Source organism: Citrobacter sp. wls714 (assembly GCF_005281025.1).
Taxonomy (GTDB): domain Bacteria; phylum Pseudomonadota; class Gammaproteobacteria; order Enterobacterales; family Enterobacteriaceae; genus Citrobacter; species Citrobacter werkmanii.
Genome location: NZ_SZWZ01000029.1, coordinates 1 through 115,343 on the forward strand (window position 1 = coordinate 1; position 115,343 = coordinate 115,343).

At 51.7% G+C, this 115,343-nt stretch carries 97 protein-coding genes, 1 tRNA gene and 2 pseudogenes (1 of these 100 running past the window's edge); 47 read left to right on the top strand and 53 right to left on the bottom strand.

Annotated elements, in window-relative coordinates:
- A pseudogene (gene deoD, locus FDX11_RS25390) lies at window positions 1–138 on the bottom strand (purine-nucleoside phosphorylase); the annotation flags it as partial.
- A gap of 271 nt (window positions 139–409) precedes the next feature.
- Here deoD and FDX11_RS05790 point away from each other — a divergent pair.
- Genes FDX11_RS05790 through FDX11_RS05800 form a run of 3 tightly spaced genes read left to right on the top strand, consistent with a single transcriptional unit; the run spans window position 410 to window position 3,136 of the window.
- Entirely contained in the window at window positions 410–772 is a 363-nt protein-coding gene (locus tag FDX11_RS05790) for a GtrA family protein (RefSeq protein ID WP_042314145.1), read from the top strand.
- Window positions 769–1,692, top strand: a complete 924-nt coding sequence (locus FDX11_RS05795) for a glycosyltransferase family 2 protein (protein ID WP_042314147.1) — start codon at window positions 769–771, stop codon at window positions 1,690–1,692. The genes FDX11_RS05790 and FDX11_RS05795 overlap by 4 nt, the downstream gene beginning before the upstream one ends.
- 1 nt (window position 1,693) lies before the next feature.
- Window positions 1,694–3,136: a glucosyltransferase domain-containing protein gene (locus tag FDX11_RS05800; RefSeq protein ID WP_137397620.1), complete on the top strand. Its 1,443-nt coding sequence runs from the start codon at window positions 1,694–1,696 to the stop codon at window positions 3,134–3,136.
- Window positions 3,137–3,382: 246 nt separating this feature from the next.
- Here the strand turns inward: FDX11_RS05800 and FDX11_RS05805 are convergent.
- The 3 genes from FDX11_RS05805 to FDX11_RS25240 all read right to left on the bottom strand — a co-directional run bounded on the left by FDX11_RS05805 (window position 3,383) and on the right by FDX11_RS25240 (window position 5,481).
- A tRNA-Ser gene (locus tag FDX11_RS05805) sits at window positions 3,383–3,470 on the bottom strand.
- A 142-nt stretch (window positions 3,471–3,612) separates the two neighbouring features.
- Window positions 3,613–5,241, bottom strand: a complete 1,629-nt coding sequence (locus FDX11_RS05810; RefSeq protein WP_137397621.1) for an ABC transporter substrate-binding protein — start codon at window positions 5,239–5,241, stop codon at window positions 3,613–3,615.
- Between the two features lie 45 nt (window positions 5,242–5,286).
- A complete protein-coding gene (locus FDX11_RS25240; RefSeq protein WP_042314153.1) occupies window positions 5,287–5,481 on the bottom strand; it encodes a hypothetical protein in 195 nt (64 codons plus the stop codon).
- Window positions 5,482–5,510: 29 nt separating this feature from the next.
- On the opposite strand from FDX11_RS25240, the gene yccA reads away from it, so the two are divergent.
- On the top strand, window positions 5,511–6,170 hold the full coding sequence (yccA, locus tag FDX11_RS05820; protein ID WP_003035917.1) for an FtsH protease modulator YccA: 660 nt from the start codon (window positions 5,511–5,513) through the stop codon (window positions 6,168–6,170).
- 56 nt (window positions 6,171–6,226) lie between these two features.
- On the opposite strand, the gene FDX11_RS05825 is transcribed toward yccA, so the two are convergent.
- Together FDX11_RS05825 and FDX11_RS05830 are read right to left on the bottom strand one after the other, a co-directional pair.
- Window positions 6,227–6,703 carry a hypothetical protein gene (locus tag FDX11_RS05825; RefSeq protein WP_042314156.1) on the bottom strand — a complete coding sequence of 159 codons (477 nt, stop codon included), beginning with the start codon at window positions 6,701–6,703 and terminating at the stop codon, window positions 6,227–6,229.
- Window positions 6,700–7,455 carry a winged helix-turn-helix domain-containing protein gene (locus FDX11_RS05830; RefSeq protein WP_042314157.1) on the bottom strand — a complete coding sequence of 252 codons (756 nt, stop codon included), beginning with the start codon at window positions 7,453–7,455 and terminating at the stop codon, window positions 6,700–6,702. The genes FDX11_RS05825 and FDX11_RS05830 overlap by 4 nt, the downstream gene beginning before the upstream one ends.
- A gap of 308 nt (window positions 7,456–7,763) precedes the next feature.
- Between FDX11_RS05830 and FDX11_RS05835 the strand changes: the two genes are divergently transcribed.
- The 6 genes from FDX11_RS05835 (at window position 7,764) to tusE (ending at window position 13,997) form a co-directional block, all read left to right on the top strand.
- Window positions 7,764–8,507 (top strand): hypothetical protein, encoded by a 744-nt coding sequence (locus tag FDX11_RS05835; RefSeq protein WP_061381838.1) that lies wholly within the window; start codon window positions 7,764–7,766, stop codon window positions 8,505–8,507.
- Window positions 8,508–8,580: 73 nt separating this feature from the next.
- A complete protein-coding gene (locus FDX11_RS05840; RefSeq protein WP_042314159.1) occupies window positions 8,581–9,087 on the top strand; it encodes a CS1 type fimbrial major subunit in 507 nt (168 codons plus the stop codon).
- Window positions 9,088–9,159: 72 nt separating this feature from the next.
- Window positions 9,160–11,877: a TcfC E-set like domain-containing protein gene (locus tag FDX11_RS05845; RefSeq protein WP_137397622.1), complete on the top strand. Its 2,718-nt coding sequence runs from the start codon at window positions 9,160–9,162 to the stop codon at window positions 11,875–11,877.
- Between the two features lies 1 nt (window position 11,878).
- Window positions 11,879–13,036, top strand: coding sequence for a CfaE/CblD family pilus tip adhesin (locus tag FDX11_RS05850; protein WP_061381840.1), 1,158 nt, complete (start codon window positions 11,879–11,881; stop codon window positions 13,034–13,036).
- Between the two features lie 10 nt (window positions 13,037–13,046).
- Window positions 13,047–13,598 (top strand): LuxR C-terminal-related transcriptional regulator, encoded by a 552-nt coding sequence (locus FDX11_RS05855; protein ID WP_061381841.1) that lies wholly within the window; start codon window positions 13,047–13,049, stop codon window positions 13,596–13,598.
- A gap of 69 nt (window positions 13,599–13,667) precedes the next feature.
- Window positions 13,668–13,997 carry a sulfurtransferase TusE gene (gene tusE / locus FDX11_RS05860; protein WP_042314164.1) on the top strand — a complete coding sequence of 110 codons (330 nt, stop codon included), beginning with the start codon at window positions 13,668–13,670 and terminating at the stop codon, window positions 13,995–13,997.
- On the opposite strand, the gene yccX is transcribed toward tusE, so the two are convergent.
- Genes yccX through FDX11_RS05875 form a run of 3 tightly spaced genes read right to left on the bottom strand, consistent with a single transcriptional unit; the run spans window position 13,994 to window position 15,674 of the window.
- Window positions 13,994–14,275 carry an acylphosphatase gene (gene yccX / locus FDX11_RS05865; RefSeq protein WP_042314167.1) on the bottom strand — a complete coding sequence of 94 codons (282 nt, stop codon included), beginning with the start codon at window positions 14,273–14,275 and terminating at the stop codon, window positions 13,994–13,996. The genes tusE and yccX overlap by 4 nt on opposite strands.
- Before the next feature lie 45 nt (window positions 14,276–14,320).
- Window positions 14,321–15,109 carry an AraC family transcriptional regulator gene (locus tag FDX11_RS05870; protein WP_137397623.1) on the bottom strand — a complete coding sequence of 263 codons (789 nt, stop codon included), beginning with the start codon at window positions 15,107–15,109 and terminating at the stop codon, window positions 14,321–14,323.
- 13 nt (window positions 15,110–15,122) lie between these two features.
- On the bottom strand, window positions 15,123–15,674 hold the full coding sequence (locus tag FDX11_RS05875; protein ID WP_137397624.1) for a YbhB/YbcL family Raf kinase inhibitor-like protein: 552 nt from the start codon (window positions 15,672–15,674) through the stop codon (window positions 15,123–15,125).
- A gap of 214 nt (window positions 15,675–15,888) precedes the next feature.
- Here FDX11_RS05875 and rlmI point away from each other — a divergent pair, with 214 nt between their 5' ends.
- Window positions 15,889–17,100, top strand: coding sequence for a 23S rRNA (cytosine(1962)-C(5))-methyltransferase RlmI (rlmI, locus tag FDX11_RS05880; RefSeq protein ID WP_042314173.1), 1,212 nt, complete (start codon window positions 15,889–15,891; stop codon window positions 17,098–17,100).
- Between the two features lie 57 nt (window positions 17,101–17,157).
- Window positions 17,158–17,475 carry a heat shock protein HspQ gene (hspQ, locus tag FDX11_RS05885; protein WP_038639447.1) on the top strand — a complete coding sequence of 106 codons (318 nt, stop codon included), beginning with the start codon at window positions 17,158–17,160 and terminating at the stop codon, window positions 17,473–17,475.
- A gap of 104 nt (window positions 17,476–17,579) precedes the next feature.
- Here hspQ and FDX11_RS05890 read toward each other — a convergent pair whose 3' ends face one another.
- Window positions 17,580–17,993: a CoA-binding protein gene (locus FDX11_RS05890; protein ID WP_006685217.1), complete on the bottom strand. Its 414-nt coding sequence runs from the start codon at window positions 17,991–17,993 to the stop codon at window positions 17,580–17,582.
- Window positions 17,994–18,165: 172 nt separating this feature from the next.
- Here FDX11_RS05890 and FDX11_RS05895 point away from each other — a divergent pair, with 172 nt between their 5' ends.
- Complete coding sequence (locus tag FDX11_RS05895) at window positions 18,166–18,828, top strand: DUF2057 family protein (protein ID WP_042314175.1); 663 nt, start codon at window positions 18,166–18,168, stop codon at window positions 18,826–18,828.
- 93 nt (window positions 18,829–18,921) lie between these two features.
- Window positions 18,922–19,380, top strand: a complete 459-nt coding sequence (gene mgsA / locus FDX11_RS05900; RefSeq protein WP_016152487.1) for a methylglyoxal synthase — start codon at window positions 18,922–18,924, stop codon at window positions 19,378–19,380.
- 32 nt (window positions 19,381–19,412) lie between these two features.
- Here the strand turns inward: mgsA and helD are convergent, their stop codons facing one another.
- Entirely contained in the window at window positions 19,413–21,467 is a 2,055-nt protein-coding gene (helD, locus tag FDX11_RS05905) for a DNA helicase IV (protein WP_137397625.1), read from the bottom strand.
- A 125-nt stretch (window positions 21,468–21,592) separates the two neighbouring features.
- Here helD and FDX11_RS05910 point away from each other — a divergent pair, with 125 nt between their 5' ends.
- Window positions 21,593–22,039: a YccF domain-containing protein gene (locus tag FDX11_RS05910; RefSeq protein ID WP_038639436.1), complete on the top strand. Its 447-nt coding sequence runs from the start codon at window positions 21,593–21,595 to the stop codon at window positions 22,037–22,039.
- An 18-nt stretch (window positions 22,040–22,057) separates the two neighbouring features.
- Complete coding sequence (yccS, locus tag FDX11_RS05915; protein ID WP_042314206.1) at window positions 22,058–24,220, top strand: YccS family putative transporter; 2,163 nt, start codon at window positions 22,058–22,060, stop codon at window positions 24,218–24,220.
- Here the strand turns inward: yccS and FDX11_RS05920 are convergent.
- Window positions 24,189–24,803, bottom strand: a complete 615-nt coding sequence (locus FDX11_RS05920; RefSeq protein ID WP_079224781.1) for a TfoX/Sxy family DNA transformation protein — start codon at window positions 24,801–24,803, stop codon at window positions 24,189–24,191. The two genes, yccS and FDX11_RS05920, sit on opposite strands and share 32 nt — an antisense overlap.
- 216 nt (window positions 24,804–25,019) lie before the next feature.
- On the opposite strand from FDX11_RS05920, the gene sulA reads away from it, so the two are divergent.
- The gene (gene sulA / locus FDX11_RS05925) at window positions 25,020–25,529 is read left to right on the top strand and encodes an SOS-induced cell division inhibitor SulA (RefSeq protein WP_042314183.1); all 510 of its coding nucleotides are present in this window, start codon (window positions 25,020–25,022) and stop codon (window positions 25,527–25,529) included.
- Window positions 25,530–25,886: 357 nt separating this feature from the next.
- Window positions 25,887–26,945 (top strand): porin OmpA, encoded by a 1,059-nt coding sequence (gene ompA, locus FDX11_RS05930; RefSeq protein WP_042314186.1) that lies wholly within the window; start codon window positions 25,887–25,889, stop codon window positions 26,943–26,945.
- A 97-nt stretch (window positions 26,946–27,042) separates the two neighbouring features.
- Here the strand turns inward: ompA and matP are convergent, their stop codons facing one another.
- The gene (matP, locus tag FDX11_RS05935) at window positions 27,043–27,495 is read right to left on the bottom strand and encodes a macrodomain Ter protein MatP (protein ID WP_042314187.1); all 453 of its coding nucleotides are present in this window, start codon (window positions 27,493–27,495) and stop codon (window positions 27,043–27,045) included.
- 185 nt (window positions 27,496–27,680) lie between these two features.
- Here matP and FDX11_RS05940 point away from each other — a divergent pair, with 185 nt between their 5' ends.
- Window positions 27,681–29,441, top strand: coding sequence for a Lon protease family protein (locus tag FDX11_RS05940; RefSeq protein WP_137397626.1), 1,761 nt, complete (start codon window positions 27,681–27,683; stop codon window positions 29,439–29,441).
- A gap of 68 nt (window positions 29,442–29,509) precedes the next feature.
- Entirely contained in the window at window positions 29,510–30,028 is a 519-nt protein-coding gene (gene fabA, locus FDX11_RS05945; RefSeq protein WP_003035875.1) for a bifunctional 3-hydroxydecanoyl-ACP dehydratase/trans-2-decenoyl-ACP isomerase, read from the top strand.
- Between the two features lie 114 nt (window positions 30,029–30,142).
- Here the strand turns inward: fabA and rmf are convergent, their stop codons facing one another.
- The 6 genes from rmf to rlmKL form a co-directional block, all read right to left on the bottom strand.
- The gene (gene rmf / locus FDX11_RS05950; RefSeq protein ID WP_003035871.1) at window positions 30,143–30,310 is read right to left on the bottom strand and encodes a ribosome modulation factor; all 168 of its coding nucleotides are present in this window, start codon (window positions 30,308–30,310) and stop codon (window positions 30,143–30,145) included.
- 246 nt (window positions 30,311–30,556) lie between these two features.
- Entirely contained in the window at window positions 30,557–31,120 is a 564-nt protein-coding gene (gene pqiC / locus FDX11_RS05955; RefSeq protein WP_114682366.1) for a membrane integrity-associated transporter subunit PqiC, read from the bottom strand.
- Window positions 31,117–32,757, bottom strand: coding sequence for an intermembrane transport protein PqiB (gene pqiB / locus FDX11_RS05960; RefSeq protein WP_042314193.1), 1,641 nt, complete (start codon window positions 32,755–32,757; stop codon window positions 31,117–31,119). The genes pqiC and pqiB overlap by 4 nt, the downstream gene beginning before the upstream one ends.
- A 4-nt stretch (window positions 32,758–32,761) precedes the next feature.
- Window positions 32,762–34,015, bottom strand: a complete 1,254-nt coding sequence (pqiA, locus tag FDX11_RS05965; protein ID WP_061381846.1) for a membrane integrity-associated transporter subunit PqiA — start codon at window positions 34,013–34,015, stop codon at window positions 32,762–32,764.
- A gap of 15 nt (window positions 34,016–34,030) precedes the next feature.
- Window positions 34,031–35,938: an ABC transporter ATP-binding protein gene (locus tag FDX11_RS05970; RefSeq protein ID WP_137397627.1), complete on the bottom strand. Its 1,908-nt coding sequence runs from the start codon at window positions 35,936–35,938 to the stop codon at window positions 34,031–34,033.
- 12 nt (window positions 35,939–35,950) lie between these two features.
- Window positions 35,951–38,059 (bottom strand): bifunctional 23S rRNA (guanine(2069)-N(7))-methyltransferase RlmK/23S rRNA (guanine(2445)-N(2))-methyltransferase RlmL, encoded by a 2,109-nt coding sequence (gene rlmKL, locus FDX11_RS05975; protein WP_061381847.1) that lies wholly within the window; start codon window positions 38,057–38,059, stop codon window positions 35,951–35,953.
- Between the two features lie 98 nt (window positions 38,060–38,157).
- On the opposite strand from rlmKL, the gene FDX11_RS05980 reads away from it, so the two are divergent.
- A complete protein-coding gene (locus FDX11_RS05980) occupies window positions 38,158–39,264 on the top strand; it encodes a YcbX family protein (RefSeq protein WP_061381848.1) in 1,107 nt (368 codons plus the stop codon).
- Here FDX11_RS05980 and zapC read toward each other — a convergent pair.
- Both zapC and pyrD read right to left on the bottom strand, forming a co-directional pair.
- Window positions 39,261–39,803, bottom strand: a complete 543-nt coding sequence (zapC, locus tag FDX11_RS05985) for a cell division protein ZapC (protein WP_042314201.1) — start codon at window positions 39,801–39,803, stop codon at window positions 39,261–39,263. The two genes, FDX11_RS05980 and zapC, sit on opposite strands and share 4 nt — an antisense overlap.
- 165 nt (window positions 39,804–39,968) lie before the next feature.
- Complete coding sequence (pyrD, locus tag FDX11_RS05990) at window positions 39,969–40,979, bottom strand: quinone-dependent dihydroorotate dehydrogenase (RefSeq protein WP_137397628.1); 1,011 nt, start codon at window positions 40,977–40,979, stop codon at window positions 39,969–39,971.
- Between the two features lie 367 nt (window positions 40,980–41,346).
- Here pyrD and ssuE point away from each other — a divergent pair, with 367 nt between their 5' ends.
- Genes ssuE through ssuB form a run of 5 tightly spaced genes read left to right on the top strand, consistent with a single transcriptional unit; the run spans window position 41,347 to window position 45,598 of the window.
- The gene (gene ssuE / locus FDX11_RS05995) at window positions 41,347–41,922 is read left to right on the top strand and encodes an NADPH-dependent FMN reductase (protein WP_042309410.1); all 576 of its coding nucleotides are present in this window, start codon (window positions 41,347–41,349) and stop codon (window positions 41,920–41,922) included.
- Window positions 41,915–42,889, top strand: a complete 975-nt coding sequence (locus FDX11_RS06000) for a sulfonate ABC transporter substrate-binding protein (RefSeq protein WP_137397629.1) — start codon at window positions 41,915–41,917, stop codon at window positions 42,887–42,889. Before ssuE ends, FDX11_RS06000 begins: the two co-directional genes overlap by 8 nt.
- Window positions 42,886–44,031 (top strand): FMNH2-dependent alkanesulfonate monooxygenase, encoded by a 1,146-nt coding sequence (gene ssuD, locus FDX11_RS06005; protein ID WP_042309414.1) that lies wholly within the window; start codon window positions 42,886–42,888, stop codon window positions 44,029–44,031. Before FDX11_RS06000 ends, ssuD begins: the two co-directional genes overlap by 4 nt.
- A gap of 11 nt (window positions 44,032–44,042) precedes the next feature.
- A complete protein-coding gene (ssuC, locus tag FDX11_RS06010) occupies window positions 44,043–44,834 on the top strand; it encodes an aliphatic sulfonate ABC transporter permease SsuC (protein ID WP_137366292.1) in 792 nt (263 codons plus the stop codon).
- Window positions 44,831–45,598, top strand: a complete 768-nt coding sequence (ssuB, locus tag FDX11_RS06015) for an aliphatic sulfonates ABC transporter ATP-binding protein (RefSeq protein ID WP_042309417.1) — start codon at window positions 44,831–44,833, stop codon at window positions 45,596–45,598. Before ssuC ends, ssuB begins: the two co-directional genes overlap by 4 nt.
- 96 nt (window positions 45,599–45,694) lie before the next feature.
- On the opposite strand, the gene pepN is transcribed toward ssuB, so the two are convergent.
- Window positions 45,695–48,307 carry an aminopeptidase N gene (gene pepN / locus FDX11_RS06020; RefSeq protein ID WP_042309419.1) on the bottom strand — a complete coding sequence of 871 codons (2,613 nt, stop codon included), beginning with the start codon at window positions 48,305–48,307 and terminating at the stop codon, window positions 45,695–45,697.
- A 266-nt stretch (window positions 48,308–48,573) separates the two neighbouring features.
- On the opposite strand from pepN, the gene pncB reads away from it, so the two are divergent.
- The 4 genes from pncB to aspC all read left to right on the top strand — a co-directional run bounded on the left by pncB (window position 48,574) and on the right by aspC (window position 54,396).
- Window positions 48,574–49,776, top strand: coding sequence for a nicotinate phosphoribosyltransferase (gene pncB / locus FDX11_RS06025; RefSeq protein WP_042309421.1), 1,203 nt, complete (start codon window positions 48,574–48,576; stop codon window positions 49,774–49,776).
- 166 nt (window positions 49,777–49,942) lie between these two features.
- Window positions 49,943–51,343, top strand: a complete 1,401-nt coding sequence (gene asnS / locus FDX11_RS06030) for an asparagine--tRNA ligase (RefSeq protein ID WP_038639361.1) — start codon at window positions 49,943–49,945, stop codon at window positions 51,341–51,343.
- A gap of 605 nt (window positions 51,344–51,948) precedes the next feature.
- Window positions 51,949–53,022 carry a porin OmpF gene (gene ompF, locus FDX11_RS06035; protein ID WP_042309425.1) on the top strand — a complete coding sequence of 358 codons (1,074 nt, stop codon included), beginning with the start codon at window positions 51,949–51,951 and terminating at the stop codon, window positions 53,020–53,022.
- A gap of 183 nt (window positions 53,023–53,205) precedes the next feature.
- Window positions 53,206–54,396: an aspartate transaminase gene (gene aspC, locus FDX11_RS06040; RefSeq protein WP_042309427.1), complete on the top strand. Its 1,191-nt coding sequence runs from the start codon at window positions 53,206–53,208 to the stop codon at window positions 54,394–54,396.
- A 54-nt stretch (window positions 54,397–54,450) separates the two neighbouring features.
- On the opposite strand, the gene FDX11_RS06045 is transcribed toward aspC, so the two are convergent.
- The 7 genes from FDX11_RS06045 to cmoM form a co-directional block, all read right to left on the bottom strand.
- A complete protein-coding gene (locus tag FDX11_RS06045) occupies window positions 54,451–55,098 on the bottom strand; it encodes an MBL fold metallo-hydrolase (protein ID WP_061381856.1) in 648 nt (215 codons plus the stop codon).
- 28 nt (window positions 55,099–55,126) lie between these two features.
- Window positions 55,127–55,675, bottom strand: a complete 549-nt coding sequence (locus tag FDX11_RS06050; RefSeq protein WP_003831948.1) for a YcbK family protein — start codon at window positions 55,673–55,675, stop codon at window positions 55,127–55,129.
- 177 nt (window positions 55,676–55,852) lie between these two features.
- Entirely contained in the window at window positions 55,853–57,604 is a 1,752-nt protein-coding gene (gene ldtD, locus FDX11_RS06055; protein ID WP_137397630.1) for a L,D-transpeptidase, read from the bottom strand.
- Window positions 57,605–57,863: 259 nt separating this feature from the next.
- Window positions 57,864–62,324, bottom strand: a complete 4,461-nt coding sequence (mukB, locus tag FDX11_RS06060) for a chromosome partition protein MukB (RefSeq protein WP_061381857.1) — start codon at window positions 62,322–62,324, stop codon at window positions 57,864–57,866.
- Complete coding sequence (gene mukE, locus FDX11_RS06065) at window positions 62,324–63,028, bottom strand: chromosome partition protein MukE (RefSeq protein ID WP_137397631.1); 705 nt, start codon at window positions 63,026–63,028, stop codon at window positions 62,324–62,326. Before mukE ends, mukB begins: the two co-directional genes overlap by 1 nt.
- Window positions 63,009–64,331: a chromosome partition protein MukF gene (gene mukF / locus FDX11_RS06070; RefSeq protein WP_061381858.1), complete on the bottom strand. Its 1,323-nt coding sequence runs from the start codon at window positions 64,329–64,331 to the stop codon at window positions 63,009–63,011. Before mukF ends, mukE begins: the two co-directional genes overlap by 20 nt.
- Window positions 64,324–65,127, bottom strand: coding sequence for a tRNA uridine 5-oxyacetic acid(34) methyltransferase CmoM (cmoM, locus tag FDX11_RS06075; protein ID WP_042309438.1), 804 nt, complete (start codon window positions 65,125–65,127; stop codon window positions 64,324–64,326). Before cmoM ends, mukF begins: the two co-directional genes overlap by 8 nt.
- Before the next feature lie 135 nt (window positions 65,128–65,262).
- On the opposite strand from cmoM, the gene elyC reads away from it, so the two are divergent.
- Window positions 65,263–66,027, top strand: a complete 765-nt coding sequence (gene elyC, locus FDX11_RS06080; RefSeq protein WP_137359937.1) for an envelope biogenesis factor ElyC — start codon at window positions 65,263–65,265, stop codon at window positions 66,025–66,027.
- 58 nt (window positions 66,028–66,085) lie between these two features.
- Here the strand turns inward: elyC and FDX11_RS06085 are convergent, their stop codons facing one another.
- The 13 genes from FDX11_RS06085 to FDX11_RS06145 all read right to left on the bottom strand — a co-directional run bounded on the left by FDX11_RS06085 (window position 66,086) and on the right by FDX11_RS06145 (window position 81,057).
- Entirely contained in the window at window positions 66,086–66,979 is an 894-nt protein-coding gene (locus FDX11_RS06085; RefSeq protein ID WP_038639330.1) for a YcbJ family phosphotransferase, read from the bottom strand.
- A gap of 165 nt (window positions 66,980–67,144) precedes the next feature.
- Window positions 67,145–67,891 (bottom strand): 3-deoxy-manno-octulosonate cytidylyltransferase, encoded by a 747-nt coding sequence (gene kdsB / locus FDX11_RS06090; protein ID WP_042309444.1) that lies wholly within the window; start codon window positions 67,889–67,891, stop codon window positions 67,145–67,147.
- Window positions 67,888–68,070 (bottom strand): protein YcaR, encoded by a 183-nt coding sequence (ycaR, locus tag FDX11_RS06095; RefSeq protein ID WP_003035793.1) that lies wholly within the window; start codon window positions 68,068–68,070, stop codon window positions 67,888–67,890. Before ycaR ends, kdsB begins: the two co-directional genes overlap by 4 nt.
- Before the next feature lie 51 nt (window positions 68,071–68,121).
- Complete coding sequence (locus tag FDX11_RS06100; protein WP_137397632.1) at window positions 68,122–69,354, bottom strand: winged helix-turn-helix domain-containing protein; 1,233 nt, start codon at window positions 69,352–69,354, stop codon at window positions 68,122–68,124.
- A gap of 41 nt (window positions 69,355–69,395) precedes the next feature.
- Complete coding sequence (gene lpxK / locus FDX11_RS06105) at window positions 69,396–70,373, bottom strand: tetraacyldisaccharide 4'-kinase (protein WP_061381862.1); 978 nt, start codon at window positions 70,371–70,373, stop codon at window positions 69,396–69,398.
- A complete protein-coding gene (gene msbA / locus FDX11_RS06110; RefSeq protein WP_042309449.1) occupies window positions 70,370–72,118 on the bottom strand; it encodes a lipid A ABC transporter ATP-binding protein/permease MsbA in 1,749 nt (582 codons plus the stop codon). The genes lpxK and msbA overlap by 4 nt, the downstream gene beginning before the upstream one ends.
- A 36-nt stretch (window positions 72,119–72,154) precedes the next feature.
- The gene (locus FDX11_RS06115; protein WP_137397633.1) at window positions 72,155–74,419 is read right to left on the bottom strand and encodes a ComEC family protein; all 2,265 of its coding nucleotides are present in this window, start codon (window positions 74,417–74,419) and stop codon (window positions 72,155–72,157) included.
- A gap of 205 nt (window positions 74,420–74,624) precedes the next feature.
- The gene (ihfB, locus tag FDX11_RS06120; RefSeq protein WP_003035780.1) at window positions 74,625–74,909 is read right to left on the bottom strand and encodes an integration host factor subunit beta; all 285 of its coding nucleotides are present in this window, start codon (window positions 74,907–74,909) and stop codon (window positions 74,625–74,627) included.
- Window positions 74,910–75,068: 159 nt separating this feature from the next.
- On the bottom strand, window positions 75,069–76,742 hold the full coding sequence (rpsA, locus tag FDX11_RS06125) for a 30S ribosomal protein S1 (RefSeq protein ID WP_003035776.1): 1,674 nt from the start codon (window positions 76,740–76,742) through the stop codon (window positions 75,069–75,071).
- A 113-nt stretch (window positions 76,743–76,855) separates the two neighbouring features.
- The gene (cmk, locus tag FDX11_RS06130) at window positions 76,856–77,539 is read right to left on the bottom strand and encodes a (d)CMP kinase (RefSeq protein ID WP_032939922.1); all 684 of its coding nucleotides are present in this window, start codon (window positions 77,537–77,539) and stop codon (window positions 76,856–76,858) included.
- A 171-nt stretch (window positions 77,540–77,710) separates the two neighbouring features.
- Window positions 77,711–78,994 (bottom strand): 3-phosphoshikimate 1-carboxyvinyltransferase, encoded by a 1,284-nt coding sequence (gene aroA, locus FDX11_RS06135; protein WP_137397634.1) that lies wholly within the window; start codon window positions 78,992–78,994, stop codon window positions 77,711–77,713.
- Window positions 78,995–79,062: 68 nt separating this feature from the next.
- Window positions 79,063–80,151, bottom strand: a complete 1,089-nt coding sequence (gene serC, locus FDX11_RS06140; protein ID WP_042309454.1) for a 3-phosphoserine/phosphohydroxythreonine transaminase — start codon at window positions 80,149–80,151, stop codon at window positions 79,063–79,065.
- Between the two features lie 213 nt (window positions 80,152–80,364).
- Window positions 80,365–81,057: a DUF421 domain-containing protein gene (locus FDX11_RS06145; protein WP_042309456.1), complete on the bottom strand. Its 693-nt coding sequence runs from the start codon at window positions 81,055–81,057 to the stop codon at window positions 80,365–80,367.
- A 135-nt stretch (window positions 81,058–81,192) separates the two neighbouring features.
- Here FDX11_RS06145 and ycaO point away from each other — a divergent pair, with 135 nt between their 5' ends.
- The 5 genes from ycaO to FDX11_RS06170 all read left to right on the top strand — a co-directional run bounded on the left by ycaO (window position 81,193) and on the right by FDX11_RS06170 (window position 88,516).
- Entirely contained in the window at window positions 81,193–82,953 is a 1,761-nt protein-coding gene (gene ycaO / locus FDX11_RS06150; protein ID WP_042310147.1) for a 30S ribosomal protein S12 methylthiotransferase accessory factor YcaO, read from the top strand.
- Between the two features lie 404 nt (window positions 82,954–83,357).
- On the top strand, window positions 83,358–84,215 hold the full coding sequence (gene focA, locus FDX11_RS06155) for a formate transporter FocA (RefSeq protein WP_032939923.1): 858 nt from the start codon (window positions 83,358–83,360) through the stop codon (window positions 84,213–84,215).
- Between the two features lie 59 nt (window positions 84,216–84,274).
- Window positions 84,275–86,557 carry a formate C-acetyltransferase gene (gene pflB / locus FDX11_RS06160; protein ID WP_006685273.1) on the top strand — a complete coding sequence of 761 codons (2,283 nt, stop codon included), beginning with the start codon at window positions 84,275–84,277 and terminating at the stop codon, window positions 86,555–86,557.
- Window positions 86,558–86,742: 185 nt separating this feature from the next.
- On the top strand, window positions 86,743–87,483 hold the full coding sequence (gene pflA / locus FDX11_RS06165) for a pyruvate formate lyase 1-activating protein (protein WP_003035751.1): 741 nt from the start codon (window positions 86,743–86,745) through the stop codon (window positions 87,481–87,483).
- Between the two features lie 238 nt (window positions 87,484–87,721).
- Complete coding sequence (locus FDX11_RS06170; RefSeq protein ID WP_061381867.1) at window positions 87,722–88,516, top strand: hypothetical protein; 795 nt, start codon at window positions 87,722–87,724, stop codon at window positions 88,514–88,516.
- Between the two features lie 5 nt (window positions 88,517–88,521).
- On the opposite strand, the gene FDX11_RS06175 is transcribed toward FDX11_RS06170, so the two are convergent.
- A complete protein-coding gene (locus tag FDX11_RS06175) occupies window positions 88,522–89,370 on the bottom strand; it encodes a MurR/RpiR family transcriptional regulator (RefSeq protein ID WP_042309464.1) in 849 nt (282 codons plus the stop codon).
- 121 nt (window positions 89,371–89,491) lie between these two features.
- On the opposite strand from FDX11_RS06175, the gene FDX11_RS06180 reads away from it, so the two are divergent.
- From FDX11_RS06180 to FDX11_RS06200, 5 genes are read left to right on the top strand one after another with little or no spacing between them, the layout of a single operon-like run.
- Window positions 89,492–89,767: a PTS sugar transporter subunit IIB gene (locus FDX11_RS06180; RefSeq protein ID WP_042309466.1), complete on the top strand. Its 276-nt coding sequence runs from the start codon at window positions 89,492–89,494 to the stop codon at window positions 89,765–89,767.
- Window positions 89,768–89,784: 17 nt separating this feature from the next.
- Window positions 89,785–91,050 (top strand): PTS ascorbate transporter subunit IIC, encoded by a 1,266-nt coding sequence (locus tag FDX11_RS06185; RefSeq protein WP_042309469.1) that lies wholly within the window; start codon window positions 89,785–89,787, stop codon window positions 91,048–91,050.
- Between the two features lie 12 nt (window positions 91,051–91,062).
- Complete coding sequence (locus FDX11_RS06190) at window positions 91,063–91,863, top strand: transketolase (RefSeq protein ID WP_061381868.1); 801 nt, start codon at window positions 91,063–91,065, stop codon at window positions 91,861–91,863.
- Window positions 91,860–92,771, top strand: coding sequence for a transketolase family protein (locus FDX11_RS06195; RefSeq protein ID WP_042309472.1), 912 nt, complete (start codon window positions 91,860–91,862; stop codon window positions 92,769–92,771). Before FDX11_RS06190 ends, FDX11_RS06195 begins: the two co-directional genes overlap by 4 nt.
- Before the next feature lie 51 nt (window positions 92,772–92,822).
- The gene (locus tag FDX11_RS06200) at window positions 92,823–93,260 is read left to right on the top strand and encodes a PTS sugar transporter subunit IIA (protein WP_061381869.1); all 438 of its coding nucleotides are present in this window, start codon (window positions 92,823–92,825) and stop codon (window positions 93,258–93,260) included.
- A gap of 4 nt (window positions 93,261–93,264) precedes the next feature.
- On the opposite strand, the gene FDX11_RS06205 is transcribed toward FDX11_RS06200, so the two are convergent.
- Window positions 93,265–94,686 carry an amino acid permease gene (locus FDX11_RS06205; protein WP_137397635.1) on the bottom strand — a complete coding sequence of 474 codons (1,422 nt, stop codon included), beginning with the start codon at window positions 94,684–94,686 and terminating at the stop codon, window positions 93,265–93,267.
- A 213-nt stretch (window positions 94,687–94,899) separates the two neighbouring features.
- Window positions 94,900–96,048, bottom strand: coding sequence for an MFS transporter (locus FDX11_RS06210; RefSeq protein ID WP_042309480.1), 1,149 nt, complete (start codon window positions 96,046–96,048; stop codon window positions 94,900–94,902).
- 385 nt (window positions 96,049–96,433) lie between these two features.
- Between FDX11_RS06210 and ycaC the strand changes: the two genes are divergently transcribed.
- Entirely contained in the window at window positions 96,434–97,060 is a 627-nt protein-coding gene (ycaC, locus tag FDX11_RS06215) for an isochorismate family cysteine hydrolase YcaC (protein ID WP_137397636.1), read from the top strand.
- A gap of 111 nt (window positions 97,061–97,171) precedes the next feature.
- Here the strand turns inward: ycaC and FDX11_RS06220 are convergent, their stop codons facing one another.
- The 8 genes from FDX11_RS06220 to lrp all read right to left on the bottom strand — a co-directional run bounded on the left by FDX11_RS06220 (window position 97,172) and on the right by lrp (window position 109,346).
- Window positions 97,172–98,035 (bottom strand): dimethyl sulfoxide reductase anchor subunit family protein, encoded by an 864-nt coding sequence (locus FDX11_RS06220; protein WP_042309484.1) that lies wholly within the window; start codon window positions 98,033–98,035, stop codon window positions 97,172–97,174.
- A 1-nt stretch (window position 98,036) separates the two neighbouring features.
- The gene (locus FDX11_RS06225; RefSeq protein ID WP_137397637.1) at window positions 98,037–98,654 is read right to left on the bottom strand and encodes a DMSO/selenate family reductase complex B subunit; all 618 of its coding nucleotides are present in this window, start codon (window positions 98,652–98,654) and stop codon (window positions 98,037–98,039) included.
- 10 nt (window positions 98,655–98,664) lie between these two features.
- On the bottom strand, window positions 98,665–101,109 hold the full coding sequence (gene dmsA, locus FDX11_RS06230; protein ID WP_137397638.1) for a dimethylsulfoxide reductase subunit A: 2,445 nt from the start codon (window positions 101,107–101,109) through the stop codon (window positions 98,665–98,667).
- Window positions 101,110–101,317: 208 nt separating this feature from the next.
- On the bottom strand, window positions 101,318–102,610 hold the full coding sequence (serS, locus tag FDX11_RS06235; protein ID WP_003836908.1) for a serine--tRNA ligase: 1,293 nt from the start codon (window positions 102,608–102,610) through the stop codon (window positions 101,318–101,320).
- A 91-nt stretch (window positions 102,611–102,701) separates the two neighbouring features.
- Window positions 102,702–104,045: a replication-associated recombination protein RarA gene (gene rarA / locus FDX11_RS06240; RefSeq protein ID WP_042309488.1), complete on the bottom strand. Its 1,344-nt coding sequence runs from the start codon at window positions 104,043–104,045 to the stop codon at window positions 102,702–102,704.
- Window positions 104,046–104,055: 10 nt separating this feature from the next.
- Window positions 104,056–104,667, bottom strand: a complete 612-nt coding sequence (gene lolA, locus FDX11_RS06245; RefSeq protein WP_042309490.1) for an outer membrane lipoprotein chaperone LolA — start codon at window positions 104,665–104,667, stop codon at window positions 104,056–104,058.
- Between the two features lie 111 nt (window positions 104,668–104,778).
- The gene (gene ftsK, locus FDX11_RS06250; RefSeq protein ID WP_137397639.1) at window positions 104,779–108,717 is read right to left on the bottom strand and encodes a DNA translocase FtsK; all 3,939 of its coding nucleotides are present in this window, start codon (window positions 108,715–108,717) and stop codon (window positions 104,779–104,781) included.
- Between the two features lie 134 nt (window positions 108,718–108,851).
- Entirely contained in the window at window positions 108,852–109,346 is a 495-nt protein-coding gene (lrp, locus tag FDX11_RS06255) for a leucine-responsive transcriptional regulator Lrp (RefSeq protein ID WP_002439523.1), read from the bottom strand.
- 547 nt (window positions 109,347–109,893) lie between these two features.
- Between lrp and trxB the strand changes: the two genes are divergently transcribed.
- The 5 genes and pseudogenes from trxB to FDX11_RS06280 all read left to right on the top strand — a co-directional run.
- Entirely contained in the window at window positions 109,894–110,862 is a 969-nt protein-coding gene (gene trxB / locus FDX11_RS06260; RefSeq protein ID WP_003831889.1) for a thioredoxin-disulfide reductase, read from the top strand.
- 114 nt (window positions 110,863–110,976) lie between these two features.
- On the top strand, window positions 110,977–112,743 hold the full coding sequence (gene cydD, locus FDX11_RS06265; RefSeq protein ID WP_042309494.1) for a cysteine/glutathione ABC transporter permease/ATP-binding protein CydD: 1,767 nt from the start codon (window positions 110,977–110,979) through the stop codon (window positions 112,741–112,743).
- Complete coding sequence (gene cydC / locus FDX11_RS06270) at window positions 112,744–114,465, top strand: cysteine/glutathione ABC transporter ATP-binding protein/permease CydC (RefSeq protein ID WP_137397640.1); 1,722 nt, start codon at window positions 112,744–112,746, stop codon at window positions 114,463–114,465. It begins immediately after the preceding gene.
- A gap of 44 nt (window positions 114,466–114,509) precedes the next feature.
- Window positions 114,510–115,214: a leucyl/phenylalanyl-tRNA--protein transferase gene (gene aat, locus FDX11_RS06275; RefSeq protein WP_042309498.1), complete on the top strand. Its 705-nt coding sequence runs from the start codon at window positions 114,510–114,512 to the stop codon at window positions 115,212–115,214.
- Window positions 115,215–115,343 (top strand): annotated as a pseudogene (locus FDX11_RS06280) (hypothetical protein) (it continues 229 nt past the right edge of the window). It begins immediately after the preceding gene.

Genomic DNA, 115,343 nt, shown 5'->3' on the forward strand with positions numbered 1-115,343 from the left:
TCTGTTAAACCCGTGGCGATTCACTTCGCGGCAATCCATTAAATAGTTTTCGGCAATAAACTTCGCGCGTAGAGGATCGCCCGGCATAATCACAGTTGGCGCAAAATCACCCGGTTTAGCATTAATATGTGCAGTCATAACAATTCCTGAATTATGGGTATTGAAGATATGCAGGGATTGTAACCAGACGTTTGCAGGGGATTGAGGACAAAAGTCCTGCTCAGAGGATCGGCCTCTCATTTCTGAGAGTTAGTGTTGCAGTCTTGTGGCTCAGCGGAAAACCGCGCTCCCGGCACAGTCGCTCGGAGGTATCGCAAAACAAGCCTCTGCGAAAGGTCAAAGTCGAGGTGTCGATCTCGTTTTGCATCAATGTTAAACTCGCACACTTTCTATTAGACCTTTCTTAATTATGATAAAGCTACTTTCACGCTACATTTCCGTAGGGATTGTAAACACGGCATTACATTGGGCGGTGTTCGGCATCATGGTATACATCATGAAAAATGACCAGGCCGTGAGCAACGTGGTGGCGTTTTTGATAGCTGTGACATTTTCATTTTTTGCCAACGCAAAATTTACATTTAGTGCAAAAGCCACCAGCCGGGGGTATGTGCTATTTGTTGGATTTATGGGGCTACTGAGCTTTATCTCTGGTCAGGTATCCGATCACTACAACATTTCCCCTCTCATAACGTTGATAGAGTTCTCCTCTATCAGCCTGGTATGTGGCTTCTTATACTCAAGGTTCATTGTTTTTAGGGATCCGAAATGAAAATTTCTCTGATTGTTCCGGTGTTCAATGAAGAAGATACAATACCTATTTTCTACAACACGGTGCGTAGGCATGAAGAACTAAAAAAATATGATGTCGAAATTGTGTTTATCAACGACGGTAGCAAAGACGCTACAGAATCAATCATTAATGCTCTCGCCGTATCTGATAAGCTCGTCGTCCCCATTTCATTTACACGCAACTTTGGCAAAGAACCAGCAATTTTTGCAGGCCTTGAGCGTTCCTCTGGTGAGGCAGTTATTCCTATCGATGTTGACCTACAGGATCCAATCGACATAATTCCATTGATGGTCGAAAAGTGGCTTGCGGGTGCAGATATTGTGCTGGCAAAGCGTGCAGACCGCTCCACGGATGGAAAACTGAAGCGCAAAACCGCTGAGTGGTTCTATAAATTACACAATAAAATAAGCGATCCGAAGATCGAAGAAAACGTTGGTGACTTTAGACTTATGTCCCGCGATGTAGTTGATAACATCAAACTCATGCCGGAACGTAATCTCTTTATGAAAGGTGTTCTTAGCTGGGTAGGTGGTAGTACTGATGTTGTTGAGTACACACGAGCAGGACGTATTGCTGGTAAATCAAAATTTAATGGCTGGAAATTGTGGAATCTTGCTCTGGAGGGTATTACCAGTTTTTCAACGTTCCCATTGCGAATATGGACCTACATTGGTTTTTTTGTAGCCGCTGTATCCTTCTTGTTCGGTGCATGGATGATTATAGACAAGATTTTTTGGGGAAATCCGGTTGCGGGATATCCATCTATCATTGTTTCAATCCTTTTCCTTGGTGGGATTCAGTTAATTGGTATCGGTGTGCTTGGTGAGTACATAGGTAGAATCTACATCGAAACCAAACAACGACCGCGCTATATAGTTAAAAAACAAGATGAGATTTAAAATGTTCTCTAGATACGATAAAAAAGCATTGTTTATTTACTCAGGATTAGCCCTGTTGTTTATTTACCCCTTAATCCAGGCAGGCATCTATTATAGAGACGACTTAGATAGATCTATAACTGGATATTACGGCTGGCGTGGTTTAGGTCGCCCTTTTGCAGATATTTTAGCAAAATTTTTTTCTGCCAGCGGGCACTATAATCTGGACCTATTTCCTTATACAATGCTCGCATCATGTATTTTCTTAGGCTCATCTGCGCTTGCGCTCAGTAAGCACCTGATTAGATCAGACATTCCGAACGCAAATATGGTTGCTGCACTTTTAATATTCAACCCATTCATTTTGCAAAATATTGCGTACAGATATGATAGTCTCGGAATGTCGATTGCCTTTTTCCTTGCGGTGATTGCATATACCTATAAAAATAAAAAACTGACGATAGAGATTGCGACAAAATTAGTAGCTGGCGTATTATCTTTAACCTTATATCAACCATGTGCCAATATTTTTATTGGTTTGCTTGCAATTGATATGATCATCATTGCAACAAAAAATAATATAAAATTTCAAGAGTCAATAACTTTCTTATTCAAAAGAACGATTTTATTCGTATCGTTTTTTCTTATCTACATGCTTTTCTTCTCGCCAAAAAATAACTCTCGAGCAGAATTGATACATTTAGATCAGGGGGGGTTAGAGCATCTGGCCAAAACATTAACTGCCCTAAAAGAAATGGTTCTTTCTTATCTATACCACCCAGTTTATATTTACTTCGCAATCCCAATACTAATAAGTTGCGTGTTTATGCTCATTGCTTACCGTACTAATATAAAGCAAATAGCATCATTTATTTTGTATGGAGCCATCTCCTTTTTAATATTCATTATTTCACTTATGGGGCCAACATTATTACTTCAGGACGCACCAGTCCTTCCCCGTACTTTAGTCTCGTTTTCAGTTATACTGGTTATAATTGCTATACCGGTTATGCGTTTCGCTCCTCGTTTTAAATACGCGGCACTGATTCCAGTCATTGCCTCGCTTGCTTTTAGTGCTCAACTAAGCAACGCTATGAAGTCACAACAACAATACGAAGATTTTGTTTTTAGCATGATTGCGCAGGACATTGCCACTCATAAAGACATCACATCCATTGGTACTGTAGGTCAATTGAATAAAAATGAAAGAGCAAAATTATTAATAGATAATAAACCACTTATAGGCTATTTCGTTTATCCGGCCACCCAATTCTTAGCATCTTTTCAATTAATTAATAAAGGATTACCTCAAACCAGGCATGGTTATACTGATGTGGCTGAAAGCAAAAACCAACTTGCTAGCATGATTAATAAAGGAATTCAACCCGTATCATCTAATGAATATTATTCATTATTCATCGAGAAAAACGCGGCTATAATCTATTTAGGTAAATTTAACAATTAATTATTAACAGCCCTCACACTTAATGTTGAGGGCTTTATTTTTGAAGAGTCAGAACCAATTATATCCAGCGAAAAAGAAGTTACCTATAGCCCGCCCGGGTTGAAGTGGGGAGTATGATGGTTGCTCGATTATGCCCTTCACTTACCAATTTTAGGCAACGTAACACCACCAACTCTTACAGTGACAGGTTTCGAATTTTCCCTATAAGCAAAAAGGGGTTACCTTTCGGTAACCCCTTTTCATGTTTGGCGGAAGCGTAGAGATTCGAACTCTAGAACCCTTTCGGGTCGCCGGTTTTCAAGACCGGTGCCTTCAACCGCTCGGCCACGCTTCCAATGAGGCGCACTATAAACATCCCGAACGGACCTGTAAAGTACCAATGTGTTCGTTTGCCTGAAAAACAGCCAAAATAGTGTTAATCGACTGAAATAAAAACAAATTGGCCATTTATTCAGCACAAATAGCGGCTACCAGGCTTAATGTTTTTTGATGTACATATCTTTGGTGTAGTAATTTCCGCGGTTATCCGGCGCAAATCCTCCTACCCACGGCTTCACCAGATGCGTGCGAACATAGTGATAAATCGGAATAGCAGGTACATCCTCACCTAACAGATCTTCAGCCTGCTGGTAGTCTTTACCTCGCTCTTCCAGTGAACTTGCTTTCGCTGCCTTATGCATCGCTTCATCAAAGGCAGGGTTACTGTACCCGGTGGTATTCTCACTGTCGCCGGTGCGGAAAATATTGAGGAAACTTGAGGCATCGTCATAGTCGGCTATCCACGCATAGCGCACAACGTCAAAATTACCGGTGTGCATGGTATCCAGCATGGTTTTCCATTCCTGATTTTGCAGCTTCGCCTCAACACCAAGATTTTTCTTCCACATCGACGATGCGGCAATCGCAATACGCTGATGCGTTTCGAAGGTGTTGTAGAGCAGATTTAAGCTCAGTGGATGGTCAGGACCATACCCGGCCTCCGTGAGCAGTTTTTTAGCTTCAGCAATGCGTTTGTCGAGTGGCCACGACGCATACTCTGGCGCATGCAGTTGTACCCCACCGATTTCAGGCTGGCTGATAACCCACGCCGCACGTTGCCCCTGCCCCATCACCTTTTGCGCAATGATGTCTTTATCCAACGCCATATTCAGCGCCCGACGCACGCGCGGGTCATTAAAGGGCGCTCTGGTCGTATTAAACTGATAGTAATAGGTTGAAAGCTGAGGCGAGACATGGAGTTCATCGCCCATGGTCTTTTTCAACTGCGCAAACTGATTGACCGGTACGCTATACACAATGTCAATTTCCCCCGCCTTATAGCGGTTCACGTCAGCAGACTCTGAACTAATGGGCAGGTAAATGACTTTATTAATGACCGTGTGCCGATCGTCCCAGTAATGCGGGTTACGCTCGGCAACGATGCGCTCATTGACCACCCACTGCGATAATTTGTACGCCCCGCTGCTGACAAAGTGCTCCGGGCGGGTCCACTTATCGCCAAAACGGCCAATCAGCACTTTATCGAGCGGGACCAACGACGGGTGCGCCAGCATCGCCAGAAATGCCGCCGTCGGTTGCGTTAAGGTAATTTCCAGCGTGGCATCATCCAGGGCCTTGACCCCCAGCGTGGCGGGATCTTTGTTACCCTGAGCAATATCGACCGCGTTCACCACGTGCATATTGCCCAGATACGAGGCATATGGTGAAGCCGTTTGCGGTGAGACCAGCCGCTGCCAGCTCCAGACGACATCCTGTGCGGTGATAGCCGATCCATCTGACCAGGTTATGCCCGGACGTAAATGAAAGGTCCAGACGGTGTTACCTTTATTCTCCCAGGAGGCGGCAAGACGGGGTTCAATAGACCCATCCGGCTTAACTGCCACCAGGCCGTCGAACATATCGCTGATTAAATTAAACTCCACGTTGCTTTCGACTTTATGCGGATCCAACGACGCTGGCTCGCTACCGTTGTTTCTCACCAGCTCCTGTTTTTCTGCAAGTACTGTTCCTGCCGGAACATTTGCCGCCCTCGTAGCGCCGTTTACCGACATCAAACAGGCAGCCAGCAACGCAAATGTAAATACCTTCGATTTATCTTGAGTCATTCCCTTTACCTTATTGCTCTGTTTATGATGACACCACTGTCACTGTCAGAGAGAAACGGGAATAAGGCAATATTTTTCAGTTACCTGGCTGATATCTGACAGGCATTTTTGCACATACAGTGCTAACATCTGATTCGGGAGCTTTTGCTGAAATAATATGCTTAAGCCTGGCGGCTTAAAATGCGTAAAGATGGGTAAAACCGCTGTGTCATTCCCCTTGATTTCATTATCCTTCATCATTAATTACATCTGTCATAAGAGAGTGACTCATGGATCGTATTATTAGTTCTTCACGCGATCGTACATCGCTACTCAGCACACATAAGGTGCTGCGCAACACCTATTTCCTGCTCAGCCTGACGCTGGCGTTTTCGGCGATCACCGCAACGGCGAGTACTGTGCTGATGCTGCCTTCACCGGGACTTATCCTGACGCTGGTGGGTATGTATGGTCTGATGTTCCTGACCTATAAAACGGCGGATAAACCGGTTGGCATTTTGTCAGCGTTCGCCTTTACCGGTTTCCTGGGCTACATTCTGGGGCCAATTCTGAATACCTACCTGTCTGCGGGCATGGGTGATGTTATCGGCATGGCGCTGGGCGGTACAGCACTGGTCTTCTTCAGCTGCTCTGCGTATGTGCTGACCACGCGTAAAGATATGTCCTTCCTCGGCGGTATGCTGATGGCAGGTATCGTGGTTGTGCTGATCGGTATGGTTGCGAATATCTTCCTGCAACTGCCGGCACTGCATCTGGCGATCAGCGCGGTGTTTATTCTGATTTCTTCAGGCGCAATCCTGTTTGAAACCAGCAATATCATCCGTGGCGGTGAAACCAACTACATCCGCGCCACTGTTAGCCTGTACGTTTCGTTGTACAACATCTTCGTCAGCCTGCTGAGCATTCTGGGCTTCGCCAGCCGCGATTAAGCAGCATCACTGATACGAAAAAAGAGAATGCCAATGGCATTCTCTTTTTTTATACCTTATTCACCCCGGCAGATATAGGTAGGATAACGCCGGTCCTGAATCAGCCACACGGCAGGTGAAAGTTCAGAAATCGTCAGGTAGTAGCGAGCGGTCGGCCAGGCAAAGCTTCCCCACTGGGCATCAGGGGTGTTGTCATTGTGTCGACGCCAGGTTTTGGTGTAACTCAATACAATGACGTTGTCATCGTCCCGCCGCTCCCACGTAAAGTCCACATCCCTGTCAATAATCAAATTTTGCCCCCCAGCTCTTGCCGCACCTTTATAGGTGGTCAACCCTGTACCGTCCCGATGAAAATAGAACTGCGCAATGGTATTGACCTTCACTTCACTTGCTTTTCCCTCATTACGCGTAAAGTTAAATTCAGTGCTGCAGGCCAGCACATCGCTTTTGCCGACCGCGCCGCAATAGTAAAACAGCGCCAGTGCACCGCCAACCACGGCACCGCCCAATCCAAAAAGAAGCCTTATTTTCATTTTTCGGCCCCACTTTTATAGCGAATAGTCTTGCACAGGCTGGTTTTACTGACCGGGCAGGCACCGATGAACATTTCATCGGCAGCGGCGAGCGAAAAACGAGCACTGAAATAATAAATATCGTACTCCTCGCGCTCACAAGCCACGTTATTGGCCTCCAGTCGCTCGGCTAATTTCGAGAGCACTAACGGTCGTCCATGATCGTTGATAATCCAGACACTACAACGTGCGATTTTTTCCTCGACCGGCTTTAATTTCGCCGGAACAGTTATCTCCTGCGGGCGGCTAATGTAAATGCCCGCCCCCAACGCTGCGACGATCAATGCCGCTATAATCAACCACCTTTTCAGGTAAGTACGCCGGGGCTGTATGTCTGGTTGCGTGGAAGGGGATTGTGGCTCAGCGGCTTGAATGTTCTCACCAGGCTGAAAAATCACATCGGCATCAAAACGGAATCCATAGCGCGGGACTGTGACGATAAATTCGTATCCCTCGCCCAGAGACTGGAAGCTTTTACGCAGTTCGCTTACCGCTTTATTGAGATTATTTCCGGATGGCGTAAAGCCAAACTCTTCCCATACGCGAGTGATCAATTCCTCCCGGCTCAGGTCGCGTCCTCGGTGTTTAATAAATTCCTGTAAAAGACGAACGGCTGGCGCCGAAAGTGATAATACAGACTCAGGTTGTCCAACAAGACTTATTGCATGTGCTTCAGGATCAAATAACAACGAATTATTGCATATAAAAAACATCTTTTATTCTCGGCTGTAACCGCATGCTTTTTATTCCCTGGTACATCGACATGAAAACCGCCTCCTGATCTGCTTATTTTTTCATCAGAAGGAATTTTCTTCCCATCCTTGGCCGCGGTATTTTCGCTTAACTATACAACCTTAAAGCCAGAAAAGCAGGATAAAAAACTGTATACAGCGAGTTAACTAATACAAATTTTCACAAACCGCTGTTCTGGTTAAAGTTTCCCTGCCCTGAAGCGATACGAAAGCAGACGGTGTCCTGGTGTTAACGCGCCGCCTTTAAACTCAGAGCAGGCAGACTGATTGTGAAACAGAAAAAAAGAGTGAGCATGACAACAGCCTTTTATGTCGCCGCGCTGTCATTGCCATTTTTCTCAGAAATGACAATGGCCAATATGAGCGTGTATCCCATGGAACTGAATGTAGACAGTTCCGGTGCGGCGCAAATTAAGGTGGCGTCAAAAACGGATGATATTCAGTTCATTCGGGTGAGGCAAAAGAAAATTCTTAATCCCGGCACGGCCGAGGAAAAAGAAATTGACGTGGCGGCATGGAAAGAAGATGGCGTGGTGGTTACGCCCGAAAAATTTGCTCTCGCGGCCGGCGCGATGCGCGTAGTTCGGTTGATATCGCTTATGCCTCCGAAAAAAGAGACCACCTGGCGCGTCTATTTTGAAGGGGTAAAACAACCTGACAGCATTATTCCGGGCAAGGCAGAAAGCCCTGCCGCGATGGCGACATTGGGCGTCAACGTGATTTGGGGCGCACTGGTCCATATTGCCCCAGAAGAAAACGTAATTTCACTGTCGTTCGACCCTCGCCGCGGAACGTTAAAAAACAATGGCACGCTGCGTGTACCGCTCAGAGAGATTGGTATTTGTGATGCAAATTCATCGTGTAAATGGATAAAAGAAGACGCGACGATTTATCCGGACACTGAACGTAAATTAAAAACACTCACAATGAGCCATGGCCAGAAATATAAATTCCGCTACTTCAACTGGGTGAATAAAACCGCTGAAGAAGCTGACTTACCCGTCGTGCAATAACACGACATCACTGTAAAACCCACGTAGTTCGTTGAAAGAGCCAAGGTGCTCATTTGTAAATATGGAGATATCAATGCGTAAGTATATTAAACCTCTGATGATTGTTGCTGCGATGGCCTCGTCCTTTAGCGCGCTGGCGATTCAAAAAGATATTACCGTTAACGCCAGCGTTGACTCACAGTTGGATATGACCCAGGCCGATAACACGCCGCTGCCGGCCAGTATCGACATGCAGTACCTGCCTGGCCGTGGTCTGGAAAGCTACCGTCTTAACACCAAGGTGTGGTCTAACTCCGCCACCAGCAACGTCAAAGTGCGCCTCGTTAGTGCGGCAAAACTCACCAACACGGATGGTGACCAGATTGTACCGATGACGGTAATTCTGGGTGATAAAACACTGTCTACCACCGATGCTGAATTTACCGGAACTGAACTGTTCCCTGGCAGCATTGAAAACGGTTCTGCAGTACTGCCGCTGACCATTTCTCAAACCACCAAAGGCATTCTGAAAACCGGTCAGTACAGCGGCGTTGTCAGCCTGATGCTGACGCAGGCGACAACCACGGAAGGCGGTGCGTAACACCACAGTACCTAAGGAATAACGTCAGAGGGTGCCCACCCTCTGACGTCAGGATGATGTCGAGGCTCGGTCATGGCGTTTCACAGAAATACTCTCCTCTTAGTTGCTTTGTTACCCGCATCCATCCAACTCGCCTGCGCAGAGATGGCCGTCCCGGCAGGTTTTGAAGATCTGGCGAAAACGCAGCGCCTGTGGACAGAAGTCAATCTCTATGGCGAGTCGCTTGGCCTTTTTGAAACGGATATCACGCTTGAAACAGTAAGTTTTGTCGCGCCTGAAACCGTGGTCACGGCCATCAAACGGCAGTTTAATGATGATCCTGCCCTCGTCGCCACCGTGTCTGCAGCCCTGGCCGTTCCACTGGCCCGTAACGGCAATCTGGCATGCAGCAGCAATGGCTCCGCAACGGGGTGCGATTACCTTGATACCCAGCGCGCGGCCATTATCTATGATGAAAATAACGCCCGTATTAATCTTTTTTTCGACAAGAAATTTCTGCCTAAACAAACCACTGAAAGCCAGTGGTATCAGCCCACGCAGGACACCGAGAATGCGTTAATCCATCAGCAGAATATCAATTTTGTTGCCGACAGGGATTACCAGTCAGCCACCGTTCAGGGCAATGGCGCGCTGGCACTCACCCAGGACGGCTACTTTAACCTCGACTGGACCTGGATGGGGCAACGTTCGAAGCACCAGCAGCAACAGGAGATAACCGTCAACAATGCCTGGTTTCGTCAGGATATCTGGCGCCAATACTATGTTCAGTTGGGCGAGATGGACACTCGCGATCTGTTCAGCAATGCCGGCGGGAATATCAATCTCAGCCAACTGCCGCTGGGTAAAATTCGCGGCTTGCGCACAGGCTCAACAAGGGCATGGATCAATCCGGTTCAGCAGTCAAAGGGTACGCCTATCACCGTATTGCTTTCTCATGATGCGCGTATTGACGCCCGTCGGGGTAATCAACTGCTGGCCAGTTTTTATCTGAATGCCGGGGCGCAAACCCTGGACACCCGTTCGTTCCCGGACGGAAGCTATACCGTGACGTTGTCCGTCTATGAAAATAACCGGCTGACGCGCACCGAGCAGGTACCGTTTACCCGAACTGGCATTACACCTTTCGATCGCGTCGAGTGGTTCCTGCAAGCAGGCGAAACTGACAATAACGATCAAAACGACGAACGCAGCGCAGTGGCGCAGGCGGGCGTCCGCCTGCCCGTCACTCCGACGCTGGCGCTGACCAGCGGCGCAACAATAAAAAAAAACCAGCGTTTTCTGGAAAATGCGCTCGACTGGAGCCGCGGTTTCAACACCGGCCCGATCGATGGCGTGCTAAGTACCCGCTTTAGCTACCTATACGGCAGCGAAGGTCAACGCGGCAACATTCAGCAAATCAGCTATAACGACGGTTTTTCACTGAGCTTCTATCGCAACGCGTTATCAGCAGAAAACTGCAATACCCGAAGCGCAGGGTTTGACGCCGTGAATGGCTGTTACCGAAGCCTGTCGGTAATGTTCTCCGTCCCTGTCGGCACCTGGTACGCGAGTCTGGGGTATTCAGATAACCGCAACGAAGGACGTTACGTTGCTCGTCGGGAACTCCCGGAGAGCGACGATCGCCACGATGCGGGCTTGCCATGGGAGTCGGTTTATATGACCCGCTCGCGCACGCGGGCCTGGCAGGGCGGCTTAAGTACCGCTTTCAGCGCTCGCGGCCTGAACATCAACAGCAGCATTAACCTTTTCATGCGAAACGATGACTCCCGCGAAGGTAGGGATAAAGGCGGCTACCTGAGCGTAAGCCTGTCAATGGCGCATAACCGTCAGGGCGATGCGACGAGTTATACCTCTCTGGGCGCGACGTGGCAGCACCAGCAGCGTGAAAAAAACCAACTGAGCTACAACATGGCGCACAACTGGTATGCCGATGCACGTGGTGAAAATGAGTATGGACTGAGCGCGTCAGGCATTAACAGCGATTCGCTCAATGCCTCTGCCTATACGCGCCAGGGCGGACGCTATGGCAACGGTAGTCTGACCGTCAGCGACGCCTGGGATCGTCAGGATGGGCGTCATACCCTGAGCAGCAGCGGCAATTACAGCTCAACGTTCGCGCTATCTCGCTCTGGCCTGTGGCTGGGTCGCTGGAGCGACGGGCGTCCTGCTTCAGCCATCGCGGTTAACGTTGCCACGCCGGAAGATTCCCAGGATCCACGCGTCGCTGTGTCGCTGGATAACGGCGGCAGCGCAGATATTCCAGGCAATAGCCGCGCCCTCTTCGCCGTGCCTGGCTATCAGCAGACGACGTTGACGATTAACGAATCGCTGGATGTCTCGCGGGGTGCCGGCAGTGAAATCACACAAGGCTCAGGTAGCAGAACGTTGTTTATGGTGCCAGGCAAACTGCTCCGTCGGCATGTGCAAACCACCGCAAGCTACACATGGCTCGGCCAGTTAACTGACGAACAACATTTGCCGTTTATTGGCGGCGTGCCACTGAACGTAAACGGCTGGAGTGACCTAGGGAACGGCGGGTTTAGCGCCCAAAGCGATGCTTTGCTGCATAACCTCTACCTGGTGCGTCAGCAGCAGTTTTATCAGTGCGCGCTAAACGTGAAAAGTATGCGCGACGTCGTACGTTACGTCGGGTCGATCCCTTGTCGGGAATTAACCTTCTCTGCCCTGCCGGATGCGGTCCAGCAACAGGCACAACTGATGCTCGCCGGACGTAACGTGCCGACTGGCCCGACTGCCATGAACGCAGGCAACCTCACTAAAGGGAAATGATGTGAACAAAAGCCTTATTATTTTACTTTTCCTGCTCCTGTGGGCTGGCCAGGTGCTGGCGGGCGCCCCTGCGGGAAGAAACTCCAGCGTCGGTATAAGCTACGATCGCATGGCACCGCCTGCACGGTTTGATATCTGGCTTCATGAATCAGGCGGCTATGATGCTGCCGATCCGCAAAAGTGGGGACGCAATACCCTGACCTGCTTATCCCGTACCGATACCACCTATGGCGCCTGTATGACTGCCCCGGTGTGGTTCTCGGGGAATCCGGCGGCGCCTTACGCCATCAATTTACGTTTTACGCATACCCTTACCAACAAAACGGTGGATATTAAGGTGTATGGCGATCACTACCTGTTTATCAATAACAAAGTCTTTACCTTTGCCAGTTTTGTCGCGGGGGGGACAACTACTATTGCAGCCTGGAACAGAGAACCCTACTTCGATTTCTATATTGTGAAAAGCGAACTGGATAAGCTCACCCTACCGGGCATCTGGACCGCCACCCTGAAGCAGAACCTGCGTCAATGGGAGAGCGCCGACTGTGGCGGGAACTTCAATGACGTGAATGTCGGATGTCCTGGCTATCTCACCATCGCCAACTGGCAGGCAAATATTCGCATTGAGGTGGTCGACCCGGGTAATCAGCAGATTTATCTGCCCGCGTTTCCACACTCAACGCCTATCGTAAACCTCAACCTCACCAACTTCCCGGGGCGGCCCGGTGGCAGTGAGATCCAGGGGGAAAACACGCTGGATATGTGCTTGTACGACGGAAAAAACAGTACCAGCACCCGCACTTATCTGCGGTTTGAGGACGACGAACTCAACGCTTCAGGCCGTACCGAAGGCGCGTTTTCAATCCGGCGACGTGGCGGAAGTCAGACCGATGCGCGGGATCGCCTCGACTATCAGGTCTTTGTCACCAATCCCATTACTGGCGCAACCGAAACTGTCGCCAACGGTAAAACCGTGGTCTGGCAAGGCACCAACGATCCACAGTATCTGCGTCAGGTCGTGCTGCCCGGCGGGCGCGAGGGCGTACTGTGCGTACCAGCCCCTATTATCCTGAAAACGCCTGCTTTTGCCGCCAGCAGCAAAAATGCCGGGGATTACACCGGTACGCTACGCATTATCTACACGCCCAGTACGTTATAAAGAGGCCGCCGTGAATTACGTCATTCTTGATAATAATCGTTTTTATGCCGAAGGATTGCGCTATGCCCTTCTGCGCCGTAACGCTCCGACTCAGGTCAAGTGCGGCACGGTAAAGTGGCGTCGTTCGCTGCTGGCCTGCGACACCCTCGTTGTACGTTGCCGCTTTTCCGTCGCGAGGACGCATCTGGCGCTGGTCGACATTCTGCTGCAACTGGAGGCCAGACGCTGGGAGGGAACCGTTTATCTGGTGTGCAATGAAAAAGGCTGGGCACTGGCAACGCATTTGCGAAAGCGTTTTACCACGCTGACCTTGCATATCATTGATGACAGACTTGCCGTCGTGGATGCGCCGTATATGTTTGCTAAAGAGCCGCGTCGGGTACGCAGCCTGAACTGTTGCCTGACAGGCATGGAGTTCAATGTTCTCGACAGGCTGGTTAACGGACAATCGGTAAAACATGTTGCACATATGACGCAGATTAGCGAAAAGCAGGTTTCGACGTATAAATGCAACGCGCTGAAGAAGCTTAATGCCAACAATCTGCTACAGCTTCTTCTGTAGGGCAAGGTTTCTCACGCCGCTCCTTATTTGCTAGACTAGGAGCGGTTTTTACTTTATCGACAGAGCACTATGTTCATTTTTGCAGGCCAGGAAATTGAGACCGATAGCGAAGGCTATCTGAAAGATACCACGCTGTGGAACGAGCCGCTGGCGGAGAAAATCGCCGAAAACGAAGGTATCGACCTCTCCCCCGAACACTGGGAAGTGGTGCGTTTCGTACGCGAGTTTTATCTGGAGTTTAATACATCCCCCGCTATCCGCATGCTGGTAAAAGCGATGGCCAACAAGTTTGGCGAAGAGAAAGGCAACAGCCGTTATCTTTACCGTCTGTTCCCAAAAGGTCCGGCCAAGCAGGCGACTAAAATTGCCGGCCTGCCGAAACCGGTCAAATGTATTTAATAGCGGATACTAAATCCCTTTAGCTCGTCGCCAGGGCGGTGTGGTTCACTGAGAACCCGTTCTACCCTGGCGCTGCTCGGCCCTCCGGCTTTTAACCACTTCATTAGCTGTTCCACCCGCTCGCTTTCACCACAGGCGACAACCTCTACGCTGCCGTCATCCATATTTTTAGCGTATCCGGTCAATCCCAGTCGTTGCGCTTCATGTTGCGTGGTGTAGCGAAATCCTACCCCCTGAACCCGACCATAGACCCAGGCGATTATGCAGACTTGTGACATTGCGGTTCTCCTTATCAACATAAATGAAGGAACAGTTACAAGGCCTCAGCGCACCTGCTTCGGCAGGCATCCGTAATGCTGGCGGAATCTTGCGGTAAATCGTGAGCCTGACAGATAGCCACAGCGTAACGCAATTTCGCCAATCGGCAGCGTGGTCGATTGTAGTTGAGAGAGCGCACAGGACATACGCACCTCTTCGACTATCTGCCGGTAACTCTGCGATTCCATCTGTAATCGTCGGCGTAACGTTGAAGTACCGATGGACAAGTGACCAGCAATCTCCTGAGCTGTCCATAGCTTAGCAGGGGATAACATAATTAGTTGCCGCACCTGTTCAGTAAGATTAAACCGTCGCTCGATAAGCAGAGGCCCTGCCACACCATCATGCAGTAGCGCCAGCAATAATCCCATCGCCTGATGCTCCTGCAATTTTGCAGGTAAGTCCTGGCGTACAGCGTCCAGCAGGCTTTCCCACATAAATGCCAGTCCGTTACTCATGGGCGTGCATAGCGACGTCAATTTTGCCGGAGGGAAATCCTTGACCCAGTTATTTTTAAACGTGGTAATGATGCTCGTCGACAGCAACAGCAAATCCGAGCGAAATGCTCCCTGCTCCGGCTGATTAATAATCTCCAGAGGCGTATTCGCCGGGATGATAATCAGCTCACCCGGCCCTGCAACCAGACGATTGTCATCCTGAATAATGACCTTACTTCCCTGCGTAATATGGCAAATAGCAGCAGAAAACAGTTTAACCCGGTGCAGGCGGTGCAGATGGCCGGAACGCACCTCAGCGGTGGTAAGGTTGTTATGGCGAAAATGGACATCCTGCACCAATGTATCCTCTTTATTTTGTTGCGTAAGTGGCGGTTAATTCAGCTTTTGCAATCACGTGCCTGTTCAGCATAAAACCGACCAGCGCACCGCTGGCGTTACTGTCAATTGGCAACGCGTCGGTATTTAACGCCCACACGGTAAACTGATAGCGATGAGGTTTATCGCCCGGTGGTGGACAAGCGCCGCCGAATCCAGCATAACCGAAATCATTGCGTCCCTGAACTGCTCCAGCGGGTAACTTATCCATGCTGGCTCCGCCAGGAAGCGTGTGGACCTGAGCCGGAATATTTACGATGGTCCAGTGCCACCAGCCGCTTCCCGTTGGCGCATCAGGATCAAACAGCGTAATGGCAAAACTTTTGGCATCAGTTGGCGGATTTTGCCAGCTCAGTTGCGGGGAAATATTGTCGCCACTGCAGCCAAACCCTTTAAACACTTGTTTTTGAGTTAATTGCAGGTTAGCGGGTATATCGGCGCTGGTGAGGCGAAATGTCGAGGCGGCAGAGGCATCAAAACTCAACGCGACAATAGCGGCGGCAGCCAGAGAGTAGAGAGCTTTCATTACATTTCCTTTTTCTGATTAAGAAATAGCAATGTAAACGGTGGGTATAAAAGAAACTGTGCCTCTGTGATAACGTTTTGTGCCGAAACGCCCAGCGCCATACGCTGATGATTGACCTCATCATCTGTGCTACTCTACGCGCCATTTTATTTTAATGGTTTCAGGTTGGTACTTTACTCCAGCCCGCGTCACTGTTTGTGAGAGGTTGCTCCGCATGACTGAATCTACAATTCCACATTATCCTCGTTTAGTGTTAGCCAAAGGGCGCGATAAATCATTACTGCGCCGCCATCCGTGGGTATTTTCCGGTGCTGTCGCACGTATGGAAGGCAAAGCCAACCTCGGTGAAACCATCGATATTGTTGACCATCAGGGTAAATGGTTAGCACGCGGCGCGTACTCGCCTGCGTCGCAGATCCGTGCCCGCGTCTGGACATTCGACAAGTCAGAATCCATCGATATTGATTTCTTCACCCGTCGTCTGCAACAGGCGCAAACATGGCGCGACTGGCTGGCGAAAAAAGATGGGCTGGACAGCTATCGTCTGATCGCAGGAGAATCCGATGGTCTGCCGGGCATCACCATTGACCGCTTCGGCAACTTTCTGGTATTGCAACTGCTCAGCGCTGGTGCTGAATATCAACGCGCCGCGCTGATTAGCGCCCTGCAAATTGTGTTCCCGGACTGCGCTATTTATGACCGCAGCGACGTGGCCGTGCGTAAAAAAGAAGGAATGGAGCTGACCCAAGGGCCGGTAACGGGCGAAGTGCCGCCAGCCCTGCTGCCTATCGAAGAGCACGGGATGAAGCTGCTGGTTGATATTCAGCACGGTCACAAAACCGGTTATTACCTCGATCAACGCGACAGCCGTCTGGCCACGCGTCGTTATGTAGAAAATCAACGGGTTCTGAACTGTTTCTCTTATACCGGCGGCTTTGCGGTCTCAGCATTAATGGGCGGATGCCGCCAGGTGGTCAGCGTCGATACTTCTCAGGAAGCGCTCGATATTGCCCGCCAGAACGTGGAACTGAACAAGCTGGATTTGAGCAAAGCTGAATTTGTGCGTGATGACGTATTCAAACTGCTGCGCGCTTACCGCGATCGCGGTGAGAAATTTGATGTCATTGTGATGGATCCACCGAAGTTCGTCGAAAACAAAAGCCAGTTGATGGGGGCCTGCCGCGGCTATAAGGACATCAATATGCTGGCTATTCAGTTGCTCAATCCCGGCGGCGTATTGCTGACCTTCTCCTGCTCCGGACTGATGACCACCGATTTATTTCAGAAAATCATCGCTGATGCCGCAATAGATGCTGGTCGTGATGTACAATTTATAGAGCAGTTCCGTCAGGCCGCCGATCACCCGGTGATCGCTACCTACCCGGAAGGGCTGTATCTGAAAGGGTTTGCCTGTCGCATCATGTAACTTGAAAAGTGGAATATTACCCTTACATAGAGGGTATCTATTTCCCGGGAGGTGACTATGATTGCCAGCAAATTCGGTATCGGCCAGCAGGTCCGCCATTCCCTGTTAGGTTACCTCGGAGTGGTCGTGGATATCGACCCGGAATATTCGCTTGATGAACCGTCAGCCGACGAGCTGGCGGTTAACGACGAACTTCGCGCCGCTCCCTGGTATCACGTGGTGATGGAAGACGATAATGGTCTGCCGGTGCATACGTATCTGGCCGAAGCACAGCTGAGTGGCGAGCTACAGGAAGAACATCCGGAGCAACCGTCGATGGATGAACTGGCGCGAACAATCCGTAAACAGCTTCAGGCTCCGCGTCTGCGTAATTGATGCGAACACAAGCCCGATGGCAATTCGCTTATCGGGTTTATGCTGCTAATCCGGCCAGCAACGCGGGCCGGATTATCGACGTGCCTTAAGGCAACAACACAACCTTACTTCGCCAGTCCCAGGCGCGGGATCTCAATCGCTGGGCAGCGATCCATGACCACCGCCAGCCCCGCGTCACGCGCCAGTACGGCTGCCTGCTCGTTAATCACACCAAGCTGCATCCATAAGGTCTTCGCACCGATGGCGATAGCCTCCTGAGCAACGCCCCACGCCGCTTCTGAATTGCGGAAGACATCCACCATATCCACTTTCTCCGGCACATCCGCCAGCGTCGCGTACCCCTGCTGCCCCAACAGCGTTTTCCCAGCAACTTTTGGCGAAACGGGAATAACGTGATAGCCCTGATCGAGTAAATACTTCATTACCCGATAGCTTGGACGATCGGGTTTATCGCTTGCACCAACCAGTGCAATCGTACGGGTAGATGTCAAAATGCCAGCAATATCGGTCTCTTTCATCGTCTTCCTCCAGGCTGTTTAACAAAGTGTACGACAAACCTGGTCTTGCAACCATTCATCCCATACTGGCGCATGAGAGCTAAACTCAAAAATATGTCTATATGTTAGTAAACATGATCATCGAAAAATTTAGATACATCTGATGCAGATATTTTCTGGACAGGAGAGACCTATGAAAGCCGGCATTGTGACAGCCTTGATTGCTCTGTGTTTGCCGGTAACCGTTTTTGCTACCTCTTTACGTCTGTCGAGTGAAATTGACCTTCTGGTGCTGGACGGAAAAAAAGTCTCCAGCTCATTACTGCGTGGTGCCGACAGTATTGAGCTGGAAAATGGTCGGCACCAGCTTGTATTTCGCGTAGAAAAAACCCTTCGCTTGTCCAGCCACGAAGAACGTCTGTATATTTCCCCTCCGTTGGTTATCAGCTTTGATACTCAGCTCGTCAGCCAGGTTAATTTTCATCTTCCTCGTCTCAACAATGAGCGGGATGCCTCACATTTCGATGATGCACCTCGTGTGGAACTGCTGGATGGGGACGCCATGCCTATCCCCGTTAAGCTGGATATTCTGTCAATCACCTCGACGGCGAAAATCGTGGATTATGAAATGGAAACTGAGCGCTATAACAAAGCGGCTAAACATGCGTCATTGCCACAATTCGCCACCATGATGGCCGACGACAGCTCGCTGCTTTCTGGGGTGTCTGAACTGGATCGGGTGCCGCCTCAGTCGCAAACGCTGACCGAGCAACGATTAAAATTTTGGTTTGAGCAGGCCGACGCCCAAACGCGAAGTAACTTTCTGCAGTGGGCCCAGAAACAGCCTTCTTCATGACATTTATGTTCCCATACGCATTTTTTTTGTCTTTCTCTTGCAGCGTCAAGTGCTTCCAGTACTCTGTAACAAGGTTAACTTGGGAGCTGTACTATGGAATTAACGACTCGCACATTGCCAGCGCGTAAGCATATTGCGCTGGTGGCACACGATCACTGTAAAAAGATGTTGATGAGCTGGGTGGAACGCCACCAGCCGTTGCTGGAAAAACACGTTCTGTATGCCACGGGAACAACAGGCAATTTAATTCAACGCGCGACAGGAATGGACGTCAACGCGATGCTGAGCGGTCCAATGGGGGGCGACCAGCAGGTGGGTGCGCTGATTTCAGAAGGGAAAATAGATGTGCTGATCTTCTTCTGGGATCCGCTCAACGCCGTTCCCCACGATCCTGATGTCAAAGCCCTGCTGCGCCTGGCCACAGTCTGGAACATTCCGGTCGCCACCAACGTGTCGACCGCCGATTTTATTATCCAGTCGCCAAACTTCAACGATGCGACGGACATACTAATTCCGGATTACGCCCGTTATCTGGCAGAACGCCTCAAATAATGCCCAGGCAGGCGGCAACTACCGCCTGCATTTCAGGGTTTCCTCGTTACGGGTACATCCAGTCGCTTAAGCTCATCAACAAAACACGATGGTGTTTCTTTATTGAACAGCAACCACACCCGGTGACGTGCGCGCGTTAGTGCCACATACAGCAGCCTTCGCTCTTCGGCATCCGGAAAATCCTCAACCGGCGGGAGCAACGCCTCTTCCATAATCGACTCGCGGGCTGGCGCAGGAAAGCCATCATTACCCTCATGAAGACCGACGACAATAACGTAGTCCGCTTGCTGCCCTTTACTGGCATGGATAGTCATAAAATCCAGCTGTAGCTTAGGCCAGCGGGTAGCCGCTTTCTCCAGACTGGCCGGTTTCAGATGATGGTATCGCGCCAGGACCAGAATTCTCTCTTCTGTTTTCACAAAACCCGACAGTTTGTCCAACAGCAGATCCAACTGGTTTTCATCAAGCAAGGTGACGGCTTTTTTATCCTCTGTCATCAGGCTGTTGAGCGGTTTCGTAAGCTGATGAGGATTCTGCTGGATAAACTGATTTGCGACCTCGCCAATACGGCTATTGAAACGGTAAGTCGTATCCAGATTACAGCGATCGCCCTCGCCAAAGTTTTGCTGGAACGCGGTGGTCAGAGATAGTTGCGCCCCGCTAAACCGGTAAATGGCCTGCCAGTCATCGCCTACGGCAAACAGCGTAGTCTGCGAGTTTTGCTTGCGTAGCGCGGCCAACAAGGCGGCACGCTGAGGAGAAATATCCTGAAATTCATCGACCAGAATATGCTTCCAGGGACTAATAAACCGCCCTTTTTCCAGAATAACAATGGCCTGATGGATTAACCCGGAAAAATCGACGGCATTCTCGTCCTTCAGGGCGCTCTTCCAGGCTTTGAGCAGGGGCGCCATGAGCTTTATGCGTTTACTGAACAGGTCGCGGATCTCCTCCGGGGCATTGGCAATCATCTCCGCCTGCGCTCCGCCATGCATACGCATCAGGCTAACCCAGCGATCGAGCCGGGAGGCCAAACGCCGCTGTAATTTTTCGTCGTCCCAGAAGTTACCTTCGGGTACAGACCACTGCATCTCTTCTTCTAACCACTGTCGCCAACCTTTTGCCTGCGCTTTTTTCTCGCTGCACTGCTGACGCCAGGTAGTAATGAAGAGTTTGCTGCGCGCAACGGCGTCATTTTCAAGCTTGCTAACTGTCGGGACTTTTTTGCTGCCCTGTGAAATGATATGCAGCGCCAGTGAATGAAACGTCCGCGCGGTGACCTCGTCCGTATGCAGACGTTCACGGATGCGATCGTCCATCTCCTGGGCTGCTTTGCGTCCAAACGCCAGCAACAGAATTTGTTCAGCCGCCGCCTCGCCTCGCGCTAACAACCAACCCGCACGAGCGACAAGAACCGATGTTTTGCCGCTTCCCGCCCCTGCAAGCACCAATAATGCTTGCTCACCATTCACCACCGCGCGTGCCTGGGCAGGGTTCAGCGGCGAAGATTCAATGTGCTGGAAAAACTCGGCATGCTCTGCCAGCATCGCATCGGTATAGGCCTGATTGTGCTGTAAACGACAGGCCTCAATATCCTGCAACCATGCCTGGCATTGGCGTAACGCCTCCCGGCAATTTTCAAATTCCTCCAGCCGCTTCACCGGTAGCGGCAATGCGGCAAAGGCTCGGAGGATCTGCTGTTGCAATCCTGAGATTTGGCTACGCGTCAGCCATTTATTTTCACTTGTCCGGGATGCAATCGCATCCAACTGCTGCTGTAAAACCCCCGCAGCAACGTCACTCATTTCCTGGCTCCACTGTTGCCAGAGCGCATTTAAATGATGATGGAAGCGTTGGGTTTCCGCCCACTCTGTACCGTGAAGGCGAACCACCTTCTCATCCGGGAGTACAAACTCCAGCTCTCCCCATACCAGGCCGCGTTTGCAATGAATAGCCAGCAACTGATTGAAGGGAATAAGATACTCGTGACGATCGCCGGAAACTTTAATCCCGGCATTGAGAATAACGGCCCGATCGTAAGGGTGTTGTGCCAGACGTTTTCCAAGAGAAGTTGCTTTCAGTTCCATAAGACTCAAGCGGATCCACACGAAGAGGTTTGCATATCAGTGTAACCGCCAGAGAAAACGTGCTCCAGCCCAAAAAAACGTTACAATTGCCGAATTCACAGAAAACCAGAGTTAATCGAGGGTTTATGCGTACTGTTCTGAATATTTTAAATTTTGTGCTAGGTGGGTTCGCCACCACCTTAGCCTGGTTATTGGCTACGCTGGTCAGTATTGTGCTTATTTTTACTTTACCCTTGACCCGGTCATGCTGGGAAATAACCCGACTCTCGCTGTTTCCCTATGGCAACGAAGCGATTCATGTCGATGAACTTAATCCGGCAGGGAAAAACGTGCTTCTTAATACCGGTGGCACATTGCTCAATATTTTCTGGCTGATTTTCTTCGGTTGGTGGCTGTGCCTGATGCACATTGTCTCCGGTATTGCCCAGTGCATTTCGATTATTGGTATTCCGGTGGGCATTGCGAACTTTAAAATCGCTGCTATTGCGCTCTGGCCGGTGGGTCGTCGGGTGGTTTCAGTCGAAGTTGCCCGCGCTGCGCGTGAAGCCAATGCGCGCCGTCGCTTTGAATAATCAGGACTGATGGCCTTTATGTTAAGCCCACTGCTTAAACGCTATACCTGGAACAGCACCTGGCTGTACTACGTGAGAATTTTTATCGCGCTTTGTGGCACCACAGCGCTGCCCTGGTGGCTGGGCGATGTTAAGCTGACCATCCCGCTCACGCTGGGTATGGTCGCTGCCGCGCTGACCGATCTGGACGATCGTCTCGCTGGCCGGCTGCGCAATTTGATCATCACGCTGATCTGCTTTTTTATTGCCTCGGCCTCTGTCGAACTGCTCTTCCCATGGCCATGGCTGTTTGCCATTGGATTAACGCTTTCCACCAGCGGCTTCATTCTGCTGGGGGGGTTAGGCCAGCGCTATGCAACCATCGCTTTTGGTGCGTTGTTGATTGCCATTTATACCATGCTGGGAACGTCGCTTTACGATCAGTGGTATCAGCAGCCGATCCTGTTGCTCGCTGGTGCTATCTGGTACAACCTTCTGACGCTGACCGGGCATCTCCTGTTCCCCATCCGCCCACTACAGGACAACCTTGCGCGTAGCTACGAACAGTTAGCGCACTACCTGGAACTGAAATCACGCCTTTTTGATCCCGACATTGAAGATGAAAGCCAGGCACCGTTATATGATTTGGCCCTCGCTAATGGGCAATTGATGGCGACGCTAAACCAGACCAAAGTATCGTTACTGACTCGCCTGCGCGGTGACCGCGGACAGCGCGGAACGCGTCGAACGCTACATTACTATTTTGTAGCGCAGGATATTCACGAACGCGCCAGCTCCTCACATATTCAGTATCAAACGCTACGCGACCATTTCCGTCACAGCGACGTAATGTTTCGCTTCCAGCGCTTGATGTCGATGCAGGGGCAAGCCTGCACCCAGTTGTCCCGCTGTATTTTATTACGCACGCCTTACCAGCACGATCCGCACTTTGAGCGCGTCTTCACGCATATAGATGCCGCCCTGGAGCGTATGCGTGCGAGCGGTGCGCCTGCAGACCTGCTCAACACGCTGGGATTTTTGCTCTCAAACCTGCGAGCTATCGACGCCCAACTGGCCACCATCGAGTCAGAACAGGCTCAGGTACTCTCGCGTAATGAGTCTGAAAATCAGCTTGCCGATGACAGTCCGCATGGGTTCAGCGATATCTGGTTACGTCTGAGCCGTAATTTTACGCCTGAGTCAGCCCTGTTTCGCCATGCAGTGCGCATGTCGCTGGTGCTTTGTGTCGGCTATGCCATCATCCAGATTACCGGGATGAACCACGGATACTGGATCCTGCTGACCAGTCTGTTTGTCTGTCAGCCAAACTACAACGCCACCCGACATCGCCTGGCGCTAAGGATTATCGGCACATTGGTAGGGATCGCCATTGGTTTGCCTATTCTGTGGTTTGTTCCCTCTCTGGAAGGTCAGTTGATACTTTTGGTGATCACTGGCGTACTGTTTTTTGCCTTTCGCAACGTCCAGTATGCACACGCCACGATGTTTATCACGCTGCTGGTATTGCTGTGCTTTAATCTGCTCGGTGAAGGTTTCGAAGTGGCGCTGCCGCGCGTCATCGATACGCTGATTGGGTGTGCCATCGCTTGGGCAGCCGTCAGTTTTATCTGGCCAGACTGGCGTTTTCGTAACCTGCCGCGTGTCATTGAGCGGGCCACTGACGCAAACTGTCGTTACCTCGATGCTATTCTTGAACAATATCATCAGGGTCGTGATAATCGTATGGCATACCGTATCGCCCGTCGTGACGCGCACAATCGTGATGCAGAGCTTGCCTCCGTGGTGTCGAACATGTCGAGTGAACCGGATGTCACGGCCCAAACGCGAGAAACAGCATTTCGCTTGCTGTGCCTCAATCATACGTTTACCAGTTACATTTCCGCCCTTGGCGCACACCGCGAACAGTTAACCAACCCGGAAGTTCTGGCATTACTGGATGATGCCGTCTGCTACGTTGATGACGCGCTTCACTATCAACCCGCAGACGAACAGCGCGTCTACCAGGCGCTGGAGGGGCTAAAGCATCGAATTCAGCATCTTGAGCCACGTCCGGATAGTAAAGAACCGCTTGTTATACAGCAAGTTGGGCTATTGATCGCCCTGCTCCCGGAAATCCGGCGATTACAACAGCAAATTGCCGTGCTGCCTTCTAATACCCCGGCTTCGGCGTCAGGGAACTGACCCACTCCACCAGCTCCTGGCGACGGACCGCCGGGAGCGCTGCTTCATGCACGCCACCGACCGCGCCTTCAAGGGCATAAAGTATTTTTACCGTCAGGGCTGGATTATTTTGCCGCAGTTTCAGCCAGCACATTTGGGCGCCCAACGTTCGCAATGTTCCCTCATCTTTAATTCCTGCTTCATTTAGCAGGGTCTCCAGATGAAACGTCATATTTGGTAGTTCCCGCAGACGATGTTGAGCAAAGCGACTCTGTTTTTCCTTAACAGCAGCATCCAATGAGTACCGCGATAACGACACTAACTGCTGCTGGTTTTGCCACAGCGCATCATTCACCTGATAGTAGTTGAGTACCACCGGACGCCCGCGCTTTATAAATGTCAGCCAGACAGGCGGATTTTTTACACAGTACTGTACGCTCTGCTCGCAGGCCCGAAGATATAACTCACCGCTGGCGACCATCGCAAAGACCGTATCCCCAACCGTCAAACTGTAGCTGCCAAACAGTGAGCGATAATGAATGGTTCCCAGAGATGCCAGATATTCTTGTGATTTATAGATCTTTGCATAAGAAAGTTCTTTCATAAAAATCCTTTTAAATCATAACGTAAGCAAATGATTTTCAGTAGCAGATCCGTTAATGACGAAAATAGGCAACTTATTCGCATGGGGCAAGATGAATTTTATTTTTCCCGTAACTACGACTAAAAATTGCGAACCTGTTTCCGAAAATAAGGTTGATCTTTGTTGATAGCAGGGTTACTGTATATCCATACAGTAACTCACAGGGCTGGATTGATTATGTACACTTCAGGCTATGCAAATCGTTCTTCGTCGTTCTCTTCCGCATCAAGCAACATTGCGCGCGTTTCATCAGAGAACGCAACCGCTGGGCTTATCAGTGAAGTAGTCTATCGCGAGGACCAGCCCATGATGACGCAACTACTGCTGCTTCCCCTCCTGCAACAGTTAGGGCAGCAATCACGCTGGCAGCTGTGGCTGACGCCTCAGCAAAAATTAAGTCGGGAGTGGGTGCAGTCAGCCGGACTTCCATTGACAAAAGTAATGCAGATTAGCCAACTCTCCCCCTGTAATACGCTGGAATCGATGATCCGTGCGCTGCGCACAGGTAATTACAGCGTCGTTATCGGCTGGCTGGCAGAAGAATTGACGGAAGATGAACATGCCGAGCTGGTAAAAGCGGCTGATGTAGGAAATGCTATGGGATTTATCATGCGTCCTGTTCGCGCACAGTCACTTGCGGGGAGACAGCATTCCGGGCTAAAAATTCACTCGAATTTGTATCATTGAGTAAAATTAGGATTTATCCTGGAATTTTTTTTCATGCTTCAATTTGCCTTTGAGCTTTAACGCGTTTTTCGTCCGAACGCCTGTCTCAAGCGGTTTTCAGGAAATCCTCAGTGCATTTAGTCATCAATAAATGTTAAATATTATGTATACAAGCCTTTTTTTTTCATATGCCTGACGGACTTCACACTTGTAAGTTTTCAACTACGTTGTAGACTTTACATCGCCAGGGGTGCTCGGCGTAAGCCGCAGATATCGGTAGAGTAACTATTGAACTGGTCCCCGGGTGAAGGATTTAACCGTGTTATCTCTCTTCGGAGATATTCATGGCGAATTTTGGATGATAACGAGGCGCAAAAAATGAAAAAGACAGCTATCGCAATTGCAGTGGCACTGGCTGGTTTCGCTACCGTGGCGCAGGCCGCTCCGAAAGATAACACCTGGTACGCTGGTGCTAAACTGGGCTGGTCTCAGTACCATGATGTTGGCAACAACCAGATCAACAACGCCGGTCCTACCCACGAAAGCCAACTGGGTGCTGGTGCGTTCGGTGGTTATCAGGTTAACCCGTACGTAGGTTTTGAAATGGGTTACGACTGGTTAGGCCGTATGCCGTACAAAGGCTACACCGACCAGACTCATCAAAACGGCGCTTTCAAAGCTCAGGGCGTTCAGCTGACCGCTAAACTGGGTTACCCAATCACTGACGATCTGGACGTTTATACCCGTCTGGGTGGTATGGTTTGGCGTGCAGACGCTAAAAACAACGAAGGCTTCAAAGACCACGACACTGGTGTATCCCCAGTATTCGCTGGTGGCGTAGAGTATGCAATTACTCCTGAAATCGCTACCCGTCTGGAATACCAGTGGACCAACAACATCGGTGATGCAAACACCGTTGGCGGTCGCCCGGATAACGGTCTGTTAAGCGTTGGTGTTTCTTACCGTTTCGGCCAGCAGGAAGAAGCAGCTCCAGTAGTTGTTGCTCCGGCTCCGGCTCCAGAAGTACAGACCAAGCACTTCACTCTGAAGTCTGACGTTCTGTTCAACTTCAACAAAGCAACTCTGAAACCAGAAGGCCAGCAGGCTCTGGACCAGATGTACAGCCAGCTGAGCAACCTGGATCCGAAAGACGGTTCCGTAGTGGTTCTGGGCTTCACTGACCGCATCGGTTCTGACGCTTACAACCAGGGTCTGTCTGAGAAACGTGCTCAGTCCGTTGTTGATTACCTGATCTCTAAAGGTATTCCTTCTGACAAAATCTCTGCACGTGGCATGGGCGAATCTAACCCGGTTACTGGCAACACCTGTGACAACGTGAAAGCTCGCGCTGCACTGATCGACTGCCTGGCTCCGGATCGTCGTGTTGAGATCGAAGTTAAAGGTATCAAAGACGTTGTAACTCAGCCTCAGGCTTAAGTTATCGTCTTATAAAAAAACCCCGCATCGCGGGGTTTTTTTCATCTGTGTTTTAATCAAAGCACACTACTACGTCACCCATTAAACCACCCTGCCACTACTCTTTTCCGAGTAGTGCCTGTAAATCCTGTTTTAAGGTCGACATTTTATTCGCGTACTTCTCTTTATGCTCCGCATCTTCAATCAGTTGCACAATGGTTTCAGAAAGCGTTTTACCCCGCCGCTGCGCAAGGCCAGCTAAGCGTTGCCAAACCATAAACTCCAGATCGATAGATTTCTTTCGCGTATGCTGATGCTCAGCATTAAAGTGCCGCTTGCGCCTCGCCCGTATGGTCTGTTTCATACGATTGAGTAGCGCAGGGTTCATGTGTTCTTCAATCCAGGTATTGACCCGAACCGGTTCATTTTCGAGGGTTAGCAATAAATCAACGGCTTCTTTGGCAGCGCTGGCCTCCACGTAACGGGTTATTAATTCCCCCTCACGATGCTTCTTCACCAGATACTTCCACTTCCAGCCGCTTTCAAGATTTTCAAGTTGTTGATATTTCATTGCGATCTCAATGTTACCGTGTAACTCTTATCAGAATATCAGCTTTTTGAGCAACTGAAGAAAAGAATATCCAGCCTGTGAACTGCCGCGCGTCATCACAACCGTTTCGCAGTGCTTTCCAGGTGTGTAGTGATGAGGGTTACGGTATAATCTCGTTTTTAACAACAGACTAAAAAACATCAACTTTGACCATTACGAAACTTGCATGGCGTGATCTGGTTCCTGATACCGACAGTTATCAGGAAGTATTTGCACAGCCGCACGTCACTGACGACACCGATACCTTACTTAGTGATACTCAGCCACGTTTACAATTCGCGCTAGAGCAGCTTCTGCAGCACTGGACGACGTCCTCGTTCATGCTGGTAAAAGCGCCAGAAGAGCTTGAATACCTTAACCTTATTGCGACAGCCGCACGTACACTACACACGGATGCAGGGCGCCTGACTGGAGGTCATTATGATATCTCTGGTCACACTATCCGGTATCGTACAGCAGAAAAAGCAGAAGACAATTTTGCGACGTTAACTCAGGTGGTCAACGCTGACTGGGTTGAAGCCGAACAACTGTTTGGCTGTCTGCGTCAGTTCAATGGCGACATTACGCTGCAGCCAGGTCTGGTACATCAGGCGAATGGCGGGGTGTTGGTTATCTCATTACGCACGCTGCTGGCCCAGCCACTGCTGTGGATGCGCCTGAAAGCCATCGTCAGCCACGAGCGTTTTGACTGGGTAGCTTTTGATGAGTCTCGCCCATTACCCGTTTCCGTTCCGCCTATGCCGCTTAAACTGAAAGTGATTTTAGTCGGTGAACGCGAATCACTGGCGGATTTTCAGGACATGGAGCCAGAACTGGCTGAGCAGGCCATTTACAGCGAATTTGAAGACAACCTGCAGATAGTCGATGCCGAAACCATGACACAGTGGTGCCAGTGGGTAATGCATACCGCCACGCGCAACAATTTGCCCTACCCCGCGCCTGATGCCTGGCAGGTTCTGATCCGTGAAGCGGTGCGCTATACCGGCGAACAGGATACGTTGCCGCTTAACCCCTTGTGGATCATCCGACAGTTCAAAGAAGTGGCCCCGCTATGCGAGAGCGAAACCTGCACAGCGGAACAGTTCAGCCTGATGCTGGCGCAGCGCGAATGGCGGGAAGGATTCCTGGCCGAACGTATGCAGGATGAGATCCTGCAAGAGCAAATCCTTATTGAAACGGAAGGCGAGCGAATTGGTCAGATCAACGCCCTGTCGGTCATTGAGTTTCCGGGTCATCCTCGCGCGTTTGGGGAACCATCACGCATCAGCTGCGTGGTGCATATTGGCGATGGTGAATTCACGGATATTGAGCGCAAAGCCGAGCTGGGAGGAAATATTCATGCCAAAGGCATGATGATTATGCAGGCGTTCCTGATGTCTGAACTCCAGCTGGAACAGCAAATTCCTTTCTCAGCCTCGCTGACCTTTGAGCAATCATACAGCGAAGTAGACGGTGACAGCGCGTCGATGGCGGAATTGTGCGCATTGATTAGCGCCCTCGCCGACGTCCCTGTGAATCAAAGCATCGCCATTACTGGTTCCGTCGATCAATTTGGTCGGGCGCAACCTGTCGGCGGTCTGAACGAGAAAATTGAAGGTTTCTTCGCCATCTGTCAGCAGCGTGAGCTGACAGGCACGCAGGGCGTTATCATTCCATCAGCTAACGTCAGGCATCTGAGCCTGCAACCAGCGCTGCTACAGGCGATAGAAGAAGAAAAATTCACTATATGGGCGGTGGACGACGTGACCGATGCGTTGCCGCTGTTATTAAATCTGGTGTGGGATGGCGAAGGCCAGACAACGCTGATGCAAACCATCCAGGAGCGCATTGCGACAGCAACGCAGCAGGAAGGCCGTCATCGTTTTCCATGGCCGCTACGTTGGTTGAACTGGATTATTCCGAACTGATCGGACTTGTTCAGCGTACACGTGTTAGCTATCCTGCGTGCTTCAATAAAATAAGGCTTACAGAGAACATGGTAGATAAACGCGAATCCTATACAAAAGAAGACCTTCTTGCCTCTGGTCGCGGTGAGCTGTTTGGCGCAAAAGGCCCACAACTGCCTGCACCAAGCATGCTGATGATGGACCGTGTCATTAAGATGACCGAAACCGGTGGCAACTTTGACAAAGGTTATGTTGAAGCTGAACTGGATATCAACCCGGACCTGTGGTTCTTCGGATGCCACTTCATCGGCGATCCGGTAATGCCAGGCTGCCTGGGTCTGGATGCCATGTGGCAGTTAGTTGGATTCTATCTCGGCTGGCTGGGCGGCGAAGGTAAAGGCCGCGCGCTGGGTGTAGGCGAAGTGAAATTCACCGGTCAGGTTCTGCCGACCGCGAAGAAAGTCACTTACCGCATTCACTTCAAACGCATCGTTAACCGTCGCCTGATCATGGGCCTGGCTGATGGTGAAGTGCTGGTTGATGGTCGTCTGATCTACACCGCAAACGATCTGAAAGTAGGCCTCTTCCAGGATACTTCCGCGTTCTAATCGCAGAGATCAGGCATTGCGTCGTTGTCGGATGACAGCATAAACGCCTTATCCGGTCTGCAAAAAGGCGAAACCTCCGCTCTGCGGAGGTTTCTTTTATCTAAAGAGACAGAATCAGGCCATTAAAACCCTATCCCCCATGGCTTCTCGCCAGCCTCCCAGCCAGTATGATCTCTGATTCAGCGTCTGATAGGGACACATTTCTTTTGAGCGTCCGGCAATGCCGGCCTGATATCCACGTTGATGTGCCCGTTCCAGGCGATCTCGTTTTTGTCTCTTCATGCCTCGTTTCCCTCATCTTTAGTTCTGGTGGAAAAGAAAACAGTGATTACTAAGTGTGCAATCACACTAAACGAATACCCCTAAACATCAGGCTCGTCAATGCGCAAAATTCACGCCAGTGTCATATTTGTGAGCTACCCGCAAAATCATTTGTACAAAAATAATCAGTCAGAACAGTTATCTTCACGCAAAAAAAACCGCCCCGGGCAACGAACCAGGGGCGGTATAATTTACAATTATTTAAGCTTAAGGAATGCGTTTTAGCTCTTGAGCAATCGCCGTCGCTTCCTGGCTCCAGGCGTTGGCGAGAACCTTCACCATCTCATCGTAGCCGTCCTTAGTCTGCACAGCTTCGATGTGGAATGGGCGTTTAATCAACTGTCCCTGGTGATTCAGTAGCCATTCGCCGCTTACGATAACCTTCCCATCGTACCTGCCGTGGAAGCCGGTTACAGTGACGTTCAACGTATCCTGCGTGCTTCCCAGCGGCTGCGAAGCAACAACCCAGCCAGGTAATTGCATACTGAGGTTCGTCACCAGCGTATTGCGCAATTGCTGATCTAATGGGCTGGCCCAGAGATTGTTATTCGCTATCACATATTGCACATCGCTGGTCTGGTAAACCACCCCATTACCCGCCAGATAGTCCGGCACCGCAATCTGCTCAACCCACAGCAGACGGTTACCCTGGTTGGCGGAGCTCTGGACGCCACCTTGCGCGATAGGAAGCTGATAATAGCTTTTATTTTCTCCGCTGGAGCTGCATGACGTCAGCCAGACCGCCATCATCACCACTAGCCACTTTTTCATTGTTTCGCCCTCTTCGGCTCTGGATCTTTTTTGTCCTTCGCTTCAAATACCAGCGCATTGCTCTTATCGTTCAACGTTTTCAGTACTGGTTGCAGTTCGCGCAGTACCTGATCAAGACGCTGCATATCCGCCACCATCTTGTTGTAGGCGGCAGATCCTGGCTGGAAGCCCTGCATGCTACGATTAAGTTCACGCAACGTATTTTGCATATCTGCCGGAAGATCCTGCATTGACTGACTGGACGTGATCTTATTCATGTTATCCAGCGTAGTTTGCAAATGCTTCATCGTACGCTGGCTTTCTGACAACGTATTGGTCGCCTGCTCAATCATCGGGTTCAACGGCAGATTATTAATCTTATCCAGCGCTTCCATCAGACGTTGCTGGATCTGCGCCAAACCGCCACTAACCGTCGGGATAATCTGGTAACCATTAAATTCGCGCACGCCGGTAATCGGCGGTTCTTTCGGGTAGAAGTCGAGATCAACATACAGCGCGCCGGTCACCAGGTTCCCGGTTTTCAGCGATGCGCGTAATCCACGTTTGAGCAATTGCTCCAGATGAGCGCCAACATCAGTGTCCTCGCCCAGCTGTGCTTTCAGGCGTTCAGGTTCGATACGTACCAGTACTGGAATACGATAATCATTGTTAAATACCTGACGCATATTCGGTGAGAAGAAAGGTACTTTACTTACCGTCCCCAAACGAATACCGCGGAACTCCAGCGGTGCGCCTGGCTGCAAACCACGAATCGAATCCTTAAAGAACATCAGGTAATCAATATGATCCGTATACAGGGAATCCTGAATACTTTTTTGATCGTCATAAAGATTAAACGCGGACTGTTGCCCAACCGGTTCACCTTGTTCTAAGCCTTCTGGCACATCAAAACTTACGCCACCACCAAACAGCGTGGAGAGCGATCCCATTTCTACGCGCATACCTGCAGAGGTAAGATCCACGGCGATCCCGCTGTCTTTCCAGAAACGTACATTGCTGGTCACCAGACGATCATTAGGCGCATTGATGAAGAGCTGGTAACTGATAGTACGTTTTTGCGCATCAAAGGTACTGGTCTCAACCGAACCCACGCGATAACCACGGAACAATACCGGATCGCCCGGGCTTAACTGCCCGGCTTTTTTACTGTCCAGTATCACGCGGATCCCTTTCGCATCTGGCGGTGCCAGCGGCGGTGAGTCCAGTAGTTGGTAATTTTCTAGCTTATTCCCTTTATTGCCGGGCTGCAGTTCAATATATGCCCCGGACAATAGCGTGCCCAGGCCGCTGATACCTTCACGTCCAACCTGCGGCTTAACAACCCAAAAAACAGAGTCTTTATGCAGCAGCTTTTCCATTCCGGAGTTAAGGCGAGCTTTAATCTCCACATGGGTCAAATCATCCGTCAGAGTGGCGCTCTCGACGATACCGACATCGACGCTGCGGCTTTTAATCGTCGTTTTGCCCCCTTCAATCCCTTCGGCATTGGTGGTAATCAGCGTGACTTCCGGCCCTTGATGGCTGTAGTGATAAAACAGGACCCACGCGCCAATGAGCGCAGTAACGATTGGGAATATCCACACGGGCGACCAGTTTTTCACCTTCTGCACTTTGGCTTCCCCACTTTTAGATTCCATGCTGTCAGGACTCCTCATGATCTGGTTCTGGTTCACGGTCCCACGACAGACGCGGATCAAATGTCATCGCAGAAAACATTGTCATAATGACGACTAAAGCAAACATCAAAGCACCCATTGCAGGATAAATGTTCATTAACCCTCCCATACGCACCAGCGCAGAGAGTACCGCAATCACAAAAACGTCGATCATTGACCAGCGACCGACAAATTCCACCACTTCATAAATCAAGTGCATACGTTCACTGTCACGTTTGCCGTGCCCCTTGGCATCCCAACATAGCCAGGCAATGGCAATCATTTTCAACGTCGGCACCATAATACTGGCGATAAAGATAACCGCCGCCACCGGATAAGAACCCTCGCTCCAGATCAAAACTACGCCTTCAAGAATCGTTGACGGTAACCTGGAACCGAGCAAATCGGTGATCATGATCGGCAGGATGTTGGCAGGAAGATAAAGCATGATTGACGTGAACAATAACGCCAGCGTCCATTGCAAACTGTTTTTACGACGCACGTAGCCTTTGGTCTCGCAGCGTGGGCACACCCGTTCGTCAGCGGGAAGAATCGCGGTGCAGCAGGAACAAGAACGCAGCCCCTGCCGGATACCGGGCACGCCTGGCTTTAATTCCTGCTTAATGACAGGCATTGGCGCAATATCATCCCACAGCCAACGGCGGTCAACGCACTGGAACGCCCGTAGTTGTAGAACACAAAAGAAACACCATGGGATGAAACTGCTGCCCACGCCGATATCACCATACGCCATCAGCTTAACGAAACTGACCAGCACTCCGGCGAGGAAGATTTCCGCCATCCCCCAGCTTTTCAACTGAAACAGGACGCGCGCCAGTCGGGCCTTTAGCCAGCCGGGCATTTCGGCCCGGTTCACCAGCAGCAGAATAGTCAGTAAACAAAACGCGGGAACCAACTGGACAAATAATAAAAAAAACGTGCCGAGGCTGGCGTAATCTTCTGAGAAAAGCACGCTGGGGATTTCCAGCAACGTCACTTCGCTGCTTACCCCTGCGACGTTCATATTCACAAAAGGGAAGAGGTTTGATAAAAGCAGCATGAACAGAGCTGCTAAAACATAGGCAGTAGGACGCTGCCTTGGCGCGTCCCACTCAACCGTTAACGTAGTGCCACATCGTGGACATGCCGCTTTCTGACCATGCTCCAGGCGCGGTAACGCCACCAGCATGTCACACTGCGAGCACAAAATATGCTTCGCGGCATGGTGATGTTCGCACATATGTGCTCCTTTAAATTATGCGCCATTCTTCAAAGATTCAAGATACTCCCAGCGCTCAAAGGCTTGCTCAAGTTCTTGTTCCGCTTCGTTCAGATTAGCTAAAACCTGTTGCGTTTGCTCGTGCGGCTGACTGAAAAAAGTGGCGTCAGCAACCTGAGCTTGTAATGTTTCCAGCTTAGCTTCCAGTTCTTCAAGCAATGCGGGGAGCTGCTCCAGTTCGCGCTGCAGTTTATAGCTTAGTTTGCTCGTGCCACGTTTGACAATTTCTGCTTTAGGAGCAACAGCTTCCTCTGTTTTTTTCACAACGGGCTGTTTAAACGCCACATGCTGCGATTGCTGGCTGCGCGCGTCATGGTAACCGCCGACATAACGACCAATTTTACCACCGCCTTCGAAGCTCCAGCATTCCGTAACGGTATTATCCACAAACTGACGGTCGTGGCTCACCAGCAGTACGGTGCCCTGATAGCTGTCAATCAGCTCTTCAAGCAGTTCCAGCGTTTCGACGTCAAGATCGTTCGTTGGTTCATCGAGAATTAAAAGATTACTGGGTTTCAGGAACAAACGCGCCAACAACAGGCGGTTTCGTTCTCCGCCGGAGAGCGCGCGTACTGGCGTCATCGCCCGTTTCGGGTGGAACAGGAAGTCCTGCAGGTAGCCCAACACATGGCGGGGTTTACCGTTAACCATCACCTCTTGCTTACCTTCGGCCAGATTGTCCATCACGGTTTTATCCGGATCCAGTTCAGCACGGTGCTGATCGAAATAAGCCACTTCCAGCTTGGTCCCAACATGAATGCGTCCACTGTCTGCCTGCAGTTGGCCTAGCATCAGTTTGAGCAGCGTCGTCTTACCGCAACCGTTAGGGCCAATTAACGCAATTTTGTCGCTGCGCTGCACCTGCGCGGAGAAATCTTTTACCAGTTGCTTACCATCAACCTGATAATCCACATTCTCCATTTCGAAGACAATCTTGCCCGAACGGCTCGCCTCTTCAACCTGCATCTTCGCCGTGCCCATCACTTCGCGACGCTCCCCGCGCTCGCGACGCATCGCTTTCAGGGCGCGAACACGGCCTTCATTACGGGTACGACGTGCTTTGATACCCTGGCGGATCCAAACTTCTTCCTGCGCCAGCTTGCGATCAAACTCCGCGTTTTGTAACTCTTCTACCCGCAGCGCTTCTTCTTTCTCCAGCAGATACTGATCGTAGTTCCCCGGATAGGTCACCAACTTTCCGCGGTCAAGATCGACAATACGCGTCGCCATATTGCGAATAAACGAACGGTCGTGGGAAATGAAAATAATTGTCCCGTTGAAGGATTTCAGGAACCCTTCCAGCCAGTCGATTGTTTCAATGTCCAGGTGGTTCGTCGGTTCATCCAGCAGCAGTACGCGCGGATTACTCACCAACGCACGGCCCAGCGCCGCTTTACGCAGCCAACCACCAGACAGCGACGAAAGCGCGGCGTTAGGATCCAGCCCCAGTTGCGCCAACACTTCATTAATGCGACTTTCGAGCTGCCACAGATTGTGGTGATCGAGCATTTCCTGAACCCGCGCCATCTCATTCAGATTTCTGTCGCTCGGATCGGTCATTACCAGGCGCGAAATATCGTGGTAACGCTTCAGGTATTCAGCCTGTTCCTCAATACCTTCGGCAACGAAGTCATACACGCTGCCCTCGACGTTACGCGGCGGATCCTGTTGCAGACGCGCGACGACCAGATCCTGCTCATAAATAATACGCCCGTCGTCAAGACCCTGTTCACGGTTCAGGATCTTCATCAGCGTCGATTTACCCGCGCCGTTACGGCCTACCAGACAGACGCGTTCGTTATCCTCGATATGCAGTTCCGCATTATCAAGAAGTGGCGCATCGCTGAACGATAGCCATGCACCATGCATACTGATCAATGACATTTACTTATCCTTTCAGGCTGCGGTAATCAGCCAGCAATTGTGGATCTGACGGTTACGGGCAAAGTCCTGGGAAAGCGTTTTTTGGGTAATTTCTTGTGCTTTTAATCCCAGTTCAGCCAGCCCCTCGAGATCCATACGGAATCCACGTTTGTTGTTGGAGAACATGATCGTCCCGTCTTTACGTAACAGACGTTTTAGATCTTTCATCAGCGCCAGATGATCGCGCTGCACATCAAACGAGTCTTCCATGCGTTTAGAGTTAGAGAACGTTGGCGGATCGATGAATATCAGATCGAACTGTTCATTGGCATCGCGCAGCCAGCCGAGACAATCGGCCTGAATTAAACGGTGAGCGCGACCGCTCAGGCCGTTAAGACGCAGGTTGCGTTCAGCCCATTCCAGGTAGGTACGCGACATATCAACCGTCGTGGTGCTCCGCGCGCCGCCCAGTCCGGCATGAACGCTGGCGCTGCCGGTGTAGGAGAACAGATTAAGGAAATCCTTACCTTTACTCATCTGACCCAGCATACGACGCGCAATGCGGTGATCGAGGAACAAACCGGTATCAAGATAGTCAGTCAGGTTCACCCACAGACGCGCGTTGTACTCACTTACCTCAATGAATTCACCCTTCTCATTCATCTTCTGATACTGGTTTTTCCCTTTTTGACGCTCACGGGTTTTCAGCACCAGTTTATTCGGGGCAATCTCCAGTACCGAGAGCGTAGCGGCAATGATATCGAACAGGCGTTGACGCGCTTTCTGCGCATCGACCGTTTTCGGCGGCGCGTATTCCTGCACCACGACCCAGTCACCGTAACGGTCCACTGCTACGTTGTATTCCGGCAGGTCGGCATCGTACAGGCGGTAGCATTCAATACCTTCCTGACGCGCCCATTTTTCCAGCTTCTTAATATTCTTACGCAGGCGGTTGGCATAATCTTCTGCGACCGTAGCAGGCTTACTGTCGGTGCTAGTTTCTGCAACGTGATAGTTCTTCTGTACGCAATCCAGCGGACCATTTTTCGCTTTAAACTGCTTATCGGCACGTAATTGCAGGCTGCTGAGCAAATCCGGCGAGGCGCTAAACAGGGACAGATTCCAGCCGCCAAACTGGTTTTTCATTGTGCGCCCCAGCAGGCTGTGCAAGGCAATCAGCGCCGGTTCGCTATCCAGGCGTTCGCCGTATGGCGGGTTGCTGATAACCGTCCCGTACGGTCCTTTCGGTAACGGGTTGCTCAGTTTGGCCACATCTTTGACTTCAAACGTCATCAGATCGGCAATTCCGGCGCGACGGGCGTTACTGCGAGCTTTTTCAATTACGCGAGCATCGCTGTCAGATCCATAGAAGTGCGAGGTGTAGTCTGCCAGACCCTTACGCGCGCGCACCTGCGCTTCGGCTTTAACCTCTTGCCACACAGCGTCATCGTGCTGCGCCCAACCACTGAACCCCCAATATCCACGGTGCAGACCTGGCGCACGATCGGTTGCCCACATTGCCGCTTCAATCAGCAGCGTACCGGAGCCACACATCGGATCGAGTAACGGCGTGCCCGGTTGCCAGCCTGAACGCATCACAATGGCGGCAGCCAGCGTTTCTTTAATCGGCGCCTGACCTGCGCGATCGCGATACCCACGCTGATGCAGGCCATCACCGCTCAGATCGAGCGCAATACTGGCGGTATCTTTATTCAGCCACACGTTGATGCGCAGATCCGGAGATTCCCGATCCACATTCGGACGCGGCAGATTTTTACGGGTAAAGGCGTCGACAATCGCATCCTTCACCTTCAGCGCCCCGTACTGGCTATTACGAATAGTTTCGTTCAGGCCACTAAAATGCACCGCAAATGTAGCGCCCGGATTAAATATCTCTGTCCAGTCGATTGCCTGAACACCGAGGTACAGATCAAGATCGCTGTAGACCTTGCACTCTCCCATCGGCAGGATAATGCGCGAGGCCAGGCGGCTCCACATCAGGCTCTGGTAAACAAGCCGCGTGTCGCCCTTAAAATGGACCCCACCCTGAACGACCTGACACTCCAGCGCGCCGAGGTTTTCCAGTTCAGTTTTTAACAGCTCTTCCAGCCCGCGGGCCGTACTGGCAAACAGAGAATTCATAATGTCACTTTTACTCCGAGAAAATTGCTGCGCATTATAGCTAATATGGGCGGTATGTCATAAAGTTGAAGGCTTATTTTCGCTCGAGGGGCTGTACAGTGGTCACGTTAACCCGACTTTTTATTCATCCGGTTAAATCAATGCGCGGTATTGGGCTTACCCACGCTCTGGCAGACGTTAGTGGTCTCGCCTTTGATCGCATTTTTATGATTACCGAACCCGACGGGACGTTCATTACCGCCCGACAGTTCCCACAGATGGTGCGTTTTACCCCTTCCCCTTTCCACGATGGATTGCATCTTACGGCGCCAGACGGCAGCAGCGCGCTTGTGCGATTTGCCGACTTCGCCCTGCAGGATGCGCCGACAGAAGTGTGGGGCAACCATTTTACCGCGCGTATTGCGCCAGCGGCTATCAACCAGTGGCTGAGCGGTTTTTTCTCCCGTGACGTACAGCTTCGCTGGGTTGGTCCGCAGCTGACGCGCCGGGTGAAGCGCCGCGATGATGTTCCTTTATCCTTTGCCGATGGTTATCCCTACCTTTTAACTAACGAAGCGTCATTGCGCGATTTGCAGCAGCGCTGCCCGGCAAGCGTAAAAATGGAACAGTTCCGCCCCAATCTGGTGGTTTCAGGCGCTGCCGCCTGGGAAGAAGATACCTGGAAAGTGATCCGCATTGGCGAGGTTATTTTTGACGTGGCTAAACCTTGTAGCCGCTGCATTTTCACTACCGTCAGCCCTGAGAAAGGTCAGAAGCATCCGTCCGGCGAACCGCTGGCCACGCTGCAAAGCTTTCGCACTGCAACGGATAACGGCGATGTCGATTTTGGTCAGAATCTCATTGCGCGTAACAGTGGCGTGATTCGCGTCGGCGACGAGGTTGAAATTCTGTCCACCGGTCCGGCCAGAGTATATGGCGCGGCAGAAACCGATGATACTGCCCCGGTGCAACAACCCGATGCCACGGTGCTTATCGAGTGGCAGGGACAGACCTTTCGCGGAAATAATCAGCAGGTATTGCTTGAACAGCTGGAAAACCAGGGTATCCGGGTTCCCTACTCATGTCGGGCGGGAATTTGCGGATGCTGTCGAATTCGGCTGGTAGAAGGCGAAGTGAGCCCGCTGAAAAAATCAGCGATGGGAGATGACGGGACGATTCTGTGCTGTAGTTGTGTGCCCAAAACGGCAATCAGGCTGGAAAGTTAAACCGCCTGCTCAAGGCTGAAACTGTCAACCATTGTCTGCGGTTTCAGTCTGTCATTCATGATTTTAATTGCGTCGCCAAGCTGCATGGTGCGCCCGGCAATCACCACGCCCGGTTGTGCCAGCAGACAAAGCGCGGCGTTTTCACCCGGTTCAACCACTAACAGGTTTACCTGCTCATCGGTATCGCTTAAATCGACACAGGCAGCGTCCCCTACCACTGGCGTCCAGTTAATGCCGTGGGCGACAAAGTGCCAGCTTTTTGGCATCTGCGGCTTAAGATAACGAATAGCCACCAGCGCATTGAGCACCAGTTCCGCTTTTTGTTCTTTCGCTAAATCCAGGTAGCGGCATTTTTCTTCAAAGGAAAAATAAAGCGCGGCGTCATCAACGCAAAATCCGGAAGGAGAAAATGCATCAGGAGTGAGCATTTTACGAGCAAAACGCGAACGGAATAACATACCATTGGCTAAATCGAGCATCATACGATCGTGCTCTTCATCATAATACCAGCGCCAGTTATCGTCGGGTTTAATTCGCATCAGTTTCTCTCCTTTCCTTAATCATCGCCATTACGACAGTATCCTTTTGCCGCTTCGTTTATTGCCCTAATAATAAAAGCTCAGAATGTTTAAATAAGCAACAGTAAAGGAATATAAAACAACCAGGGCTAGAAATAAAGCCCTGGATTGTGATTAAGGTAGCATTCAGATATTGCTGACGATTTCTTTAATCAATGGTGGACCTTTAAAAATAAAGCCCGAATAAATCTGTACCAGGGTAGCGCCAGCGGCTATTTTCTCACGCGCGGCGATGACCGAGTCGATACCGCCAACACCAATAATCGGCAACTGACCATTTAATTCCTGAGACAACTGGCGAATAATTTCTGTACTTTTTAATTGTAACGGACGACCGCTCAACCCACCCATTTGATCACAATTTTTCATTCCCTGTACGAGAGAACGATCGAGAGTGGTGTTAGTTGCAATTACGCCATCAATATTATGACGAACTAAACTGTCGGCGACCTGGATCAGTTCTTCGACGGAAAGATCCGGCGCGATCTTTACGGCCACCGGAACATATTTATGGTGGATCGCTTGCAGATCGTTTTGCTTATTTTTAATTGCCGTTAGCAGATCGTCCAGCGCTTCACCGTATTGCAGCGTGCGTAATCCCGGCGTATTCGGTGAAGAGATATTAATCGCGATATAACCGGCATAAGCATAGACTTTTTCCATACAAATCAGATAGTCATCTTTGCCGTTTTCTACCGGAGTATCTTTATTCTTACCAATATTAATGCCGAGAATGCCGTCAAAATGTGATTTCTTAACGTTCTCTACCAGGTTATCAACACCCAGGTTATTGAATCCCATGCGGTTGATCAAACCTTCCGCATCCACCAGACGGAACAGGCGTGGTTTATCGTTCCCGGGCTGGGGACGTGGCGTCACGGTACCAATCTCAATTGAACCGAATCCCATCGCACCGAGCGCATCAATGCACTCCCCGTCTTTATCCAGTCCGGCAGCAAGCCCGAGCGGATTTTTAAACGTCAGCCCCATACAGGTAACCGGTTTTGTGGGTACTTTCTGGCGGACAAGCGCTTCGAGCGGCGTGCCGGTAATGCGACGTAACTGCTGGAATGTCAATTCATGAGCGCGCTCAGGATCGAGCTGGAAAAGGGCTTTACGAACGAAGGGGTAGTACATGAACTCTCCTGGATTCCCGGTGTGCAAACCGGGGGCGTATTATGTGCGATCACGAGCAAAAAGGGAATTGACCTGCGGCAATAAATAGCAATCGTTTTCCTCGCCCCTGCTTTTTACACCCTAAATAATTCGAGTTGCAGGAAGGCGGCGACGCAGCAAATCCCCAGGAGCGTACACCAGTACGTGACTGGGGTGAGCGAGGAAAGCCAACGCACATGCAACTTGAAGTATGACGGGTATATTTATTTTTCAACTTTTCTATGCCGTATAAATCATTTCGATAAACAAAATCTCTCTGCCAGACTGCACAAATTGTTATCAATGTTAAATAAAAGCGAACAATTGGTTATAAGGGGAGATTGAAATTATGCGCGTCATTACTCTGGCGGGAAGCCCACGCTTCCCCTCTCGCTCCAGCGCGTTACTGGAATACGCCCGAGAAAAACTGAACAGCCAGGATGTCGAAGTCTGTCACTGGAATCTGCACAACTTTGCCCCAGAAGACCTGATTTATGCGCGCTTCGACAGCCCGGCGCTGAAAACCTTTGTCGAACAACTACACGACGCCGACGGATTGATTGTGGCAACACCAGTCTACAAAGCAGCTTACTCCGGTGCGTTGAAAACGTTGCTTGACCTGCTTCCCGAACGCGCACTGGAAGGCAAAGTGGTTTTGCCACTGGCAACAGGCGGTACCGTTGCGCATTTACTGGCCGTTGATTACGCACTTAAGCCGGTGCTGAGCGCGTTAAAAGCCCAGGAAATCCTGCACGGTGTTTTTGCTGATGATTCACAGGTGATTGATTATCAACATAAACCGCAGTTTACGCCCAACCTGCAACTGCGTCTGGACAATGCGCTCGACACCTTCTGGCTGGCGTTGCATCGTCGCGACGTCCAACTCCCTCAATTGAATGCTCTGCGAGGTGCCGCCCATGCTTAATCTGCTCAAACGTTACACGCCTTGGCTGGCGTTGACCGGATTGCTGTCACTTTCAACGCTCGCCCATGCCGCAGAGTCTGCACCAGACGCGCTGCGCATAGGCTACCAGAAAGGGAGCGTCAGCATGGTGCTGGCTAAAAGCCATCAGCTACTGGAGAAACGCTACCCACAGACCAAAATCTCGTGGATTGAGTTCCCGGCAGGGCCGCAAATGCTGGAAGCACTCAATATTGGCAGTATTGATCTCGGCAGTACCGGTGACATTCCACCGATTTTCGCCCAGGCCGCTGGAGCCGATCTGGTTTACGTTGGCGTCGAGCCGCCCAAACCAAAAGCCGAAGTGATTCTGGTGCCCAAAAACAGCCCGATCCAGAGCGTGGCGCAGCTCAAAGGGCATAAAGTCGCCTTCCAGAAAGGTTCCAGCGCCCACAATTTACTGCTGCGAGCCTTACAACAGGCCGGGCTGAAATTTACCGATATTCAACCAACATATCTGACACCCGCAGATGCCAGAGCAGCCTTCCAGCAAGGTAACGTTGATGCGTGGGCTATCTGGGATCCTTACTATTCCGCCGCGTTGCTGCAGGGGGATGTGCGCGTGCTAAAAGACGGCTCAGATCTCAAACAGACCGGCTCCTTTTATCTCGCCGCGCGTCCTTATGCCGAGAAAAATGGGGCATTTGTGCTTGGCGTGCTGGATACCTTTAGCCAGGCCGATGCGTTAACCCTCAGCCAGCGCCAACAAAGTATTACCCTGCTGGCCAAAACCATGGGGCTGCCAGAGCCGGTGATTGCGTCTTATCTTGATCACCGGCCGCCAACGACCATCTCGCCCGTCAGCGCCTCTGTTGCCGCTCTGCAACAACAAACCGCCGATCTGTTTTATGACAATCGTCTGGTGCCGAAAAAAATCGATATTCGCCAGCGTATCTGGCAACCCACTCAGCAGACAGGAGCAAAATTATGAGTCTGAACATGTTCTGGTTTTTACCTACCCACGGGGATGGCCACTATCTGGGGACGGAAGAAGGCTCGCGTCCGGTCGATCACAGTTATCTGCAGCAAATCGCACAGGCCGCCGATCGCCTGGGATTTACCGGCGTGTTGATCCCAACCGGTCGCTCCTGTGAAGATGCCTGGCTGGTAGCCGCCTCGATGATCCCCGTTACCCAGCGGCTCAAGTTTTTGGTCGCGCTGCGTCCAAGCGTAACATCGCCAACGGTTGCCGCGCGCCAGGCAGCAACGCTCGACAGACTCTCTAACGGCCGGGCGCTGTTTAACCTGGTGACCGGTAGCGATCCACAGGAGCTGGCTGGCGACGGCGTGTTTCTTGATCATACCGAGCGCTATGAAGCTTCTGCTGAATTCACCCAGATCTGGCGTCGGCTGTTACAGGGGGAAACTGTCGATTTCAACGGCAAACATATGCACGTCCGCGGCGCGAAGCTGTTTTTTCCTCCCGTACAACAACCCTGGCCGCCACTTTATTTCGGCGGTTCTTCCGATGTCGCGCAAGACCTGGCTGCCGAGCAGGTTGATCTCTATCTGACCTGGGGCGAGCCGCCTGAACAGGTGAAAGAGAAGATTGAGCAAGTGCGGGTCAAAGCGACAGCGCTTGGACGTAAGATCCGCTTCGGTATTCGTTTGCATGTGATCGTGCGGGAGACGACTGATGAGGCGTGGCAGGCAGCGGAACGTCTGATTTCTCATCTTGATGACGACACGATTGCCAAAGCTCAGGCCGCCTTCTCAAGAACGGATTCGGTTGGCCAGCAGCGGATGGCCGCGCTGCATAACGGGAAACGCGACAAACTGGAGATTAGCCCAAACCTGTGGGCTGGCGTTGGACTGGTGCGTGGCGGCGCCGGGACCGCGCTGGTCGGTGACGGTCCTACCGTCGCGGCGCGTATCAACGAGTATGCCGCGCTGGGTATCGACAGCTTTGTGCTGTCGGGGTATCCGCATCTGGAAGAGGCGTACAAAGTTGGCGAGCTACTGTTCCCGCATCTGGATGTATCGATCCCTGAAATTCCACAGCCACAGCGTCTGCACCAACAAGGCGAAGCGGTGGCTAACGAATTTATTCCTCGTAAGGTCGCGCAAAGCTAAGGAGCACGCTGATGACAACACCGAAAAACAGGTGGTTATTGCGCCTTGCACCCTGGTTTTTGCCGGTAGGTCTGGTGGTGCTCTGGCAGATAGCCTCGTCAATGGGCTGGCTATCCACCCGCATCCTGCCCTCCCCGGAGGGCGTGGTCGAAGCCTTCTGGACGCTCTCCGCCAGCGGTGAGCTTTGGCAGCATCTGGCGATCAGCTCCTGGCGCGCGCTGATCGGATTCTCGATCGGTGGATCGTTAGGTTTGATGCTGGGACTCATTAGCGGTCTTTCACGCTGGGGGGAACGCCTGTTGGATACGTCGGTACAGATGCTGCGTAACGTCCCCCATCTGGCGCTGATCCCGCTGGTGATTTTGTGGTTCGGCATTGATGAATCCGCCAAAATCTTTCTCGTCGCCTTGGGCACTCTGTTCCCGATTTACATCAACACCTGGCACGGGATCCGCAATATCGATCGCGGCCTGGTGGAGATGGCGCGCAGCTATGGGTTGTCCGGCTTTTCACTGTTTATCCATGTGATCCTCCCCGGTGCCCTGCCCTCGATTATGGTTGGCGTACGTTTTGCTCTCGGCCTGATGTGGCTGACGCTGATCGTTGCGGAGACTATTTCAGCCAATGCCGGCATTGGTTATCTGGCGATGAATGCCCGAGAATTTCTGCAAACCGACGTGGTGGTAGTGGCCATCATTCTCTATGCCCTGCTCGGCAAACTTGCCGATGTCAGCGCCCAACTGCTGGAGCGGATCTGGCTGCGCTGGAACCCGGCTTACCATGTGAAGGAGGCTACTGTATGAATACCGCTCGCTTGAATCAGGGTACGCCGCTTTTGCTGAGCGCCGTGACCAAACAATACGCCGCCAATACGGTGCTGAATCAATTAGATCTGCATATTCCGGCAGGGCAATTTGTTGCCGTAGTGGGCCGCAGCGGCGGTGGCAAAAGCACCTTGCTGCGCCTGCTGGCTGGGCTGGAATCGCCCACTTCAGGCGCATTACTTGCCGGAACCACCCCACTGGCAGAGATTCAGGATGATACGCGCATGATGTTTCAGGATGCACGTCTGCTGCCATGGAAAACGGTTATCGATAACGTTGGTCTGGGGCTGAAAGGTCAATGGCGCGATGCGGCCCGTAATGCGTTGGCCGCTGTTGGCCTAGAAAACCGGGCACAGGAGTGGCCTGCCGCCCTGTCTGGCGGGCAAAAACAGCGCGTGGCCCTGGCGCGGGCATTAATTCACCGCCCTGGTCTGTTGTTACTGGATGAACCGCTCGGCGCGCTGGATGCGTTAACCCGTCTTGAGATGCAGGATCTGATCGTCTCGCTGTGGCAGGATCACGGCTTTACGGTGCTGCTGGTGACGCACGATGTCAGTGAGGCCGTCGCGATGGCAGACCGCGTGCTGTTGATCGAAGATGGCAAAATCGGGCTGGATCTGACGGTGGATATTCAGCGCCCCCGCCGTTTGGGATCGGTGCGGTTAGCCGAGCTGGAAGCGGAAGTGTTGAACCGGGTTATGAAACGCGGCGAGACGGAACAACCGATCCGTCGACATGGATAAACACTCAGAAAACAAGGCCCGGTAGCGCTTACCGGGCCTTTTGCCGGATGGCGGCGTTACCGCCTTATCCGGCCTACTAAACTACAGGTCAACGTTTCAGGCTAACGCTTTGTCAATCTTCTCAAACAGATCGCCGGAGAGATTCTCGAGGCCTTTCAACTGTTCCAGCGCCGCACGCATCTTCGCCTGACGTTTGGCATCATAACGTTTTAAACGAATCAACGGCTCAATCAGACGTGACGCCACCTGCGGATTGCGGCTGTTCAGTTCAGTCAGCATGTCGACCAGGAACTGATAACCGCTGCCATCTTCCGCATGGAAAGCCGCCGGGTTGCTGCCCGCAAAAGCACCAATCAGCGAACGGATGCGGTTCGGATTACTCATACTGAAGGAACGATGCTTCAGCAGACCGCGTACCGTTTCCAGCACGTTTCTCGCCGGGCTGGTGGATTGCAGGATAAACCATTTATCCATCACCAGACCGTCATGATGCCACTTATCGTCATACTCCTGCATCAATGCGTCGCGGCATGGCAGTTGCGCCGCCACAGCAGCGGACAGCGCCGCCAGGGCGTCAGTCATATTGTTCGCTTCACGGTACTGCTTGCTGACCAGCGTGTCAGCCAGATGGGTTTCGCCAAAGGCCAGGAAGCGCAGGCAGGCATTGCGCAGCGTACGTTTGCCAATATCAGCATGCTCAACGCGGTACTCGTCAAGATGATTAGCGTTATAGATGGCGAGGAATTCATCCGCCAGTTCAGCCGCCAGAGTGCGGGTCAATGCTTCGCGAACCTCCGTTATCGCCACGGGATCAATGATGTCGAACAGTTCGGCAATTTCATTCACCGAAGGCAACGTCAGGATTTCTGCCGCCAGCGCCGGATCGATTTTCTCATCGAGCAAAATCGCGCGGAATGCATCGGCCACATGTACCGGCAGCGACAGCGGCTGTCCCTGCTGATGACGGGCAACGTTGAGCTTAATATAGGTCGCCAGCAGACTTTGCGCCGCATCCCAACGCGAGAAATCGTTACGCGCATGACGCATCAGGAAGGTTAGTTGCTGATCGCTCCATTTGTATTCCAGTTTTACCGGTGCGGAGAATTCGCACAGCAGTGCCGGAACCGGCTGGAAGTAGACGTTATCAAAGACAAACGTCTGTTCTGCCTGGGTGACGTTGAGCACGGCATTCACCGGATGCCCGCCTTTTTGTAGCGGGATCACTTTCCCTTCGTTGTCATACAACTCGAGGGCGAAAGGAATATGCAGCGGTTGTTTCTCGGCCTGATCCGGCGTGGCTGGCGTACGCTGACTGATGGTCAGCGTGTATTGTTCCGTTGACGGATTGTAGTCATCACGCACGGTCAGAATCGGCGTACCGGACTGACTGTACCAGCGACGGAAATGCGAGAGGTCGACGTTGGACGCATCTTCCATCGCCTGCACAAAATCATCACAGGTAGCAGCGCTGCCGTCATGACGCTCAAAGTACAGCTGCATCCCTTTCTGGAAGTTAGCCTCACCCAGCAGGGTGTGGATCATACGAATGACTTCAGCGCCCTTTTCGTACACGGTCAGGGTATAGAAGTTGTTCATTTCGATGACCATATCCGGGCGGATAGGGTGCGCCATCGGACTGGCGTCTTCGGCAAACTGCAAGCCGCGCATGGTACGTACATTGCTGATACGGTTTACCGCGCGTGAGCCGAGATCGGAACTGAACTCCTGATCGCGGAACACGGTTAAACCCTCTTTCAGACTCAACTGGAACCAGTCGCGACAGGTCACACGGTTGCCGGTCCAGTTATGGAAATATTCGTGACCAATAACGCGTTCAATATCGAGATAGTCTTTGTCGGTGGCCGTATCGGTGCGGGCCAGCACATATTTGGAGTTAAAGATGTTCAGACCTTTATTCTCCATCGCGCCCATATTGAAGAAATCAACGGCAACAATCATATAGATGTCGAGGTCATACTCGAGGCCGAAACGCTCCTCATCCCATTTCATGGAGTTTTTCAGCGAGGTCATTGCCCACGGCGCACGGTCCAGATTGCCGCGATCGACGTACAGTTCCAGCGCCACTTCTCGTCCTGAGCGGGTGGTAAAGGTGTCACGCAGGACATCGAAATCACCGGCTACCAGCGCAAACAGATAGCACGGTTTCGGGAACGGATCCTGCCACTGCACCCAGTGTCGACCGTTTTCCAGTTCACCCTGCGCCACGCGGTTGCCGTTAGAGAGCAGGAACGGATATTGGGTTTTATCGGCGATAATTTTGGTGGTAAAACGCGCTAGAACATCGGGTCTGTCGAGATACCAGGTAATATGGCGGAACCCTTCCGCTTCACACTGGGTGCACAGCGCATCGCCGGACTTATACAGTCCTTCCAGCGCGGTATTGGCCGCCGGACTAATCTCATTCACGATCTGCAGCGTAAAACGTTCCGGCAGCTGACTGATAACCAGAGCGCCCTCTTCTTCTTTATACGCTGTCCACGGTTCGTCGTTCACGTGGATTGACACCAGGGTCAGATCTTCGCCATTCAGCCGCAGGGGCGCATCGGACGCACCATGACGGACAGCCTGGCTCACTGCGGTGACCACGGTTTTTTCAGCATCCAGGTCAAAGGTCAAGTCAATATCAGTAATCTGGTAATCCGGCGCACGATAGTCGTGACGGTATTTGGCTTGTGGCTGTTGTGTCATAAAAAAACCTTTAGCATCTTTGGTAGAGTCTCGGCTTCAGTCTATTCCTGTTGCGTAAATCGCGCTACGCAGAATGTTCATCTTTTCAGGCACAAACACCCTTTTTGCTACATTTTCATAACACGTGGCACGAATTGCCCTCGACCAGAAAGAGAGCTTATGGTGTGATCGGGGTTCAATAAATCGCTAAACAGGGTATACTCCAGCGGTTTTCTTAGTTGTTTATTGTACTAAACGCTCCCGTGAGAGGATGCTACTGCGCACCTATGACACAATTCGCTTCTCCTGTTCTGCACTCGCTGCTGGATACAGACGCTTATAAGTTGCATATGCAGCAAGCCGTTTTTCACCACTACTATGATGTACAAGTAGCGGCTGAATTTCGTTGCCGTGGCGATGACCTGCTCGGTATTTACGCTGATGCTATTCGTGAGCAGGTGAATGCTATGCAGCACCTGCGGCTGCAGGAGGACGAGTACCAGTGGCTCTCCGGCCTGCCTTTCTTTAAAGCTGATTACCTCGCCTGGTTACGCGATTTCCGTTATAAGCCGGAACAAGTTTGCGTCACCAACGATAACGGTAAGCTGAACATCCGCTTAACCGGTCCATGGCGTGAAGTGATCATGTGGGAAGTCCCGCTGCTGGCAGTTATCAGCGAACTGGTGCACCGTTACCGTTCGCCCGAATCAGGCGTTCCACAGGCACTCAATGAGCTGGAAAGCAAACTAGTCGAATTCTCTGCTTTAACGAAAGATGTCGATATGTCCCGCTTCCATCTGATGGATTTCGGTACGCGCCGTCGTTTTTCACGCGAAGTACAGCAGGCCATTGTTAAACGCTTGCAGCAAGAATCCTGGTTTGTCGGCACCAGCAACTACGATCTCGCCCGCCGTCTGTCATTAACCCCGATGGGTACACAGGCGCATGAGTGGTTCCAGGCTCATCAGCAAATCAGCCCAGAGCTTGCCACCAGCCAGCGTGTTGCGCTGGCCGCATGGTTAAATGAATATCCTGACCAACTCGGGATTGCACTGACCGACTGCATCACCATGGACGCGTTTTTACGCGACTTTGGCGTCGAGTTTGCGACCCGTTACCAGGGCTTACGTCACGACTCAGGCGATCCGGTAGAATGGGGTGAAAAAGCCATTGCCCATTATGAAAAACTGGGGATTGATCCGCTGAGCAAAACGCTGGTGTTCTCAGATAACCTCGATCTGAAAAAAGCGATTGAGCTCTACCGCCACTTCTCTTCTCGCGTACAGTTGAGTTTTGGCATTGGTACACGGCTAACGTGTGATATTCCGCAGGTTAAGCCGCTCAATATTGTTATCAAGCTGGTGGAGTGTAACGGTAAACCGGTGGCGAAGTTATCTGACAGCCCCGGCAAAACCATCTGCCACGATAAAGCGTTTGTTCGTGCGTTGCGCAAAGCTTTCGATTTGCCGCATATTAAAAAAGCCAGTTAATCCTCACAGGGAGCCACATCGGCTCCCTTTTCGCGTTTATTTCCGAAATCTTTCACTCCAGCAACGAATTCTGCTTGTCTGATTGCAGATGCCAGGTAACATAGGTATCCCCCCCATTACGGGTGGACATGTGTTTATATATCCGACTATTAACAGAGAGAATATTATGAGCGTTGTGCCTGTAGCCGACGTACTCCAGGGCCGCGTAGCCGTTGACAGCGAAGTCACCGTGCGCGGATGGGTGCGTACCCGCCGAGATTCAAAAGCTGGCATCTCCTTCCTCGCCGTTTATGACGGTTCCTGCTTTGATCCTGTACAGGCCGTCATCAATAATTCTCTGCCCAATTACAATCAGGACGTATTGCGCCTGACAACGGGCTGTTCAGTTATCGTAACGGGTAAAGTCGTTGCGTCGCCTGGACAGGGACAGAGCTTTGAAATTCAGGCCACTGAGGTTGAAGTCGCGGGCTGGGTTGAAGATCCTGACACCTACCCGATGGCGGCCAAGCGTCACAGCATTGAGTATCTGCGTGAAGTCGCGCATATGCGTCCGCGTACCAACATGATTGGTGCGGTAGCGCGTGTACGTCATACGCTGGCGCAAGCGCTGCATCGTTTTTTCCACGAGCAGGGTTTCTTTTGGGTATCCACGCCGCTGATTACAGCTTCCGATACGGAAGGTGCGGGTGAAATGTTCCGCGTTTCTACGCTGGATCTGGAAAACCTGCCGCGTAACGATCAGGGAAAAGTTGATTTCGATAAAGACTTCTTCGGTAAAGAAGCCTTCCTGACCGTTTCTGGTCAGTTGAACGGCGAAACCTACGCCTGCGCCCTGTCCAAAATTTATACCTTTGGCCCGACGTTCCGTGCAGAAAACTCTAACACCAGCCGTCACCTGGCGGAGTTCTGGATGCTGGAGCCAGAAGTGGCTTTCGCCAACCTGGACGACGTGGCAGGCCTCGCTGAAGCCATGCTGAAGTATGCTTTCAAGGCCGTACTGGCAGAGCGCGCGGATGATATGAAATTCTTCGCTGAACGTGTCGACAAAGATGCGATTTCACGCCTGGAACGTTTCATTGACGCCGACTTCGCGCAGGTGGACTACACCGACGCGGTAAGCATTCTCGAAAAATGCGGCAAACAGTTTGAAAACCCGGTTTACTGGGGTGTGGATCTCTCTTCCGAGCACGAACGTTATCTTGCTGAAGAGCACTTCAAAGCGCCAGTCGTGGTTAAAAACTATCCGAAAGATATTAAAGCGTTTTATATGCGCCTTAACGAAGACGGTAAAACCGTTGCGGCAATGGACGTACTGGCCCCGGGAATCGGTGAAATCATCGGTGGTTCTCAGCGTGAAGAGCGTCTGGACGTGCTGGATGCCCGTATGCTGGAGATGGGTCTGAACAAAGAAGATTACTGGTGGTATCGCGACCTGCGCCGCTACGGTACTGTTCCGCATTCCGGCTTCGGCTTAGGCTTCGAGCGTCTGATTGCCTACGTTACTGGCGTGCAGAACGTCCGTGATGTCATTCCATTCCCACGTACTCCGCGTAACGCCAGCTTCTAAAGCTGAATTTTTAATTCAAAGGCCAGCATTCATTGCTGGCCTTTTTTGTAACCGCTCCACGTAACAGGGATCCCCATCACACGTTAAATACAACCCTTCGATTCCCCTCTTCCTGTTACGTAATATTTCACCGCAACACATTTGCACAAAAAATAATCAGCAATTTTATTGTGGATTAGCATTTTCTGATTAAATAGTACATTTTTTAACCTTTCACATAGCAATCCAGATGTCCATAAATTGCCTTCGGTAAAATCAGTCCTTTTAGTCACAGCAGAGAAAAAGCGGTCTTAGCAAAATTAAACATAAGAAAATCATATAAATAGAAATAACGGCGGCGATTTTTAGCGCGCAGACATCTGAACTTTGAAGTTGTTCACAAAGTTGCACAAAAATAACATCTTGTTACATATTTTTTCTTTTTGAAACTAAATCTTTATATTTGTAGCACTTTGAGAGTAGCGAAACGGTAGTTTGAATGGAAAGATGCCTGTCAGACACATAAAGACACCAAACTCTCATCAATAGTTCCGTAAATTTTAATTGACGGAATTTATTGGCGGCAGTGGCAGGTGTCATATAAAAACCGATGAGGGTAATAAATAATGATGAAGCGCAATATTCTGGCAGTGGTTATCCCTGCTCTGCTGGTAGCCGGGGCAGCTAACGCTGCAGAAGTTTATAACAAAGATGGCAACAAAGTAGATATCTACGGTAAAGCCGTAGGTCTGCACTATTTTTCCAAGCACAACGGTGAAAATGCCTACGCTGCTAACGGCGATCAGACATACGCCCGTCTTGGTTTCAAAGGGGAAACTCAGATTAACGACCAACTGACCGGCTACGGCCAGTGGGAATACAACTTTGCCGGCAACAATGCTGAAGGCTCAAACGCGCAGGACGGTAACAAAACTCGTCTGGCGTTTGCCGGTCTGAAATTCGGCGATGCAGGCTCCTTCGACTACGGTCGTAACTACGGTGTCGTATACGATGCACTGGGTTACACCGATATGCTGCCAGAATTCGGTGGTGATACCGCCGCTTCTGACCAGTTCTTCTCCCAGCGTAACGGCGGTCTCGCAACCTACCGTAACTCCAACTTCTTCGGCCTGGTTGAAGGCCTGAACTTCGCCGTTCAGTACCTGGGCAAAAACGAGCGTGATGACGTTCGTCGCTCTAACGGCGATGGCGTTGGCGGTTCTATCAGCTACGAATTCGACGGCTTCGGTATCGTAGGTGCTTATGGTGCGGCTGACCGTACCGATGCTCAACAAAACCCGGCTCTGCGCGGTCATGGCGACAAAGCTGAGCAGTGGGCGACCGGCGTTAAGTACGATGCGAACAACATCTACCTGGCGGCGAACTACAGCGAAACCCACAACGCAACCCGTATCGCTAACGGTTATGCTAACAAAACTGAAGACGTGCTGTTGGTTGCCCAGTATCAGTTCGACTTCGGCCTGCGTCCGTCCCTCGCCTATACCAAATCTAAAGGTAAGGACATTGAAGGTATCGGTGACGTAGATCTGGTGAACTACTTCGAAGTGGGTGCGACTTACTACTTCAACAAAAACATGTCCACCTATGTTGATTACATCATCAACCAGATCGATTCTGACAACAAACTGGGCGTAGGTTCTGACGACACCGTTGCAGTGGGTATCGTTTACCAGTTCTAATAGCAGACCTCTTTGTTAAATGCCTAAAAAACAGGACTTCGGTCCTGTTTTTTTATCTCTGCTAGCGGATTCTTGCGTCTTAAAAAAACACCTCAGCTTTTCGTCAGTAACGGTTGGCATTTTGTAAATCTACCGTTAACCTGATAGCGGACTTCTCTTCTGTAATCACTATGGAACCTCGTCATGTTTGAGAACATTACCGCCGCTCCTGCCGACCCCATTTTGGGTCTGGCTGATTTGTTTCGTGCCGATGACCGCCCAGGAAAAATAAACCTCGGGATCGGTGTATATAAAGATGAGACAGGCAAAACGCCGGTACTGACCAGCGTTAAAAAAGCCGAGCAATATATACTGGAAAATGAAACCACCAAAAACTACCTTGGCATTGACGGTATTCCAGAGTTTGGTCGTTGCACTCAGGAATTACTGTTTGGCAAAGAGAGTTCGCTTATCAACGACAAACGCGCACGTACGGCACAGACCCCAGGCGGCACTGGCGCACTGCGTGTAGCAGCTGATTTCCTGGCAAAAAACACCTCGGCTAAACGCGTTTGGGTAAGCAACCCGAGCTGGCCGAACCATAAGAGCGTCTTTAACTCTGCCGGTCTGGAAGTTCGTGAATATAATTATTACGATGCGGCAAACCATTCATTAGACTTTGATGCGATGCTGGCAAGCCTCAGCGAAGCGCAGGCAGGCGACGTGGTGTTATTCCACGGCTGCTGCCATAACCCAACCGGTATCGATCCTACGCTGGAGCAGTGGCAAACGCTGGCTCAGCTTTCCGTCGATAAAGGTTGGTTGCCGCTGTTTGACTTCGCCTACCAGGGTTTTGCCCGTGGTCTGGAAGAAGATGCGGAAGGTCTGCGCGCATTCGCGGCACTGCACAAAGAGCTGATCGTCGCCAGCTCCTACTCCAAGAACTTTGGTTTGTACAATGAGCGCGTAGGTGCCTGTACGTTGGTTGCAGCCGATGCTGAAACCGTTGACCGCGCGTTTAGCCAGATGAAATCAGCCATTCGTGCTAACTATTCCAACCCGCCTGCACACGGCGCATCCGTAGTCGCTACGATTCTGAGCAACGACGCGCTGCGCGCCATCTGGGAACAAGAGCTGACTGATATGCGCCAACGCATTCAGCGCATGCGTTTACTGTTCGTGAATACGCTGCAGGAGAAAGGTGCAAGCCGCGACTTCAGCTTTATCATCAAACAAAACGGCATGTTCTCATTCAGCGGCCTGACCAAAGAGCAGGTTCTGCGCCTGCGTGAAGAGTTTGGTGTCTATGCCGTCGCTTCCGGACGTGTAAACGTAGCCGGAATGACGCCAGATAACATGGCGCCGCTGTGCGAAGCGATTGTCGCAGTACTGTAATCAATAGCGCACAAAAAAAGGCCGCAATCGCGGCCTTTTTATTTATCTGCGGTTTTACCAGACAGGCATTTCATCCTGCAGAAACGGGTTATGTAACCGTTCGTGGCCCAGCGTAGAAAGTGGACCGTGGCCCGGAATAAACGTCACGTCATCGCCCAGCGGCAACAGTTTACGTTTAATCGAATCGATCAATTGACTGTGATCGCCGCGCGGGAAATCACTGCGCCCTACGCCACCTTTGAAAATCACGTCACCCGAAATCAGTAACTTTGACTGCTCATCAAAGAAGACCACATGCCCTGGCGTGTGACCGGGACAATGGAGCACCTGTAATGTGACATTACCCACGCTTACCCGATCGCCTTCATTTAACCAGCGATCGGGCGTCAGCGGCTCACAATCTCCCAGGCCAAACATCCGGCTCTGAGCAGGCAACCCCTGTAACCAGAACTCATCTTCTTTTTCCGGGCCAATAACCGGTACACCATAATGCTGTGCCAGTTCAGCCGCCGCCCCTACGTGGTCAAGATGACCATGGGTAAGCAGGATCTGCATAAGCGTCAGACCGCTGGCATCCACTTCCTGTTTGATTTTCTCGGCATCGCCGCCGGGATCGACCAGCGCGGCCAGACGTGTCTGCTCACACCAGATTAACGAGCAGTTCTGGGCAAATGCAGTGACCGGAATAATACGATAGTTCATACAGCTCCTGTTTCATTAAGCTTACGGATCACCAGTGCCGTGCAGGTCCGGTGTCAATATGCACAAAGTTACTGCTGGGGTAGTATCCTACACCACCTGCGCGCATAGATAACGCAGCTTTGCGAATATTACTTAATGCGATGCCTTCAATATGGAAATCCATAGCCTGGCCTTTCGTGTGGTAGCTTTTCTTAGCGACACCACGGCTGCGCGCACGGAGTTCATTATTGGTATCGATTGAGCGATAGCCAGAGATCAGCTGTACGGGTTTACGCGTGCCCAGCAGACCCTGCAGACGGAAGAGTTGGTCAAACAATCCCGGGTCAATGGATTTCACTTTATTGGCCCGAAAATCACGGAAAAAGTGGTTAAGTTTTGCTAATTCGTCCTGAATATAGCCCCTGCCATCAAAAAACTCTGCTTTTATTGACTCACCGGTATGCAGGTTATTCAGAGTCAATATACGCGGACGTGGGGTGGAGAGTGTGGCAAACGCAGGCGTAGGCAGGATGGCAGCGCCGAGGGCAATGCCACCAAGCGCCAGCAGTTTGCGGCGATTAGCGTCAAATTTGTCCATGGTATTAAGGTCTACAAGGTCAATGTTATCGTATGTATGCTCTAGCGCACGCGGGAAACCTTATCTGGCTAAGTAGTCCACGTCAAGGCTCCCAACCCCAGGAAATACGGGGCTTGCAGCCATTTAGCCCCATTTCCAACATAACTTACGACAATCATTTTCCTCGAACTGCTTCATTTATCTGATTAATTGTTCGGCTTTTGACACAATTTGTGCGCTGGATCGCGCTGTCAGATCGTAATTGTAAATATCTGTACGATACTGCGTCCGCCCATCCGCCCCCACAAACGCGGTCAGGTAGTAAAGATTGACCGGAATATTCTGACGAATATTCACGTACCGCGTATCCCCTTGCTTCAGGGCGTCCGAGATGCGCGTATCATTCCAGCCCGCATCCTGTAGCAGCATATTCGCCAGCTCAGATGCCTTATTCACACGCACGCAGCCTGAGCTAAGCGCCCGCGTATCTTTCTGGAACAGGTTGTGGTTTGGCGTATCGTGCAGATAAATAGCATCTGAACTCGGCATATTAAATTTATAACGGCCGAGCGAGTTACGCGCGCCCGGCGCCTGCTGAAAGCGGAACGGCAGATTCGATGCGGTAATGGTCGCCCAGTCAACCTGCCATGGATCTATCGTCTCTTTGCTATTCCAGCCGCGCATTACGGTATAGCCGTGACGCTCAAGGTATCCCGGGTCATTCCACACCTTAGGCAGAATATCTTTACGTGCCAGCGTCGGCGGTACGTTCCACGGTGGGTTAACGACCACATTATTCAGCGCACTGCTCATCATCGGCGTTTTGCGATCGGGACGCCCGACAATAACGCGTGAGGCTAGCACCTGATTGCCGTTCTGATAATAAACCAGCGAGTAGGCAGGAATATTCACCATGATACCGGTAGACAAATCACTCGGCAGCAGGCGCAAACGCTGAATATTCAACGCCAGCACACCTGCACGCTGAGCGGGCGTTACGTTCAGCCAGTCACGCGTTGCGGGTCCAATGGCGCCATCGGCCCCCAACCCCTGCCACGTCTGGAAACGCTTCACCGCCGCAACCAGTTCACTGCCGTAAGCGCTACGCCCTTCTTTAGCAGCCGTACTGACGACTGATTCAAGCATCCCGGTGCGGCGTAAGATTTCACGCAACGCGGGGATATCGTTACTCCACTCGCCAGGACGCAGCGTCGCGGTACTGGTTAACTGCGGCCAGGGACGCGTATCGCTCACCAGTTTTAACAACGATTCATGCATGGCTGCATACTGCGGATGCTGAGGCGCCAGGCCGGTAATAAACGACGTCAGTTGCCCATTATCCAGCGCCACCTGCCATTGGTTGATCACGGAAATCGGCGGAGTTGCCAGCGCATAGGGCTTATTACTGTAGAGCCAGCGATTACCTTTGACGGGGATATTTGCGATAAAGTGCAGATATCCCATCAGGGCATCAGAAAGCACGATGTCTCGCGCCTGGCCCGTTACCGCCGGGTCGGTAAGCAATGCGACCCAAGTGGTAAATTGCGGCTGAAATCCGGCAATCGCCACCTCGGCTAACTGTTGCTGAAACGCTTTTACCGCATCTCGATTTTCCCACATCGGTTTCATTTCGCGAGCGGCATACAGCAATTCCAGCTGGCTCATATAAACCGGCGTGAAGCCCGCGGGAAGTTGAGATTGTAATTTGGCGCGAGTGCTATCGACAGACACGCCCTCCGGCAGCGGTTGAATACCCGCCATGATAGCAGTCGCGGAAGATTGAACCTGCGGTTGCGGTAACGCTGTTGGCTGTTCACTGACGGACGCTGAGCTGTCGCCAGGGATCATTTCAGGCTCATCGGCCTGCGCATTGAACAGTGGAGCGAATGTTACGGCCAGGCACAAACTAATTGCCGACAGCCGACGACCACACATTTTATTAAGCAACATCCCTTGCCCCCTGTTTTCTTTATCATACTTTGAGTAGCCAGGCCGTAGCATTCCCCTTTTGTTTGCTGGGGTCGGACCTGTAAAACGCCAATACACGCTGAAGTATGACTAGCAAGCCTGCCACGAGTTAGGCTTACCTTTAGTATATAAACATCAAATAGTTTTTGCCTAACCTAATGTAAAGAAGTCTAAAGAAATTACACCAGGCATTATGTGCTTTTCAGAAAAGAAGAAGGCGGCTATTTAGCCGCCTTCTTACTTAGCTTGCCTGCGAGGAAGCGTCTTCCGTTCCTGGCAGTGGCTCAGGTAACTGCGGGGCAAACCCGCGCAGGCCCACCACGTGAACATGCTCGGTGTTCTGGAAGACTTTACGTACCAGTTTATAGGTGGTGCCTTTCTCCGGGCTGATGTTTTCCGGCGCAGCGATAATCAGTTGCATCTGCAAACGCTCGCACAGTTCAAACAGGGTCGCGATAGAGCGGGCATCAAGTCGCGCAGCTTCATCAAGGAACAGCAGACGACAAGGCGAGATATCTTTACCGCGCAGTCTGCGACCTTCGTCTTCCCAGCTCTGCACAACCATCACCAGAATAGACATCCCGGTACCGATCGCCTCACCCGTTGACAGTGCGCCAGATTCAGCACGCAGCCAGCCGTCTGAACCACGGTTAACCTCGACTTCCATTTCCAGATAGTTACGGTAGTCCAGCAGCTCTTCACCAATGGTTTGCGGCGTGCGTTGCCCCATATCAATCTGCGGATTCAGACGCTGATACAGCTTCGCCAGCGCTTCAGAGAAGGTCAGACGGTTGCTGTTAAACAGATCCTGATGCTGTTCATGCTGCTCGGAAAGTACGTCCAGCAAGGTGGCGTGGGTTTCACGCACGTTGACGTTCAGACGAACGCTATTTACCTGGCCAAACGATACGCTTTGCAGACCCTGGTTCAACATACGGATACGGTTTTGTTCGCGCTGAATCGTCTTACGAATGATGTTCGCCACGCTGCGGGAGCTGATCGCCAGCTTCTGTTCACGCGAGGTTAATTCTTCCGTCAGACGGCTCAGTTCGATCTCCATCTGTTCAATCGCTTCCACCGGATCGTCGGTGCGAATAATATCCTGACGAATACGTTCACGCAGATGCTGATAAACCGCGACAAAGAACTGAATTTTACGCTCCGGGCGCTTCGGATCTTCAGACATGCGCAACACATCACGCAGGTGTTCGTTATCCGCCACCGCCAGACGCAGCGCGCCCAACGCCTTATCCGACATCGAACGCAGTTCATCGCCAGAAAGATACGCCAGCTCGCGACGGTGCAGACGGCGTTCAACGCCATTGTCTTTCACCATGCGCATGACCGCACACCAGCCGGCTTTCGCGGTGACTACCTGTTCGCGCATCTCAAAATAATCGCGTTCCAGTTTGCGCAATTTGCGGGTCAGGTTATCCATCTCCGCTTCGCAGAAGGTCAGCGCTTTTTCCAGTTGGTTACGGCGCGCACGGTTGTTACTGAGCTGCGCATGCAGTTCATCACGACGGATACGGGCACGCTCTTCCGCGCCGCTGTCAGCACGAACGCCGATATCCTGCAGTTCACGTTGTAAATCGTTGAGCAGTTCTTTTTTAGTGTCATAGGAGCTTTTCAGCGACGCCATGACCTGGTTGTACTGGCTTAACTGCGCGGCGTGGCTGCGCAGCGCTTCACGAGCGCGGGTACGTTCAGCTTCCGCCTGTTCCAGACGCTGGCGCAGTTTTTCGTTCAGATCGCTGTTGCCGCTCAGCATTTCGGCTGAATCGGAATAGCTAAAGTGCGCCCGGCGTTGTACGACCTCAGTCAGCGCAAACGCCTGCTGACGCGCATCACGCTGCATCTGCTGGGAATACGCGTAATCTTCCTTCAGTTGTTCAAACTGCTCAGGGTCATTTTGCAGAACCGAAACCATCGGTTCCAGTTTGGCTAACTGATTACCGTGCTGCTGCACAAAACGCGCCGCTTCCTGAGCTTCATCCAGACGCTCGCGAATTTCGTCCACGCGATCGGCCAGCGTTTCATCAGCCAGCAGATTCAAACGCGGCAGCAGGCGATTCAGCGCAGAAACCCCCTCTTTCGCCTGTTCAAACTGCATACGGCTTTGCTGGTTATCATTTTCATGATTGGTCAGCGCACGCTCCAGCTCAACGCGGCGGCTGTTCAACTGACGAATTTCCGCTTCTGGATCGGCTTCAAACGCCACCGACAAATGGCTGCCGATAAAGCGGCTGAACGCCTGATGCAGGCGCTGAGTTTTCTGGACGTCAAAAGAGAGCGTGGCAAAACGTTCAGACAGCCCTTCACGCTCGGCATGCAGGGTTTCGATACGGCTTTCGCGCGCCGCACGACCAAAAATCGGCACCGTCGGGAAGCGGGAATAACGCCACTGACGTTCGGCGGTTTTCACCACCACCGCTTTTTCCAGCTCATCAACGCTGAAAACACTGTCATCAAACGACTGCGGATCCCCTTCGATAAAATAGAGATCTTCCGGACAATCCGTCAGGCCTTCAAGTTGTTCGGTAATCAGCGACAGATCCGGCACCACGATAGCATGGCGCGATGGACCGTACAGCGCGGAGAAGTACGGCGCATCTTCAAGGCTAACGTCGTCATAAATTTCTGACAGCAGCACGCCACCGAAGCGTTCCGCCAGCGCGTTCAGACGTTGATCTTCCGCCCCGCCGGGCTGACTTAAACGTTCAATTTCTTCATCAACCGCGTTTTTGCGCGCGCCAACTTCATCGCGCTCAACAATGGCTTCACGCTCGCGCTCCAGCAATTGCTGCAGATATTCGGTCACGTCCTGGCTGGAAGTAAACTCTTCGCCGCACTGTTCGCTAAGTTGATTCAGGCTATTTTGCGCGGCCAGCCAGACCGGTGCGCGTTTCATCAAATGCTGGATACGCGACTGCAGCTGTTCCTGTTCCTGACGCAGCGTCATTCGCTGTTCGCTGGCGGACGATACGCTGTCCGACAAAGCGGCGATGCGCGCTTCCAGCTCCTGGTGCAACGCTTCCAGCTCATCGATATCGAACTGTTTACCCTGACGCTTGCAGAATTCCGCCAGAAGACGTTCGGCGTCTTGCTGTTCGCGCAGACGCTGTTCCAGCTCGCTGAGTCGCATACGCAACGGCTGAACCTGTTCGGCCAGGTGACGCTGCTCAACACCTTCCCGCAGCAGTTCACGCGCCACGCTCCAGGCCTCACCACGCGCCAGTGGGCCGTTGATCGCCGCCACCAGCTGATAAGCCTGTTCAAACTGACTGTGCGCGGTTTGCGCCACGCTCATTTTTTGTTCCAGCGTCAACAGTTTTTCTGTAGCTTCCTGCTCTTTGGCCTGGAAGGTTTCCAGCCATTCAGCAGCGCTGTCGGCTGTCAGATCCGGTAAGTGACACAGCTCTTTGGCCCGGCTTAACGCCTGAATTGCCTGGCCATACTGGATAGCTCGCGTTTGCTGGACATCCAGCGCCTGCTGGTAATCGGCAAGCTGACTTTTCAGCTCATCCACCTCCAGCTCAGCAGCTTCCGCGCGGGCTTCGTTTTCATCCTGGCGGTCAACGGCTTCCGCGACGACCTCATTTTGTTCTTCGAGACGGATCTGTAATTCCTCGAGATCCGCTTCATAGCGTTCAATTTTTTCTTGCTGACGCAGCGCGGTTTGCACCAGATTGAGGTGATCGCTTGCGGCCTGGTAATCAGCTTCCAGATCGCCTTCCGCACCGTTGTGCTCGCCCAGCTCGCGCGCCATATCTACGTGTTTATACTGCTCAGCAGCCAACTGCTTGCGTGAGGTATGCAGTTCACGACGATATTCCAGCGCTTTATCCAGATGAATACGGCGCTCGTTGGCATGGCGCATATAATCTGCTGCCACGTAGTTGGTCGCTTCGCTGATCAAATGCTTAAACAGATCGCGGTCAGACTGGGTTACGCGAATCGCTTCCAGCGTCATGCGGTTTTCACGCAGCGCGGCTTCCATATCCTGGAACGCTTTGCGCACGCCACCGTTTTCTGGCAGCAGGTAATCACGCAGTGAGCGGGTAATGGCGCTGGAGATACCGCCATACAGCGAGGCTTCAATCAGACGATAGAATTTACTACGATCGGACGCAGAGCGCAGACGACGGGCAATGATGCCCAGATCGAACATCAGCGAGTGATAATCCGTTATCGAGTTGAACTGCTTAAACTGCACGCCTTCCATCTCATCAAGCTTCTCTTTCAGCTCAGGGAGAGACAGGACGCGCGCCTGGCGTTCGTTCAGCGTTTCCGTAACCAACTGAGTGGGTTGCACCGACATCGGCAACCCCTGAATGGCAAACGGCTTGATATCCACTTTACGATCGCGACCGGCAACCTGTTGCAGACGAACGCCAACAACCACGCGCTGATGGCGGGAGTTGAGGACGTCGAGCATTGAGTAACAGACACCCGCTTTCAGCTTACCGTGCAGACCTTTGTCACGTGAACCGCTGGTCGCACCGGCTTCGGTGGTATTACGGAAATGCAGCAGGGTTAAATCCGGGATGAGCGCCGTAACAAATGCCGCCATGGTCGTGGATTTACCCGCACCGTTACCGCCGGACAGCGTGGTGACCAGTTCATCCAGGTCGAACGTACGGGCAAAAAAACCATTCCAGTTAATCAGCGTAAGTGAGCGAAATTTACCGCGTTCAATCATTATTCTTCTTCTCCACTGTCCGGCTGATTCTCTTCGGGCTCATCGTTGAGCTGCAGGCGGTTCTCGACCGGCATCGCTTCGCCATCACGAATTAAGCGACGCTGGGCTTCACGCGGATCGTCACCGCTGCGCACGTCCGCGCCAAAGCGGAAGACCGATTCCGTGATACGGAATTTGCTGCTGTCGTGGCCCAGAAACCACACCATGCCTAAGCGACGCAGACGGTTTAGCGAAGAACGTACCTTTTCCTGTAGCTTCTGACGGTCAACGTCCGAACCGGTTGAACGATTGTTCACCAGCTTCAGCAGTTTCGCTTCGTCCGCCAGAGTCAACAGCTCGTCGTACAACTCTTGTTGGGTAAAAATCCCTTCATTCGCCAGGCGTTCCGGGCTGAGATAGAGATAGCAAAGAATTTTACCCACCATCATATCCAGTTCGGACAGAACCGAACGCGGAATGAGCGTCGTTGAACGCGGGCGAAGATAGAAGAACCCTTCCGGCGCGCGGATCAGTTCCACGTTATAGCGGCTGTAAAATTCTTCAAAATACTCCTGAAAATCCATCAGGAAGGCATGATTATCCAGTTCATCCAGGCCGATATGTCGGCCCGAACGTAAGGCGCTATCCAGCGCCGGAAATAACGGATTCGCCAGCGCCAGCGCCAGCTTTACCGGCATCACTTGTTCAATATTTGTCAATGACATGCGCCTGTACCTTGGCTCCGTAATCATTAATCGGCTGCCATTTAGCTGGCAGTCCGGTGAAATCTGCTTGCGCTACGCCAAGACGTACCGCCTGATCGATAACAATACGCGCGACGTCGAAGTGACGCGCACGTGGATATTGCGCCAGATACTCGCGCACTACCAAACCGAGATCCAGTGGCGTTTGTCTGGATTTGTAGATAGCCAACTGTTCTTCGATGATCGCCGCCAGTTGCTCACGGATCTCGTTAAACTCTTCATATTCCAGATCTGTCGGAAGTTCACCGGTGACCTCTTCGTCACGCAGGACCATCTCTTCATCACGCATATCGAGCAGACGGTCGGCATTGGCATAAGTCAGCGCCCACGGATCGTCAAAATAAGTCTGCACGGACTGGCGCAAACGCTGGGCAAAGACGCGGTTTTTATCCATATCAATCGCGGTACGGATAAACTTATGCACGTGACGATCGTAACCGATCCACAAATCAATAGACTGCTGACCCCAACTGATAATGCGGTCGAGTTTGCTTTGTAAGTCAAACACCAGTCTGTCGACAAAATGCAAATCGTCATGCGTCATCGTGGCATCCTGGATGCGTAACAGGTTTGCCTGTAGCTTATCGCCCGCCGCTTCCAACGTATCCTGCAGTTCGCGCAGCGTCCCGGAAGTTTCAGAAAGCAGCAGTTCACAGCTGGAAATCGCCGCCCGCCAGTCTTTGTTCAGCAACTGGGCGATATCGTCTTTCACCTGCTGCTGCTGTTCATCCATGATGCGCTGGGTGAGATCGATACTGTCAAAAATCTCCGCCACCGAATATTTCAATGGCGCATATACATTGCGATGCCAGTGAAACTCATCGCCACCTTCCGCCGCCGCATCCGCCGCGCGCTTCAATTCACCGGCCACAATCGACAACTGCATAGAAAGACGCAGTGTAGAGAATTCGCGTTGACGAATATAATAATCGGTGATGCCAATGCCGAGCGGCGTCAAACGATAAATCGCGTTTCCTTCTGCCTGCTCGCTGGTAAAGCGGTTCAGCAGACGTTGACGCACCATATCGTTGATCGCGTTGTTCGCGCGTACACCAATGGTTTCGCTGGTTTGCTCAAACGCATCACTCACATGGCGGAACGCATCCACCAGCTCACCTTCACTCATCTCGCCGTCAAGTCGCTCGCCGTTCAGAGTGGCGACCGCCAGCAGGAACGAAAGTCTGTCTACCGGCAGAGAGATGGAGAAGTCATTTTTTCTGGCCCAGGCAACCAGTTCGGGGACTGTCTGGGAAAATTCACTCATAGGTTATCCTTGCATCTGCGGCTCGGGCCGGACTTTTAATCGCGGTGACATGAATATAGCGCCCAAGGCTGATATACGGTTCCTGGCGGCAATAGCGCGTTTCTAACTCAAGTAACATTTCGTAGTCGTCATGCTGTTTATGCTTATCCCGCAGATAATCATGAAACACACGGACGCCTGTTTTACTCGTTATCTGCCAACCGATCTCTTCCAGCCACTGGTAAACCTGCCCCGGATCGCGTGGGTAGTCCGGTGAAAGCGTACGCTTTTTACGTTTCGGCATCCCCACCTGCACATAGTCAAAGTTCCCTGCGACCATGTTATGCATCAACAGACCGTTAGCATTGTAGAACATTAACGACAGCGCGCCGCCGGGACGCAATACTGACCACAGCGTCTGTAATACGCTGACGGGATCCGTCACCCATTCCAGCACAGCATGAAACAATATCAGATCAACCGGGGTTTCCAAATGCGCAGTAACGTCCTGAGCGGCGCATTGTATAAAATGCATGTTTCCGCTCACACCTTTTGCCTCTGCCGCCTGTTTCGCACGGGCGATCATTTCGCCTGACAGATCGCATAATGTCACGAAGTGCCCACGTTGCGCCATCTTGATGGCCGTTTGCCCTTCACCACCGCCGGCATCCAGAATGTGCAATTTTTGCTCACCGAATGTCGCTAATAATCGATCCAAATCCTGCCAAAGGATAGCCTGTCTTAATTGACCTTTGGTGGTGCCGTAAATGTTACGGGAAAACTTCTCTGCAATGTCATCAAAATTGCGATCCCGCATCGGGCTCTCCACATGCTGGCTTTAGGGTGACTAAGTAAAACCGCTATTTTGTCACACCCACGCCGAGAATGAACCTTCCTGGTGTAATATCCCTGCAGATCCCCTGCTGTATGGTTAAAAAAGGAACCAAAAAGGATGCTTTTTACGCTGAAGAAAGTGATTGGCGGTATGATGCTGCCGCTTCCGCTGATGCTAACGATGATGGGTATTGGCCTGGCGCTGGTCTGGTTTAGCCGCTTTCAAAAAACAGGGAAAGTGTGTATCAGCCTGAGTTGGCTGGCGCTATTACTCCTGAGCTTGCAACCCGTCGCCGACAGCTTGCTGAAACCTATTGAGGATAGCTATCCCACCTGGCAGGATACGCAAAAAGTAGAATATGTTGTGGTGCTGGGCGGAGGATATACCTGGAACCCACAGTGGGCGCCGAGCTCAAACCTGATTAGCAATAGCCTTCCACGCTTGAATGAAGGTATTCGCCTATGGCGCGCGAATCCAGGGTCGAAGCTTATCTTTACCGGTGCCGCCGCAAAAACGAATAACGTTAGTACCGCGGAAGCCGGCGCCCGCGTAGCACAGTCGCTGGGGGTGCCGCCGGGTGACATCATCACGCTGGATCAACCCAAAGATACTGAAGAAGAAGCAGTGGCAGTAAAGCAGGCCATCGGCAACGCGCCGTTTCTGCTGGTGACCTCCGCGTCGCACTTACCGCGTGCCATGATTTTCTTCCAGCAGGCCGGGCTACACCCGCTGCCAGCACCTGCCAATCAGTTAGCGATTGATTCCCCGCTTAATCCATGGGAGCGGGCAATTCCCTCGCCCGTCTGGTTAATGCACAGCGATCGTGTCGGATACGAAACGCTGGGACGCATCTGGCAGTGGCTGAAAGGAACGGAACATTGACAGAAATGTTGCCTCTTATCAGGCCTACAGATTCAGCGCAGAATTTCAGGCCGGATAATCAGGCGAGCCACGGCAGCAGTGATTTTGTCGCCAGATCAAAGTTGGAACGATTAAAGCGTCCGGTATTGACCAGTTGCGCCACCTCATCCCATAACACATACAACCAGCGCCGCCAGATGAATGACTCCGCCACTGGCGCGCGTTGCAGATATTGCCAAAGCAGGCTTTCCGCCAGCGCATTGTCCATTAAGCGGAACAATTCATATTCTCTTGGCGCCCATAACATCAAGCCCGGCCCCACCATCGCCAGGAGCTGATCGCTACGAGCATCTTTGAGCATGCTGCGTAAACTGAAATTGCCGTGGATCAGCACGCAGTTATCATTAAATCCGGCAAATAAGTCGGGTAAACATTCACGGGTACGGAACAGAATCCGCTTGTCCTGCATCGTCAGCCCAGTATTGTTGAACTGATTCAACGTGCTCCACAAGACCTCGACACGCTGGCGATACCAGGACGGCCAGATATTCTCTTGCGTGTTATCCACCGCTCCCACGCAGCCGCGGCTATCCTGCCGATGCCATGACAGCAAACCTTCTACGATTTGATCTTTTAAATGTTCCCAGCGCTCGGGCGTTCGGGCAGGCGCTTCCACCGGCACGCCGCGTAGACGCTCAAGCAAGAGCACATCAGGACCGGGATGCTCCTCATGCGTTAAGACGCCATAAATGACCGGCATACGTACCGTGCCACTGCGCGCCAGCATGGAGGTTTTCCATGCCAGCTGCTGCGCCATCCCCGGCGTGGTGAAACTTCTCGCCATCAGCGGCATCGGATTACCCTGACTGTCGTACAGTGACCACAGAGCGGTATCCACTTTCTCATTCACGCATTCAATACGACTGAGTTTTTCACCCAGCAGATGGCTGAGTTCGGCACGCAACTGTTCCATTTCAGATTGCCCTCATAAAAGCTACTGCTTTCATAATGAGCGTCGCGCAGACAGATGTCACCCGGATGAGATCAATTGATGAAAAGAAAAGCACAGGGAAAACGTAACGATACGACACTCCTCCCAAAAATACGCGGCATTATGGGGGGAGTGCCATGAGAAAAACTAACGCATTTCGGCGCGAACGCGCTCAAGATCCTCGGCAGTGTCTACGCCAGTACCCGGTACTTCTTTAGCGACGGCCACGTGAATTTTTTCGCCGTACCACAGCACACGCAGTTGCTCCAGCATTTCAATATGCTCAAGTGGGCTGGGCTGCCAGTTAACATAGCGGCGAATAAAACCTGCGCGATAACCGTAAATCCCCAGATGACGCAGGAAGGTATCGCCTACCGTTTCCAGGCTTTTGGCAAAACGGTCACGATCCCAGGGGATGGTTGCGCGTGAAAAATAGAGCGCATAGCCTTCGTTGTCCAGAACGACTTTAACCGCATTCGGATTAAATGCTTCTTCCGCACTATGAATGGGAGCCGCAAGGGTCGCCATGCCAACCTGGCGTTGCGCCAGATTTTCGGCCACCTGACGAATAATGACCGCTGGGATCATCGGCTCATCACCCTGAACGTTCACAATAACGGTATCATCGCTAAAGCCACATTTCTCGACGACTTCCGCCAGACGCTCGGTACCAGACTGATGATCGGCCCGGGTCATGCAAACTTCCCCTCCTACCGCTTCTACCGCACGAGCGACATCTTCATGATCGGTGGCAACGATAATGCGCTCAGCGCCAGATTCACGCGCACGCTCCAGCACATGCACGATCATCGGCTTGCCGTTGATATCCAGCAGCGGCTTGCCCGGCAAACGTGTAGACGCATAACGCGCAGGAATAATGACCACAAAACTCATGATTTACTCTCATCCGCAGTCAGAACGCGGGCTTCAGTTTCCAGTAAAACGGGAATGCCATCACGCAGTGGGAAAGCAAGGTTATCCAGTTTACAAATCAGTTCCTGTTTTTCCTGGTTAAACCAGAGTTTGCCATTGCATACCGGGCAGGCAATGATTTCAAGCAGACGATGATCCATAGTTCCTCCAGATGGACCGGATTGTGAATCCGTAAATATTAACATAATCGCTTAACGGGCTGGGGCTATTTCCCAACCATGACGTGCGCCAGCAAATAAACCTTCAGGGTAGCGTCCCAGCGTCACGCGCGTTGCCTGCTGCCAGCGGGCAAAATCATCAATCGCCTGGAACAACCCTTTTTGCAAAGTAACGCCAGGTTTGACCCCATCCTGTAACCATAGTGAAATCACCTCCAGCACACCTGTTTTACGGTGCATTTTGGCATCCATCCGCCCCACTAACTGTCCACGATGCAGCAACGGCAGGACAAAATAACCGTACTGACGTTTCGCTGCTGGCGTATAACATTCCAGCCGATAGCTAAAATCGAATAGCTGCTCTGCCCGTTTGCGATCCCAGACCACCGGATCAAACGGTGATAAAACCGTGCTATGCGTTGCCGTTAATTTCCCCGCCAGTGCCTGCTCAAGCTGCGGTTGAAGATCGCTATGCAACCACAGGGTTCCCAGCCCTTCAACGTCGACCGGGATAATTTGTTGCTGCTCCTTGCGCACATCACACCAGTTTTTTAACTCCGGGCGCTTCAGGCGATAGTAGTCTGCCAGCCACTGTTCGCGAAAAATCCCCAGACTGCGGGCGCTGTTATCCAGCATGATAATTTCGGCTTCCTCTTGTGAAAGCCTGTCACGTTCATCATCCCAGTGCGGCATGACGCGATGGGTTAAATCATAGACTCGCTGGAAATTACGCCGCTCCACCACCATCACTTTCCCGGCAGTAAACAGTCCTTCAAGGTGTCGCTTATGCGGCTTCCATTCCCACCAGCCGTTGGCTCCCTTACGGGGATGTTCAAAATCGACTGAGCGTACCGGCCCGTTATGGTGGATATGCTGGAGCAATTGCTCAATCTCATGGGCATGTTCTGTCATCCACGCCGCTTTATATTTCCAGCCCATTTTCTCCGGCGCCAGCATGCGGTGGCGTATCAGCATAAAGTCACTGCGCGGCATAAAGCAGGCCTCGTGCGCCCAGTACTCCATCAGTTCACCCTGCCGTAACGAGTCATCCAGCCATTGCGGGGAATAATCACCTAAACGACTGAACAGCACCAGGTAAGGGCTGCGCGCCACAATATTAATGGTATCGATTTGCAATAAAGACATGCGCGAAATGGTGGCAAGAATATCGGCAGGAGATGCCCGGCGGCGTGTTTTTTTCAGCAGTCCTTGGGCGGCAAGATGAAGATGACGAGCATCCGTCAGAGAAAGGTGCGGCAACGACATTTATGACCTCATAAATGATTCGCTGCCGCAGCTTGAATCCGTTAGCGAGTCAGCGAGATTAAGCTATCCAGCAACATATCAAGCCGTTCGCCTGACAAATGTGCGTCCACGGGTAAATACCACCAGTTATCATCAGCAAATGCGCGGCATTTAACCGCATCTTTTTCCGTCATCACCAGCGTTTGCCCTGCGTCTGAAAACGCACTGACGTCACTGTAGGTCAGAGATTGATGATCTGCCAGCGCAATACATTTTTGTGGTTTGGCTCCGCATGCTTCAAGCGTGGCAAAAAAACGGGGCGGATGGCCAATACCCGCCATGGCAACTATATTGCTTAGCTTTGCCACATCACGACGTTCACCCGTGCGTAAATTAACGGCCAGCCCTGGTTCAAGTCGCATGGGGATCTCCCCCGGCTGCGGACTGCCACCGTTAACGATTGTCGCATCCACCGATTTAAGCCGACCTGCGCGTTCCCGCATTGGACCGGCGGGCAGCCACCAGCCATTGCCAAACCGACGTTCGCCGTCAATCACCACGATTTCAACATCTCGCGCCAGACGATAATGCTGTAGACCATCGTCCGTCACAATAATCTGCACATCATGATGCGCCAAAATGGCTTTTACCGCATCCGCTCTGTTCGGAGAGACCGCTACAGGCACGCCTGTACGCTGGTAGATGAGCACTGGTTCATCGCCCGCTTCTGCAGTCGTAGTATCTATTGTCAGCAACAGCGGGTAAGCCGCGGCTTTTCCACCATAACCACGAGAAACCACGCCCACGCGGATACCACGTTGCTGTAGTCGTTCAACCAGCCAAATCACCACCGGCGTTTTACCGTTCCCGCCTGCGGTAAGGTTTCCCACTACGACTACTGGTACCGGCGCACGCCATGCGCGCTTGAGTCCAAGTTTGTAGCATAAGCGGATCCCCCCACTCACCAGACCATACAGCCAGGAGAGTGGAAGTAATAAGCGCCACAGCGGCGATTCACCAGACCAGATACGTGCGATCATTGACCAAATTGCATTTTGTGTAATTGCGCATACACGCCGCGTTGCTCAATCAGCTCGTTATGGGTTCCGCGCTCAACAATCACCCCGTCTTCCACTACGATGATTTCGTCCGCCTGTTCAATGGTAGAAAGACGGTGTGCGATGACCAGAGAAGTACGGTTTTTCTGCAGCTCATCCAGTGCCGCCTGAATCGCGCGTTCGGATTCAGTATCGAGAGCCGACGTAGCTTCATCAAGGATTAGGATCGGACTGTCACGCAGTAAGGCACGGGCGATAGCGATACGTTGACGCTGTCCACCGGAAAGTAGTACGCCGTTTTCGCCAATCACCGTATCCAGACCATTATCCATCTTATTGATGAAATCCATGGCATAGGCCATCTGCGCCGCTTTTTCAATCTGCTCACGGCTGTACAAATCGGTACGCGCGTAGGCGATGTTATTGGCAACCGTATCGTTAAACAGGTGCACATTCTGCGAAACCAAAGCAACCTGATCGCGCAGGGATGCCAGGGTATATTCGCGCAGATCGTGTCCGTCCATCAGAATCTGCCCTTCATCGATATCGTAGAAGCGCGTGATCAGACTGGCGATGGTAGATTTACCTGAACCCGAACGACCAACCAGAGCGACGGTTTTACCCGCCGGAATATTCAGGTTGATGTTACGCAGCGCAGGGACTTCACGTCCTGGATAAGTAAAGGTCACATTGCGGAATTCCAGATCGCCGGTAGCGCGTTCGATAACGCGTTTACCTTCGTCTTTCTCCTGTTCGCTATCCAGAATCGTGAATAAGGTCTGGCATGCCGCCATACCACGCTGGAACTGCGCGTTGACGTTAGTTAGCGATTTCAACGGACGCATCAGCGCGATCATTGACGAGAAGACAACGGTAATGGTCCCTGCCGTCAGGTTTTCCATGACGCTTGGGAAACTGGCTGCATATAACACGAAGGCCAGAGCCAGAGACGCAATCAACTGGATGATAGGATCGGAGATAGAAGAGGCGGAAACCATCTTCATACCCTGTAAACGCATCTTGTTGCTGACTTTATCAAAGCGTTTAGTTTCGACTTCCTGCCCACCAAAAATCAGAACTTCTTTGTGGCCTTTCAGCATCTGCTCCGCACTGGTCGTAACCTGCCCCATGGTGTTTTGCATGTTTTTACTGATGCTACGAAAGCGCTTAGAAACCACACGAATCGCCACTGATACAATTGGCGCCAGTACTATCAGAATCAATGACAGCTGCCAGCTGTAATAGAACATCATGATGAACAGGCCAATAATTGAGGCCCCTTCACGTACCACGGTGATCAGCGCGCCGGAAGACGATGACGCTACCTGCTCTGAATCATAGGTAATACGTGACAGCAACGTACCTGTAGACTGCTTATCAAAAAAGGAGACTGGCATGCCCATCATGTGACCAAACAGGCGACGGCGCATGGTCATAACCACTTTACCCGACACCCATGAGATACAATAGCTGGAGACATAGCTGGTTAAGCCACGAACTATCATCAGTCCAATGACCACCAGCGGCATCCACAGCAGCACCGAGCGATCAGTTTTACCAAAACCATCATCCAGTAATGGCTTGAGGAGCGATAACATGAAGGTATCGCTGGCCGCGTTAAGGACTAACGCTATACCCGCCACGATCAGACCCGATTTAAAAGGCGCTATGGTTGGCCATAGTCGGCGAAACGTCTGCCACGTAGAGAGATCTTTATCGTTATGCATTCAAAAAACCAGCATTTGTTAGAATAGCCGCATATTCTACCCGTTATCCTCCGACACGCCAAACCACTGATGATACCAACGGGGTAAAATCTGATCCCGCATGCTGCGCATTTGCCAGGTTTGAGGGTAAAAATCCAGCGTAATCTGCCCCTGATGTGGCGTATCCAACCATTGATAATCTTGTTGCCGATAGCGGCGCTTCACCTTCCAGGAAGGCAGTCGCCAGGCATTGTAACGGGATGCCGAGGCCAACGCCGCCTGTCCGCCAACACGCTGAATCAGCGCCAGTGATGACGAAGTATTGCTGCCATGGTGTGGAACCTGCATGACAGTGGACTGCAGATGAGACCAGTAGTGACTTAGCATTTTTTGTTCAGCGGGAGACTCAATATCACCGGTCAGAAGAATACTCTGGTATCCGTCATCGACTTTAACCACGCAGGATTGGTTATTCCCCCGCGCTTTATTTCCGCGCAGGGGCCAGTGTGCACTGAACGTTAATCCTTGCCATTGCCAGCGTTCCCCGCGAAAACACGGGAGATGACCTTTCCAGCCTAGTGGGCTTCTTATCCATAAGAATGGCCATGCTTGTTGCAGCGAGCGCAACCCACCCCGGTGATCCATATGCTCATGGCTTAAAATTATCCCTTCTGGCTTGAGGTTGTGCCAGCGTAACCAGGGAATGATCAATTGCTGCGCGCTATCTCCCTCAGGCCATGCCAGCCCCGTATCATATAGAATCGCTTTCCCATTGCGGGCGATCACCATCGCCAGTCCCTGCCCGACGTCCAGCATATGCACTTGCCATGCATCCGTGCGTGGCGCCCGCCAGAGCGGCTCACTCAGCAAAAATAGCACTGTGAAACAAAGCATCGGTAGAGTACGCCAGGCATCCAGTCGCCATGCGATGAGCATCAGCCCAGGTGCCAATGCAAGCCATTGCCAGCGGGCATCTATATTGATCCAGCCTTGAGGCAGAGCATTAAGTCCCCAAAATAACAGCGCCAGAGAGCGATCGGCTAAATACCACAGTCCCGATTCCAGCCCTCCCAGACTGGTTAAATGCACCAGCATGCCGGCTAATATCAGCGGTACGGAAACAAACGTGACCAGCGGTACGGCAAATAAATTAGCCACCAATGAAGTCAGGCTGATGCCGTGAAACATAGAAATTTGCACAGGCAGAAGCAGAATCGTGATCCCCAGTTGCAGATGCGCTAGGGCCAGCAGTATGCGTCCAATGCGAGAGAGAGACCAGGCAGGTAAAGGTACCCACTGATACCAGAATATCAGCGCCGCGACGGCAAAAGCAGATAACCACAGACTCTGTGACAGAATAGCGAGAGGATCCGCCACCACGATGGCTGCGAGACAACAGACCCAGACCGACCATCCGCTCCACTGCCTGCCGCTTAGCTTCAGCGCCCCCCAGACCATCAGCGCGACTATCGTGCGCAATGCAGGAAGCTGAAGCCCCGTTAACCAGGCATAGAATGTCGCACAGATAATCCCGCCAACCAACGGAACCTGCCAGCAAATCCATTTGGTTGGCATAAAAAATTGTCCACCGCGAATCAGTCCTCCCGCCAGAAGTGCGGCAAACGCAATATGCAGCCCGGAGATAGCCATCAAATGCGCCGTGCCGGTATCACGCATAATGGCTTTTACCTCTTGTGACACGGACAGGCGCTCCCCCATTCCCAGCCCCAGTATGACCTGCTGCCAGGGATAGTTGGCGAGCTGGATTTTCAACGAAGAGAGATACTTCGAACGTAAGCTACATTGTGGCGCGATGACCGAAGCCTGCAAGAACCGTCCCGTCAGCGGCTGATGCTGTGCTAACGCATAACGTTGACTGTCAAATCCCCCCTCGTTCAATTGGCCGTGTACGGCGCGAACTTTAAGCGTCATCGCCCATGTCTGGCCCGCGCAAACGTCGCCGGGCAGGTACTGCCCATACAGAACAATTCCTTGCGCTGGAAAGATTCGCCGCCCCTGCAGGTGCGTGATCTGACCGTAGTGCGTGGTCATATTGTCGGTTCCGGTTATGCGTACGATTGCCTGCTGGTTTTTAGCAGGAAGCGTATTACCCGCCCAAAGCGCATCTTTCGCCGCCATTATTCCCCAAAGAAAAAACAGCACGGTTAATCCGGCGAGACGCATATGTTTGTGGGGAAAAAGACAGAGCAGGCATGCCAGACAAAATACAACGCCGATGCTCAGCATTTCAGGCAGCCCGGGTAATAGCATCAGAGGGAGAATGCCGCACAATGCACACGTACTCACCGTTGTTATTTTCATCAATACCTCCCTGTTGCGGGAAGTGTGCAGTAATACTCAACGGTTGTCTGGCGACAATTTACTGTTATACGGCACGCGTTCCGCTGATATTCAGCAGCGGATGTAACGTGCGAATTAACTGGGATGAGGATTCCAGTATGAACCTGCAGAAATGAAAAAAGCACCCATACAGGTGCTTTTCTCGGCGTTAAGTCTCGCTAAAAACTTAACCGTAAATATTGGCGCGATCGCGCAGTTCTTTACCTGGTTTAAAGTGCGGAACGTATTTCCCTTCCAGATCCACTTTATCGCCGGTCTTCGGATTACGTCCGGTGCGAGGTGCGCGGTAATGCAAAGAGAAGCTGCCGAAACCGCGGATTTCAATACGCTCGCCCTGCGCAAGAGTCGAGGCCATATGTTCCAGCATCTCTTTTACTGCATCTTCAACCGCTTTCGCGGGAATATGAGGTTGCTGGGTTGCAAGTCTTTCAATCAATTCTGACTTGGTCATGATTCCTCCGGTTCCTTAAAGGCATAATTAGCTGCTGCATTGATTAAGGGCGGCCGTAGCCGCCCTTTGTCATTGATTACAGGACGAATCCTGTAATCTGTCAAGCTACTCGTCACCCTTTGTGCTGTTAACGGCACAAAGGATTTAGAGAACTCGATATTACTCGCCTTTAGCTGCTTTGAAAGCTTCAGCCATTGCGTTGTTAGAGAAGTTTGCATCTTCCTGTTTGTTAACAGTTGCGATTGCATCTTTCTCATCAGCTTCGTCTTTAGCACGAACAGACAGGCTGATTGCACGGTTCTTACGATCAACGCCGGTGAATTTAGCTTCAACGTCGTCGCCTACGCTCAGAACCAGAGTTGCATCTTCAACGCGGTCACGGGAAGCTTCAGAAGCGCGCAGGTAACCTTCAACGCCGTCAGCCAGTTCTACGGTTGCGCCTTTAGCGTCAACTGCAGTGACTTTACCGTTTACGATTGCGCCTTTCTTGTTCAGTGCAACCCAGTTGTTGAACGGATCTTCTGCGAGCTGTTTAACGCCCAGAGAGATACGCTCACGCTCTGCGTCAACCTGCAGAACAACTGCTGCGATTTCGTCGCCTTTTTTGTATTCACGTACTGCTTCTTCGCCTGCAACGTTCCAGGAGATGTCAGACAGGTGAACCAGGCCGTCGATGCCGCCGTCCAGGCCGATGAAGATACCGAAGTCAGTGATAGACTTGATTTTACCTTCAACACGGTCGCCCTTGTTGTGGGTTTCCGCGAACTGCTGCCATGGGTTGTTTTTGCACTGCTTCAGACCCAGGGAGATACGACGACGTTCTTCGTCGATATCCAGAACCATAACTTCCACTACATCGCCAACGTTAACAACTTTGGACGGGTGGATGTTTTTGTTGGTCCAATCCATCTCGGAAACGTGAACCAGGCCTTCAACGCCTTCTTCGATTTCAACGAAGCAGCCGTAGTCGGTCAGGTTGGTCACGCGACCAGTCAGTTTGGTACCTTCCGGATAACGCTTAGCGATAGCTACCCATGGATCTTCGCCCAGCTGTTTCAGGCCCAGAGATACACGAGTACGCTCGCGGTCGAACTTCAGCACTTTAACAGTGATTTCGTCGCCAACGTTTACGATTTCGCTCGGATGCTTAACGCGTTTCCATGCCATGTCGGTGATGTGCAGCAGGCCGTCAACGCCACCCAGATCAACGAATGCACCGTAGTCAGTGAGGTTCTTAACGATACCTTTAACTTCCATGCCTTCCTGCAGGTTTTCCAGCAGCTGATCGCGTTCTGCGCTGTTTTCGGATTCGATAACGGCACGACGGGAAACAACAACGTTGTTACGCTTCTGATCCAGCTTGATGACTTTGAACTCAAGCTCTTTGCCTTCCAGGTGCAGCGTGTCGCGGACCGGACGAACGTCTACCAGGGAACCCGGCAGGAACGCGCGAATACCATTCAGCTCAACAGTGAAGCCACCCTTGACTTTGCCATTGATAACACCAGTAACGGTTGCAGCTTCTTCGTAAGCTTTTTCCAGCGTGATCCAAGCTTCGTGACGTTTAGCTTTCTCACGGGACAGCAGGGTTTCACCGAAGCCGTCTTCTACTGCATCCAGAGCAACGTCAACTTCGTCACCAACCTGGATTTCCAGTTCGCCCTGGGCGTTTTTGAACTGCTCTGCCGGAATGGCGGACTCAGATTTCAGACCGGCGTCAACCAGTACTACGTCTTTGTCGATAGCAACAACAACACCACGAACGATGGAACCCGGACGGGTTTCGATTTCTTTTAAGGATTCTTCAAACAGTTGAGCAAAAGATTCAGTCATGTTTAATCTTCAGGTTTCATATTTAACGTCCACCTGGCTCCATGCCGGATGGGGTTGTTTAACATACCCGCTGTCAGTCCATTGCAACGGGGGTACTGCAAATTCGGTCGCACTTAAGCGAGTGCCAGTTTTTGGCGCGCATATTGTAACGCTTTTTCAATCACTTGCTCAATGCTTAATCGGGTTGAATCCAAAACTAAAGCATCAGCAGCGGGAACCAGCGGCGCTACAGCGCGGTTACGATCGCGGTAATCGCGTTCTTCGATCTCGGCCAAAAGGCGTTCAAAGTTAACACTAAAGCCCTTCTCCTGCAACTGTAGCATACGTCTATGCGCACGTTCGTGCGAGGAGGCGTCCAGAAAAATTTTCACCGGCGCATCCGGGAACACGACGGTTCCCATATCGCGTCCGTCGGCAATCAGGCCAGGCGCTTCGCGAAACGCGCGTTGACGACGTAAAAGCGCTTCGCGCACGCGGGGAAAAGCAGCCACCTGGGATGCGGCGTTCGCCACTTCCTGAGTGCGGATTTCGCCACTAACATCTTCACCTTCCAGAATGACTTCCAGGTTGCCGTCCGTTGAGATAAAACGCACATCCAGGTGTGAGGCAAGCGGTACCAGAGCATCTTCAGAGGTAACATCGACATGATGATGTAACGCTGCGAGCGCCAGTACGCGATAGATCGCGCCTGAATCTAACAGATGCCACTGCAATGCTTCCGCCATTGCCTTGCACAAGGTGCCTTTACCTGCACCGCTTGGGCCATCAATGGTAATAACCGGGGCAATTGCCGTCATCTTTTTCTCCTTAAACGGGCATACGTTAACGTGAACGCCGCGCATTATACGCGCCAACGGCAACGATCGTTATCTTTGTGTGAAAAATGCAGAATCATTGAAGCTGAGTGTAGAAGAAATAGACAATCAGGGATGACAGAATGTGCCGCACCTGATAGTGCGGCAATAAAATCAGGCCGGCGTGCTAATACGCGCCAGTTGTTCGAAATAATCCGGGAAGGTTTTGGCGGTACATTTGGGGTCAAGAATGGTCACAGGGGTGTCAGACAGCGCCACCAGCGAGAAACACATCGCCATACGGTGATCGTTATAGGTTGCGATTTCCGCAAACTGCAGCGTCGCTGGTGGTGTGATGCGGATGAAGTCACGCCCCTCTTCAACTTCCGCGCCCACTTTGCGTAATTCCGTCGCCATCGCAAACAGACGGTCGGTCTCTTTGACGCGCCAGTTGTAGATGTTGCGTAGGGTTGTGGTGCCTTTAGCAAACAGCGCGGTCGTGGCAATAGTCATCGCCGCGTCGGGAATATGGTTCATATCCATATCCACAGCGTTCAGTTCACCGTGAGTACAGGCAATAAAGTCATCGCCCCAGGTAATGGTCGCGCCCATTTTTTCCAGTACATCAGCGAAGCGAATATCGCCCTGCATACTGTTGCGGCCAATGCCAGTGACTTTTACTGTACCACCTTTAATGGCGCCCGCCGCGAGGAAGTATGAAGCAGAAGAAGCATCGCCCTCAACCAGATAGGCACCCGGTGACTGATACTGCTGCTGCCCCTGCACAACAAAGCGCTGATAGTTCTGATTCTCAATTTCAACACCAAACGTCTTCATCAGATTCAGGGTGATATCAATATAAGGTTTGGATACCAGCTCGCCTTTAATGGCGATCGTTGTATCCTGCGGCGCCAGCGGTGCAGTCATCAGTAACGCAGTGAGGAACTGGCTGGATACGCTGCCGTCCACCTCAACCTGACCGCCGCTAAAACCACCGCGCAGACGAAGCGGAGGATAGTTTTCCTGCTCCAGGTACTCAATGCTGGCCCCCCCCTGGCGCAACGCATCAACCAGATGGCCAATCGGACGCTCCTTCATGCGCGGTTCGCCCGTCAACACGATGTCATTACTGCCCAGACACAGCGCCGCGGCCAGTGGACGCATAGCGGTTCCGGCATTGCCAAGAAACAGTTCCACTGCCCCTTCGGCATGTAATGCGCCACCGTTGCCGATAATCTCGCAGCGGGTGCGATCGGCGGAAAGGGTATAGCTAATCCCTAACGCATTCAGTGCATTGAGCATATGACGGACATCGTCGCTGTCCAGCAGGTTGGTCAGAACAGTGGTGCCATTTGCTAATGCGGCCAGCAGCAAAGCGCGGTTAGAAACACTTTTGGATCCAGGCAGATTGATGGTGCCATCCACCCGCGCAATGGGTTGTAACGTCAGGGATTCCATGAAACTCAACTCTCAAAACAGATATAAAAACCCCACAGGCGGGCTGTGGGGATGAAAAGTACAGCAGATTAACCGCGGCGGCGTTCGAAATCGACCATGAAATCGGTCAGTGCTTTTACGCCTTCAAGCGGCATCGCATTATAGATAGACGCACGCATACCGCCGACCACACGATGGCCTTTCAGTGCATGCAGCCCCGCAGCGAAAGACTCCTCCAGGAAGAGTTTATCCAGGGCGCTGTCAGCCAGTTGGAACGGGACGTTCATACGTGAACGGTTCGACTTCGCGACATCGTTACGATAGAAGTCGCTGTTGTCGATCACGCCATACAACAGCTCTGCTTTTTGCTGGTTAATTTTATTCATCGCATTAACACCGCCCTGCTCTTTCAGCCACTTAAAGACCAGACCAGACAGATACCAGGCAAAGGTTGGCGGCGTGTTGAACATGGAGTCGTTGTCATTCAGCACGGTGTAGTCGAGGATTGACGGGCATGAAACATGCGCTTTACCCAGCAGATCTTCTCGTACAATGACAATCGTCAGTCCCGCAGGACCAATGTTTTTCTGCGCCCCGGCATAGATTACGCCATAGCGGTTAACATCAAGCGGCGCGGAGAGGATGGTAGAAGAGAGATCCGCCGTGACGACCACATTGCTGGCAAAGTTCGGCGTTTCATCAATCGCAATGCCATCGATGGTTTCATTCGGGCAATAGTGCAGATAGGCGGCGTTGTCAGAAAGCTGCCATTCGCTCATTGGCTTAACAGCGCGCAGACCGTCAACGGTGACTTTGGCATCGATAACGTTTGGCGTGCAGTACTTTTTCGCTTCTTTAATTGCACTGGCGGCCCAGTAACCGGCATCGACGTAATCCGCCGTCGTTTTATCACCGAGAATATTTAACGGGATACCGGCGAATTGTCCACGGCCACCGCCATGACAGAACAACACTTTATAGTTGGAGGGGATGCTGAGAAGATCGCGAAAATCCTGCTCTGCTTCCTCTGCCACCTGGATAAACTCTTTGCCCCGGTGGCTAATTTCCATGACCGACGTGCCAAGACCGTTCCAGTCGCGAAGATCCTGTTGAGCCAGTTTAAGTACTTCCGCCGGTAGCATTGCCGGACCTGAACTAAAATTGAAGACCTGAGCCATTTCCCCTCACCACGTTGTGTTGTTATCCAATCAACATCCTGTCATTGACGATAATCCTGCGACAGACATTGGGTATAAGTTATTCCTGTGGATATCGGTTTTATCATTCAGTGACACGCGCCGCAATGGGTAAAACTGGCTGGGGTAAAAATGAGTCATCGATCACACAACAGAATCTATCGGATTGACGGACAAAAACCGATATTTTCGCTGTCAGGTGACCCGTTTTGCCCGACTGGCCTTCGACCATTCTGGATTTGCGCAGCGCGGACATAATTGATGATCCCCCGCGCTCATTTGCACCACTTCACTACACCGTACACATGCATAGTCGCCTGTTTCAGGCACCACCTTAAATCGCTGTGTACAATGTTTAGGCAGGATACTGAGTCCCGGTTTTACGTCTTCATCGGCAAAGAAGTAAACGCTGATCTGCCCATTCGTCTCCAGAATAGCGAGTTTCACCTGCCCCAGTTGCTCTACGCCGTTCAAACGCAGCTCCATAAAGAATTCGAATTCCGTCATATTGGCGCGATTAAGCTTTGACCATGACAATTCACCGTCTTCAATGATGACCACTGGCTTGCCTTCCAGTAGATCTTCCAGCTTTTCGCTGTGTGACATCAGCCACATGACAATACGATAAAGCAGCGCCAGGGTAATAAAAACCACCAGCACCGGAATCATCGGCACATCGTCATAAAATGCAACATCGCCCGCCGCAGAGCCCAGCGTAAGAATAATCAGCACTTCAAAAAGCGACATCTGCCGTACGCCACGCCGCCCTGTAAGCTTTAAAAACAGAAAAACCAATATAAAGGTATAGAGACTGCGCAGCGCAACCTCACCAAGAAACTCCATTGGCACCTTATCCAGTGCCATACGCTGTAAATCGAATGCTTTCATTTTGTGCTCTTAACATTGTTGACTGTGTGAAAGCATAGCCAATAGTTTTATTTACGCCTGGGCTCCGGCGGCGATAGCGCCGTTCATTGAAAACCCGTATCATTGCGCGCTTTCCGTACGACAAAAGTGATTTTCATGACGCAAACATTTATTCCCGGCAAAGATGCCGCTCTGGAAGACTCCATCGCTCGCTTCCAGCAAAAATTACTCGACCTTGGTTTTCAGATTGAAGAAGCCTCCTGGTTGAACCCTGTGCCTAACGTTTGGTCTGTGCATATTCGCGACAAAGAATGCGCGCTGTGCTTTACCAACGGTAAAGGTGCGACGAAAAAAGCGGCGCTGGCCTCCGCGCTGGGTGAATATTTTGAGCGTCTGTCTACGAACTACTTCTTTGCAGATTTCTGGCTCGGCGAAACCATCGCCAACGGCCCGTTCGTGCATTATCCGAACGAAAAATGGTTCCCGCTGACGGAAGACGACGACGTGCCGGAAGGTCTGCTGGATGCGCGTCTGCGCGCGTTTTACGATCCAGAGAACGAATTGACCGGAAGCATGCTTATCGATCTGCAATCCGGTAATGAAGATCGTGGCGTCTGCGGCCTGCCGTTTACCCGTCAATCTGATAACCAGACCGTCTATATTCCGATGAATATTATCGGCAACCTGTACGTTTCTAACGGCATGTCTGCGGGTAACACGCCTAATGAAGCGCGCGTTCAGGGCCTGTCTGAAGTCTTTGAACGTTATGTGAAGAACCGCATTATCGCGGAAAGCATTAGTCTGCCGGAAATCCCGGCCGAGGTGATGGCGCGCTACCCGGCGGTAGTGGAGTCTATCGCCAAACTGGAAGCGGAAGGTTTCCCGATTTTCGCCTACGATGGCTCGCTGGGCGGCAAGTACCCGGTGATTTGCGTTGTCCTGTTCAACCCGGCCAACGGTACCTGCTTTGCGTCCTTCGGCGCGCACCCGGATTTCGGTGTTGCGCTGGAGCGTACCGTTACCGAACTGCTGCAGGGTCGTGGCCTGAAAGATCTTGATGTCTTCACCCCGCCGACCTTCGACGATGAAGAAGTGGCTGAACACACTAACCTTGAAACCCACTTCATTGATTCCAGCGGTCTGATCTCCTGGGATCTGTTCAAGCAGGATGCTGATTATCCGTTCGTTGACTGGAATTTCTCCGGCACTACGGAAGAAGAGTTCGCCACCCTGATGGCCATCTTCAACGCAGAAGATAAAGAAGTGTATATCGCCGACTACGAACATCTGGGGGTATACGCCTGCCGCATTATCGTTCCGGGCATGTCTGACATCTATCCGGCTGAAGATCTGTGGTTAGCCAACAACGCAATGGGTGCCCATCTGCGCGAAACAATCCTCTCTCTGCCTGGCAGTGAGTGGGATAAAGAAGACTATCTCAATCTGCTCGAGCAACTGGATGAAGAAGGTTTTGACGACTTCACCCGCGTACGCGAACTGCTTGGTCTGGCGACCGGTGCGGATAACGGTTGGTACACCCTGCGCATTGGCGAGCTTAAAGTGATGCTGGCGCTGGCCGGTGGTGACCTGGAGCAAGCGCTGGTATGGACAGAATGGACGATGGAATTCAACGCCTCCGTGTTTAGCGCTGAACGTGCAAACTACTACCGTTGCCTGCAAACGCTGCTGCTATTGTCGCAGGAAGAGGAGCGTCAGCCGCTGCAATATCTGAACGCGTTTGTCCGCATGTACGGCGCCGATGCGGTTGAAGCGGCAAGTGCGGCATTGAGTGGTGAAGCCGCATTTTATGGTCTTCAGCCAGTAGACAGCGATCTGCACGCGTTCCCGGCGCATCAGTCTCTGCTGAAAGCCTATGAAAAACTGCAGCGCGCGAAAGCAGCGCACTGGTCAAAATAGTGCCAAACAGCCTGCGTTAAGTAGGCTAAATGTATTGTCTGGGCTATATTACGGGGCGCTTTAAGCGCCCTGTTTTTTATTTTGGTCAAATCAAAAAATAAATGTAAAAGCAAGGTTAAATATTAGTAGTTGATATTAAAAAAATTAGCTTATTAATGTGGCTTTTTATCTCAATTACTCCATATTAATTAACCATCCAACAGGAGGCTGAAAGAAAAAATTCAACTCACTTTATAATTTTTAAAATTTATTTTTATTTTGATAATCAACAAGTTACTCCGTAATCGCATAAAAACCATGCGTCTTGCGGGCCTATAAGCCAGGCGAGATATGATCTATATCAAATTCTCATCTATAATGCTTTGTTAGTATCTCGTCGCCGACTTAATAAAGAGAGAGTTAGTGTGAAAGCTGACAACCCTTTTGATCTTTTACTTCCTGCTGCAATGGCCAAAGTTGCCGAAGAAGCAGGCGTCTATAAAGCAACGAAACATCCGCTTAAGACGTTCTATCTGGCAATTACTGCCGGTGTATTCATTTCAATTGCCTTTGTTTTCTATATCACCGCCACTACCGGTACCGGTACTATGCCCTTCGGCATGGCAAAATTAATAGGTGGTATCTGCTTTTCCCTGGGGTTGATTCTTTGTGTTATCTGCGGTGCAGACCTCTTCACCTCAACCGTACTGATTGTTGTTGCTAAAGCCAGTGGTCGTATTACCTGGGGACAGTTGGCTAAAAACTGGCTTAACGTTTATGTCGGCAACCTGATTGGCGCCCTGATCTTCGTGTTACTTATGTGGCTTTCCGGCGAGTATATGACCGCCAACGGCGCGTGGGGACTCAACGTCCTGCAAACAGCCGACCACAAAGTGCATCATACTTTTGTTGAGGCGGTAAGCCTCGGTATTCTGGCTAACCTGATGGTGTGTCTGGCCGTATGGATGAGCTACTCAGGTCGCAGCCTGATGGACAAAGCGTTTATCATGGTATTACCGGTCGCAATGTTTGTTGCCAGCGGTTTTGAGCACAGTATCGCAAACATGTTTATGATCCCTATGGGTATTGTAATACGCGATTTCGCCACCCCGGAATTCTGGACCGCTGTCGGTTCTTCTCCGGAGAATTTTTCTCACCTGACCGTGATGAATTTCATCACCGATAACCTGATTCCGGTTACGATCGGTAATATTATCGGCGGCGGTTTGTTGGTCGGGTTGACATACTGGGTCATTTACCTGCGTGGTAACGATCATCATTAATCTGTTGATGCTCATTACACGCAGTAAATAAAAAATCCACTTAAGAAGGTAGGTGTTACATGTCCGAGCTTAATGAAAAGTTAGCCACAGCCTGGGAAGGTTTTACCAAAGGTGACTGGCAGAATGAAGTAAACGTACGTGACTTCATTCAGAAAAACTACACTCCGTATGAGGGTGACGAGTCCTTCCTGGCTGGCGCTACTGACGCGACCACCAAGCTGTGGGACAGCGTAATGGAAGGCGTTAAACAGGAAAACCGCACTCACGCGCCTGTTGACTTTGACACCTCCGTTGCTTCTACCATCACTTCTCACGACGCTGGCTACATCAACAAAGCGCTGGAGAAAATTGTTGGTCTGCAGACTGAAGCTCCGCTGAAACGTGCGATCATTCCGTTCGGCGGCATCAAAATGGTTGAAGGTTCCTGCAAAGCGTACAATCGCGAACTGGACCCGATGCTGAAAAAAATCTTCACCGAATACCGTAAAACCCACAACCAGGGCGTATTCGATGTTTATACCAAAGACATTCTGAACTGCCGTAAATCCGGTGTTCTGACTGGTCTGCCAGATGCGTATGGCCGTGGCCGTATCATCGGTGACTACCGTCGCGTTGCGCTGTACGGTATCGACTTCCTGATGAAAGACAAATACGCACAGTTTGTTTCCCTGCAGTCTGACCTGGAAAACGGCGTAAACCTGGAAGCGACTATCCGTCTGCGTGAAGAAATCGCTGAACAGCACCGCGCGCTGGGTCAGATCAAAGAAATGGCAGCGAAATATGGCTGCGATATCTCTGGTCCGGCTACCAACGCTCAGGAAGCTATCCAGTGGACTTACTTCGGCTACCTGGCCGCGGTTAAATCTCAGAACGGCGCAGCAATGTCCTTCGGTCGCGTATCCACCTTCCTGGATGCTTACATCGAACGTGATATCAAAGCAGGCAAAATCACCGAGCAAGACGCTCAGGAAATGATTGACCACCTGGTCATGAAACTGCGTATGGTTCGTTTCCTGCGTACTCCTGAATATGATGAACTGTTCTCCGGTGACCCGATTTGGGCAACTGAATCTATCGGTGGTATGGGCGTTGATGGCCGTACTCTGGTTACCAAAAACAGCTTCCGCTTCCTGAACACCCTGTACACCATGGGTCCTTCTCCGGAGCCGAACATCACCGTTCTGTGGTCTGAAAAACTGCCTCTGAACTTCAAGAAATTCGCCGCTAAAGTGTCCATCGACACCTCTTCTCTGCAGTACGAGAACGATGACCTGATGCGTCCGGACTTCAACAACGACGATTACGCTATCGCTTGCTGCGTAAGCCCGATGGTTGTTGGTAAACAAATGCAGTTCTTCGGTGCGCGTGCAAACCTGGCGAAAACCATGCTGTACGCAATCAACGGCGGCGTTGATGAAAAACTGAAAATGCAGGTTGGTCCTAAATCTGAACCGATCAAAGGCGACGTTCTGAACTTCGATGAAGTAATGGACCGTATGGATCACTTCATGGACTGGCTGGCTAAACAGTACGTCACTGCGCTGAACGTTATCCACTACATGCACGACAAGTACAGCTACGAAGCCTCTCTGATGGCGCTGCACGACCGTGACGTTATCCGCACCATGGCGTGTGGTATCGCTGGTCTGTCCGTTGCTGCTGACTCCCTGTCTGCAATCAAATATGCGAAAGTTAAACCGATTCGTGACGAAGACGGTCTGGCTATCGACTTCGAAATCGAAGGCGAATACCCGCAGTTTGGTAACAACGACTCTCGTGTAGATGACATGGCGGTTGACCTGGTAGAACGTTTCATGAAGAAAATTCAGAAACTGACTACTTACCGTAACGCTATCCCGACTCAGTCTGTTCTGACCATCACCTCTAACGTGGTTTATGGTAAGAAAACGGGTAACACCCCAGACGGTCGTCGTGCTGGCGCGCCGTTCGGACCGGGTGCTAACCCAATGCACGGTCGTGACCAGAAAGGTGCTGTTGCCTCTCTGACTTCCGTTGCTAAACTGCCGTTTGCTTACGCTAAAGATGGTATCTCTTATACCTTCTCTATCGTTCCGAACGCACTGGGTAAAGACGACGAAGTTCGTAAGACTAACCTGGCAGGTCTGATGGATGGTTACTTCCACCACGAAGCGTCCATCGAAGGTGGTCAGCACCTGAACGTGAATGTCATGAACCGTGAAATGCTGCTGGATGCGATGGAACATCCGGAAAAATATCCGCAGCTGACCATCCGCGTTTCTGGCTACGCAGTACGTTTTAACTCCCTGACTAAAGAACAGCAGCAGGACGTTATTACTCGTACTTTCACTCAGACCATGTAATTGGTTTTGACTGAAATCGTACTTTAAAAAGCGTACAATAAAGGCTCCACGTAAGTGGGGCCTTTTTAATAGCCTGCTTTGGCTGCTATCTATACTTATGGATAGCAGCCAAAACAGACTCGACACAGTTAATAACTGTGCACTAACACAGGCCCCGGATGGGCCACATCTGGAGAAACACCGCAATGTCAGTTATTGGTCGCATTCACTCCTTTGAATCCTGTGGCACTGTAGACGGCCCGGGCATCCGTTTTATTACCTTCTTCCAGGGCTGCCTGATGCGCTGCCTCTATTGCCATAACCGTGACACATGGGATACGCACGGCGGTAAAGAAGTCACTGTCGACGAATTAATGAAAGAGGTGGTGACTTATCGCCACTTTATGAACGCCTCCGGTGGTGGCGTGACGGCGTCCGGCGGCGAAGCCATCCTGCAGGCTGAGTTCGTACGTGACTGGTTCCGCGCCTGTAAAAAAGAAGGCATTCACACCTGCCTGGACACCAACGGTTTTGTTCGCCGCTACGATCCGGTCATTGATGAACTGCTGGAAGTCACCGACCTGGTGATGCTCGATCTCAAACAGATGAACGACGAAATCCACCAGAATCTGGTCGGCGTGTCTAACCATCGCACGCTGGAATTTGCTCGTTACCTGTCGAACAAAGACATCAAGGTGTGGATCCGTTACGTGGTAGTACCAGGCTGGTCTGACGATGACGACTCCGCACACCGTCTGGGCGAGTTTACCCGCGATATGGGCAACGTTGAAAAAATCGAGCTGCTGCCTTATCACGAGCTGGGCAAACACAAATGGGTAGCGATGGGCGAAGAGTACAAACTCGATGGCGTGAAGCCGCCGAAGAAAGAGACCATGGAGCGCGTAAAAGGCATTCTCGAGCAGTATGGTCATAAAGTGATGTATTAATGTTTATGCATTAAGGAAGTAAATCATGGATAGATTTTTGCGATACGGAATATTCGCACTGCTCTTTATATTCCATACAGCTTCGGTCCGGTCAGATTCCGGACCGAAGATTCGTTATCTGTATAACGATGACACCACCGAAGAAACAGTCGCTTTCTTTACCAATACTCATTGATTTAACCGACAGTGAGTTGGTTGCTGCCCGCTTCTACCTCTCAGGCCACTAAAGGATTTCACGATGAGAGTAATTGTTTCAGCATTTTTTTTGCTGTTCGCTCAGAGTACGAATGCCGCCAGCACCTGTGATATCAACACCATTGTGCAGCATGCGTGGCCGGATGCAAAACCAGCAGCGGAAGGTAAGATGCTCACCAAAAGCAATCAGGTTATCGATATCACGGGCAACTCAGCGCAAAGCGTAATTTGCCGCGTCTGGCCCGCTCATCCGGAACTGACATTGGCGGCGATTCCGCTGATGGCACAACAGGATAACGATTACGATCATACTGGCGATCTGGAACTTTTGGTACTGGACTCCGCGAGTCTCGACGTTAAACAACGATTACGCCTGCCCGAAAGGATGAATGACGACGCAATTCGAATTTCCGGTCTGATACTGGATACCGCTCGCTGGAAAGTCGCCACTAACCAAACCGCATTTGGCTTGCGGATAGCCCGCACCGGCAGTTCCCGTGTAAATCCATTTAGTCAAGATGTGCTATCGCTGTTTGTTATTGAAAATCACCAACTACGAACGATATTAAACGGTATCGTCCTTGAAAACAGTACCGGGGAATGGGACGGGAACTGTGAAGGAACATTCAACGATATTACTCGTACCCTCTCACTTACGCCTGACTCGCATAATGGATACGTTGATATTCGTGTAAGCGAGAAAAGTGTAGCATCCAACGCCAATCTTCAGGCTAATGCTGAGTGTACCTCAAAAGATAAGTCCAGCAAGGCGAGCTGGACCCTGCTTTATAATGGAAAACAGTATGTCGTCCCCAAAAATCTGGCGCCGCTTGAGTAAACGGTTCAGGACATAAAATATTCCGAGAGCTTATTCGCCACGCTTTCAATTGAGAAAATGCTCTTCTGATGCGCTTTACGGCACTCCGCATAGCGCTCATCTTGCTCCTCCAGCGCATTGAGTAATTTGTCCGCCACCATCATTGCACCGGCGATTTCTGCAAAACCATACTCCCCCTCACCTTTCAGGGCCACGGCGGCCTGTAGATTCCAGTCCGAAAGACGGCTAAGCGGCGCAAAGGTGCCGCGGGTCAGCGAAAGGATCCGCGCGCCATGCTGCTTCGCCAACGCCAGCGCTTGCATCATATCAGCCGATGCCTGCTCAGTGTGCACCACAATGATTCCCTGGCTCTGCGGTTCAACCATCATGGATGAGGTTGTGAGGTAAAAACGATCGACAAAACTTGCCGCCTTACCCATTTTAATCAGGTTCATTTGTAAGAACAGCGCTACGGGCACCGCCGTACCAACAGCGTATATCGCGACAGAATTAACCTGGTTGATCCACGCCGCAGCAGCCTGTAATTCTTGCGTATTAATGATGGCATGGCTGTCACGAATGCTCGCCACTACGGCAGAGACCTCATCATTTTCCTGCTCTTCAGGACGCGCAGCTCCCTGCTCCAGCGCAAGCGCAGTTCTGAAATCAGAAAAACCTTTAAAACCAAATGCGCGGCAAAAACGGGTAATACTCCCTTCACTGGTTTCAATAGAATCCGCTAACTCCGTGATCGTATGTCTCATCACAAAATCAGGGTTCTCCGTCACAAAACGGCCCACTTTTTCCAGAATTGGGCTTAACCCTCCAGCCTCATTTCTGATATTTATCAGTAAGTTAGTGTCAATCTGACTCATTTTTCGCCTTTTTGCTCAAAATGCAAACACAGTCACATCTTTCTGCCCACGTTAAGATAATAATTTTTTTCACAACAATAGCAATGAAAATAATTATTTTTACAAAACAGGAGAAAAATAAATGAAAGGTCTCATTGTCTGTCGTACCGGTATGGGCAGTTCCTTAATGCTCAAAATCAAAGCGCAAAAAATCATCGACAAGCATGGCTGGGATATTGAACTCGAACATGACGTATTGTCCGGTCTTGCCACCTGGCAAGGGATTGATTTTGTTATCACCATGCGCGACCTCACCGATGAAATCGAAGCTGCTGGATTCAGAGCCATCGGTATAACCGACTTGATGAATAGCGAAGAAATGGAAACTGCGCTCACCAGCGTAATTCAGGGCAACTAACCTCTCCCGGAGGCAATATGGATCTCCTCAGGTTTATTGTATTCGACATTTTGGGTGTAACCCCACTTTTAGTTGGATTTATTGCATTAATCGGTCTGCTCATTCAACGCAAGCCGATTGAAAAAGTATTATCTGGCACCTTCAAAACCATCGTTGGATTTCTGGTCTTTGCGGGTGGCGCGGGGCTGGCGGTGACATCTCTGGGTAATTTCCAGACATTGTTTAGCGATGGATTTGGACTCAAAGGAGTGATGCCGTTGGCGGAAGCGCTAACCGGCCTGGCCCAAACCAAATTTGCCATGTGCGTATCCCTCATCATGGTTATCGGCTTTGGCTGGAACTTACTTTTTGCTCGTATTACACCGTTTAAATACATTTTTTTGACCGGCCAACATAATCTGTATCTCTCGGCATTGCTCACCGTCACGCTGAAAGCGCTCGGTTACAGCGATGGCGTTACGATTATGGTTGGTTCTGTATTGTTAGGCCTTGCTGCCTGCATCTACCCGGCCATTGCCCAACCGTGGATGCGTAAGATCACCGGCAATGATGAAATCGCCATGGGTCATTACGTCACACTGGCTTATGCGGCCTCAGGCTGGATTGGCTCGAAGGTCGGCGATCCCAAAGAGTCGACGGAGAAACTGAATCTCCCCGGATGGCTGGGGATTTTTAAAGACTACATTGTCTCAGTCTCTATTTCGGTCAGTATTTTCTATTACATCGCCGCACTGGCAGCAGGGAAAACAGCGGTTACCGCGGTAGCAGGTGGCATGCACTGGTTGGTCTACCCGCTTTTTCAGTCACTGACCTTTACTGCCTCGCTTTACATCATTATTACCGGTGTTCGCTTACTGCTTTCAGAGATCGTTCCGGCATTTCTCGGGATCTCGGAAAAATTCATTCCTAATGCCAAACCGGCGCTCGACTGCCCGGTTGTATTCCCTTACGCACCAACTGCTACCGTACTTGGTTTTATCTCTTCGTTCGTCGGCGGACTGGTGGTGATGGGGATACTTGCGCTGATTGGTCAGACGGTAATCATCCCCGTCGCGATCCCCTATTTCTTCATTGGGGCAACGGCTGCCGTCTTTGGCAACGCTTCAGGAGGCTGGAAAGGCGCAGTGGTGGGAAGCTTTATTACAGGCATTCTCATCGGCATTGGTCCCGCACTTATCTACCCGATTATGGAGTCGGTAGGACTTTCCGGTACCAGCTTCCCGGAAACCGATTTCGTCGCGCTTGGTCTGGTGGTGTATTACATCGGCAAAATGCTGCCCTGATAAGGAGTAAACATGAATATTGATGAATTGAAATCTCATGCGCGAGCTGCTCGCCGCGATATTGTCACCATTATTTACGAATCCGGTATTGGTCATCCCGGCGGCGCACTCTCCATTATTGATATTCTGACCTGGATTTATCATGAAGAAGTTCGTCTGAATGAAATACCTCGTGCCCGTGTGGTGATGAGTAAAGGCCACGCCGTCGCGGCACAGTACGCCATGCTGTATCAATTGGGGAAAATATCCCGCAGCGAATTTAGCACCTTTCGTCAGATTAACTCGCGTCTGCAGGGACATCCGAGCGTGAAATCACTTCCCGATGTGGATGCAACGACTGGACTGCTTGGCCAGGGTCTGTCAATTGCCTTGGGGATGGCTGCTGCCAAAAATCGCGCGGGGGATCCCAACCGCGTTTTCGCAATCATCGGCGATGGTGAGATGCACGAAGGCCAAATATGGGAGTCACTGCAACAGGCCGCTCATATGCGGATGGACAATCTGGTCGCCATCATCGACTACAACGGTTTTTCCTCACACGATCCGGTCAATGACGTCATCAATCTCGAGCCACTGGCCGACAAAATCCGTAATTTTGGCTGGCACGTACTTGAGCTACAGGATGGTAACAACATGTGCCAGGTTGCCGACACTTTGCAGCTATCTCGTTATCTGAAAGGCAAGCCGGTAGCTATTATCGCCCGCACCACCAAAGGCAGCGGCGTGAGCTATATGGAAAATAACGGCGACTGGCATTCTAAAACACCCAGTGCGGAACAATACCAGCAAGCTATGGAGGAATTACAGTCATGAGAGCACCACGCGATGAGATTGGTAATGCCCTGCTCGCTTTGAGGGAGAAAGGCTATCCAGTTGTCGTTATCGACAGCGATTTGGCGAGCTCCACCCGCACCGATCAGTTTCAGAAGATCTGGCCTGAAGCATTCTTTGAAATGGGAATTGCCGAAGGCTCCGCGATGAGTTTCGCCACAGGTCAGGCATTGGAAGGTAACATTCCTTTTTACGTTAACTTCGCGATGTTCGTGACTGGTACAGCATGGACACAGCTTCGTCAGGCTTGTTACGCAAAGGCCAACATTAAGCTGGTCGGTAGCCATCCAGGTATGGATGACGGCCCGGATGGCGCTTCGCACCATGCGCTGGAAGATCTAGCCCTGACTCGTGTATTGCCAGGAATCACGATTCTGACTCCGGCAGATGCCGAAGAAGTTGAGGCTGCATTTGAGCAGGCAGTAAACATCCCCGGCCCTGTCTACATTCGTGTTGCCCGGGAACCGATGCCCGTACGCGATAAATCAGTCGTCCCCCGAGTATCCGATATCGAGGCCGTGGAGAGTTCAGGTAACGACTTCGCCATTGTTTATGAAGGAACAGTTCTTGAACAAGCGAGTACGGGTTACGCCCAGCTCAGTGCGCAGGGGAAAAGGGGCAAACTGATTCATGTGGCAACGTTAAAACCGTTCAATCGTCAGCGTTTCCTGCACCTCATTGCCAATTGCCCACGTATCGTCACGATTGAAAATCATACGATTAACGGCGGACTGGGTGGCCAGATTGCTGAAGTGCTGGCTGAAGAAGGAATCAACTCACGATTGTGTCGGCTTGGTACGCAGGACACATTCACCGAATCGGGCAACAGCCGGCAACTGAAAGAGAAATACGGAATTTCAGCCTCTGCAATCTGTGAAGCACTCAAATAATCTGGTTGGCAGACCGTTACACGGTCTGCCAACTACAATGGGGATAAAACGATGCTATCTACGCTATTTTCAGCCTGTCAGTTTCGCGAACAATGCGGCACCTGGCAGGAAGCCGTGCAGTTGGCCTGTCACCCTCTCGAAGTGCAAGGCGTAATTACACATAGTTATACTCAGGCAATCATCCATGAAACAGAAAAACATGGCCCATGGTATATATTAAGTCCAGAATTTGCCCTGCCTCATGCTCGACCGGATGAAGGCGTGATTGGCAGTAAAACACATCTGTCGCTATTGAGCCTGAAAGAAGCAGTCCTGTTTCCCGGATACCCGGATGTGCGGTTAATCATTGTTCTGGCCGCAGCCAACAGCACTCAACATATCGAAATGATCCAACAGTTGGTGTGCTGGCTGGATGAAGCGGAGCGCTTACACCAGTTATCCCATACCACCAGCCTGGCGCAGCTTCTCTCTATTCTTGAAGTGAGTTAACGCATTACTGTTTCCTGCGCGCCAGAAGCGGGAAAATCAGCCCCAATCCTACCAGCACAAACGGCGTCACGATATTCAGCGTGAGCTGGAATGTCCACTCAGGGGTAAAGGCTTCCATTTTTGGGAAAATCCCGGTCAGACAAGCGAAAGCGGTAAAAGCGAAGCACCAGATCCCCACCATCATCGCCAGTGAGCGGTTGCGGATAAAGACATATTCCGGCTTATATTTCTGCGCCAGACGGATAACAGCGATAAACGCCACAAACACCCATAAATAACGCAATGGCATCACAACGGAGTTAAGATTTAGCAGCCATTTGTACAGATTGTTCATGTCGCCAATTCCCAGCGTGGGCAACATAATCAAAATTGCCACCAGCACCAGCGTCAGAATATAACCATTTACCGGTGTGCCGGAGGCATTGGTTTTACACAGACTTTCCGGAATATATTTACGGTCAGCATCGCCCAGCAGAACTTTAAGCGGTGCATCAATAGAAAATACTAATGCCGCAATCTGTCCCAGCGTGTTGGCGATCGCATAAATAACCATCAGCGAATTACCCATACCATAATACTCGCCCAATTTCTGGAATGCGTAATACTGACCATTGGTCATAAGATCGTCTGGGATATGCCGGGAGTCAAACATCATTCCCATGGCCAACGACCCGAGGATCGCACACACTGCCACCATAACAGCCAGGACGAGCATCCCTTTCGGAAATTCTTTACCCGGATTACGCGTCTGATTAACGTAAGGCGAAATTTTCTCCGCGCCACCGACGGCAAAGACCAGCATGGAGATTGTGGTGATATAGGTAAAATCGATATGTGGGATAAACGATTCCCAGGTGATATTGGTTGTCGCTATATGCACATCGGTAATCGCTGGAGCGGTTACCGCCATCACGACATACAAAATAGACATCACAAACATGGCGATACCCGCCACTGACCCAACTATTTTCAGTGATTTCATGCCGCGGGATGCAATCCACATGAAAAAGACAAACAGCGCCAGTGTCAGTCCCTGCAACGCCACGACGGTGTATTCTTTTATTAGTGATCCATCCCCCTTCAGCGCCCATCCCAGCGCAATCAGAATAGCCTGCGGCTTTTGAGCCAGATAAGGAATATGTACAACCCAATAGGTCCAGGCAGCGAGATAAGCAAGCCCTGGACCCATCGTGTGTTTTATCCAGGTGCTGACGCCGCCTTTCCCATCTTTAAAAGTAGAACCCAACTGTCCGACGATCAGCGCATAAGGAATAAAATAGAGCGCAAAAATAAATATCCATGAGGAGACAACGACCAATCCCTGATTAGCATAGTTGTTAACGACGTTGCCAAAACCCCAAACGGTAATAAATGACATTAAGGCGATGTTGTACCATCGCAATTGTTTTTCCTGCACACCAGCCATACGCGATCCTTCGAGGAAATTTTATGAGTATCGATAAATCAGGCGTGGGATTATGCGCGGTAAAATGAGCGAGCGGAAACGGCAGGATGTAAAACTAAAATCTTCTGCACACTTTATTTTCAGGGCAAAAGCGTGTGATTAAATAATGCAGGTTCCCATAAAGCGTACAAAAACAGTATGTATGGGAACCTGTTCGTATTCTGTTAAAACAGGTCAAATATGCGCGATAGAATTGGGCGTGTGGCCCGTCTTGCGCAGCAGCATCAGTAAATAAATAAACGATACGCTGGCAATCATGATAAACAGCAAGCTATCTGAATAATTCTGCATCAGCATAGCGGTAAACGACGGGCCAAGCAGACTGCCAACGGTATAGCTTAATAGCAAAGCCTGATTCATGGCCACCAGTTGATGATGTTCCACCTTTTCACAGGCCCATGCCATCGCGACCGGATAGAGAGTAAAACCTGCCGCACCCAACATAAATAATGCGGGGGCCATCGCCGCCTGATTCAGCATAGCAATACTCCCGACGATAACCACAAAGACCTGGACGCGTAAAACCAGCAGGCGTCCCAGTTTGTCCGCCAGGCGGCCAATCGGCCATTGCCCCAGAATACCGGCGCTAACCAAAACTGCCATCCAGAAACCAATGCTGGCATTGCTCACTCCCTGATGGTTCAGATACAGCGGCATCAGGCCGTACAAAGAGCCCAGAACAATCCCGGAAATAATGCAGCCATTAACGCCCAGACGCGCCTGTCGCAGCTTCAGCATCGATACAATAGGGGTGGAGTGCTGTTCATTACCCTGCTGATTGGCAATCCGCGTAAAGAGCAGCGGCAGAACCCCAGCCAGGATGGTTCCCGTCACCCACGGCAGCACGTTCATCAGTTCTGTTGATACTTTACTGACCAGCAATTGCCCTAAAAACGTCCCCACGTAATAGATCATCATATAGGCGGCAAGCAAACGTCCGCGATTGCGCGAAGTCCCACTGCACATCAGCGCACTTTCCACTACCACCCAAATCATGGCGCAGCCAACGCCGGCAATGAAGCGCCAGGTCATCCAGCTCCAGAATCCAACCATAATCCCCAGTCCAACACAGCCCGCGGCAAAAATAAACGAGGCGATGTAATAGCTGCGGTTAAAACCAAGGCGTTTAATTAGATACCCGGTCAGCAACGTCCCTACCAAATTACCGGTAAAGTAGGACGAACTCACCATACCTACCTGCCAGGTTGGCAGATTTTCATGGGCGAGCCAAAGCGGGACGAGCGTGTTTAACACGGCGATCGCCAGGGTCAACAGAAGCAGCCCGCACAGCAGCAGCATGACGGGACGGGTATAGATGGACATGAATAAAAACCGTGAGGAAGCTCAAATTTCATGCGCATCATGCCACTGCTAAAAACATTGTCAATCGGCGCAATCAGAGGGCTGAGGCGCTTTCTGGACGATCGATTCGTATTACTGATTCTTAATGTGAATGGATAAATAACAGAAAAATACATCTGCTTGTTTTTATTGATCTAAAACAAAAATCTCACGTTTCGTTCAGTCGAAAAATTTCATGGACTCCCCTTACTTTTATTTCTTACTAAACTCTATGCGAGATGCAGAGCGGTATTGTCTTCGACATAGAACAGTAAGTTCTTATTTATACTTCCGGTCCGGATACCGTTCTTTCTCCAGACTTAAACTCATCAAATTTCCCGCACCGATGCCGAACAGGAGAAATATCATGACTAAACCTTACGTAAGACTTGATAAAGATAATGCGGCAGTATTGCTGGTCGATCATCAGGCTGGCTTGCTCTCTCTGGTTCGGGATATCGATCCCGATAAATTCAAGAATAACGTGCTTGCCCTGGGTGATTTGGCAAAGTACTTCAAGCTCCCGACTATTCTGACCACCAGTTTTGAAACAGGGCCGAACGGACCGCTGGTACCGGAACTGAAAGCTCAGTTTCCCGATGCGCCCTATATTGCTCGCCCGGGAAACATCAACGCGTGGGATAACGAAGATTTCGTGAAAGCAGTAAAAGCGACCGGCAAAAAGCAGCTGATTATCGCCGGTGTCGTGACGGAAGTTTGCGTCGCCTTCCCTGCGCTATCCGCGATAGAAGAAGGGTTTGACGTCTTTGTCGTCACGGATGCTTCGGGTACATTTAACGAAATCACCCGCCATTCAGCATGGGATCGGATGTCGCAGGCTGGTGCGCAATTGATGACATGGTTCGGCGTCGCGTGTGAGCTGCACCGAGACTGGCGTAACGATATCGAAGGTCTGGCGATGTTGTTCTCTAATCACATTCCAGATTATCGCAATCTGATGACCAGCTACGACACGTTAACCAAACAGAAGTAAAAAACCGGGGCGAAAAACCTGGCGTGACATAATGCCGGATGACAAGCAGCGTTAAGGCCTACGGTTCTGTAGGCCGGATAAGGTGCGAGCCGCCATCCGGCATATTATGGATTAGCTTGCAACCGCCATGCCGACGGTCATATGCAGGCCATAGAACACGCCACGACCAATCAGCTCGCCGACTATCAGCAGAATAAACGCGACGGAAAGCAGTGGTATTGCGGGCTGGTAACCTTTGACTTGCGGTACAATCCAGCAGCACAGCGCTAACGCCAGTGCCACGATCCGCCAGGCCATCAGCGAGCCATAATCCGGAACCAGCGCAGACGCCTGTTGAATCGAACTGTGGATCGTCGCCAGTTCGGCCCCCTGCATTACAGACATAATGGCGCTCACAACCAGAGCAAGCACTGAAATGGCTGGCAGCAGACGCATCGCCCAACCGTCAATACCGGCAATTCTCAATAGCAGATATCCCAGCAGCGGACCGCCCATAAACAGCGTCAGGAAGAAACCCAGCGGCGTCCAGACGCTGTACCAGGTCGGCACGGTATCAATGGTGTTATACACACGCACCATCATCCAGACAAAAATGACGCCCAGTACCATGGTGACAACTAACCACAGATTGCGTAATGCGGGCGGCATTTTTTTCAACATCGCCAGCAGCCAACCGATGCCGCCAATGGCAAAGAACACTGAACCGCTGGCGATTTCATTGCTCAGCGCAGAAGCGCCTACGCGATTGAGCGAGTTAAAGGCACGCATCGGCGAGCCCAGGTGAAGCATAGAAGCAATAAAGCCAATGCCCATCAGTACCCACAGCCCGAACATGCAGGCGATTACCCGCTGCTGCGATTCAGGACGTAAGTCCCCTTTCATTAACGCCAATGCCAGAACGATAAAGCCACCAACCACACACTGTCCGAAGACCGTAAAGATCATCAGCGGCCATTCATGCCATCCACTTCCCATCTTACACCTCCTTCGGATTGGCCAGATAACCCGTGGTATCCCCAGTCGGGCGGCTATTGGCGTTAGGTTTGATGACAATGCTCGGTTTGGTGAAGTGCGCGCCCGGGAGTGGCGCAACAGCGGCCAGAGTACCGTGTTTTTTACGCAGTTCGTCAATCGGACCGAAATCCAACGCACGCAGTGGGCAGGACTCGACGCAGATAGGTTTCTTACCTTCAGCGACGCGCTCATGGCAGCCATCGCATTTGGTCATATGTCCTTTGTCCGCATTGTACTGGGGCGCACCGTAAGGACAGGCCATGTGACAATACCGACAACCAATGCACACGTCTTCATCCACGACGACAAAGCCATCTTCACGTTTGTGCATCGCGCCGCTCGGACATACCTTGGTGCAGGCCGGGTCTTCACAGTGGTTACAGGCAATAGAGAGGTAATAGGCAAAAACGTTTTGGTGCCAGACACCATTGTCTTCTTGCCAGTCGCCACCCGCGTACTCGTAAATGCGGCGAAAACTGACATCCGGGGTTAAATTTTTGAAGTCTTTGCAGGCCAGTTCGCAGGTTTTGCAACCGGTGCAACGGCTGGAATCAATAAAAAATCCATACTGGGTTGTCATCGGTTACTCCTTACACCTTTTCAACCTGAACAAGGTTCGTATGTGACGGATTCCCCTTCGCGAGAGGAGAAGGACGCTGAGTCGTCAGGACGTTAATACAGCCGCCCTGATCCACACGCTTCGTGTCCGGGTCGTACCAGGCCCCTTCGCCTAATGCCACCACGCCGGGCATCATACGCGGCGTCACTTTCGCTTCGATATGCACCTCGCCACGATCGTTAAAGATGCGTACCTTGTCGCCGTTGTTAATGCCACGTCGCTGCGCATCCAACGGATTGATCCACATTTCCTGGCGGCAGGATGCTTTCAGAACATCTACGTTGCCATAGGTCGAGTGGACGCGAGATTTGTAGTGGAAGCCGGTCAGTTGCAGCGGGAATTTCTCCACTAGCGGATCACCTAAGCTTTCAAAGCCAGGGGTATAAATCGGCAATGGATCGATCACATCCCCTTCCGGCAGTTCCCAGGTTGCCGCGATCTCGGCAAGCTGCTGCGAATAAATTTCGATCTTACCCGACGGCGTGGTGAGCGGATTGGCTTTGGGATCGTCACGGAACGCTTTGTACGCCACGTGATGCCCTTCAGGATCTCGCTGCTTAAAGATGCCTTGTTTACGGAACTCTTCAAACCCAGGCAATTCAGGAATGGCTTTGCGCGACTGCTCATACAGATGACGCATCCACTCTTCCTGAGAACGACCTTCGGTAAACTGCTGCTCGACGCCAAGGCGTTTCGCCAGCTCGCTGGTCATCTGGTAGATAGTCTTACATTCGAAACGTGGTTTGATCGCCTGATCGGTGAAAATCACATAGGACATGTTTCCGCAGGACGCATCCAGCGCGAAGTCCATCTGTTCGGAAGCGGTACAGTCTGGCAGCAAAATATCCGCATATTTCGCCGAGGAGGTCATATGGCAGTCGATGACAACGATCATCTCGCACTTCTTGTCATCCTGCAGGATTTCGTGCGTGCGGTTAATATCAGAGTGCTGGTTAATCAAGCAGTTACCAGCATAGTTCCAAATCATTTTAATCGGAACATCAAGCTTATCTTTGCCGCGAACGCCGTCACGCAGCGCCGTCATCTCCGGACCACGCTCAATAGCGTCCGTCCACATAAACATTGAGATGCTGGTTTCAACAGGGTTTTCCAGCGTGGGCATACGCTCAAACGGCAGACTGTAAGAGCCTTCACGCGCACCGCTGTTGCCGCCATTGATGCCAACATTACCGGTCAGAATGGCCAGCATAGAAATAGCACGGGTCGCTATTTCACCGTTAGCATGACGCTGCGGCCCCCACCCCTGGCTGATGTATGCCGGTTTAGCGCTGCCAATTTCGCGCGCCAGTTTGATGATACGGTCAGCGGGAATACCGGTAATCTGTGCCGCCCATTCCGGGGTCTTGGCAACACCGTCAGTCCCCTGCCCAAAAATATACGCCTTATAGTGGCCATTCTTCGGCGCGTCAGCTGGCAAGGTTTTCTCGTCGTAACCCACGCAGTATTTGTCGAGAAACGCCTGGTCCACCAGGTTTTCGGTGATCAGGACATACGCCAGACCATTAACCAACGCCGCATCTGTACCAGGACGGATCGGGATCCATTCATCTTCACGCCCCGCGCCGGTATCGGTATAGCGGGGATCGATAATAATCATCCGGGCATTGGATTTCTGGCGCGCCTGTTCAAGGTAATAGGTTACCCCGCCCCCGCTCATACGGGTTTCGCCAGGGTTATTACCAAACAAAACAACCAGCTTGCTGTTTTCAATGTCGGACGGGCTGTTACCGTCGGCCCAGCCGCCGTAGGTGTAGTTCAACCCGGCAGCGATTTGTGCCGAAGAGTAGTCCCCGTAGTGATTCAGGTAACCACCACAGCAGTTCATCAGACGTGCCACCAGCGTTTTACCCGGCGGCCAGGAGCGCGTCAGGGTGCCACCCAGCGTACCGGTGCCGTAGTTCAGATAGATAGATTCGTTACCATAGTCTTTAATCAGACGCTGCATGTTGCTGGCAATAATCTCGTACGCCTCATCCCAACTGATGCGCTCAAATTTGCCTTCGCCACGCTTGCCGACGCGTTTCATCGGGTATTTCAGACGATCGGGATTATAAACGCGACGACGCATCGAGCGACCACGCAGACAAGCTCGCACCTGGTGCAGACCGTCATAGTTGTCATCGCCAGTGTTGTCGGTTTCGACATACTTTATTTCACCGTCTACCACATGCATCCGCAGTGGACAGCGGCTACCGCAGTTTACCGTACACGCGCTCCAGATGACTTTCTCATTGCGCTGCGTGGGATTAATGGCTTCGGCGGCATTGGCAATACGGGTAAATGGCAGGGTAAACGCGCTACTGGCCACCGCCAGTCCGCCTATCGCCGTCGTTTTTACCAAACCGCGGCGACTAACCTCAGCTGCCAGCACGGCATCGGGGATCTTAGTTTTCATAGGGGCTCACTCTGCTGCTCACAATAAACCAAAAATAAATACTCGTTGTATATATTTTTATATATCGCTAGTATTAATATACAGACTGGTAGATACTGACTTTCATTCGAAGGCAGTATTACTCCTATGTGGGTAGTGGTTATTGTCCGACGTCAAACGGGCATAAAAAAAGCGCCCTAAGGCGCTTTTTCGCATAGAAAAGGTAGCTTTAGCCGATGAATTCCAGGCCATTCATGTACGGACGTAATACTTCCGGAACCTGAATGCGGCCATCTGCCTGCTGATAGTTTTCCATTACCGCCACCAGCGTACGTCCAACTGCCAGACCGGAACCGTTCAGCGTATGCACCAGACGGGTCTTTTTGTCGGATTTGCTGCGGCAACGCGCTTGCATGCGACGGGCCTGGAAATCCCACACGTTGGAGCAGGAAGAGATTTCGCGATAGGTATTCTGCGCTGGGATCCACACTTCAAGATCGTAGGTTTTGCATGCGCCGAAGCCCATGTCGCCGGTGCACAGAATGATCTTACGGTAAGGCAGACCCAGAAGCTGAAGAACCTTCTCGGCGTGGCCAGTCATCTCTTCCAGCGCGTCCATTGAATCTTCCGGACGAACAATCTGCACCATCTCAACTTTATCGAACTGGTGCATACGGATCAGACCGCGGGTATCACGACCGTAAGAGCCAGCTTCAGAACGGAAGCACGGCGTATGCGCAGTCATTTTGATCGGTAGCGCATCTTCGTCAATGATTTCGTCACGCACCAGGTTGGTCAGCGGAACTTCGGCCGTTGGGATCAGCGCGTAGTTACTGCTGTCAGCTTCTTCGTCCAGCGGACGGGTATGGAACAGATCGCCAGCGAATTTCGGCAGTTGGCCTGTACCGTACAGCGTGTCATGGTTAACCAGATACGGAACATAGTTTTCACTGTAACCATGCTGTTCGGTATGCAGATCCAGCATGAACTGAGACAGCGCACGATGCATACGTGCGATCTGCCCCTTCATGACCACGAAACGAGAGCCGGTCAGCTTCACCGCAGCGGCGAAATCAAGACCCGTGTGCATTTCACCCAGGGTAACGTGATCGCGAACTTCGAAATCAAACTCACGCGGTGTACCCCAGCGGCTGACTTCGACGTTGTCATTTTCATCTTTACCCACCGGAACTTCATCCGCTGGCAGGTTCGGAATGGTCAGCGCAATGTCGCGGATCTCGGCCTGTAAGGTATCAAGTTCAGCTTTCGCGGCATCCAGCTCTTCGCCCAGTTTGTTCACTTCCAGACGTAAAGACTCGATATCTTCCCCGCGCGCTTTTGCCTGGCCAATGGATTTCGATCGAGAGTTACGCTCTGCCTGCAGGTTTTCAGTTTGTACCTGCAGAACTTTACGACGCTCTTCAAGAGCGCGCAGCTTATCTACATCCAGCTTAAAGCCCCGGCTTGCCAGTTTTTCTGCGACTGCGTCTGGCTCATTACGCAGCAGATTGGGATCGAGCATGCTTATCCTGTGCTTATCGAATTAAAATGGGAAAAGTGACCACAGCCTGCGGTCACAGGGATACAGAGACAACATTACCGCAACGATAACACTAACGGTAGCGTTTTATAGGGCTATTTTGATCCTGTCCGGCGAGCCAGGCGAGCTTTTCACCAATCTTGCCTTCAAGACCTCTGTTTGTGGGGCGATAATAGCGCGTTTGTGCCATTTCCTGGGGGAAGTACTCTTCTCCGGCGGCATAGGCATTTGGTTCATCATGCGCGTAACGATACTCCTGACCGTAGCCCATCTCTTTCATCAGTTTAGTCGGTGCATTACGCAGGTGAACGGGAACGTCATAATCCGGACGTTCGCGAGCATCGGCCAGTGCCGCCTTAAAGGCGGTGTAAACCGCGTTACTTTTCGGCGCACAGGCCAGATAAACAATCGCCTGAGCAATTGCCCGTTCGCCTTCTGCGGGTCCCACGCGAGTGAAACAATCCCACGCGGAAATCGCCACCTGCATAGCGCGCGGATCTGCGTTGCCCACATCTTCAGAGGCAATCGCAAGGCAGCGACGGGCAACGTACAACGGATCGCCGCCAGCGGTAATGATTCGCGCATACCAGTAGAGCGCCGCATCCGGCGCGCTACCACGTACCGACTTGTGTAAGGCGGAGATGAGATCGTAAAAACGATCGCCTTTATTATCAAAGCGCGCGCTGCGTTCACCGGCAATTTCGGTAAGCAATTCCGCTTTCAATACGCGCTTGCCGGAATCATTAACTTCGGCCATATCGGCCATCATTTCCAGCGTATTCAGCGCCCGCCGTGCATCACCATTAACCAGTTCAGCAATCGCCCGACGAGTCTCTTGTGGCAGAACAATATCCTGCCCACCGTAACCCCGCGCTTTATCAGCCATCGCCTGATCCAGTACTTGTTCAATATCGTCGGTGGTTAACGATTTCAGCAAATAAACGCGTGCCCGCGACAGCAGTGCCGAATTCAGTTCAAACGAGGGGTTTTCGGTGGTAGCGCCAATAAACGTAATTGTACCGTCTTCAATATGCGGTAAAAACGCATCCTGCTGGCTTTTATTAAAGCGATGGACTTCGTCCACAAACAATATTGTGCGTCGGCCAGCGTTACGGTTCTGACGCGCACGCTCAATCGCTTCACGAATTTCTTTCACACCAGAGGTGACAGCCGAAATTCGTTCAACATCGGCATTAGCGTAACGGGCAATGACTTCGGCAAGGGTGGTCTTACCCGTTCCCGGTGGCCCCCATAAAATCATGGAGTGCAGGTGCCCGGCCTCGATGGCACGCGGCAAAGGCTTACCCGTAGCCAGCAGATGCTGCTGGCCGATATACTGCGCTAAATTTTCTGGCCGCATACGCGCGGCCAGTGGCTGAAAAGTATTATCAGAAAAGTCGAGCGACAGATTGCTCACTCACACGCCTCTACTTACGTTGATCGTCAACCGTTACACCTTGCGGCGGGGTAAAGGTGAATTTCGATGGTTCAATCGCGCCATTCTGCTGCGATTTCAGCTGATAACTGCTGCGCTGATCGTCTTGCTCAACGGCGCTAAACTGATGGATCGTCCCGTCGCGCCCAACATTGATCGTAAACTGTTTCAGGTTACCGTTGCTGGTTTTCGGCGTCAGCACGAAATCATCGCCGTTTTGCTTAATGTTATACTGCTGCCAGTCGCTGGCCTGGTTACGTGCAATCAGCATGAATGGCGTGTTGCCGGTGGCGTCTTTCAGCCAGGTCGCAGTAGCTTGTTCAACAAACGGGTTAAAGAACCACAGCGTTTTACCATCGGAGACCAGGATGCTCTCGTCAGGCTGCGTCATGTGCCAGTTAAACAGATTAGGACGTTTAACCCATAAATCACCCTGCCCCTCCTGCACTGCCGCACCGCTACCGTCCGTAACCTTCTGCGTAAAGCTGGCATGGAAGCTACTGACTTTATCCAGGCGGCTTTTCAGGTCGCTGGCAGCGTCAGCCCAGACGCTGCTGACTGCAAAGCTCGACAGTAATGCACAGGTGATTGCGATTCTTTTCATCGTTATTCCTCAAAATACGTCACTCCCAACGGGGAGATCCCTCTGCTATCCATTTCAGGCCAAAAATCAGCATGAGGAAAGTAGAAAATACTGAATTACTTAACTTTGCAATCAATCGAAGGGCGGCGGAGCCAACACTTCACGATTACCATTATGCCCTTGCTCACTGACAATTCCCTGCGCTTCCATTTGTTCGATGATGCGTGCCGCTCGGTTGTAGCCGATACGGAATTGTCGTTGAACACCGGAGATGGAAGCTTTGCGTTTTTGGGTAACAAAGTTCACCGCCTGATCGAACAACGGATCTAACTCTTCGCCACCATCAAAGCCGCCAGCACCACCTTCGCTTTCGCTATCAGAGGTAATACCGTCAACATATTGCGGACGCCCGCGCGCCTTCCAGTCCTGAACCACGGCGTGAACTTCTTCATCACGCACAAAGGCGCCGTGTACACGCACAGGAATCGTCGAGTTCGGTGCCGAATAGAGCATGTCGCCCATACCCAACAGCGATTCCGCGCCGCCCTGGTCAAGAATAGTACGCGAGTCAATTTTGCTGGACACGGTAAAGGCAATACGCGTCGGGATGTTCGCTTTAATCAGACCGGTAATGACGTCAACGGATGGTCGCTGGGTTGCCAGCACCAGATGGATCCCCGCCGCACGCGCTTTTTGCGCCAGACGAGCAATCAGTTCTTCCACCTTTTTGCCAACGGTCATCATCAGGTCGGCGAATTCATCCACCAGCACCACGATATACGGCAGTTTTTCCAGCACCGGATGCTGAACATCCATGCTGTCGCCTGGCTTCCAGTATGGGTCCGGAATCGGACGTCCCATACGGGCTGCTTCAGCGATTTTCTCGTTATAACCGGCAAGGTTACGTACGCCAAGCGCCGACATCAACTTGTAGCGACGTTCCATTTCATTGACGCTCCATCGCAGCGCGTTGGCAGCATCTTTCATGTCGGTCACAACTTCAGTCAACAGATGCGGAATGCCTTCATAAACCGACAGCTCCAGCATTTTCGGGTCAATCATGATAAAGCGAACGTCTTCTGGCTGCGCCTTGTACAGCATGCTGAGGATCATGGCGTTCACCCCAACCGACTTACCGGAACCAGTAGTCCCTGCCACCAACAGGTGCGGCATTTTCGCCAGATCGGCAACAACCGGTTCGCCCGCAATATCTTTACCCAATACCACAGTCAACGGAGACGAGTTATCACGGAATTTCGTGTTATCTAACACTTCGCGCAGATAAACGGTTTGCCGTTTTTTATTCGGTAATTCCAGACCGACATACGGTTTGCCAGGAATAACCTCGACCACGCGAACCGCAGCGGTTGACAACGAACGCGCCAGATCTCGCGACAGGTTGGAAATGCGCGCGGCTTTAACCCCTGGCGCCAGGTTTAGCTCAAAGCGGGTGATAACCGGGCCTGGAGAGTAGTTCACTACATCGGCTTTAATACGGAAGTCCGCCAGACGCGCTTCTACCAGACGCGCCATTTGTTCAAGTGCAAAAGTATCAATCGGCTCAACTTCACTCGGCGGCGGCGTGAGCAGATCTAACGATGGCAGCGGCGTACTCGGACGCTGAACCGGACGACTGTCGCCGTTACGCATCAACAGTGGATGGATCAGGCTATCCTGCGGCGGCGGTGTAACAGGCTGTGTCGGCTGCTGGTAATGTTGCTGCGGCGCAACAGGCTGTGCCGGCTGCTGGTAATGCTGCTGCGGTGCGACAGGCTGTGCCGACTGCTGATAATGCTGCTGCGGCGCGACAGGCTGTGCCGGCTGCTGGTAATGCTGCTGCGGCGCGACAGGTTCCTGGTACTGCGGCGCAGGCTCCGGCATCACGCCTGGCGTAAACAGCGGCTCATGCGGACCGTCATCCACCAGCGTTTTCATTGGCGAAAATTCAAAGTCATCAAGCGAGAACGGATTGGCCCCGGCAGGCTGTTCGCCGGAATAGCGCTGCTGCTGGGAAGAGGCAAACTGGCGAGCCAGTTCCGCTTCTGCGGCTGAATCTTCGTCATCAGCCTGGTGGGTATCGTCCTGATACTCTTCGCCATAACGATGCTGCTGAGACTGGGCAAACTGACGTGCCAGCTCGTCCTGCTGCATTGCATCCATTTCATCGTCACTGTACGCATTTGTATCAAGCTGCTCTTCGCGAGCTTTCTCTTCAGCCATACGCTGTGAGGGCAGTTTTATGCCATATGAAGCCAGCTCACGACGAGTAGGCACACGCACACGATTCGGACGCGGTAACTGCGGGCCAATGCCTTCTTTTACCTGCGGACGCGGCGCACCGCCACCCGCAAGGCTAAAGACAGGTGCTGCGGCTGCGGCACCTGCCCCCAAAGCGGCGCTTTTCACGCCGGCAGCCATCGGCGCAACGGCAGCAACAGACTCAACGGGCGGAATGGAGGCTGCCGTCGGCATAGATGGCATAGACGGCTTAACACGCTCAGGCTCCTGAACGGGTTCTGGAATAGGCTGATACCAGGCGGCCAACTGCTCACGCTCGCGCGCTCGTTTCTCTTCGACTTCTTCAAAATAGTAGAGCGGCGGACGAGACGGTTTCGTCTCCTCAACGACTGGCTCAGGTTCCACCACGGAAGGTTGTTCAACCACAGGTTGCTGGAACGCAGAAGGCTGTTGGAAGTCTGGCTCCTGCTGATAGACAGGTTGCGGCACAGGCTCCGGGTGATAAACAGGTTCCGGCTGCCAGTTTTGCTGCGCAGTGAATTCCTGCGGCTGCGGCGCGACGGATTGCGCATATACCGGCTCAGGCGTCTGTGGCGCGTAATATTCCGGCTGTGGATTTTCCTGTGCAACCGGCTGTTGCCATGGCTCATACGGCTGCTGCACCGCAGGCTGAGCATATTCGGCTGGCTGCGGATAACCTTCAGGCGCTGGCGCAATCACCGCCTCACCGGCTTGCGGGCCAGGCGCGGATTGCCAGGCAACGGCTGGCGTCGACTGTTCCATAACGGTGCTGGTAACTGGCGACGTTTGCAACAGCGGGTCGACCGGCGCGCTCCAGGCCTGAGATGCCGTTGTGGCTGCTGCGGCGGCGGCTACTGGCTCTGTCACCGAATGACCGTTCAGCAGTGGATCGAGTTCGTCGTATTCAGGCAATGTTGCCCGATTACCAGAGAACAGCACATCGTTCGGATCGGCGGCCACGCCACGGGCGCTGTATTCGATGTCGTCTTCATCATCCATGCGTTTGCCGGAGAACAGCGCAGCATCAGTATGACGGCCCAGCGGATTGGTAAATTTCTCAGCCAGGCGTTTACGGCGCGCTAACGCACCGCGCAGAATTCGAGCCCGACGCGATTCGTTTGGTTTGCCATCAGCGGCGTCGACAAACTCTTCTTCATCTTCATATTCTTCGTCATCGACCCAGGTATCGTCGCGGCGGGTACGGTTGCTGGCAAATGTCAGGATATTAAGTAACCAGCCGCCCAGTTTTTCAGCAATGCTCACCCATGACCAGCCGGTAAACAGCGTTAATCCCGCAGCCCAGATGCACAAAAGCGTAAGTGTACCGCCACTACTATGCAGTAATGGCTGTAGCGTAGTGCTGAGCAGGCTGCCAATCACCCCGCCAGAAGCGAAATACCAGATGTCATCGGCGTTAATGGCGGCCAGCCCGCAAGAAGTGAGGATCAGCGCCAGAACGCCAATAATGCGCAGTGAAACGGCAAAATAATCGACGTATTCGTCGCTGGCCTGATGTCGCCAGGCAAACCAGCAGCCGCCGACAATAATGACCGGAATGGTGTAGGCCATGACGCCAAAAATAAAGAACAGCGTGTCCGCCAGCCATGCACCGGGAATGCCTCCCAGGTTATGGATCGGTTCATGCCATGCAGTTTGCGACCAACTGGGATCCGAAGGGTTAAAGCTGAGTAAGGCAGCCATCAACCAGACGGCAAAAAGGGCAATAAGGATCAGTAGCGCTTCCAGAAGTCGGCGCCCGCTGCTTAACTTCGTCAATGTGACGTCTTTGTCTTCAGTGTATTCCTGGCTCAAAAACGGCTCTCCAGGTTTCAGGCTTTTCCTGCCCGATGCTAAAACGGACAACAGCACCGGGTTGCCCCGGCACTGTTGCTGTATGGATTAACAGGAGTGTAATCAAACTGCGTCGATTTTGCACCTGTTCCGTGTTAGCGCGTCTTAATTACCAGACGATTGCTCTGTTTGACTTCTTCCATTACTACATAAGTACGTGTGTCATTCACGCCAGGCAGACGCAGCAGGGTTTCCCCCAGCAACTTACGGTATGCTGACATATCCGGTACGCGTGTTTTCAGCAAATAGTCGAAATCACCGGAAACCAAATGACACTCTTGAATTTCTTCAAGTTTTTGTACTGCAGAGTTAAATTGTTCAAACACATCCGGGGCGCCACGATTCAGAGTTATCTCAACAAAAACCAGAAGTGATGCATCCAGATAATGTGGGTTTAACAGCGCTGTATAGCCCTGAATGAAACCCTGTCTTTCCAACCGACGCACACGCTCAAGGCAGGGCGTTGGTGAAAGTCCCACACGTTTAGAAAGCTCGACGTTAGAAATACGCCCATCCTTTTGCAGCTCATTAAGAATGTTACGATCGATACGGTCGAGATCTTTGCCAGGGCGCTTCTTACTATCTACCATTATTATTGTCTCTCTGTATTCCTTCCCTACTCCTGCCTGACTCTACTAACATCACTGTTCAGAGTCGCTCCCCATCAAAATAAACCGCAACCCAGAGGGATTTACGGCTCGCAATGTCTGGGTTTATGGTGAGAAGACCGTTGCCTGTCGGCGGCTATCGACATCACGAATGGCATCTGTCCACACCATGCGTAGATTTCGCTAACACGGTAAACATGGTATCTACATGCATGATTATGCAGCACATACATGACACAGTTTTTTTCTTCCTTGAATGTTTTCGCAAAACAGCAGGGGATTGTCAAAGCAAAACATCGATTTTTAGTACAACATGCCAGTTATTCAGTCGCAGTGATGGAAATTCGTCATTTTATCACCTTATAACTGACCGATTTTAAGTAGAAATCGTTATAGTATTACGACTAAATCTGCCGTTCATCGGTTTCTGCTATTACACATATTGTTAACAAAATCGCCATACTCTTTTTTTACGCCTGTAAATTCCCTACAATCCTGCTCATTGCCTGCCAACAACTATGGGGATCTCATGGGCGCAACCAAACACAGTAAACTTCTTATTCTGGGCTCAGGCCCTGCGGGATATACCGCTGCGGTCTACGCTGCACGCGCTAACCTGCAACCGGTACTGATTACCGGTATGGAAAAAGGTGGTCAGCTGACCACAACAACAGAAGTGGAAAACTGGCCTGGCGATCCGCACGATCTTACTGGCCCGCTGCTGATGGAGCGTATGCACGAACATGCGACCAAATTTGAGACAGAAATCATTTTTGATCACATTAGCAAAGTTGATTTGCAAAACCGCCCTTTCCGTCTGACCGGCGACAGCGGTGAATACACCTGCGACGCATTGATCATCGCCACCGGCGCGTCAGCCCGTTACCTGGGCTTACCTTCAGAGGAAGCATTTAAAGGCCGCGGCGTTTCCGCTTGTGCCACCTGCGACGGTTTCTTCTACCGTAACCAAAAAGTTGCGGTGATCGGCGGCGGTAATACCGCTGTTGAAGAAGCGTTGTATCTGGCGAATATCGCGTCTGAAGTACATTTGATTCACCGTCGCGACAGCTTCCGTGCTGAGAAAATTCTTATCAAGCGTTTGATGGATAAAGTGGAAAACGGCAACATCGTGCTGCATACGCACCGTACGCTGGAAGAAGTGACTGGCGATCAAATGGGCGTAACCGGATTGCGCCTGCGCGATACACAAAATACTGACAACGTCGAATCACTTGACGTTGCGGGATTGTTTGTCGCCATCGGTCACAGCCCGAATACCGCCATTTTCGACGGTCAGCTCGAACTGGAAAACGGCTACATCAAAGTTCAGTCCGGTATTCACGGCAATGCGACGCAAACCAGCATTCCAGGCGTCTTCGCTGCCGGCGACGTGATGGACCATATTTATCGCCAGGCGATCACTTCTGCGGGCACGGGTTGTATGGCTGCGCTTGATGCAGAACGTTATCTCGACGGTCTGGCAGACGCTTGCAAATAAGTTTTACAAATCAGTAACAAAAGTAAAAAAGGCGACTATAAGTCGCCTTTATTTTTGCCTCGTTGTAACATTGTCCTGCCCAAAAATTCCAATAACTCACCTGCTAAGCGTGCAATGAATAAAACCCGTCAAAAAGAGCTGACCCGCTGGTTAAAACAGCAAAGTGTAATTTCCCAACGATGGCTGAATATTTCACGCCTGCTGGGATTCGTGAGCGGCCTGTTAATTGTCGCTCAGGCCTGGCTCATGGCCCGAATTCTGGACCATATGATCATGGGCAACATCCCCCGAGAGGCGCTGCTGCTCCCTTTCATCGTGCTGATTTTGGTTTTCATCCTGCGCGCATGGGTTGTCTGGTTACGCGAACGCGTCGGGTTTCACGCCGGGCAACATATTCGCTTTGAGATTCGTCGCCAGGTTCTGGATCGCCTGCAACAGGCGGGTCCGGCCTGGATACAGGGTAAACCAGCCGGGAGCTGGGCTACGCTGATCCTCGAGCAGATTGACGATATGCATGATTACTATGCGCGTTATTTGCCGCAAATGGCGCTGGCCGTATGCGTTCCCCTGTTGATTGTGGCGGCCGTATTTCCGTCAAACTGGGTAGCCGCGCTTATTCTGCTCGGAACAGCCCCGCTGATCCCGTTGTTTATGGCGATGGTCGGTATGGGCGCAGCCGACGCTAACCGCCGCAATTTTCAGGCGCTTGCCCGCCTCAGCGGTCATTTCCTCGATCGCCTGCGGGGTATGGAAACGCTGAGAATATTTGGTCGCGGTGAAGCCGAAACAGAAAGTATTCGCGCAGCATCACAGGATTTCCGCCAGCGCACCATGGAAGTCCTGCGCCTGGCATTCCTGTCATCTGGCGTCCTTGAGTTCTTTACGTCGCTGTCTATTGCGCTGGTTGCGGTTTACTTCGGTTTTTCCTACCTCGGCGAGCTCGACTTCGGTCACTACGGCATGGGCGTCACGCTGGCGTCTGGTTTCCTGGCGCTCATTCTGGCACCGGAGTTTTTCCAACCCCTGCGCGATCTTGGGACGTTTTATCACGCCAAAGCACAAGCCGTTGGAGCTGCAGACAGTCTGAAAACCTTTATGGAAACCCCGCTGGCGCACCCTGAGCGTGGTGAGATTGAGCTGGCGACGAAAGATGCCGTTTCAATTGAGGCGCAAGATCTGGTCATCACCTCGCCGGAAGGCAAAGTGCTTGCGGGGCCGCTCAACTTTACCCTGGCAGCAGGTCAACGTACGGTGGTGGTGGGGCGTAGCGGCTCCGGAAAAAGTTCGTTGCTGAATGTTCTGTCCGGCTTTCTTTCTTATCAGGGGTCGCTGCGGATTAACGGTTTTGAACTACGCGACCTGTCGCCTGATTCCTGGCGCAAACAGCTGTCCTGGGTTGGGCAAAACCCGCAGCTCCCTGCCGCCACATTACGCGATAACGTACTGCTGGCACGGCCCGATGCCAGTGAAGAACAGCTTCAGGCCGCACTCGATAGTGCCTGGGTGAGCGAGTTTTTACCGCTGTTGCCGCAGGGCGTAGATACGCCAGTCGGCGATCAGGCGGCCCGACTTTCTGTTGGTCAAGCGCAGCGCGTGGCCGTGGCGCGCGCCTTACTTAATCCGTGTCAGTTGCTTCTGCTGGACGAACCCGCAGCCAGCCTTGATGCCCACAGTGAACAACGCGTGATGCAGGCATTGAACGCAGCATCGCGCCGCCAGACCACGCTGATGGTGACACACCAGCTTGAAGATCTTGCCGACTGGGACGCTATCTGGGTCATGCAGGACGGTCAGATCGTTGAACAAGGTAGCTGGGATGAACTTAGCGCTGCCAACGGAGCTTTTGCGACACTACTGGCTCATCGTCAGGAGGATATCTAAATGCGCGCTTTGCTACCCTATCTGACGCTGTACAAACGTCACAAATGGATGTTAACGCTGGGCATCGTTCTGGCGATCGTTACGCTGCTGGCAAGTATTGGCTTGCTGACGCTCTCAGGTTGGTTCCTGTCTGCTTCTGCGGTGGTGGGCGTCACCGGAATTTACAGTTTTAACTATATGCTCCCCGCAGCGGGCGTACGTGGTGCGGCAATCACCCGAACCGCAGGCCGTTATTTCGAGCGTTTGGTCAGCCACGACGCCACGTTCCGCGTGCTGCAACACCTGCGTATTTATACCTTTAGCAAGCTGCTACCGCTCTCCCCTGCTGGCCTGTCCCGCTATGGACAAGGTGAATTACTTAACCGCGTCGTGGCTGATGTCGACACGCTCGATCATCTTTATTTACGCGTTCTGTCTCCGCTGGTGGGCGCGTTTGTTGTCATCATGGTGGTCACGCTGGGACTGAGCGTTCTTGATTTCACGCTGGCGGTCACCCTCGGCGGCATTATGCTGCTGACCTTATTCATTCTGCCCCCACTCTTTTATCAGGCAGGCAAGAGTACCGGGCAAAGCCTGACGCACCTGCGTGGGCAATATCGCCAGCAGTTAACCTCCTGGCTGCAGGGCCAGGCTGAATTGACCATCTTCGGCGCCAGCGAACGCTACCGCGCTCAAATGGAAGCCACCGAATTGCAGTGGCATGAAGCGCAGCGACGTCAGTCCGAATTAACGGCACTGTCGCAGGCTATCATGCTGTTAATCGGCGCGCTGGCGGTGATTATGATGTTATGGATGGCCTCAGGCGGCGTGGGCGGCAACACTCAGCCAGGCGCGCTAATTGCGCTGTTCGTCTTCTGTGCGCTGGCTGCGTTTGAGGCATTAGCGCCTGTCACCGGCGCGTTTCAGCATCTCGGCCAGGTTATCGCCTCTGCATTACGCATCACCGAACTGACCGAACAGCAGCCAGAAGTCACCTTCCCGGATACCCAATCTCCGGTTTCTGAGCAGCTCACCCTTACCCTGCGTGAGGTTTCATTCAGCTATCCGGGGCAGACGCAAAAAGCACTCGACACCCTTTCCTTGCTGGCAAAACCCGGTGAGCACATCGCTATTTTGGGTCGCACCGGCTGCGGAAAATCAACATTGCTGCAATTGCTGACCCGCGCATGGGATCCGCAGAGTGGCGAAATCCTGATTAACGATCGACCGCTTTCAGCCCTGAATGAAGCCACGCTGCGTCAAATCATCAGCGTCGTGCCACAGCGCGTACATCTGTTCAGCGCTACGCTTCGCGATAACCTGCTGCTGGCAGCACCGCACGCCAGCGATGAAGCATTATCCGCGATCCTGTGCCGCGTCGGTCTGGACAAACTGCTTGATGGCGATGGACTCAATGCCTGGTTGGGTGAAGGTGGTCGTCAGCTTTCTGGCGGCGAACTCCGTCGTCTGGCTATCGCCCGCGCCTTGTTGCACGATGCTCCGCTGATGCTGCTGGACGAGCCTACCGAAGGGCTTGATGCCACAACGGAAAGCCAAATGCTTGAATTAATTGGCGATGTGATGCGGGACAAAACCGTCCTGATGGTCACACATCGTCTGCGCGGATTGTCGCGTTTTGATCAAATAATAGTGATGGACAACGGACAAATTATTGAGCAAGGTAATCACGCAGATCTGTTAGCCAGGCAGGGGCGTTATTACCAGTTTAAGCAACGTCTGTAAGCTATTATTGAACGATCAAACTCGCGTAGTGGAGTTTCGCTGTCATGCGCCTGGTGCAACTGTCCCGCCATTCTATAGCCTTCCCATCACCGGAAGGCGCTCTACGCGAGCCTAACGGTCTACTGGCGCTGGGTGGCGATCTTAGCCCTGCCCGCCTGTTGATGGCCTACCAGCGCGGTATTTTCCCGTGGTTTTCTCCCGGCGACCCTATTCTGTGGTGGTCACCCGATCCGCGCGCCATTCTTTGGCCTGAGAACTTTCACCTCAGTCGCAGCATGAAACGCTTTCATAAAAATTCGCCTTATCGTGTGACGCTCAACTACGCGTTCGGTCAGGTGATTGAAGGCTGTGCGAACGATCGAGAAGAAGGTACCTGGATCACACACGATGTCGTGGACGCTTACCATCGTCTGCACGAACTGGGACATGCGCATTCAATTGAAGTATGGCGACAGAATGAATTAGTCGGCGGCATGTACGGCGTGGCGCAAGGTACGCTGTTTTGTGGCGAATCAATGTTCAGTCGTCAGGAAAATGCGTCCAAGACTGCACTACTTGTTTTTTGCACGGAATTTATCCGTCAGGGAGGAAAATTAATCGACTGCCAGGTATTAAATAGCCACACAGCGTCCCTGGGCGCCATCGAAACCCCGCGGCGGGAGTACCTTGAGCAGCTGAGCATACTGCGTCAGCAGCGGCTACCGAGCCATTTCTGGATACCAAGAACGTTATTTTCGCCTCAGGGGTGAATGTTTTCGGCACATTTTTTGTCGGGGTGTTATAATTGTGCCGCAGAGTTGGTTTAGCCCATTACCCCGCCGCCGTTAAGGAACAGTTCGCGCCAGGCAACGCCTATCGTTTATCTCCTCGTTCCCTTA

Coding starts and splice junctions, on each gene's coding strand:
- FDX11_RS06050 (WP_003831948.1), bottom strand. CDS start 55,675: ATGGACAAATTTGACGCTAATCGCCGCAAACTGCTGGCGCTTGGTGGC.
- helD (WP_137397625.1), bottom strand. CDS start 21,467: ATGGAACTGAAAGCAACTTCTCTTGGAAAACGTCTGGCACAACACCCT.
- FDX11_RS05845 (WP_137397622.1), top strand. CDS start 9,160: ATGGCGTTTCACAGAAATACTCTCCTCTTAGTTGCTTTGTTACCCGCA.
- trxB (WP_003831889.1), top strand. CDS start 109,894: ATGGGCGCAACCAAACACAGTAAACTTCTTATTCTGGGCTCAGGCCCT.
- rmf (WP_003035871.1), bottom strand. CDS start 30,310: ATGAAGAGACAAAAACGAGATCGCCTGGAACGGGCACATCAACGTGGA.
- FDX11_RS05830 (WP_042314157.1), bottom strand. CDS start 7,455: ATGTTTTTTATATGCAATAATTCGTTGTTATTTGATCCTGAAGCACAT.
- fabA (WP_003035875.1), top strand. CDS start 29,510: ATGGTAGATAAACGCGAATCCTATACAAAAGAAGACCTTCTTGCCTCT.
- ycaO (WP_042310147.1), top strand. CDS start 81,193: ATGACGCAAACATTTATTCCCGGCAAAGATGCCGCTCTGGAAGACTCC.
- sulA (WP_042314183.1), top strand. CDS start 25,020: ATGTACACTTCAGGCTATGCAAATCGTTCTTCGTCGTTCTCTTCCGCA.
- FDX11_RS05795 (WP_042314147.1), top strand. CDS start 769: ATGAAAATTTCTCTGATTGTTCCGGTGTTCAATGAAGAAGATACAATA.
- rlmI (WP_042314173.1), top strand. CDS start 15,889: ATGACTGAATCTACAATTCCACATTATCCTCGTTTAGTGTTAGCCAAA.
- aroA (WP_137397634.1), bottom strand. CDS start 78,994: ATGGAATCCCTGACGTTACAACCCATTGCGCGGGTGGATGGCACCATC.
- dmsA (WP_137397638.1), bottom strand. CDS start 101,109: ATGAAAACTAAGATCCCCGATGCCGTGCTGGCAGCTGAGGTTAGTCGC.
- FDX11_RS06210 (WP_042309480.1), bottom strand. CDS start 96,048: ATGTCCATCTATACCCGTCCCGTCATGCTGCTGCTGTGCGGGCTGCTT.
- ssuD (WP_042309414.1), top strand. CDS start 42,886: ATGAGTCTGAACATGTTCTGGTTTTTACCTACCCACGGGGATGGCCAC.
- mukB (WP_061381857.1), bottom strand. CDS start 62,324: ATGATTGAACGCGGTAAATTTCGCTCACTTACGCTGATTAACTGGAAT.
- FDX11_RS06205 (WP_137397635.1), bottom strand. CDS start 94,686: ATGGCTGGTGTGCAGGAAAAACAATTGCGATGGTACAACATCGCCTTA.
- FDX11_RS06145 (WP_042309456.1), bottom strand. CDS start 81,057: ATGAAAGCATTCGATTTACAGCGTATGGCACTGGATAAGGTGCCAATG.
- FDX11_RS06190 (WP_061381868.1), top strand. CDS start 91,063: ATGAATATTGATGAATTGAAATCTCATGCGCGAGCTGCTCGCCGCGAT.
- FDX11_RS06225 (WP_137397637.1), bottom strand. CDS start 98,654: ATGACAACCCAGTATGGATTTTTTATTGATTCCAGCCGTTGCACCGGT.
- msbA (WP_042309449.1), bottom strand. CDS start 72,118: ATGCATAACGATAAAGATCTCTCTACGTGGCAGACGTTTCGCCGACTA.
- ompF (WP_042309425.1), top strand. CDS start 51,949: ATGATGAAGCGCAATATTCTGGCAGTGGTTATCCCTGCTCTGCTGGTA.
- yccS (WP_042314206.1), top strand. CDS start 22,058: ATGTTAAGCCCACTGCTTAAACGCTATACCTGGAACAGCACCTGGCTG.
- pqiB (WP_042314193.1), bottom strand. CDS start 32,757: ATGGAATCTAAAAGTGGGGAAGCCAAAGTGCAGAAGGTGAAAAACTGG.
- mgsA (WP_016152487.1), top strand. CDS start 18,922: ATGGAATTAACGACTCGCACATTGCCAGCGCGTAAGCATATTGCGCTG.
- FDX11_RS05825 (WP_042314156.1), bottom strand. CDS start 6,703: ATGAAAATAAGGCTTCTTTTTGGATTGGGCGGTGCCGTGGTTGGCGGT.
- FDX11_RS05875 (WP_137397624.1), bottom strand. CDS start 15,674: ATGAAAGCTCTCTACTCTCTGGCTGCCGCCGCTATTGTCGCGTTGAGT.
- elyC (WP_137359937.1), top strand. CDS start 65,263: ATGCTTTTTACGCTGAAGAAAGTGATTGGCGGTATGATGCTGCCGCTT.
- cydD (WP_042309494.1), top strand. CDS start 110,977: ATGAATAAAACCCGTCAAAAAGAGCTGACCCGCTGGTTAAAACAGCAA.
- FDX11_RS05895 (WP_042314175.1), top strand. CDS start 18,166: ATGAAAGCCGGCATTGTGACAGCCTTGATTGCTCTGTGTTTGCCGGTA.
- matP (WP_042314187.1), bottom strand. CDS start 27,495: ATGAAATATCAACAACTTGAAAATCTTGAAAGCGGCTGGAAGTGGAAG.
- hspQ (WP_038639447.1), top strand. CDS start 17,158: ATGATTGCCAGCAAATTCGGTATCGGCCAGCAGGTCCGCCATTCCCTG.
- FDX11_RS06195 (WP_042309472.1), top strand. CDS start 91,860: ATGAGAGCACCACGCGATGAGATTGGTAATGCCCTGCTCGCTTTGAGG.
- FDX11_RS06085 (WP_038639330.1), bottom strand. CDS start 66,979: ATGGAACAGTTGCGTGCCGAACTCAGCCATCTGCTGGGTGAAAAACTC.
- ihfB (WP_003035780.1), bottom strand. CDS start 74,909: ATGACCAAGTCAGAATTGATTGAAAGACTTGCAACCCAGCAACCTCAT.
- ssuC (WP_137366292.1), top strand. CDS start 44,043: ATGACAACACCGAAAAACAGGTGGTTATTGCGCCTTGCACCCTGGTTT.
- FDX11_RS06185 (WP_042309469.1), top strand. CDS start 89,785: ATGGATCTCCTCAGGTTTATTGTATTCGACATTTTGGGTGTAACCCCA.
- yccX (WP_042314167.1), bottom strand. CDS start 14,275: ATGTCACAAGTCTGCATAATCGCCTGGGTCTATGGTCGGGTTCAGGGG.
- FDX11_RS06170 (WP_061381867.1), top strand. CDS start 87,722: ATGAGAGTAATTGTTTCAGCATTTTTTTTGCTGTTCGCTCAGAGTACG.
- yccA (WP_003035917.1), top strand. CDS start 5,511: ATGGATCGTATTATTAGTTCTTCACGCGATCGTACATCGCTACTCAGC.
- FDX11_RS05840 (WP_042314159.1), top strand. CDS start 8,581: ATGCGTAAGTATATTAAACCTCTGATGATTGTTGCTGCGATGGCCTCG.
- ssuB (WP_042309417.1), top strand. CDS start 44,831: ATGAATACCGCTCGCTTGAATCAGGGTACGCCGCTTTTGCTGAGCGCC.
- FDX11_RS06175 (WP_042309464.1), bottom strand. CDS start 89,370: ATGAGTCAGATTGACACTAACTTACTGATAAATATCAGAAATGAGGCT.
- pqiC (WP_114682366.1), bottom strand. CDS start 31,120: ATGAAAAAGTGGCTAGTGGTGATGATGGCGGTCTGGCTGACGTCATGC.
- FDX11_RS05800 (WP_137397620.1), top strand. CDS start 1,694: ATGTTCTCTAGATACGATAAAAAAGCATTGTTTATTTACTCAGGATTA.
- asnS (WP_038639361.1), top strand. CDS start 49,943: ATGAGCGTTGTGCCTGTAGCCGACGTACTCCAGGGCCGCGTAGCCGTT.
- serS (WP_003836908.1), bottom strand. CDS start 102,610: ATGCTCGATCCCAATCTGCTGCGTAATGAGCCAGACGCAGTCGCAGAA.
- ldtD (WP_137397630.1), bottom strand. CDS start 57,604: ATGTTGCTTAATAAAATGTGTGGTCGTCGGCTGTCGGCAATTAGTTTG.
- FDX11_RS06115 (WP_137397633.1), bottom strand. CDS start 74,419: ATGAAAATAACAACGGTGAGTACGTGTGCATTGTGCGGCATTCTCCCT.
- cmk (WP_032939922.1), bottom strand. CDS start 77,539: ATGACGGCAATTGCCCCGGTTATTACCATTGATGGCCCAAGCGGTGCA.
- FDX11_RS06000 (WP_137397629.1), top strand. CDS start 41,915: ATGCTTAATCTGCTCAAACGTTACACGCCTTGGCTGGCGTTGACCGGA.
- FDX11_RS06220 (WP_042309484.1), bottom strand. CDS start 98,035: ATGGGAAGTGGATGGCATGAATGGCCGCTGATGATCTTTACGGTCTTC.
- lpxK (WP_061381862.1), bottom strand. CDS start 70,373: ATGATCGCACGTATCTGGTCTGGTGAATCGCCGCTGTGGCGCTTATTA.
- FDX11_RS06200 (WP_061381869.1), top strand. CDS start 92,823: ATGCTATCTACGCTATTTTCAGCCTGTCAGTTTCGCGAACAATGCGGC.
- pncB (WP_042309421.1), top strand. CDS start 48,574: ATGACACAATTCGCTTCTCCTGTTCTGCACTCGCTGCTGGATACAGAC.
- FDX11_RS05790 (WP_042314145.1), top strand. CDS start 410: ATGATAAAGCTACTTTCACGCTACATTTCCGTAGGGATTGTAAACACG.
- FDX11_RS25240 (WP_042314153.1), bottom strand. CDS start 5,481: ATGATGAAGGATAATGAAATCAAGGGGAATGACACAGCGGTTTTACCC.
- kdsB (WP_042309444.1), bottom strand. CDS start 67,891: ATGAGTTTTGTGGTCATTATTCCTGCGCGTTATGCGTCTACACGTTTG.
- FDX11_RS05910 (WP_038639436.1), top strand. CDS start 21,593: ATGCGTACTGTTCTGAATATTTTAAATTTTGTGCTAGGTGGGTTCGCC.
- mukF (WP_061381858.1), bottom strand. CDS start 64,331: ATGAGTGAATTTTCCCAGACAGTCCCCGAACTGGTTGCCTGGGCCAGA.
- pflA (WP_003035751.1), top strand. CDS start 86,743: ATGTCAGTTATTGGTCGCATTCACTCCTTTGAATCCTGTGGCACTGTA.
- ssuE (WP_042309410.1), top strand. CDS start 41,347: ATGCGCGTCATTACTCTGGCGGGAAGCCCACGCTTCCCCTCTCGCTCC.
- serC (WP_042309454.1), bottom strand. CDS start 80,151: ATGGCTCAGGTCTTCAATTTTAGTTCAGGTCCGGCAATGCTACCGGCG.
- ycaR (WP_003035793.1), bottom strand. CDS start 68,070: ATGGATCATCGTCTGCTTGAAATCATTGCCTGCCCGGTATGCAATGGC.
- lolA (WP_042309490.1), bottom strand. CDS start 104,667: ATGAAAAGAATCGCAATCACCTGTGCATTACTGTCGAGCTTTGCAGTC.
- rpsA (WP_003035776.1), bottom strand. CDS start 76,742: ATGACTGAATCTTTTGCTCAACTGTTTGAAGAATCCTTAAAAGAAATC.
- pepN (WP_042309419.1), bottom strand. CDS start 48,307: ATGACACAACAGCCACAAGCCAAATACCGTCACGACTATCGTGCGCCG.
- aspC (WP_042309427.1), top strand. CDS start 53,206: ATGTTTGAGAACATTACCGCCGCTCCTGCCGACCCCATTTTGGGTCTG.
- cmoM (WP_042309438.1), bottom strand. CDS start 65,127: ATGCGGGATCGCAATTTTGATGACATTGCAGAGAAGTTTTCCCGTAAC.
- FDX11_RS05970 (WP_137397627.1), bottom strand. CDS start 35,938: ATGTCATTGATCAGTATGCATGGTGCATGGCTATCGTTCAGCGATGCG.
- tusE (WP_042314164.1), top strand. CDS start 13,668: ATGTTCATTTTTGCAGGCCAGGAAATTGAGACCGATAGCGAAGGCTAT.
- zapC (WP_042314201.1), bottom strand. CDS start 39,803: ATGCGAATTAAACCCGACGATAACTGGCGCTGGTATTATGATGAAGAG.
- FDX11_RS05810 (WP_137397621.1), bottom strand. CDS start 5,241: ATGACTCAAGATAAATCGAAGGTATTTACATTTGCGTTGCTGGCTGCC.
- FDX11_RS06100 (WP_137397632.1), bottom strand. CDS start 69,354: ATGTCGTTGCCGCACCTTTCTCTGACGGATGCTCGTCATCTTCATCTT.
- aat (WP_042309498.1), top strand. CDS start 114,510: ATGCGCCTGGTGCAACTGTCCCGCCATTCTATAGCCTTCCCATCACCG.
- ompA (WP_042314186.1), top strand. CDS start 25,887: ATGAAAAAGACAGCTATCGCAATTGCAGTGGCACTGGCTGGTTTCGCT.
- pflB (WP_006685273.1), top strand. CDS start 84,275: ATGTCCGAGCTTAATGAAAAGTTAGCCACAGCCTGGGAAGGTTTTACC.
- rlmKL (WP_061381847.1), bottom strand. CDS start 38,059: ATGAATTCTCTGTTTGCCAGTACGGCCCGCGGGCTGGAAGAGCTGTTA.
- pqiA (WP_061381846.1), bottom strand. CDS start 34,015: ATGTGCGAACATCACCATGCCGCGAAGCATATTTTGTGCTCGCAGTGT.
- mukE (WP_137397631.1), bottom strand. CDS start 63,028: ATGTCATTGACAAATATTGAACAAGTGATGCCGGTAAAGCTGGCGCTG.
- FDX11_RS05920 (WP_079224781.1), bottom strand. CDS start 24,803: ATGAAAGAACTTTCTTATGCAAAGATCTATAAATCACAAGAATATCTG.
- FDX11_RS05890 (WP_006685217.1), bottom strand. CDS start 17,993: ATGAAAGAGACCGATATTGCTGGCATTTTGACATCTACCCGTACGATT.
- FDX11_RS06180 (WP_042309466.1), top strand. CDS start 89,492: ATGAAAGGTCTCATTGTCTGTCGTACCGGTATGGGCAGTTCCTTAATG.
- ycaC (WP_137397636.1), top strand. CDS start 96,434: ATGACTAAACCTTACGTAAGACTTGATAAAGATAATGCGGCAGTATTG.
- lrp (WP_002439523.1), bottom strand. CDS start 109,346: ATGGTAGATAGTAAGAAGCGCCCTGGCAAAGATCTCGACCGTATCGAT.
- FDX11_RS06045 (WP_061381856.1), bottom strand. CDS start 55,098: ATGAACTATCGTATTATTCCGGTCACTGCATTTGCCCAGAACTGCTCG.
- cydC (WP_137397640.1), top strand. CDS start 112,744: ATGCGCGCTTTGCTACCCTATCTGACGCTGTACAAACGTCACAAATGG.
- pyrD (WP_137397628.1), bottom strand. CDS start 40,979: ATGTACTACCCCTTCGTTCGTAAAGCCCTTTTCCAGCTCGATCCTGAG.